Here is a 115,343-nt window from a genome sequence, read left to right as displayed (position 1 = left end):
GCTACATTAATGACATCAATGTCAAAATGGGTGTGGTGACGGCTGTTGCTTGCGGCATCATCGGCATCTCGGTTATGACGTTCTTAGGAGGATCGGGGATCTACTTCCTGTACATCGGCGGCTTTTTCTATGGTATCTTCTTTGCTGGCGCCACGGTTACCACCTCTTTGATGACCCGCGGAATCTTTGGTTCCAAAGACTACAGCCGAGTATTTAGCGTGGTGTCCACAGTGGCCACTTTAAGCTCTGCATTCACGTCCGCGATCTGGGGTGCGATCATCGACATCACAGGCAGTTACACGCTAACGCTTTCCATCGGCATTGGCATGATGTTCGTCACTTTCCTCATCGGTTACTTGGCATTCTATTTCGGGAAAAAGATCAATTCTGAAGAGGAATAGGCCAAGTTCCCGCACGATTCCAAGGGGACGTGCGAATTGAAAACGTGTTCAGAGGTAGAAGGTACAATCCATGAACGACTCTCAAGATAGCTTTTCATTGATAGAGCAAGCAGTTAAGCAATGCAACCCCCTTTGGACGAAGCAGTATGATACAGCGGTTGACAGGAGCTACGAAGTTCCTACTACCACCATTAAGCAGACGATGATCGATCTTGTTGATCGCGCGCGTCGCGATCCCTTTATTTACTTCGGAGATCAGGTGATTCTGCGCGAAGAGGCCGATATGCAGGCAAACCGTCTCGGCAATGCTCTGCTCGCCCTTGGTTTGAAGAAGGGAGATCGCGTTAGCTTGGTGGTATCGAACCGGCCGGAAATCATCTATGGCTTCATGGCTTGCTACAAAACGGGTTTAGTGGCTGCTGCCTATAATCAGCGCTGTACTAGTTATGAAATATGCGGTTCGATTAATACTGTTTCATCGAGCGTTGTGATTATCGAACAAGAGCACATTAATAAAATACTAGACGCCTTAAAGACGGGAAAATGCCCTTCGGTTCGTTCAGTTATCGTACTCGATCGACCATCTGATCAGCCAGAATCGACAGGAACAGCAATCGTATATTGTTACAAGCAGCTGCTGAGTCAGGCTTCTGCATGTGAGCCTTCGGTTGAGGTACTCCCCTCGGATAATGCAATTTTGCTGTTCACTGGCGGAACCACCGGCGTAAGCAAGGGTGTTTGCGCAACTCAAGGTGAAATGGTGCGAGAAATCAAAACCATGCATCATTGGGCGGCTCCCGCTTTGACAAAGCCCGACCCCAGCGTACTCATCTGCATGCCTCTAACGCACATCATGGGTATCAACTATGGTGTACATTGGCAGATTATATGCGGAGGAAGTTGTATCTTTGCAGAGGGCGTACACTGCGACGAAATCATCGACTCCTTTGAAAAATACCATCCCACCATGTGGGCAACGCTTCCCACGCTGCTTCACCGCGTAAGTCTTGATGAGCGTTTATCGACATGTTCGTACCATGATTTGGATTTTGTGATTTTCGGCGGCTCGTTTATCTCCTTGAAAACGCTGAGCATTCTAGAATCCAGTACAAATGCGTGCTTCACTGAAAGCTACGGCATGTCCGAAAGTTTTGGCTTTGTGAGCGCTAATCCCGTGCTTACAGGAGGGAAGCTAGGCAGCATCGGGGTTCCTATAAGCGGCATCGACATGCTCATCGTCGATCCTCAAAACGGGTTGGCGCCTTGCGCTCCTGGCGAGCGCGGCGAGATCATCTTTCGTGGCAAGCAGATTGCGAAGAGTTATTGGAACAATCCCGAAGAGACTGCAAAGGCAATCCGTGGCGGATGGATGTATACCGGCGATATCGGCTACATGGACGAAGAGGGGTTCTTTTACATCGTGGATCGTAAAAAGGACATGATTGTCGTAAGCGGCTTTAATGTTTTTCCCAAAGATATCGACGAGTGTCTTATGACCCATCCGGCCGTAGCCGATGCTTGCACCATAGGCGTCCCCGACGCCTATTCGGGAGAACGTCCCAAATCGTTTGTTGTTCTGAAAAGGGGTCTTACTGCAACCGAAGACGAGTTGCGCACCTACTGCAAAAAGCGTTTGGTTGCTTATAAGGTTCCGAAATATATCGAGTTCATTGATGTGATTCCGACTACTCATAATCGAAAGCAAGACCGCGTTTTACTGCGGAAGCGAGAGGAGAAAGAATCCGTCAGAAACTTGCTTTCACCCCTTGACTCTCAAAGCATTTGAGGGCGGAACATGCAGGTGTGAGGCCCATCCCGACCTTCAAACGCAATGGATACTTTTTCATCACAGGCTTGTACCAAAAGGAGGAAGAAATGATTGATTTTAGTATTACCGACGAGCAGGAGCTCATGCTTGAGAATCTGCGTGAGTTTGTAGCTCGCGAGTGCCCCGAAGAGAAAATCAAAAAGTGGTATAACCAGCGATACATCGATGAGGACGTGCGTAAGGCATACCTGGATGCTGGCTTCGGTTATATGTTCGTTCCCGAAGAGTACGGCGGAGTTTCCTCTGATGCGGTGACTCTAGCTCTGGTTGTGACCGAACTTATCAAGAGCGCCAAGGCTACCATGCCCTTCATGTCTTACGGCTTGGCTATGTTCGATATGTCCGAGTTCGCCTCTCCCGAGCTGATGGCCGTAGCCATGAAATACTATGAGGAAACTGGTGAGCAAGCTTATTCTTTGGCCCTGTCTGAGCCTTGTGCAGGCTCCGATAATCAGGGTATGACTACTACCGCCCATTGGAACGGCGATGGCACGGTGACCTTGAACGGCACCAAAACCATGGTTTCTTTGGCCGAGACCGCTCCCTTCATGCTAGTCATCGCCAAAGACGAAGATCCTGCCCGCGAAAACAAAAACATGTCCATGTGGATTATCGACCCCAAGCAAGAAGGTGTGACGCTTGCTCCTTTGCACAAGATCGGCCAGCAAATCACTAACTTCTCCGAGGTTTATCTGGACAACGTTGTTATTCCCGAGACGGCCCTTTTGGGTGAGCGAGGCAAGGGCTTTTTACAGCTTATGAAGAACTTCGAGCTGGAACGCATCATGCTGGCCTCTCATTCCTTAGGCTTGGCTAAAGCTGCCTTGGAAGAAGCGGCCGCGTATGCCGGCCAGCGCATGGCATTTGGTAAGACCCTCGGCAGCTTCCAGCTTATCCAGCAGAAGCTCACCGATATGGAGATTGCCGTTCAGACCATGGAGAGCCTGCTGTTGAAGACCGCTTGGGAATTCGATCAGGGCATGTCCGTTCGCCTAGATAGTGCTCTTGCCAAGCGCTATATCTCTATGCAGTCTACCTGGGTTTGCTCCGAAGCCTTACAGATTATGGGCGGTATCGGCTATACCACTGAGTCTTGCGTGGGCCGTTTGTGGATTGATGCCCGCGGTTCTCAGTTTGGGGGCGGCACCGATGAGATCATGGTCCACATTGCTGGTCGCCAGATCATCAAAAAGTACGCTCGCAACTAGTAGATGAAGGTTGATTGATTATGAATATCGTTACTGTTGCAAAGATTGTCTGCGACGACCAAGACATCCAGATCGCCTCAGACCGCACCTTGGATTATTCCAAGGCTCGCCCCACGGTGAGCACCTATGACCTGAATGCCATCGAAGCCGGTTCTTTAGTCGCAGCCGAGAAAGGCGCTACCCACATCGTTGTTTCTGCCGGAACCCCCTCCATCGACGACACCAAAAATAACAAGAACATCCTGGCTCGTGGCGTGGATTCTCTGACTCTAATCATGAATGATGATTACGCTGACTTGGATGCGAAAGCCACCGCTGAAGCATTGGCTCCTACTGTGAAAGACCTAGCTGCTGATGTTGTTATCTGCGGTGATGGTTCGGCTGATATCTACGCTCAGCAGGTTGACGTTCAGCTTGCCGAGGCTTTGGGTCTGCCCGTCGTGACCGCTGTCAGTAAGATTTCTTTCGAAGGCTCAGCTCTGGTTGCCGAGCGCATCTTGGAAGCCGAGAAGGAAGTGGTGGAGATTGCCCTTCCTGCTGTCGTATCCGTTGTCCCCGACATCGCTTTGCCTCGCATCTGCGGCATGCGCGACATCATGCAGGCTGGCAAGAAGCCAGTGACGAAGATCGACGGCGCTACCGTTGTCCGAGGCGCTGAAGTTATGGAGACGCTGGCACCCGAGCCTGCGCCCCGCAAGAAAATGCTGTTTGACGCCGGTACCGATGGCGATATCGACAAGTTCGTCGCGGCTGTCGCTGAGGCTATTCGATAGGGGGCCTGAAAAATGAGTATTTTTGTTATTGCAGAAACCGAAAAGGGCGCTCGTGGCCTGTGCGCTGGTGCTCGTACTCTGGGCAATGAGGTAGCGCTCGTTTCCCTGAGCGAAGCCACCCGCATTGCGGGAATTGCCGATGCCGTGTATGCCATTACCGTTCCTGTGGATGCCCTGGTTGAGTCTGCAGCTGCTACGGTATCCGAACTGATCGACACCAAAGCCCCCGAAGTCGTACTGGTAGAACCTACGCGACGCATGAAGGTTATTGCTGGTAAGGTGGCTTCCAAGCAGGGCGTTTCCGTTATCACCGACGCCAAGAGCATCGAAGGTGCTGCTGCTACGAGCCTATTCTTTGGTGGTATCGCCAACCGCAAAACCAAATCTGTTGGCGACATTGCAATCTTTACTGCTACACCTTCCATCTTCGGTGACGTTCAGCCTTCGGGTAGCGACGTTGTTGAAGAGATTGCTTATATCGCAGACGATACTGTGAAGCTGCGCAGTCGCGAGGCTCTTCCTCCTGCAGGCGTAGATCTAACTGTCGCTAAGAATATCATCGCTGCGGGCCGTGGCTTCACAGATGAGGCTGATCTTCAGATGGCGCACGATCTGGCTGCAAAGATGGATGCGGAAGTAGGCTGCACTCGTCCTCTGACCGAAGCCGTGAATTGGATGCCCCGTGAAACCTACATTGGTGTTTCCGGCTTAATGCTTTCTCCTGAAGTGTATGTGGGCATTGGCGTTTCTGGTCAGATGCAACATATGGTTGGCGTGAATACCGCTAAGACCATCATCGCTATCAATAAGGATAATAACGCTCCAATCTTTGAGCAAGCCGACTATGGCTTGGTGGGCGACTTGAAGACCGTTCTTCCCGAAATCATCGCGAAGCTCTAATTTCTAGGTGTTAAGCGAATAGTTTTGGGCATCCGTTTTGCGCGGATGCCCTTTCGTGCATACGAGGAAGGAAATTTCCTATGGCAAACAGGCAATGGCGTAAAAACACGAAAGCGACGTATGAGTTTGGCGTGCCTGAGCTAGTAGGAAATAATATCTATCGTATCTGCATACCAATGCCGGGCAACCCTTTAAAGGTGCTTAACTCCTATGTAGTCATGGAAGGTTCGCGTCCTTTAGTCATCGATCTTGGTTTTGACATGCGTGAATGCTACGAGGCTTTGACAGAGGGCTTGCGCGCGTTAGATCTTTCTTGGGATGATGTCGATATATTCTTCACCCATGGTCACCCCGACCATTGCGGCTTGGTTAATAGGGTGAAGCGTCCATCGACGACATTCTATGCAGGTTTCGGTGGATTTTATCAATTGCTCAAAGAGTATCACGTTCATAATCGGGGTTTTCAAGAATGGATGTCAGGCGGTTATGAACTGCTGCCTGAGGGTTGCGACAAACCTCCCGTCACTCAGGAAGAGCGTCGGCAAATCCTCAGTCGCAGTATAGACTACAGCGACATGGATGAAGTGCTGATACCCTATAGCGACGTGACGCCTGTTGTTCTGGGTGATGGAGAATTGTTTATGCGAGGAAGCAGGGTGTTTCGAGTCATTCGCACTTCGGGGCACTCTCCTGACCACCTATGTCTCTACGACGAACGGGATAAAATACTCATTTCCGGCGACCAGATTTTGGCAAGAATCACACCTGTAGTGGTATCTTTTGCTTTGGGCGATAACGTGCTCGCTAGCTACATTCAGTCGGCGGAGAAACTGTCAAAATTGGAGGTGTCTTTGTGCTTAACGGGACATCGGGATAATATCGATAATGTTTCCCAACGCGTCATAGAGTTAGTCAATCATCATGCCTTGCGAGGGGAAGAAGTGAGGCAGGTATTGCGTGAAGGTCCGGCGAATGTAGTAGAAATCGCGAAAGGGGTTTCATGGCGCAGTCCTATTTCGAACTGGGATGATTGGCCGCTCAAGCAGAAGTACTTTTCCTTGGGAGAAACCATTTCACATCTCTCTCAACTAGAACACGATGGTGTGGTTACGCATTCTGTGGAGTCGAAAGGTCTGTTATTTCGGCAGGTGTAAACAAGGCGGTATCGAATTATTCTGCGAGGGAAAGGGGATTCTATGCGTAAACGTTACAAGATCGGTAAGATTTCCGATTTAATGGGCATTTCTTCAGAAGCTATTCGATATTACGAACGGGAAGGCATTATCAATCCCCAGAAGGATCCTGGTTCCGGATACCGTTTATACACCGCTTGGGATTTGCATATACTCATCCGAACGCGTATGTTCAGGAAATACGGTTACTCCTTATCTGAGACCACTGCTGCACTCCAAGAAGAAGATTTCGATGTGCTTTTAAGAAGTCTTAAACAAAAGGAAGCCGAATTAGAAGAATCTATTCGCCATCAAAACCATATCTTGGAACAATTGCGACTAGATAAGCGTTTGGTGGCAGATTGTGCTCTCAATATCAATAAATTCCGTCTGGCCTATTCTCCTACTGTTCTGTTTGTGGACGCGCAGCGTAGTTATAACATCTTAGACGAAAAGATTGACCTGTATCGTCAATGGATTGATCGCGTCCCTTATGCGGCTTCTGCCGGTATTTTCGACTATCCGCCAAAAGGCGAGGGCAATTTACGTTACGGCTTGATGATAGAAACGCGGCATTTGCATGCGGAACGGCTCGAGGAATTCAAGCGGCAAAGTGAGGATCCCGATTGCGGCGTCGTGGTTATTCCTACGCAAAAATGCTTGAGTACCTTTTTCCTGTCGGGCTCCGATAAAGAGCTGTGTCTGGATATGTTCGAGCCGTCGTTCCGCTTTATGGAGGAACATGGATTAAAGCTTACTGGCTCACCTTTTGCCCGCATGGTCCATATGCGCAAGCGTGAAGATGGCGAGTACTCCAGCGTGTACCAAGGCTGGGTTCCGTGTGAGGGAGTAATAGAGTATTGCGATCCTATCAAGCGAGATCGTGATACGCCCTCGATTTATCTGCAATTTGCCGAGTAAGCGCTTTCGGTCACGCATGAGCGTGACCGAAAGCGAATGTCTCTCCTGTATATATAATCAATATCATTAGGTAGTACTTCGCGTCTTTCCAGAACATCAATGCATCCGACTTAACGTCGTTCTCCCCCATGATGCGGCGCCGCACAACCTGCTACTCGAACAGCTTGGCGCGGGGGTGGGCTGCTAGGTATTCGTCGCGCATGTGTGCACGGTTTACGTGAGTGTAGATTTGCGTAGTTGAGATGTCGGCATGCCCGAGGATCTCTTGGATGGCACGCAAATCGGCGCCACCTTCGAGCAAATGCGTGGCGAACGAGTGACGCAGCGTGTGGGGATGCAGATTCGCCACGCCAATTTCTCTACCTGCACGCGCGACAATTGCGTGCACCGACTGCCGCGACAAGCGCCCCCCTCGTGCGTTCAAGAATACGGCAGCCACCGGTACCGCAGCAGATCGAGCGAGCGCAGGACGGCCGTCGCTGAGGTACGCGGTCAGCGCGCGCAACGCGGCGCCGGCGATAGGCACAATGCGCTCCTTGCCGCCCTTGCCCATAACGCGCAGAAAGCCCTCTTGTAGAAATACGTCACCCAGATCGAGACCCACACACTCGCTCACGCGCAGGCCGCATCCATACAGCACCTCGAGCAGCGCACGGTTACGCAGTGCGGCTGACGAATCGGTGGGCTGTTCATCGAGCATACGGCATACTTGGTCGATGGATAGCACGTCGGGCAACTTCTCGGGTGTTTTCGGCAGAGCCATACCGCTTGCGGGATCAGTTGATGTGTTCCCTTCGCGAACCAGAAACTTGTGAAAACCTTTGAGTGCCGCCACTCGCCGCTTCACGCTTGCAGCAGCATACCCGCGCGTTATAAGTGACGCCTCGTAGTCAATGAGGTTTTCGCGCGTGGCACAAGTGGCATCCATCACGCCATTATCTGCGAGAAACGTGGCGTAGTCGAAAAGATCGCGCCGGTATGCATCAACGGTATTCGACGAATACCCGCGCTCAACAGACAGATGCGCCAGGTATTCGTCAACCTGAAAGTGCATAGCGCCGTGCGCAGCCTCGTCACGAAGCTGCGCATCGCACCGCCGACGCGCACCGACGCTTCCCTTGTTCTTCTCGCTTGCCATGCACCCATGGTACCACGCGTTGTTCAAAGCTGTTAAGGTCACATCAGGCGTAACGAAGACCGAGGCTAACAGGACGTCGCGTGCATGTGCTCATCTATGTCATGATCGCTGCGACACACGATGAAATCGGGCTGCACGCCTAAACTGCGAAGTTCCTTCACAGAGTGCTGGGTGGGCTTTGTTTTCACCTCGTGAGCTGCAGCGATATAAGGAACCAAGGTCACATGCACGAAGCACACCTCACCCGGACCGCGGCGCGCCTTGAATTGGCGAGACGCTTCGATAAACGGCTGGATCTCGATGTCGCCGATGGTGCCGCCGATCTCATGGATGACGATATCGGCCCCCGTTTGCACGCCGATGCGCTCGATTCGCTCAACAATGGCGTTCGTCGCGTGCGGGATCACCTGCACGGTGCCGCCACGGCATATCATGGGATGGAGTACACCAACGGGTCGCTCAAAAATGTTACCTATAAGTAACATATTGTCAGCTTTTGTCATTTTATTGCAAGGGCGAGCGTCTCCGCTGCTTTTTCCTTTTCGGAAGCGATGCTTTCGGCGACGATTTCGCAACACGGAGCTTAGGCCAGATTCGAGCGAGTAAACTGTTCGAGAATCCTCTATACTTTACCTGCATCATTCGTTCTTAGGTGTTAGGAGGTCTTCGTGATTTTGTACCACGGCTCGCGCCACGGCCTCGAAGGCTCCATTGCGCCTATCAGCCGCGACCGGTGCGACTTCGGCAAAGGATTCTATCTGGGCACAAATCCCCAGCAGCCGCTCACCCTTATCTGCGACTTTCCCGAGGCGCGCCTCTACACGGTGGAACTCGACCTCGACAACCTCGATGTTCGCGAGTTCGAAGCGGATTCCCTCTGGGCACTCGTTGTCGCCTACTACCGCGGCAAAATGGAGCAGGCGCGCGGCACGGAAATCTACGAGAAGGCAGCAAGCGCTCTCGCAGGAGCAGATGTCGCCATCGGCCCCATAGCCAATGATCGAATGTTTGTCGTTCTCGACCGTTTCTTCAACGGAGAAATCACCGATGTCGCCCTCGTGCAATGTCTCTCTGCCCTGCAGTTGGGAAACCAAGTCGTCGCCCTCACCCAAGCGGCTTGCGATGCCATCCACGTTATTGACGAGAGAACCATCGACGAGACCGAGCGCACGGAACTCATCGCCGCGAGCGAAGCGAACCGAGCCGAGGGAGTGGCTTTGGCCGAGCGCATATGCCGTGCGCATCGCAGAGATGGTCTGTTCTTCGACGAGATTCTGAATGGCGGTGTTCCCCTTGGCTGACCTTCGCCTCGATCAGCGGCAACTGTGTGACATACAGGGTCGGCTCTTCGAGCGTGCCCGCGAGCAGGGCTATGACTGCCCAGCTTTTATTGCCGCCTTCATGAACAGCAATGTTGCACGCCGTATGGACGAAACCTTCGACTTCCTTCAGTGGGCTGGCGAGGAGTACCTTCTCGAAGAGCTCAATGACGAGGTCGGTGGGCTGTCATTCGCAGGCTCTATATGGGGAAGCGAGCCTATGTACTGGAGCGGTTACCTCTATCGGTTTTGGCATTACCTCACCGGGGAAACGAGCCGCGACATCTACGCCACGGCCGATGCCGAGACCATGGGGGGAGCCTATCTCGGTATGCACACGCTCGATGCCGAGATGGCCATCGAAAACTTGAAGGAGCTTTCTTTACTGCGAGAACACCCTTGCTAGATTATGGTTCATCTGGGTCATGCAAATAGTCCTGTACCCCTGTTCTCTTTATCACAGAATATCATTCGCACCTCTCCAGCTTTGCTAGTTTAACTCATGTAGAAGAGAACGTGTCATCTTTCGAAGAAGCGCAGCTCACACCTATTGAAGAGGGGTGTGATCACAAGCCATTGGAGCCGATAGTCAACCGCGAGAGATTACTACACAAGGAGACGAAACGTCCCTGGAGTAATCGCTAGAAGCTACCCCACGCGAGATCCGCCGCCCTAGCTGCGCTTGCGCAGCCAGATTGCGGGACGCACCGTGCAGCCCGCGTTGTCCACGAAGATGCCTTGGCATTGCACTTCACCGTTGGTGTCGACATACGCTGCCATGTTCTGCATGAAGCCCGGAGAGCGCAGCCACCAGCGGGTATAGCCCATCTCGTTTTCCCATGCACCAGTTGCTTTCGCATGACGCGTAGGACGACACAGGCGAGCATCGTCGGTTACAAGCAGCCGTTTCGCCTCATCGACCGACAGAACGAATACCTTATCGGATGTGTGTGCGCCGCCACTTGTGCCATAACCTGCGTTGTCGGGGTTTTCCACGTCGGCGCACACCATGAGCGCCTGTTCGTCATCGGTAAATGCGCTGTCGAGAAACTTCCCATTCAGCCACACGCGCACGCCGCATGTCTCCCACGTGACGACATCGTTGTCGAGATTGTACGCCCGTGCGGCAAGGGCGTGTGTGGCGAGCAACAGCTCACAATCGGCGCCCTCGGCCACGATCGTCCATTCGATCGGTTCGGGTTCAAACGACGCGGATTCCTTTTTTGCAGCGGCGATGCTTGCTGTGCGGCTGGCTGCAACCTGGCCGGCAACAGCGTCGTCAGACGCATCTTGCACGAATCGGCCGAATTGCACCGTCTGACCAATGCGGGAAGGTGTGGCGGTCACCGCATTTTCGGACACATTACCAACTGCGACACCACTCGGAGAAGATGTCGGTGTCGAAGTTGCCGACGCGTCCCTTCCTAAAACAATCTTGCGAACTTCTTCAGCCGAATATCGCACCCCGCACCCAAGACAGGTAAATGCGCCATCGACCTTCATCACGTCGTTGCCGCCGCAAATATCGCACACAAACCCCATCGAGAACCTCCCAGAATCAAACGCTTGCTTTGATGCTTGCCAAGGAAACGCTGATTAAAGCCGTCTTGTCCCGCGCGGGCGGGGCGGATGGCTGGCGGTCGAAGACCGAGAGCGCACACTGACGTGCGCAAACGAGGTCTGAGACCGTCAGGCGCCGTCCCGTCTGCGCGGGGCTGGCGGAATTGATCAGCGTTTCCGTAAAGTACGTATCCTATACCAAAAATAACAAGGAAACATACCTTCTGTTAAGGAAACACTGACCAAAGCCGTCTTGCTCTGAGTTTCATCATAGCGCCGCGAAACGAAAAGCCGTCACCGCAAGCAACAACGGCAGCGGTGACGGCAGGCGTCACTCGACGGAACAGTCGAGAAGCAAGCTCGCAGCAAACAGCTAACGGCAACTATGCCATTGTGGCTTCGTAGCCGGCATCAACCACGGCGGCGATAAGCGCATCATCAGCTACATCGGATGAGAGCAGCGCCTTTGCCGTGCCAGCATCGAGGTCGACCACGGCCTCCTGTACACCCTCAATACCCTCGAGCGCCTTCTTCACGTGGCCCACACAGTGCATGCACATCATGCCTTCAACCTTAAGTGTCTTTTCCATAGTTGTCTCCTTCTTCTCGATTGCTTTATCGGACGCATCAAGCGAAGCGTCCGCAGAAAGCGTTCCCGCTGAAATGCGCGGTGAGCTCTCCTGTTCCCTTTGCTGGTCCTTGCATCGATCGGTTGTAAGCTGCGCCTGAGCCTCGCAGCTCGCTTCGCTCGCGGGGTGCGTCTCGGACGTCCGTGCTGCGGGCACTTGCGTTGCGGACGTCTGCGTTGCAGGCACTTGCGCGGGTGCCGACGCGGATGTCGCAGTCACACGCTGGGGCTTCCACGCTCGCAATCGCAGGGCATTGCTAACCACGCACACCGAGCTCATACTCATGGCAGCAGCCGCGATCATGGGGTTCAAGTTGATACCCGCCCATGCAAGCGCGCCCGCGGCAACCGGTATGCAAATAGCGTTGTAGATAAGCGCCCAGAACAGGTTCTGCTTGATGTTGCGCAGCGTCGCGCGCGACAGCGAAATTGCGGCCGGAACATCAGCAAGATCGCTATGCATGAGCACAATGTCGGCACTCTCGATAGCGATATCGGTGCCAGCACCAATGGCAATACCTACATCGGCACGTGCAAGGGCGGGCGCGTCGTTGATGCCATCACCAACCATGGCGACCGTGCCTGCTTGCGACAGCTCGCGAACCACTCGCTCCTTGTCGTGTGGCATCACGCCAGCGATCACCCTATCTGCTCCCACTGCACGCTGGATCGCCGCCGCCGTTCGCTCATTGTCGCCCGTAAGCATGACGGTGGATACACCCATACGGCGCAGCTCGGCTATGGCCGCAGCGCTCGTCGGCTTCACCACATCGGCTACGGCAATTACACCTACAAGCACATCATCGCTCGCGAAGTACAACACCGTCTTGCCGTCGTCAGCCAACGCCTCGGCCGCGCCTTCACACGCCGACACAGTAACACCGGCTTCCTCCATCATGCGCGCATTGCCGGCCAGGCACATACGACCGCCTACCGTGGCCCGAACACCCCGGCCCGGCACCTGCTCGAATCCGTCGGCGGGTTGCGCGACAGCTCCACAGGCTTGCGCGTAGGCTACTATCGCCTGGCCAAGCGGATGTTCCGACTTCGCCTCAAGCGACAGCGCCAGCGAAAGTAGCGTCGCCTGCGCTTGCCCAGCTTTTGCAGCCGTGGCCTCGTCTTCGCCCTGAGCGCCCTGCGTTTCCTGCACGCCCTGCGCCGCTACGAATACGCCCTGCGCGAACACGTCGGTCACCTGGGGTGTTCCCTGCGTTATGGTGCCTGTCTTATCCAACACCACCGTGCGCACGCCATGCGCCACCTCAAGCGCCTCGGCCGATTTCACCAGAATGCCACACGACGCACCGCGGCCGGTGCCTACCATAATAGCTGTTGGCGTTGCCAGACCCAGCGCACACGGACACGATATAACCAACACCGTAATAGCGTGATTAAGCGCAACAGACAGCCCCGACCCCAGCAGCATCCACACGGCAAACGAAATAAGTGCGATGCCGATAACTGCCGGCACGAACACACCAGCTATCTTGTCGGCTGTTTTCTCAATGGGAGCTTTCGAGCTGGTGGCCTCGTCAACCAGCCGGATAATACCCGCCAGCGTGGTGTCTGCCCCCACGCGCTCAGCACGCATGGTAAACCACCCCGAACGGTTCACCGTTGCACCCGTCACCGGCGCGCCTGCGGCCTTTTCCACCGGCACGCTCTCGCCCGTGATTACCGACTCGTCGACCACACCCGCTCCATCAAGTACCACGCCGTCGACCGGCACACTTTCTCCTGCTCGGACTACCAGCACGTCACCCACACGAACACTTGCCGCCGACACCTGCTCTTCCACGCCGTTCACCAAGCGTGTGGCGGTTTTCGGCGACAGATCCATGAGCTTGGTTATGGCGTCGGTGGTCTTGCCCTTCGCGCGGGCCTCAAAGAACTTGCCCAGCGTAATGAGCGTAAGTATCGTACCCGCCGAATCGAAGTACAGCATAGTCATGGCAACCTGACGGGCAGCTGCACTATCCCCTGCCCCCAATGCTGCCCCGATTCCGTACAACCCACAGACACCGTACACAGTTGAAGCGGCCGACCCCAGCGCCACGAGTGTGTCCATGTTCGGTGCACCGTGAATGAGCGCAGTCGTACCCACACGGAAGAATTTGAAGTTCACGAACAGAATAGGCAACAGCAATAAAAACTGGGTGAATGCGAAGGCAAACACGTTGCGCTCGCCCATAAAAGCACTTGGCAGCGGCCAGCCAAACATGTGGCCCATAGACAAGTAGAAGAGCGGTATGCAGAACGCAAGGGACACGACAAGGCGTGTACGCACCTTCTTCGCCTCGGCTGTAGCAGCGTTCGTGGGCTGGGGCGCAGACACAACCAATCCCGCACCTATGCCCGCGCTGACATCGGCGGTGTTCGTATTCGCACGCGGAGCTGCACCGTAGCCCGCCTTCTCTATGGCAGCGCACAAGGCGGCAACAGTGTCCGGCGAGCCGTCGTAGTCAACCTCCATCGAGTTCTTCAACAAATTCACTACCGCACTGTCAACGCCCGCAACGGCGTTTGCCGTCTTCTCAACGCGAGCCGAGCACGCCGCGCACGTCATGCCCGTCACGTCAAACGTTTGTCTCACAGATCCCATGTCGGTCTCCTTACCGGGCAAAACGCTTGACGAGCTGCATAGCTTCGGTAACCACCTCGTCATTTCCCTGTCGAATCTGCTCAACAACGCAGGTTTCCATATGATCTTGCAACAGCATCATCGACACGCTGCGCACCGCGCTTTCCGCTGCAGCCAGCTGCACGAGCACATCGCCGCAGTAGCGGTTGTCGTCCAGCATATTCTTCACGCCACCCAGCTGCCCGATAGCCCGATTCAGCCGCCGCTGCAAGTCGGCCTTAAACTCGTCGCTGCGCGGGGTCGCCTTGTGATGGCAACCGCACTGCTGCGCCTCACCGGCAGTTTGCTGCGCAGTGCCTGCTTGTTGCGCGGTGTTCTCACAAGGCGCGGCTTCAGCCGCCTTCTCTTTCGTTTCCCGAATCTCGCTCATGCTCATCCTTTCTTAAACCCCCTTGGGGTATCTATTTCGCAGTAAGCATATACCCCATGGGTGTATGATGCAATACACAACACGTTTCCCACATCAACGCTGATTCACTTATTCGCTCCTGAGCTCTTCCTGAGCGTTTCGTCTTTGCAACCTCCGCAACCTTGGAAACCAACCGGCAACAACCAGCGCGGCGGCTTGCGTTATAATTCGCTCGATGCAAACGCAGGGGTGCAGACAAGGGTGCGACAGGGACGCGGCAACAGGCAGCAACACTACGGCGCGTTGGTGGTACCGTGGTGTTACCGCACGCACCGCACGCGCCCCAGAAAAACGGAGCGCAAACGCAGGCACTCAACGCAAGCGACATAGAAGGCAGGGACGTATGAGAATCGGGTTCGACAACGACAAGTACATCACCATGCAGGCCGAGCACATTCGCGAGCGTGTAGCGCAATTCGGCGGCAAGCTGTACCTGGAATTCGGCGGCAAGATCTTCGACGATTACCATGCCAGCCGCGTGCTACCCGGTTTTGAACCTGATGTGAAAATCCGCATGTTGCAAAGCATGTCAGCCGACGTGGAGATCATTATCGCCATCAACGCCAACGACATTGAGAAAAGCAAGGTGCGGGGTGATTTAGGTATCACCTACGACGAGGACGTGCTGCGGCTCATGGACAACCTGCGCAGCATGGGATTTCTCGTCAGCAACGTGGTCATCACCCGCTACGCTGGCCAGCCCGACGCCGATGCGTTCCGTAAGCGACTCGATGCACTGGGCGTGAAAAGCCACCTGCACTACCCTATTGCCGGCTACCCTTACGACATCGATCACATCGTATCGGACGAGGGCTTCGGCAAAAACGACTTCGTGGAAACCGTGCGCCCGCTCGTGGTGGTAACCGCTCCTGGCCCTGGATCAGGCAAAATGGCTACCTGCTTAAGCCAGCTCTTCCACGAGTACAAGCGCGGCGTGCGCGCGGGCTATGCGAAGTACGAAACGTTCCCCATCTGGAATCTGCCGCTGTCGCATCCGGTGAACATCGCGTACGAGGCAGCAACGGTCGACCTTGACGACGCGAACGCCATCGACCCGTTCCATGCCGAAGCCTATGGCGAAACCACCGTGAATTACAACCGTGACATCGAGGTGTTCCCGGTGCTCAAGGCCATGATGGACAAGATCGTCGGAGAAAGCCCCTACCAATCGCCCACCGACATGGGCGTGAACATGGCGGGCTTCGGCATTGTCGACGACGAGGCGTGTCGCGAGGCATCGAAAATGGAGATCGTGCGCCGCTACTTCAAAGCAGCAGTGGATGTAAAGCGCACCGGTGTTGGCCAGGAGAACGTGCAAAAACTCGAGTTGCTCATGAATCAAGCGGGCGTGAACTCGAACTTCTCGCCCGCACGAAGCGCCGCTTTACTGAAAGAAGAAGCCACAGGGTCCCCCGCGGGTGCCATGGTACTGCCCGACGGGTCGGTGATCACCGGCAAAACGTCGAATTTGATGGGCGCAGCATCGTCGCTGTTGCTGAATGCGTTGAAGGAAGTCGCCGGCTTAAACGACGACCTGCACGTACTGTCGGATTCAGCCATCGAGCCCATTTCCCATTTGAAAACCGAGCACCTGCACGCCGGCAACCCGCGCTTGCATTCCGATGAGACGCTTATCGCGCTGTCGCTCAGTTCAGTGACGAACCCTCTAGCCGAAGAATGCATCAAGCACGCCGACAAGCTGCGCGGGTGCGACGCGTTCTTCAGCGTGATCATCTCATCGGCCGACGAGCACCTGTACCGCACGCTGGGCATCAACGTGTGCTGCGAGCCAAAATACGAGCAGCGCCGCCTGTACCACAAGTAACAATAGTCAGACAACCGAACGCGCCAGAGAAGCGCTGCCGAAACAGAAAAACCCAATCCCCGCCGCTCAGGAACCTCATATCAGTGCTTCCTGAGCGGCGGTTGTTTTTGCGCGCATGAATCATTGGCAACGGTTATTCCCGCGTACATGGGACACTATCGGCGGTCATTTCCTCGCGCATGACGACCGCGATGCGCTTTGTGTGCGAAACGCCCAGCGACCTTACCCGCGATGTTCGACACGAACGCCGCCTCGGGCACGCCTAGCTTCATAGCAGGTCCGAACGTGACCACAAGCGCTACCAGACCCCCTACGACAATGTAGAGAAACGCCTGCGAGATCGAACCCGACAGCGGCCCAAACACCAACTGCAGCGCATAGAGCACCCCAGCTGCGGCCGCCGCACCCAACCCGCCGAATAGCAGAGCCTGGCACGTGGCGCGTGCGGTCGAGCGCATGCCCAGCCCGCCAAAGCGTCGGCGCAGGTACACAAACACACACGCCTCGCCGATGAAGTAGAAGAGTCCTTCAGCAAGGGCGATCGTTTCGATGGGAAACACATCAGGCCGAGAAGCAGCAATAAGCGTCACCACGATCTGCGCCGCACCCGCCAACACGTTGAAGGCAGCAAAAAGGTGCATAATACGCAAGCTGCTACACACCTTCTGCATGTAGGTGAACACAGCGTAAAACGGCAGCGCCACAGCAAACACCGCAAGGAAGCTCGCGATGGTCGACACGCTGTCGAGCGAAAACGCCCCCACGTGGTACAGCGTAACAAGCGGCAGCGAGAATACCGCCAGATACAAGGCAAATGGAATCATGAAGAACAGAATTTGGTTCGTCCCACTCACAATACCGCGCTTCACGCCTTCGATGTTGCCTTCCGCCTGCATATCCGAAAGCTCGGTGAACATCGTGGTGGTAATAGGCACCGCCAAAAATGCGTACGGCAGCGTAAACCACAAGCGAGAATACGCAATAATGGACGGCCCGCTATCGGTGAATGCGTACGATGCCGCATTCTGCACCGACACCACCACAAACGAACAAAGCATCACAAACACAGCCGGCACACCGATACTCACCGTTTCACGCAACGCCGGATCATGCAGATTGATGCGCGGACGCAAACGAATGCCGTTGCGCTTGAGCGCGGGCCATTGCATGAGCGCCTGCACGATAACACCCGCCGGGTTGCCGATAGCAATAATGTAGAGCGCCACTTCGGGCGCGCGCGGTGCGAGGGCTGCATACGCTACGAAGGTTACAATAACGATAAGGTTATTCGCCACAGGGGCAATAGAGGACCACAAGTAATCGCGATTGGCGTTGAGCAGCCCCGACAGAATGGCACTGATACCATAGAACACAATTTGAATGGCGAAGAACTGGAAAAAGAACACCGACTGCGCCATTTCGGCCTGGTCAGACAGAAAGCTCTGCGTGTAGATGACCACACCCGGAAACACCATACACAGAAGCGACGCTGCGCCGAGCAGCACCACCACGATGGTGAGCAGGTTCGATGCGTAGTCATTGCCCGCATCGTTGCCCAAGCGCTTCTTGACCGACATGTACACCGGCAGAAACGCCGTAACCAACATGCCCCCCACAACCATCTCGTAGAGCATGTTCGGCAGCGTGTTGGCCACCTGATACGAGCTCGACAACAGCGTGGCGCCTAAGGCGAAAGCCATAGCCCACGTGCGCAGAAAACCCGTAATGCGCGACACGAGCACGCACACGCTGATAAGCGCCGCTGACGACCCTACTGCAGCAACATCGTCGGCGGGCTTGACCACCTCCGCGCTCGATGCACTACGGGCGTTGGGCGCGGACGGTTTGGCAGACAAGCGCGTCATGACTGGCTATTCCCCAGCAACGCTTTCAGCAGGCACCGCCTGGCGATCGGCAGCAGGCTTACCAGCATCAGCGACATCGGCGACATTGGCGGCAGGCTCGCGCCGATCGAGCATCTTTGCGATGCGATCGGAGTACTCGACATCAACAAGCCCCGCTTCGGCCGCCAAGTCGATAACAGGAGCGTCATTCCACAGATCCTCAAGGCGGTAGAACTCGCGTGTTTCGGGCTGGAACACATGGACAACAATGTTGCCGTAATCTAACAGCGCCCAGGTACCATCCTGCGTTCCCTCGCGATGCAGAGGCTTCACCCCACCGTCAACACGCAGCTTTTCTTCAACCTCGTCGATAATGGCGTTCACCTGGCGGTCGTTGCGTGCGGTGGCGATAACGAAGTAGTCGGTGACGCCGATCAGCTCGCGCACCTCCTGCACCATGATGTCAGTCGCTTTCTTCGCATTAGCCGCCTTCGCAGCAATGAGGGCACACTCGCGCGAAGGTGCCTCGTTTGTTTGCTTTTTGGTCACCGGTTATCCTTTCCTTGTGATGCGTACGCAATGGCACTCTGCTCAGCAGAAGCTCGCTTGCGGGCCCGCATCATATAATGGTTCCATACGCCCACCGTGGGCGTGTACAGCAGTTTCCTTCGTCTGACCAGCATTCGCATCACATGTGCGAATGAAGCGACGAACAACTCTTCGAGCGACGTGCGCCCCACGAGAGCCCGCAGCTCATCGAGTCCGTCATAGCACCGGCCCGGCTCGATCATGTCCGCTACGTACACAATCATGTCGAGGTCGGTCATACAAACGCTTCCTGTCGTATGAAGCCGCACCGCTTGGAGCACCTCGTTCGGAATGCTGGGGTACTCTGCGGCGAGCGCCGCTGCGGCAGTTGGACCGTGCAGCAGTTGAGGCATCGACTCCATCATATCGGCATGCACCTCAGCATCTACGCCAAACTCACGCGCGCGAGCTCGAATGCCGTCATCATCATACGCCTTGTCCCAATCGTGCAGCAGCGCAGCCAGACGCGCCATCGCAATATCGGCCCCATACTCACGCGCCAGGCACTCAGCGGTTTCCACCACGCCCATAACATGAGCGAAGCGCTTCTTCCCCACACGCCCAGAAAGCTCGGTTTTACGCGCGCAGAAAAACTCGTCAGACAGGGCGTCGGGATCATGCGTGCCCAATACACCGAAAGCGGTTTGAGGATCGGTGGCACACATGCTCGCTCTTTTGGAAGCACGCTCGACGCACGCGCTGCGCTTTGACGCTCGCTTCTTTCGCTTGCCTACATCAGCCACGCACCGCACCCCCCTTGCCACATTGCTTCGCTTTCCATTCGCCTGCGCAACGGTACAGGCCGTGCGCGCTCACGTAATCATACACGTTTGGCGCCAACAGATCGCGAACCGATTCGCCCTTCGCAAGCTTTTCGCGAATGGCGCTCGACGACACGGGATAATCGGCCACGCGTACGTAATCGACACAGAAGCCTTGCACCGTAAGACTCGCCCGGCACTCCGGCGCCACGATATGCCCTGGACGCGTCATAGCGATGATGCGCGCCGCGCGCGCAATAGCTTCGGGTTCATGCCAGCTACCAAGTGTTAACGCTGCATCAGCCCCAACGATGAAGAAAAGTTCCACGTTTTTAGGGTAGTGCGCCCGCAGCTGCCGCAACGTGTCTGAAGTGTAAGAGTCACCGGGACGGTTAACCTCGATGGCGCTCACGTCAAGCCCTGGGTGTGCGGCAACGGCCAAGCGGCACATGTTCAAGCGGTGTGCAGCTGGCGCAACATCGCGGCCCTTCTTGAACACCGACACACCTGCAGGAACAAGCAGTACGGCATCGAGCCTGCAGATGCGGCGCACTTCGTCAGCACACGCCACGTGCCCCACATGAACAGGATCAAACGTACCACCCATGATACCTAAACGCCGCAGTGCACCATCGGCCCCTAACCGCTCGAAGCGTTGGCTCACCACAACGTCGGCCACACCATCAAAAAGGGTATCCACTATGCGCGCACCTGTCCGTTGCCGCGCAGCACGTACTTGTATGAGGTGAGCGCATCAAGCGCAAACGGCCCGCGCGCATGCAGCTTCTGCGTGGAAATGCCGATCTCAGCTCCCAAGCCGAACTGCCCACCATCGGTAAACGCCGTCGACGCGTTCGCATACACCGCTGCCGCGTCAACCCGTGCCAGAAACGCCTCAATGGCCGCCGCACCCGCTGCAGACGCTTCATCTGCAACAATGGCTTCGGAATGCTTCGTGCCGTAGCGATTCACGTGCGCGATGGCCTCATCGACACCACAAACGCACTTCACCGCGATTTCAGGTGCGAGATACTCGGTAGCCCAGTCGTCCTCGGATGCGCTCACGCAGCGCACGTTGTTGCCCGCCGCCAACGCGCAGGCGCATGCCGTCTCATCACCATGCACGAGCACACCGCGCTCGGCGAGCGCCGCAAGCACATCTGGCAAAAACTCATGTGCAACTGACGTATCTACGAGCAGCGTTTCAGCGGCGTTGCACACACCGAAACGGCGGCACTTCGCGTTCACCACGATGTCGCGCGCCATGTTAAGATTGGCAGTTTCGTGCACATACACATGGCAGTTGCCTGTACCCGTTTCGATGACCGGCACCTTCGAGCATTCCACGCAGTGGCGGATAAGCCCCGCCCCTCCACGTGGAATAAGCACGTCGACTATGCCGTGTAGCTGCATAAGTGCGTCGGTCGCTGCGCGGTCGGTAGTAGTGATAGCGCAAACAACATCGGCTGGCAAACCAACGCTTGCCGCCGCTTCAGACAGCACCCGTGCGATAGCCTCGTTCGAGTGCGCCGCCAAACTGCCGCCGCGCAGCACGACCGCATTGCCGGACTTCACACAAATGCCCGCCGCATCGGCCGTCACGTTCGGCCGTGCCTCGTAGACCACAGCAACCACGCCAAGTGGCACGCTCACACGCGTAAGCTCAATGCCGTTGTACAGCGTACGCTGCGCCTGCACACACGCAAGCGGATCGCCAAGCTCGCACAATTCCTCAAGCGCACACGCCATGGCATCCACGCGCGCCGCATCAAGCATCAACCGGTCGAGAATCGCCTCAGACGTGCCCATCTTACGAGCAGCTTCCATGTCGCGCTCGTTTGCCGCAACAACGTCTGCCACATGCTCTCGCAACGCCGAAGCCATCGCGGAAAGGGCATCGTTGCGCGCCTGACCACTCGCAGCGGCCAGTGCCACGCTTGCGTCGCGCGCCCGCAGCGCTAACGCGCGCACCTCTTCCTCAACACCCATGTTGCCCCCTTTCGGCTGCGCCGGTTTCCAGATTTATCAAATGTCACACTCACCGGTTTCCTACCACGTCAGCGAGAGCCTTTGATAGTTACTCAAACACTACCAGCTCGTCGCGATGAACGAGCTCGCGATCGGCCAACTGTGCCAGAATGGCGTTCGCACGCAGCTGTGCGCGAGCTCTCCCAACAGCAAGATCAACCAGGTCGGCATCGGCACGCACACGACCGCGGGCAAACACGTGCCCGGTCGTGTCCTTTATGTCCACAATGTCGCCTTCCAAGAAGCGCCCTTCCATACCACACACACCAACGACAAGCAACGAGCTACCCTTGTCAATGAGCGCCGCTTTTGCGCCCGCATCCACCATAAGCGACCCTCGTGGAGAATCGGCGAGCGCGATCCAGAGCTTTTTCGCCGTAACCTCATGCGGCTTTTTCTCCGCCGTGAACCGCGTACCGATGCGCTTACCTGCGGCAGCGTCCACAATGCAGTCGGGCGTGCGCCCATGGCAGATGACCATGGGGATGCCCGCCACCGTAAGCACACGCGCGGCCTTGATTTTGGTAACCATGCCACCTGACCCTACCGACGACCCCACGCCTCCTGCAACCGACATGATGTCGGGCGTGATGGCGCCAACCTGCTCGATCAGACGCGCCGTGGGACACGTGTGGGGATTCGCATCATAGAGTCCGTCGATGTCGGACATAATAACCATCAGATCAGCATCGATAAGACACGCCACCAAAGCCGCCAACGTGTCGTTGTCGCCAAAGCGAATTTGTTCAACCGACACCGTGTCATTCTCGTTCACAATAGGAACCACACCAAGCTCCAACAGCCGGTTGAAGGTGTCGCGTGCGTGCAGGTAGGCCGTGCGATCGGCTGTATCGCGCCGCGTGAGCAGCACAAGCGACGTTCCTACACTGTATGCGGAAAACGCGCGGGAGTACGCAGACGAAAGCACGCTTGCACCAACCGACGCAGCCGCCTGAAGGCTGGGCATGTCCTTCGGCCGCACCTCAATGCCCATGGCTTCAAGCCCGCACGCAATAGCTGCCGACGTAACGATAACAGGATCCCACCCCGCCTCGCGAACGCGGGAAACCTGATCGGCAACTGACGACAGAAACGTGTAGTCAACCTTACTTTCCGACGTAGTTAGCGTCGAGGACCCTATTTTCACGACGAGACGCCGCCGACGAACATCGCCACCTTGCGAACACGAACCGATACCTTCACAATCAGTCGGCCGCGCAACCGCTTGCTCACAGCCACCCATTACAGATCAAGCTCCTCGTAGTCGTCGTTTGCCATGCGGGCCGACTCGAAGTTGAATGCGTACCCGAGAATGCGTATCTCGTCACCATCGACAGCGCCGGCGCGCTCAAGCTCCTTATCAACACCCAAACGCTTGAAACGGTGCTGGAAGAAGGCGACAGCTTCCTCGTTTTCCCAATCGGTCTGCACAACCATCCGCTCCACCTGCGGACCCGACACGCGGTAAACACCATCGCTGAGCATCTCGACAGAAAGTGTCTTGTCTTTTGCTGCGCGACGATGCTCCCATACCTGGTCATAGCTCGCCTCACTCGCCACCGCATCGCGGGCTGCCTCGCGAAGCTCGCGAACCTTGTGCGCAATGGCAGCTTTCAGGCTCTCCACCCCTTCGCCAGTAAGCGCGCTGATACGGTAGAGCTTCGGGTCGATCGGGCTTGGCGCGAACTCATCACCACCAGCAGCCGCAATAGAATCGGCCAGCACCATATCGGCCAACTTGGCCACAACTACATCGTCATGCGCAGCGTCAATTTTGTTCGCCACAACAATGCGCGGCCGAGCTGCCAATTCATCGGCATACAGCGCCAGTTCATTGTTGATAACACGATAGTCTTCGAGCGGGTCGCGCCCTTCCCAGTCGCCCGTTAAGTCTACGATGTGCACGATAAGCGCCGTGCGCTCGATATGCCGAAGAAACTCATGCCCCAGCCCACGACCTTCATGCGCGCCTTCGATTAGGCCCGGAACGTCGGCTACTACAAAGCTGTAGTCGCCACTCGTCGCCACGCCTAAGTTCGGCACGAGCGTGGTGAAGGGGTAGTCGGCGATCTTCGGACGAGCAGCACTGATGCGCGCGATAAGCGACGACTTGCCAGCTGAAGGCATACCCACCAGCGCTGCGTCGGCCATGAGTTTCATCTCAAGCTCAATCCAGCGTTCCTGGGCAGGCTCGCCCAGCTCGGCGAATGCCGGCGCGCGGCGTGTCGAGGTGACGAAGTGGATGTTACCCCGGCCGCCCATACCACCATCAGCCACGATCACGCTCTCACCGTCGCGCGTGAGATCAGCGATCGTCTCGCCGGTTTCCTTCGTTTCCTCGAAGTACTCGCGCACGATGGTACCCACCGGCACCTTCAACACCAAATCATCACCTGTGGCACCATGCATGCGGCTACCCTTGCCATGCACGCCACGCTGCGCCTTAAAATGATGCTTGAAACGGTAGTCGATCAGCGACGACAAGCTGGCATCGGCCTTTACCACCACGTTACCGCCATGTCCTCCATCGCCGCCGTCAGGCCCTCCCTTCGGCACATGAGCCTCGCGACGAAATGACATGCAGCCCGCACCGCCGTCGCCACCCTTCACGAATATCCGAACCTTGTCTACGAACATGCAAACACCCTTCTTTAGATCATTGGCTCAAACGCTTCATTTGCACATCAGGCACAGACACCCGCACTCGGCGCACTATGCAAAGTGCCCCCTGATGCGCAGGGGGCACTCGAAATCATACGATATCGTTGAAGACGAGTTATGCCTCGGCCTCAACTTCGGGACGCACGTGAACACGGCGCTTCTGCCCGCGCGTGAACTCGAGCGTACCGTCGCACAGGGCGAACAGCGTGTCGTCGCCACCACGGCCGACGTTCTCGCCCGGATGGATGTGCGTGCCGCGCTGGCGGACGATAACGTTGCCGGTGCGCACCTTCTGACCGGCGAACATCTTCACGCCAAGTCGCTTCGAATGGGAATCGCGACCGTTTCGAGTAGAGCCAAGACCTTTCTTATGTGCCATGACTATCCCTCCTTCGCTTACTCGGCATCGGCGGCTGCAGGTTCCTCAGCGGAAACCTCAGCCTTCTTCGCTGCGGCCTTCTTAGGGGCCTTATCAGCACCGACAGATTCGATCTCAACACGGGTCAGACGCTGGCGATGACCGCGCAGCTTCTTGTAGTTCTTGCGCTTCTTGAACTTGAAGATCAGCTGCTTGTCACCCTTGAACTGCTCGATGATGACCGCGGTCACCTTCGTCTGCGCAGCCTTGGCGGGGTCAACTTCAACCTTGTCGCCGTCAACAATGCAAATTGCCTCGAGCTCGATTGTGGCGCCAACCTCAGCATCGATCTTCTCGATGTTGATCCTGTCGCCTGCGGCAACCTTATACTGCTTGCCGCCCGTTTTCACGATTGCGTACATGTTTTCTCCTTGTATGAAAAGTCGCATGGCGATAACTTGTCAACGTGTCCGTAGCATGTTGCCAAAGCGGTTTGCACGGTCCGCGTGTATCATCGCGCTCTTCCTACGCTGTGCCCATTTGGGCGCAACGTTTGCATGGTACCAGAAAACCCCCGCCCACAAAAGAGAAACTTATGGTTTTTTCCTACTACAAATCACTACAAATCGCCAAATACGAAAGTAAATCTTCGCCAAACATGAAAAAAGTTCGCCTACGTCTGCTCGTACCACTCGTGCCGCTAGTGGGCTTCGGCCCAGGTGGTGCCAGCTGATACGTCTACCACCAGGGGCACGCGCAGCGAAACGACGTTTTGCATGACGTCAGTGACCATGCGAGTCAAGGCATCTACCTCGTCAGCTGGCACGCTGAAGTCCAGTTCGTCGTGTACTTGCAGAAGCAACTTTGCGCGGAAGCCTTCTTCGCGCAAGCGACGGGCCACTTCCAACATAGCTAGCTTTATGATATCGGCTGCACTTCCCTGCATAGGATGGTTCATGGCTGTACGCTCACCGAACCCGCGCTGCGTGGCATTGCTCGCGCGCAGTTCGGGAATGTGTCGCTTGCGACCGAACATCGTTTCGGCGTAACCGTTCTCCTTCGCCTGATTCACGGTTTCATCCAAATAAGCGCGCACGCCCGGATACGCCTCGAAATAGCGGTCGATCATGTTCTTTGCTTCACCAAAGGGAATATCCAAGCTTTGTGAGAGGCCATACGCCTGCTGACCATACACAATGCCGAAGTTTACGGCCTTCGCGCGGCTTCGCAGCGTTGGTGTCACCTGATCAACCGGCAGCCCAAACACACGCGCGGCGGTGCTGGCATGGAAGTCCTCACCTGAATTGAACGCGGCCACCAGGTGCTCGTCGGCCGACAGGTGCGCAAGTAACCGCAGCTCAATCTGCGAGTAGTCAGCCGATAAAAAGAGGCTTCCTTGTTCAAGCGGCACGAAACACTCGCGAATCTGACGTCCGAAGTCGGTGCGCACAGGAATATTTTGTAGGTTCGGGTTCGACGACGACAAACGGCCCGTCGCTGTAACCGTTTCATTAAACGACGTGTGCACGCGCCCATCACTTGCCCGCATAGCCGGCAGCGCATCGATGTAGGTCGACTTGATCTTTGCCAGCTCGCGATAACGCAGCACCAGCGCGGGCAACTCATGAACCGAAACGAGCTCCTTGAGCACACTGGCGTCGGTTGAATACCCCCGGTTCGTCTTCTTCTTGGCGGGAAGACCCAGTACATCGAACAGCACATGCCCAAGCTGTTTAGGTGAATCGATATTGAATTCCTCGCCCGCCGCCTGATGAATAGTCGTCCGCAGTGATTCGAGTTCTTCGCCCGTCGAGCGACCAAGCTCAGCCAAACGATCCGTGTCGATAGCGGCCCCCGTGCGCTCCATACAAGCGAGCACGGGTACCAACGGCAGGTCGATATCGGTATACGTCGAAAGGCTGCCATCACGGCGAAGCGCGCTGACAAGCGGGTCAACTAGCGTTCGCGACGCCGCGGCCGCCAAGACGGCTCGATCGGCATCAGTTTTCGCCTCGGGTATGCAACCACCCGCGTATTCTTCCAGCAGCGCATCGAGCGAATAAGCCGACTGCGACGAATTGAGCACATACGCAGCTAGCCCCAGGTCGAAGAAATCGGCATCAAACAGCTCTTTTTCTCCGATGAGTGTTTCCGACAGCGAATCGGCCGGAAAGATGCGGTGTAGATCAGACTTCACATCGAGCGAGGCGAAGCGACACCGACCCACCACGTCAGCAAACGCGCGAAGCCCGTCGTCGCCATCAAACACAGCAGTGCCAGCACTCGAGTTTACCGCAAACACTACTTCGCCACCGAAAAGCGTTGTCTGTTCCGGCTCAGCGAACGCCACACCCACCGTTTCTGCGCCCTCGCACGCAGCGCGCAGCAACTCCCATGCATCCTCGCCATGCATTACAGGTTCCCAAGAAAGCTCCGCCGACTTCTTCACGGGTTCCTGCCCCACGAGCTTCAGAATGCGCGCCAGGTGGGAATTCAACCGATACTCACCAAAGGCCTCTGCCACCGCCTTGGGATCAAAGGAGGGAAACGACGCCTGCTCAAGATCGCATTCGACGGTAAGGTCACGCACGATAGTTGCCACCTCACGGCTCAAGTATGCCGCCTGCTCGTTGTCAACCAGGTGCTCTTTCTGCTTACCCTTCAGCTCGTCAATGTGCTCGTAGATACCCTCGAGGCTTCCAAAACGCGAAAGCAATTTGGAAGCAGTTTTCGCACCAATGCCAGGAACGCCAGGAATGTTGTCGGATGAGTCGCCCATCAATCCTAAGAAGTCGGGGAACTGCTCGGGCGTGACACCGTAGCGCTCGAACACCTCTTTGGGACCATACACGGCAATGTCGGTGATACCCTTCTTGGTGGTGACCACGCGCGTGAGTTCACTCGTCAGCTGATAGACGTCCTTGTCGCCCGACACGAGCAGCGTTTGATAGCCGAGCCGCTCACCTTCAGCCGATATCGTTCCCAACACATCGTCGCCTTCCCAACCATCCACGCGCACAACCGGCACATTCATAGCGACGAGCAGCTCTTCAATGATGGGAAACTGTGTTTTCAGACTCTCATCCATCGGCGGGCGTTGCGCCTTGTACTGGGCAAGTGCCTCGGTGCGAACCTTCGGACGCCCAGCATCGAACGCACACACAATGGCGTCGGGTGCAGCCACATCCACGAACTTGAGCAGCATTGACAGAAAGCCGAACACAGCGTTCGTCGGCCGCCCATCGGGAGCGTTCATGGTAGGCGGCACCGCATGAAACGCGCGATGCATGAGAGAATTACCATCAATGACAGCCACTTTTTTAGGCATGAAAACAAACCTCCGTCGCTTTGCGTCTTGCGGCTTTCAGTATATGCATGCTTACCACCATCGCGGCGCGCATCGTGCTTCTATAGCCCTATGCGTTCCACAAATACCCGACGCCGCGCACCGTTTCTAAGCGCTGTGCCAACTCGGGGCCAAGCTTCGCTCGAACGCGACGCACGTGTACGTCAACCGTGCGCGACCCGCCGTAATAGTCAAAACCCCACACGCGGCGAAGCAGCGCATCGCGCGAATACGTGCGACCCGGATGCGTAACCAAAAACGACAGCAGAGCATATTCCAAATACGTAAGGTCGAGCGGTTCGCCACCAACCGACACCTGATAGGTTGCCAAGTTCACCGTCATGCCGTCGATAGATATATAGTCCGACGATGACGACTCGTTGCCCGGCCACAAAAGCTGCCGAATGCGCGCTGTACATTCCTCACTCGTTGCACCGCGTACCACGAAATCGCTCTTCAGCTGCAACGGAAGACGGAAATCAGCTAGCTGATCGCTCGATAGAATAACTAGCAGCGCCGCTTGCGTATCTTCCAAAATAGTCTGCTCGATATGCGACACATCGGCACTTGCGTCGGCACGCATTTCGTAGATAACCAGATCGGCACCGGCATGCTGCACCAGCAGCTTTTTAAACTGCATCGACGAGCCCGCCACTACATCTACATCTAAATACGAAAGCACCTGTTGGAACTTATGTGCGTTGTCCAGGCTGTCCGCCACAAAAATAACTGTCTTGCGTTGCATGGGTTGCACCTTCCCTCCCGCCTACAACACGGCGAGGAAGCGATCGCGCTCCCATTGCGAAACGAACCCCTGATAGTCGCTCCATTCTTTCCGCTTCGTGTCGACTAGGTAGGAATGGATGTGATCGCCGAGTGTCTCACGCATGAGATCGGATGCGGCAAACAGATCAATTGCCTCGCCCAGACTCTCAGGCAGCGTGCGAAGCCCTTGTTCGCGCAGTTCCTGACGCGAGTAGCGGAACAAGTCTTGACCTTCCACAGGACACACGAGTTCAAGTTTGTCTTCGATACCGCGCAAGCCCGCCGCCAGCATAACCGAAAATGCCAGATAAGGGTTCGCTGCCGGATCGGGGCTGCGCAACTCGATACGACACGCCGACTCATTTCCGGGGCGATACCCTGGCACACGCACGAGCGTCGAACGGTTAGAACGGCCCCATGACAGATACGTCGGCGCGTTGCCGCCTGCGGTCAAGCGCTTGTAGGAGTTCACGTACTGATTGGTGACCAGGCAAAACTCCGGCGCGTACTTCAAAAGACCTGCCAAGTAGTGCTTGGCAAGCGTCGAAAGACCGTAACCTTGCGGATCATTTGTGTCGAAGAAGGCATTGTTTCCGTCCATATCGAACAAGCTCTGATGAACGTGCATGGCGCTTCCCGGCGCATCGGAAAGCGGCTTAGGCATAAACGACGCGTACACGCCATGCTTCATGGCGACTTCCTTCACCACCAGCTTATACGTCATCACGGCATCAGCCATGGACAGCGCGTCGGTGAAGCGCAAATCGATTTCGTTTTGGCTGGGGCCGGCCTCATGGTGGCTGTATTCCACAGGAATGCCCATGCGCTCGAGCATAAGTACGGTATCACGTCGCAGGTCGCTGGCGGAATCGAGGCTGGTCAGATCGAAGTAGCCACCGCGATCAAGCGGCTCGGGGGCAGTTGCGCTCGCGTTCGCGAAGTAATAGAACTCAACCTCGGGTCCAACGTTGAACACGTAACCCATCTGAGCTGCCTTGTCTACCATGCGCTTAAGTACGAAGCGCGGGTCGCCCTCAAACGCGCGCCCATCGGGCGTGCGAATACTGCAGAACATGCGCGCTACCGCGTTATCAGACGGACGCCACGGCAGTACTTGAAACGTTGAAGCATCGGGAAATGCAAGCATGTCGGATTCCTGCATACCGGAAAAACCGTTGATACAACTGCCATCGAAACCCATTCCTACCGAAAACGCATCCTCCATCTCGCTGGGTATGACAGCGAACGACTTCATGGCACCCAGCACGTCGGTGAACCAGAAACGCACGAAATGGACATCGCGAGTTTTGATGGTTTTCAGGACGAAATCCTGATCGGGATTCGACGGCATGCGCCTACGCCTCACTTTCGATCATATAGTATCGGGCCACAACAGGCAGCTTGTTTGCAAAGCCTCGACAGGCGGCTTGTTGGCAGGGCCGCGACGAGTGGTTTGTTCGAGCCGCAACGGACAGCTTATTCGAGCCGCAGCACACGGCACGCTTCCACGTGCACGGTGGCACGCGGTGCGTGTCACATCTTACCAATTCGCCGGCACTACAGCGGAATGGCCATCAGAAGCGCATACGCGATAACACCCGCAATGCCGCACCACAGAAGCGAATGTGTACGCTTCGCAACCACTACCACCACGGCTGCGGCAAGCAAGGGAATAGCCGCTGGCCACAAGCCCGCATCGAACATGTTCGGCGACAGCAGGTCGTTGGCCACAAGCGCCGCAAACGCCGCCGGTGGGATAAAGCCCAGCGCCCGCTCAACCTGTTCAGGTAACGCACGGCCCTTCAGCAAAAAGAGCGGTGCCACGCGGCAGATGATCATAGTCACCGAACAGCAGGCGAACACGATGAAAAACTGAGTCCAACCCATTGGTTCCATCTAGCTCACCTCCGCTTCCCTGCTACCGTCGGCCTCACCGTGAAGCGACTCGCCCCGAACCGTTGCGAACACCATGGCCGCCACCACACCACAAACCGCACCAATGAGAATGGCCGGGCCAGAAAGCCCCACGCACTTACACACAAACACGCCTACGAACGCCACCACGATGGCAACCACGTTCGACGGCGTCATCTTCTGATCAAGCAGCAGGCAAATGAAAATGGAGGTCATAGCGAAGGCGGCCACAGCAAGCGGGATACCAATAGCGTCGCCCACCAGCACGCCCAGCACATTCGAAAGCGTCCATGAGCTATTGGAGAAGGCATTCACCATTGTGGCTCGCGCCACCGTCCAGCCGCCTTCCTCAAACTTGATCACATTCACGCCGTAGCTCTCGTCGGTTACCGACGCTGCAAACATGAACGACAGCAGCTTATTCGCCGTTCGACACACCGGCGCGAAGGCCGCGGAATACAGCATTTGGCGCGTGTTCACCAACGACACGCTGGCGATGATGGAAGCCATGGGAGCACCGGCAATCCACATGTTAGGAATCATGAACTGGCCGGCGCCCGAGTAGAACACGATCGACATGACAAACACCTGCAGGGCGTTCATACCAATAGAGTTGCTTAAGATGCCACAGGGTATGCCAATAGCGACGTACCCCAACATGATAGGAAACGCCGCCTGAAACGACTGTCGTATGTCATCGCGAGAAATCACAGCCCCCGATTATAGCGGTTTTGAGCATGTGAGCAAGATATTTGATCCTGTGTAGAACAACCCCACGGAAACGCCGGTTACAAGCCGGTTACAAGCCGATTGCTGGCGTGCGGGTGTTGTCACACCCGCACAAAACCCGAGGCGACCTTACAGGCAGCTATCCCTAAAACCCAATGGATGAGGGCGAGAACAAGCTATGGAACTGGGTTTTCGCGTAACGGTCGGTCATGCCAGCAATGTAGTCTGTCACCGCACGCAAGTCATCGCCTCCAGATATGGCTCGGTATTCCTCGGGCACGTCATCCATATGAGAAACGTAATAGTCAAACAAACAGTCGATGAGCCGGGTTGCCTTGCCCACCTCGGCCACCACCACCGGCGCGTAATACACGCGTTCGAACAGGAAACGCCTCAGCTCCATCATCGCGTCCCATACCGCAGGACTCATGGCAATCTCGCCCGCATCCGCCGAAGTTGACACCATGTCGAGCACCAACCGTTCAATGCGCGAGGAATGATCAGGTCCGAGCACACGATGCGTGGATGCAGGCAGGTCGTTCTCGCTCAAGATGCCAGCGCGAATAGCGTCGTCAATGTCGTGGTTCACATACGCAATGCGGTCGGCCGTAGCAACAATGCGGCCTTCCATGCTCTCGGCACGCAAGTCGCCTGTGTGGTTCACAATACCATCGCGCACCTCGGGCGTGAGGTTGAGCCCCTTGCCACCGTTCTCGATAACCTCAACAACGCGCAGGCTCTGCACGTTGTGTTGGTAGAGCAGATGCACACGAGGGTCGTCGGGTGACATTCCCCGATGTCGCGCGATTGAGCGAGCAAGCGCTTCCTCGCCGGTATGTCCGAACGGCGTGTGCCCTAAGTCGTGACCGAGCGAAATAGCCTCGGTTAGATCCTCGTTTAATCCCAGCGCGCGGGCAATGGTGCGGGCAATCTGCGCCACTTCCAGCGTGTGTGTAAGCCGCGTGCGGAAGTGGTCGCCCTCGGCCGCAAGAAACACCTGTGTCTTGTGCGACAACCGCCGAAACGACTTCGTATGCAAAACCTTGTCGCGATCGCGCTGGAAATCGTTGCGCAAGATGTCGGGTTCAGTTGATCGGTCGCGCCCCTCCGATTTGTCCGCGAACATCGCCGCCGGGTCAAGCACAACGTGTTCGCGCGCCTCTTGATCTTCGCGGTAGATGATGCGCATGATGAAGCTCCTAACCCCCTCTGCCTGCCGAGTGCCTTCACTCCCCCGTTCGACGGTTCCACCTCTGACGGATCGCGCTGCTCAATGGAAATCTGTGCACCATTGTACGCCGCTACTTCCCGCCGTCTAAAAACTTCTTCCGCGTGACGAAATTCCATACCATAACCACCGCAGTAGCCGCAAACTTAGTAATGCGATAATCGATGCCCAAAAGGTCAGTTCCCGCCCACAGGCACGCATTGTTAATAAGAAGGCCCGCAACCGACAGCACCACGAAGATAATAAACTCGCGACAGCGGCTCATACCTTGCTTGTGTGAGAACACGTAGCGCATGGACGCCAGATAATTGAACACTACTGACACCGTAAACGAAATAGTAGCCGACACTAAATACGGTATGCCGAAAAGCTCGGTGAGCAGCACCAACAAACCGTAGTCAATGACGAACGCTAACACGCCCACCACGCCGAATTTCATTATTTGTGCAATCAATCTTCCCATGGGCGTAAATTGTACAACGCAAGCGCGTCGCACAAGCCCGAACTTCCCTCGCCATCGCGATTTCACGAATTGAAGACGAATTGAGAAATGGTTCGGCGGGGATCGACGGGAGTTCGGTGACAATCTGGCAGAAATTCGGCGGTGGAAGCAGCTTGGCTACAACCCGACAGTTGCTCAAATATAGCAATCCAAAACGAACCGAATCGAACGTTCACTAAAACATCATCGCACGTCACTTTGTCTATACGGCAGGAACGTCCGAATGAAACACCCGTTCTTCTATCCACCTCAGGAGATAGTGTTATGCAAGTAATGTCGTACAGCGGCATTTTGAAGATAGCTGTCGGAGTAAGAGAAGCCGACGCCTTCTCCGGCAGACACCATGCGTCCCACCTCTTCGAAGCTGCCGCAGTACTCGCGATATACGATAAGTGACCTGTAGTGTTCGGTGGCCAGAGTCATGTCCTTCTTGATGCGGCCGCTCCGGCGGGTGCAAGCTTGCCCTCGTGGGGAAGCAGCAGGTCGTAGAGATTTACGTGCAGGCCGCGATAGTCAGGACAGACGCGCTCAAGTACAGTCACGCAGCTGGCCGTATCGAATTGTGCGATCCAGCGCGTCTCGGCAAGGAGCTGCGCCAGCCACACTTCAACGTAGTCGAGTCCCAAGAGGCTTTGGTCTACAGGCACACTCAACTGGTAGTCGATGTCACAAGGGACCTCGTGCGCGGCGAAGTACACATTGTAGCGTTTCTTTATATTGCCCAGGCTTGCCAGGGTATCGCGAAGTGCGACGTTGCGAATGGGCGGCATGGTCGCCACCGCCTCGCGCCAGAGAGCCAGCACAGCGTCAGTGCGTCCTTCCAGCGCCTGAATGGCTTCGTGCCAGAGCGCGACAGGGTCGTCCACGTCAAGGATGCAGGCAGTCTCGTCGGGCGTGGTGTCGGCGATGCCAAGCACGTAAGCCACTGACGCTGCCAGCTCGTGCGCTTCGTGAGTAGATATACTTGATGACCCGCCCGCGCAGTACAGGTCGACAACGTGCGCCATAAGGTGGGCGAAGCCCTCCGACGCCCTGCCGATGTCGGGGATGCGCTGGCTCTGTGCTAGCCCATTTCCGCTAATCGTCCCAATCATCGGCCCATCCCTCTCCGTTCCATCCGTCGGCCTGTTCGTCGTAGTCCCACTTGACGGGGTCGAACGTGTATATGTGTCCCTCGTCGTCTGTTATGCGGTACGTCTCATAGTTCTCCGCTTCGGCCACCCGCACGTATTCAGCGGAAAAGCGCATGATCTCATCTGATGGCATCGAAGTGACTGTGGCGACATCGCCCCATGCGTCCAGGCAGCCGCGCAGGGACTCGGCAATCTCCGTGTCGGGCACGTCGGCCGGCAGCTCGTCGCGTATGGCATAGAACGCGTCCTGTAGATCGGCCAGGTCGCGGGCAAGACCATCTTGTAAAAGGCAGGGCGACGTAGCCACGGCCTCCGTCACGATCGCGATCGCGGGAACCCCAAACTCCACCCGTCCGGTCTCTCTCAGCGCTTCGTCTCTGCGCTCTGCAAGCATCCGGGCGTCTTCGCATGAGATGGACAGCCCTCCTGCGGCCAGCCGCCCGTTCACCTCGGCAAGCATCGAATTCGCCCGTGTCCGCGCCGGTGCCGAAAGCCATGCGTTTGCGTCCATGCACACCATCCCTTTCAAATCGCTGACAATGCTTAATACCGCGAAGGGATGCGCAGTTCAAGACTGCAATTTCAGGCACAAAAATGGTAATGTAGGCGGTATCAGAGAGCGATTCTCCACGAAATCCTTTGCAGTGGTTGTAGAGTCAGGTGCTTGCGCCATGCCTGATACAGGGTGACAATAGGTGACAATAGGGTCAGGGCATTCTTTCGCATTTTCCCCAGGTCGGAGTGAGTAGCATCAGGCACCTCGACGCACCTGTGGGACTTGGCCTTTTCAAGGAAAGGCGTGGCGGCGGTTACAACAATTACAGCAGTCTCACCAGCAACATTGTCGTAATGCGCACACGCTATTCGCATCCTCTATTAATCACGGCAAAGGAGTTCCCGTCGCTCTTTGAAGCTTTCCCCAATGTTTTCTCCCACGCTCTGAGCCGCCAGAAAACCATCTTTACAAACAAGGTCGGTGGCTTTTTTTAAGGCATCGGGAAATGTCTCCAAAAGCTCATTAAGCTCGTTGTTGGCGAACTTTTCGCCAACTCCACAAGACCGGGCAGTCGTCAAAACGTCGTCACGTGTTACTTTGTCTATACGGCGAGAACGTCCGAACGAAACCCCCATCTCTCTATCTACCTCAGGGTAGATTGTTGTGCAGGTAATGTCGTACAGCGGCGACACCTCTCGCGACGACCAATCCTCGCTCCAAAATACAAATAGCTTCGTTGATTGTTTGGTGAGGGAAACTACCGTCGCATGCTTTGACAATATGGCTTGAAGGAGCTGATCCTTCCGGATAAAACCAGCTGTTTTGCGCGTCATCAAAGAAGAGGCCTACCTTCATCTGAGCTCCCGCCAAAGACAGCCTTGAACGGTGTGCGGCGCGCGGCGCAAATTCTCTCGGGTGTTCCGTAAAACGCCCAAGATCACCCTCATCCAAAGGAAGATATCCGCGATTTGCACTTGGTGGTTCCCCGTCGGTCTTGAATACCAACGCACCAGCAGATTCGTTGTTCAAGTGCTCCAGAAAAGAGTGTATGTCGCCGATATTGGCGTGAAAAGCGCGACTCAGGCTTTTCCGCATGCTTCCCTCCGGCAATATACCTTCGAAAAATGATGTCGCCTCGCTAGAAGGGAAAGCCCCTTCCCGCAAAGGAAACACATGGGAAATCGACTGAGCGGTTTCGTTTTGAAGATAGCTGTCGGAGTAAGAGAAGCTAACGCCTTCCTCGGTAGACACCACGCGTCCCACCTCTTCGAAGCTGCCGCAGTACTCGCGATATACGATAAGGTCTTGGTTTGCCATGAGCGCTACCTCTCGAACGCGACAATGTCGATACCCATTGCTGTTGCATAGAGCAGGATTTTGCCGATCCCTACCGTCTCTCTGCCGCGTTCTATTTCTCCTACCAGCCGTGGACTGAACCCCAGCATGTCAGCGACGTCTTCCTGCGTGTACCCTAACTTCTTTCGACGCTGACGAAGAGCTGCGCCTATGATGGCCACCTTTGTCACGTGCGTACCCTGCGCCAATATCTGGTCGCGACTTATGTTCATGTGAGCCCGATTCTTACATATAGGTATGGTAATTCGTCGAGTTCATAGTATCATACCTATGCGTAAGATATTGTTTGAAATCCGCTATATCTTACCTATAGGTAATCTATCGACTCCGACTCTCGTGCAACAGTTAAACCAACCGAACACCGTCCATTTTGTTATGGAATCCCTCCCTTTACCTCTCTGGTACCAGCCGCTGTGCCGTCCGCACCGTCCGCAATTGGAGACCGTCACTCGTGTGACAAAATGCTACGTCTATTGTCACAGGGGAAGTAGGTTCGGGCGAATCTTGCGCGCTCACCTTCTGTCTGAGCCGGTATCCGCATCAAGGGCGCGGATGGACTTCGGAAGATAGGTGGCACAGCCCACGGCAAGGCAGATCAGGCCGTCGATTACGAAGAACGGGATGACACAAACTGCTTCGGCCAGCACGGTTTCGTTTCCTGCGGCTAGACTACATACACCAGAGATGCCGCTGACGCCGAATCTCGCAAACTGCGGCATTTGAGCAAAACGCCTGGAAAACGGCGTGAGACACGGAACGTATCGTCGATGCGACGTTGCGGCTCTTTCCAACGCCGCCCGCACCTCCTACCTTCGATCTCGCATCAAGGGAAATGCCGATTAATCCCGCCAGCCTCACACAGGCGTGGCACGACGCCGCCAGTCAGCGTTTCCCTCAGCGAGACGAAGGGAAGTGGTGCACGTGCCGAATACAACAAGCAAACGCAACGCAGGAGGAAAAGAACTGATCGCGGGGATGGGGCTACTGGCCACCTTCGCGCTGTGGACTGCGCTCGCCCAATGCGTGGACGTCCGTCCCGTTGGCCAAAACGGGACGGACGTTGGCTTCGCGACGTTCAATGTGTGGTTCCACGAGCTGACAGGCGTGCACATGGGGCTTTACACGATCACGGACTGGCTCGGCCTGGTGCCCATCGCGATCTGCGCGTGTTTCGGCGCATTGGGCGCTGCGCAGCTGGTCAGGAGAAGGAGCCTACTTCAGGTGGACGCGGACCTCCTTCTGCTGGGCGCCTATTACCTTTTCGTTATCTTCGGGTACCTGATCTTCGAAATGATCCCGATCAATTACCGCCCCGTGCCCATAGACGGGATGATGGAAGCGTCGTATCCTTCTTCTACGACACTTCTGGTCTTAAGCGTCATGCCGACACTGAAGTACCAGGTCGACCGCAGAGCGAAAAGTCCCGTTCTCAGGAGTGTCACAACGGCGTTCGTGGCCGCGTTCTCGGCACTCATGGTGCTCGGACGGCTGGTGTCGGGCGTCCATTGGGCGACGGACATCGTCGGAGCGGCTCTTTTGGCGGCCGGGCTGTTCGCGATGTACCTGTCGGCCGTCACGTTCGCGGATCGAAAAAGAGCAAAGCCTAACACGGAAGGACGAGAATGGAATTTTGCGAGAAGCTGCAGGAACTAAGGCGGGCGCGGTCGCTCACGCAGGAAGAGCTCGCACGGGCCCTTTACGTCTCCCGAACGGCGGTGTCGAAGTGGGAGTCGGGCAGGGGCTATCCGAGCATCGACTCGCTCAAGGAGTTATCCCAGTTCTTCTCCGTGTCCATAGATGAGCTCGTATGTCCAGACGAGCTCGTCGCGGCAGCAGACGAGGACAAGAGGGAGCTTGCCGGCAGGTACCGCTCCCTTATCTGCGGCGTGCTCGACGTGCTGCTTGTTGTGCTTCTGTTCGTACCCGTCTTCGGCAACGGCGCGGACTCCGACGCCGCAGTGGCACTGGCGGATCTAACCAGCATCAGCCCCTGGCTGAAGGCCGTGTTCGCGGTGCTTATCTGCGCCACGGTTATGGAAGGTGCGCTCGAGTTGATTGCGGCCAACCTCGACAAGACGGCGTGGGCCAAGGGTTTGCTTGCTGCGGGCATGATCCTCTCGATCGCGGGCGTCGCGGTATTCATCGCTTCCAGGCAGCCGTATGCAGGCATCATCTGCTTCGCCTTGCTGGTGGCAAAAGGCTTCTTCATCTTCCAGGGGAAGTAGGCTTAGACGGACCTTGCGCGCTCGCCTTCTGTTCTGACAAGCATTCTCGTGGCGAGCCATATGTTTGCGTCCATGTGCAACACCCCTTTCAAATCGCAGATAATGCCTAATACCGCGAAGGAGGGCGCGGTTCAAGACTGCAATTCTTGGCGAAAACGTGGTAATGTGGGTAGCATCAGGGAGGTGATTCTCCACGAAATGCCCTGTTGTCACACGCTCCCCTTCAAACGTGCAAACGCTTCGGAGTGCGTATGCTCTGGTATGATGGGATTGCCCTGGGACGGGACACAATCGCGTTTGCGAGCGACTTGACGCGTGGAGGTAATTGCTCATGGCAGACACAACAGCAACTTACGAAAACGGCATCTACCGGGTGGGCAGTGTGCGCTTGTCAGACCTGACGGGACGCAAGGCGCTGCCCATCGGGGTGAGCAACTTCCGCATGGTGATGGAAAACTACGTGTTCATTGACAAATCACTGCTCATAGCCGACGTGCTCCGCATGCCGGGAACCTCGAATTTGTACTGCCGCCCGCGCCGATTCGGTAAGTCGCTTAACCTCGACATGCTTCAAACCTTCTTGGAAGCCCCCGTGCTGGGCAGCCCGAATGCGGCCGATCCGCGCCCCCTTTTCGAGGGACTTGCCATATGGGATGCCGAAGACGGGCGCTTTCGTGAACACTGCGGTGCCTATCCGGTAGTGCGCTTCTCGTTCAATGATGTAAAGAAGGCCGATTGGGATCTTGGGTACGGCGTCGTGAAGGCGGCGTTATCCATGGAGTACGGGCGCCATGGCTATCTGCTTAACAGCAATGCATTAAACGATACTGAGAAAGAGCGCTTCGGTCGTATTGTTGCGGGGAAAGCTAGCGATGCCGATTATGCCGCGTCGCTTCTCTTCCTCACTCAGCTACTGCAAAAGCATCACAACAGGCAGGTAGTCGTGCTCATCGACGAGTATGATGCGCCGGTCATGGCTGGCTACACCTACGGCTACTACGACGAGGTGGTAGCTTTCCTTAAAGGCTGGCTTACCGGTGCCCTTAAGGATAATAACGCTCTGGCCGTTGCGGTGCTCACCGGGGTACAGCACATTTCGAAGGAGTCCATCTTCTCGGATTTAAACAATCTTCGCGTGGACACGTCTCTGAATGTCGCTTCAGACGAGCGCTACGGATTCACTCAGGCGGAAGTGGATGCCCTAGCGACATACCGTAGTCAAACGGAAGGCCTTAATGAGGCCCGCACGTGGTACGACGGCTATCGATTCGGGAATGTGGACGTATACAACCCCTGGAGTGTACTGAGCTATTTCAACCACGAATGTGTGGCTGATGTTTACTGGGGCAACACCTCGGGCAATGGCGTGCTCGCCGACATGGTGCGCGATGCCGACGAAGCGACGCTGGGGAAGCTCTACCGACTGCTGGAGCCCAGCGGCACAGTGGAAGAACCATTGGACACAAGCGTAGTGTTTCCTGATGTGGGAGTTCGCGAGGGAGCGCTTTGGAGCATGCTATACCTCGCTGGATACTTGACTACCGACGATACGTCCTTACCGGGAATGACCCGGCGTCTGCGTCCTTTGCGCATTCCCAACGAAGAGATAGCGCAGCTGTATCGTGGCGAAATAATTGACCGCTTCACCCAATTGTCTGGCGGGCGCGACCGCCTGGCGGCGCTGCACCGGGCTTTTGCGGAGGGCGACGAAGACGGAGTAACCGCCGAGCTTGCCGACATTTTGCTGCGAGCACCAAGCTACTACGACCTTGCGTCCGAGAACAGCTATCACATGCTCGTGCTGGGGCTTCTGTTCAACATGCGTGGTTACGATACGCCTGTCTCAAACCGCGAGGCCGGCCGTGGACGCTTCGACGTGCGCGTGACGCCTGAGGAGACGGACAGAGGCCCAGCGGTGCTGGTCGAGGTGAAGTGGGCACGGCCCGGCTCCCCAGAGTCCACCGACCTGCCTGCCCTGGCCACTACTGCCCTCGCCCAGATTTCCGACCGCAACTACGCTGCCGATCTGCCCGCAGGCACCACGGTGCGCCTATGGGGTCTGGCCTTCTCGGGGAAAGACGTGGCGGCGGTTACGACATCCACGTTATCGTAGTGCGATAATAGGCCTTCGAACGGCGCATGCAAGAGAGGTTAAACGCTATGATCTACTGCTTCTCAGGAACGGGAAACTCGCTTTGGGCGGCACGCGAGCTGGGCTCGGCTCTTAACGAACCTGTTGAAGGTATCATCTCGTATCGCAGCACAGAGCGCGTCATCTGCAATGACAACGTTGTCGGCTTTGTATTCCCCACTTATATGAACGACATTCCTTGGATCGCCAAGGAATTCCTACTGAAATTGCTCGTGCGTCCCAACTGCTACGCCTTCGCGGTAATGACCTCAAGCCGTGGAGTCAGCAAGAACTCGTTCGAGAATATCGACGCAGCGCTCTGCGCAAACAACGCGAAGCTCTCAGGGGCATTCAACCTGCAAATGCCCGGCAACTGCATCCAAAGCAGCCACGAACAAAACGCCGAGCGCCTCGCCGACGCACCGTCTCACGTGACAAACATCGCGCGAGAGGTGAGTTCGCGCACAGTCAACTTCACGTCCGTCGGCAAACCACCAAAACGTAACTTCATCGAAAGCTCGTTCTATTATGGAACGAAACGTTTGGGACACTTAAACGCTATGAAGCGCTTTGAGATCACCAATGCCTGTAATGGATGCGGCGATTGCGCGCGAGCGTGCCCAACCGGCAACATTCGCATAGCAAACGGCACTGCAGAACACGGCACGAACTGCGCAGCTTGCTACACATGTCTGCACTGGTGCCCGCAGCATGCCACCCGCGTCAAGCTGCCGAGCCTGCGCAATCGCTTCCAGTACCACCACCCCGCCATCACACTGGATGACATCGAGCACGCAAATGCCCACACCGAACATCCGAGCTCGGAATAGTTTCGAGCAGAACGACTGCAAGCAAAAGCAAGAGAAGCACGACGGCAGACGCTAATCCAGTTCGCCGTACTTGTATGCTACAAAAATAGCTTGCGGTGACTCGTAGAAGAAACTGCTGTTGTAGTCGTCAATGAGTTTGCTCACAGGTGAATTGTATGCGCGCAGAACCGCTTCCTCATCACATACCTGTTCATCTTCAGCAATGTTAATCACCAAACGCTTGTACACTTTTCCGATATCCCAGTGGCTCGGAACTGCATAGCGAGCTGAGGATACATTATCGAAACAACCCGCAGAAATACCAGCATCTTCGATAAATGAATCGCTCACAGCATCAATGTTGTCACTGTGATACACATCTGCAAGCTCGATTATCTTGCCGATACGCTTCACTCCAAGCGCGTTGGCCACATCGCTTCGACGATTGGTTGTCTTCCTCGCTATGTAGTCAATGAGACTGCACGTGAAGAAAATGGCATTCGCTCGCTCACTTTCCCTTCCCTCCATGATCACGCCCTCTCACTTGAAACGAACTCGAGACAACGGAGTGCCTTCTGCGAGCAAAAGGCGATTTGATGAGTAGGATATTTAAACTTCGCAAGCACCCAGAATTGCTCTCGCGTGATAGACCCATCAAGATAGTCCGATACGAAGTTGTATATTTGGTCATCCGCCATCGCGCCGATCACGATATCATGACAATGAGGCTCACCATGCCGACACGCAATAATAAAATCGAGCCATTCCTCTGTCATCTCATGAAAGTTGAGAATGTCCAGATCGGAACCAAAATGCACCGTGTATGTGTTGACGACGGGAGTGTCAAATCGCTTCGCCCAACGTTCGGCCTGTTCGCGAATGATAGTACAATAAAACCCCGAACCGAAGTCTTTCGTGTACCGTCCAACGCGGACTTCCGGATGAGGAACCGTCACCCCGCTCCCGTGGTAAACCGTCATCTTCGACATGAAAATCCTTTCCATTGTGCAATGCCAGTATCCCTTTCGGCAGGAAGAAGCTACTTAGTCATCCGCAGAATTAGATGAAGTCTCAATGTGCTCAAATATCCCATCAACGTAATCCATTAATTCCTCAACAGCAAGTCGATAGTTTGGGTCAGGCAGTGAACCTGCATTAAACTGCCACTTATATGGCACACCTTTATCATGTAGTTGATCACGTAACTCTTTGGGCAGATCAAGCCAAACATCGCAAGACCATGTATCGAGCTCACTCTCTAATGAAAACGTTAACCCCCTGTATTGATAACGGCGTCCCCTTAATTCGATGCTTTCGAAGTTATCGCGGGTGATTTCAATCATTTTGTTTCCTGTCTTATTGTGGGAGCGCGGACTATTTCTGTTCCTTAGATGCGTCACAGTGATACTTAGCCTAATGACATTAGCTGTGACTCTGTCGTGGGTGGTTTCTACTCTCCGGGCACAAACGTATCGCGATCGGGAGCGAAGGACTGCATGGCCTCTATAGTTCGAGCGAACAACTCGTCGAGCTCCCAGCCGAGCATCTCGGCACCGCTGCGAATAACGTCGCGGCTTACGCCGGCGGCGAAGCGCTTGTCCTTGAATTTCTTCTTGAGCGATTTCACGTTGAAGTCTATCACCGAATTACTCGGGCGCATGACTATAGCCGCACCGATAAGCCCGGTAAGCTCTTCGGTTGCAAATAAGATCTTTTCCATCTGCAACTCAGGTTTCGGCAGGTCAGGATTGAAATCGGAGGTGTGCGACTGGATAGCGCGCACAAGCTCTGGCGTGCCACCCGCAGCCTCAATGAGCGGCGCGGCATACAACGTGTGCTTTTCGGGTTCGTCGTCGTGTTCTTCCCAATCCAGATCATGCAGAAGACCTACGATGCCCCAGAATTCCTCGTTTTCAGGATCGAACTTGCGGGCGAAGTAGCGCATGGTCTGCTCAACCGTCTCACCGTGTTCGATATGGAACGCATCTTTGTTGTGTGCAGCGAGAAGCGCATATGCCTCTTCTCGAGTCATACCGGCCTGCATAGTTGCCATCCCAGACTCCTTTCAATGCTGCGTAGCGTAAACTGACCGTCATCTTCAGTCTGAAAGCCCTTTCCATCGGGCAATGTAAGTATACGCTCTTCATATGTCAAAAATGCGACCTCGGTCTTTTAGATGTGACTGATACTTTACCCTCAAAAGTCACCGGTCATTTTGCAAGCCTTACAGAGCCGGAAAGGAACTGCCATGTTCGAGAAAAACCCCGATACCACACCGGTTGCCACATCGGCTTCGATGGCACACAGCTCTGAGTTCACTATCGGTTGCCACCTTTCGAGTGCGAAAGGCTATGCGCGTATGGCGAAAGACGCAGCTTCCATCGGGGCAAACACATTCCAGTTTTTCACCCGCAACCCCCGCGGCGGCCGCGCGAAGGCCATTGACCCCGCCGACATAGCATCGTTTCAGGCGCTCGCCGAAGAGCACGGGATCATACGCTTTCTGGCACACGCCCCCTACACCATGAACCCGGCAGCTGCAAAGCCGGAAACACTCGAGTTCGCGCTGCAAACGCTGGCCGATGACCTCGTGCGCATGGAACACACGCCGCATCAGCTGTACAACATGCATCCCGGATGCCACGTAGGGCAAGGTGCGAACGAGGGCATTCGTAAGATTGCCGATGCCTTGAACACCGTGCTCGCACCACAACAAACCACCACGCTGCTATTGGAAACTATGGCCGGAAAGGGAACCGAAATCGGCGGTCGGTTCGAAGAGCTGGCCGCTATCATCGAGCGCATTGAGTTGTCCGACCATGTGGGTGTATGCCTGGACACCTGCCATGTATGGGATGCCGGCTACGACATCGTAAACGATCTCGATGATGTGCTCGAACAGTTTGATCGAACGCTGGGGCTACGCAACCTGCGCGCCATCCATCTGAACGACTCCAAAAACCCGCTCGGATCACACAAGGACCGTCACGAAGTCATCGGCAGCGGATTCATTGGCGCGGCGGCATTTGCGCGCATTATCAACCACCCCGCACTGCGCGATCTACCGTTTTTCTTAGAAACCCCGCACGATGCGCTCGACGGATGGGCCCAAGAGATTGCCATGCTGAAAGAAATGCGCGCAGACGAATAACGAAACAGCACTGTCACGATGCACGTCGTATCCCATGCGTTTATTATGCGTCCGTGCACACGAAGCAGACGGTCAAAGGTACCTTACTGTTGCTTGACGCCGCCTACTGGTATGACGTCCGAAAAATGGTATTTAGCATCTGATGCAATGACCAGGTAGTTATCTTTGTTGCTGAACCTATCGTCTGTTGCCAGAATAACATCTGCAAAAGCGAACTGGCGATCAAGCTCGTTCAGTAGGCGAACAAGATGGCGAAACTCACGCCACTCGCTGCCACTTACCACATTTACCAGATACAGACCGCCGGGATTCAAGCGGTTCTTCACCGCTCGGATACCCATTGCGCTGGCAAGATCAGCTGCTGCAGCTTTTCCGGAAAACGCGTCGTTAACAATGGCGTCATAGCGTTGCTCGCAGCCGGCAAGGTAGGCCAGGCCATCGTCGTTGATAAGGCGGAATCGATCGCTTGAGCCTTCTCGTTCGCACAGCACGCGCACAAGCTCGTCCATATAGAAGTAGCGCTTTGCAACGTCGATAATGACCGGGTCCGACTCAACAACGTCAACGTGCACATCAGGCCGCCCCATGAGCACGTGCTTAGGCCACGCGCACCCTCCGCCACCGATCATCAGCACGTCACGGATGCAAAATGGCGCGACTTCTCCATCTTTATCACCATTGCCGTTGGTGTTTCCATCACCATGTTCAGCCTCAAACATATGATCGAACGCACGGTAGTACTCGAGCACGGGTTCATGCCAGCGCTCCCCAAAATACGTGGCCGACTGATATGCTCCCCCAACCGAAAGAACACGCACCGGTTCTTCCGCTTCGTCGCGCACGGTACGCACCACCGCCAAGCCAGCTTGAGCATGCGGAATCAGGTGAATATCCTGGCGACGCAACGTTTGTACGGCAGCAAACCCGGCAACCGCGCCCGCCACACCTGCGGCAACGCCGGCAACACAAGCACCCCTGCGCGCAAAGGGCGTAAGCGTCTTTCCCGAAACACTCTTCCCCGACCGTGCCTTTGTCATAAACCCCTCCTATCGAACGGCTTTCGCCAGTGTCATGTAGCGTACTCCCTCGCGGTGTATGTAAGCGCGCAATATGATCCTTACGGCAGCAAATAGTCTTTCAGCGTTCGCGGGAAAACTCTTGCATCGGAGCAAGCAGGGTCTTGATCGCATTGCGTGTGATTCATTTCATCACACCCACTTTCTCGCCCACATTCCACCAGACGCACGTTGCCTGCAGCCGCAGCTGCTTCTAAGCTTCCGTAAGCCGCAATATATCGAACAAGCGCTTCGTCAGTGATGAGTGCTCCAGTTGCATCTTGCCATATTCTCACGACAAACCCCCTGTATGACCAGTACAACCAGCACGTTCACCCCAGGTCTTCACCAACTCTACTTCAAGAAAGCTAATGAGTGGGTCCAGATCGCCATCCACATCAAATGCATCGAGCGCACCGTAATACGAAAGACGATCGGCTTCATCAATAGAAATAGGCGGGTGACACAGCGTAAGTAAAACTAAATTCCCAAGCAATCGCGCTGTCCGGCCATTTCCATCAGCGAACGGATGAATACGCGCAATCTGTGCATGGAGGTACGCAGCGATAACAAGTGCGTTCTTCGAGGCATTCGAAGCATTTAGCGCTTCCCGAATCTCAATAAGCACGTTGTCAATCGCCTCCGGAACGTCGCACGCAGCAGCTCCTGTGTCACGTGCGCCCACCACGTAATCGCCAAGCTTGAACGTTTCCGGACGCTCGCCTTTTGCCCATCGATCCTCATCGTAAGTACCCCAAGTTAGCAGACGGTGCGCCTCGAGCAGCAAAGTTTCATCAATGAAGGCACCGTTGCGCACCGACAAAAGCAACCACTCCCACGCCGTTTTCGAGTTTTTAATCTCAAAGAGCGTACGCAAGCTCCCGGTGTACGATGTCACACCATCCCTATCGAACACCTCATGCGTGTCGCGATAAGTAATCTCATCGTTTTCGATCTTCCCAGAGTTATAAGAAAACCGCACTGCAAACGTATCAAGCGCCACAGCACGCGCATTGTCATCAAGATCGCGCCACCATGAAACTACCCTATTGCAAGCATCGTGCATAGTCATCGTTTCACCTCGGTTCCACCAATACGCGCTTCTGAACCATTCTACCGCAGATACATATCTTCGCTTCCCGTTCAATAAGCTGGTGAACGAACAACGAAAGCAACCTACACTGACTTTGTAACTTCGGACGATGTTCGCAATCGATTGTATAACGATAGCGTCGCCAAATCCTCGATGCCATGCAAAAAGGTGCGCCGCTCGAAGACGACGCACCTTTTTCATTCAGACTAATGCTTGTGCGTTGTTTACTTGTCGGCCAGTGCAGCCTGTCCGGCAGCCAAGCGAGCCAGCGGCACGCGGTACGGCGAGCAGCTCACGTAGTCGAGCCCGATCTTATGGAAAGTCTTCACAGAATCGGGGTCGCCACCGTGTTCGCCACACACACCGCACATAAGATCGGCATTGCCCTCATGACCCAGCTCAACGCCCATCTTCACGAGCTTAGCAACGCCCGGATCAATAGTTGCGAACGGATTGTAGGGCAGCAGGCGCTCGGCCAGATACTGCGGAACGAACTCAGCCTCTACGTCGTCGCGGCTGAAGCCGAACGTAGTCTGGGTGAGGTCATTGGTACCGAAGCTAAAGAAATCAGCATGTGCAGCAATCTCGTCGGCAGTCACGGCGGCACGCGGCAGCTCGATCATGGTGCCGATAGGAATCTCAAGCTCAACACCCTGCTCTTCGGCAACCTCGGCAATAGCCTTCTCGGCAACGCCGCGCAGCTTCGCAAGCTCAGCTTCAACAGACACAAGCGGAATCATGATCTCGGGCTTCGGATCGAGACCTTCCTTCTTCAGCTTCGCCATTGCGGTGGCGATAGCACGAACCTGCATGACCGGCAGGATAGGATAAACAATACCCAAGCGGCAGCCGCGCATGCCCAGCATCGGGTTCTGCTCAGCGAAGCCGTCGATCTGCTCCATCAGCTGACGCTTCTGGGCGATAACAGCAGCGTCGCCACCCGTTGCTTCCAACTTGGCAATCTCAACGTCGAGCGCACGCGCGTCCTCCAGGAACTCATGCAGCGGCGGATCGAGCAGACGCACGATAACCGGCAGACCATCCATGGCCTTGAACATGCCGTAGAAATCGCCCGTCTGAGCCTCAAACAGGTCGGCGACAGCCTTTTCGCGAACAGCAGCATCCTCGTTCAAGATGAACGTCTGGATAATCTGCTTGCGGTCACCCAAGAACATGTGCTCGGTACGACAAAGGCCAATGCCCTGCGCACCAAAGTCGCGCGAGAGCTGCGCGTCAGCCGGATTGTCGGCGTTGGCACGAACACCCAGCGTACGGAATTCGTCGGCCCACTCGAGAATGGTGTCCAAATCGCCCGTAAGCTCGGGAAGCACCAGCTCAACAGCGCCCAGCACCACAATACCCGACGTACCGTCGATGGAGATCATGTCACCTTCGTTGATAACCACGTCGGTACCGGCAACAGCAGCCTGCTTCTTTTCTGCGTCGATCTTCAGCGCTTCAACGCCGCATACGCACGGAGCGCCCATGCCGCGGGCAATAACGGCAGCATGGCTCGTCTTACCACCATGGCTGGTCAGAATACCTTCGGCGGCAATCATGCCAGCAAGGTCATCGGGGTTCGTTTCCCAACGCACCAGCACGCACTTGCGGCCCGCTTCGGCGGCAGCCACAGCGTCGGCGGCAGAGAACACAGCCTCGCCCACCGCAGCACCAGGGCTGGCGTTCAGACCGCGAGCGAGCACGTCGTAGGTTGCGCTCTTGTCAAACTGCGGGTGCAGCAGCTGGTCAAGCTGCTCGGGGTCGACGCGCATGACAGCCTCTTCCTTGGTGATGAGGCCCTCTTTCTCCATCTCAATGGCAATGTGAAGCGCGGCGGCGGCGGTACGCTTACCCACACGGGTTTGCAGCATCCACAGCTTGCCCTGCTCAATGGTGAACTCGATATCACACATGTCACGGAAGTGGTTTTCCAACACGACGAAGATATCCTCGAGCTGACGACCTGCCTCTTCCAAACCCTCAACGTTTTTGAGTTCTGCGATGGGACTGGTGTTGCGGATGCCAGCAACAACGTCCTCTCCTTGGGCGTTCACCAAGTAGTCGCCGTAGAATTCCTTGGCACCGTTCGCAGGATTGCGGGTGAAGGCTACGCCGGTTGCTGAGGTGTTGCCCTTGTTGCCAAATACCATGGACTGCACGTTTACAGCAGTGCCCAGATCGTCGGCAATCTTGTTCTGCTTGCGGTACAGCACCGCACGCGGGTTACCCCAGCTGCCAAACACAGCTTCGATGGCCAGCTTCAACTGAACCATGGGATCCTGCGGGAAGGCAACCTGACCGTCCACTACAAGGCTCGGGTAATCTTCGGCGCTCACGTTCTCAGCGAAGATCTGCTTGAAATCGGCAACGAGCTGCTGCAGGTCTTCAGCGGTCAGATCGGTGTCGGATGCTGCGCCGCGCGCATTCTTCATGGCGGTGATGGCATTCTCGAACAGATCGCCGTCGAGACCCATAACTACGTTGGAGAACATCTGGATGAAGCGACGGTAGGAGTCCCATGCGAAACGCGGGTTTTCCGTCTGCTTGATGAGACCGTTGATGGACTGATCGTTCAAGCCCAGATTAAGCACGGTGTCCATCATACCCGGCATAGACATAGGCGCACCGGAACGCACAGACACGAGCAGCGGATCTTCGGCGTCGCCAATCTTCTTGCCCATACGGGCCTCGAGATCGGCACGATACTCGGCAATAGTGTCGAGCGCCCCCTCGGGCCACGTGTTGCCCGCATTCGAATACTCCATGCAGGTTTGACACGTGATGGTGAATCCCGGGGGAACCGGCAGGCCAATGTTGGCCATTTCGGCGAGGTTCGCACCCTTGCCTCCCAGAATCATCTTCATGTTCGTGTTTCCCTCGGTAACGTTGTTACCCTGTGCATCTTTGCCGAACGCGTAAACACGCTTCACTGCCTCGGTCACTTTCTTCTCCTTCAACGAGTTCCTCGTTCTCAGACACCCCACCGCATGCGAATGCAAATGGAATTACCCCATCATATCCGAAGGTGGGTGAACAGTTCCATAGTAACGCAAAATCTCCTGCGCGGTTTCCTCAACGGCCTTGTTCTCGGTGTGTACCACAATGCAACCGAGACGGCGCATAAGCGCACGAGCGTGTTCCAAGTCGTCATACACGTATGCTTCGTCAGCATAGGAGGACGCTGCAGCTTGCGCGCGCCCAAGACGTCGTCGCCGAATACCCACCAACACATCGGGTGTGGTCATAAGCCCGAACAGGCGCGTACGGTCAACATCAAACAACTGGCTCGGCGGGTCGGTTGCAGGGTCAAGCGGTACGTTGGCAACCCGGTAGCCCTGCTGCGCCAGGTAAATACTGGTAGGCGTCTTCGATGAGCGAGATACACCCACGAGCACGATATCGGCTTTTGTGAGGTCTTGCGGGTTGCGGCCGTCGTCGTGAGAGATAGTGAACTCGATCGCGTCGATGCGGTCGAAGTAGTGGCTGTCGGGAACATGCCTGCCACCTGGCGTAATGGAGGGCTCACGCCCAGTCATGTCGGAGAGCACCTGAATAGGACGCGACAGAAAATCGATGAGCACGATATCATCGCGCGATGCAGCGTATTCCATGACACGTCGCGACAGATCGACGTCAACGAGCGTGATAAACACCAGAATGCGACCATCGCCCGCCAAGTTTCGGCCCGCCGAAACTTGTTCGGCATGGTAGGCGCAATGATCATTGAGGAAGCCGACGATCTCGTCGTAGGTTCGCGCATGTGAGAACACTTCGACATTCGGGTTCGTTACGCCGAATTGGCCAGCGACCGCGTGCGCCAAGGCGCGTGCGGTCGCTCCGGTTGCATCGCTGATCACGTGAATCGTGGGCAGTGCGGTAGAGTTTTCCCGAATCTGGAAACTCCCCATGCCTACTTCGAACCTTTAGCCATCTTACCGAAGTCGGCAACGTTAGCAAACACCGCCACAAAACGATTGAGCAAGCGCAAACGATTCTCGCGCACAGCCACGTTTTCATCCATGACCATAATTTGTTCGAAGAATTCATCGATGGGCTTGCGCAGCGCCGCCAACTCAGTAAGAGCGCACGCGTAGTCGTTTTCCGCAAGCGCCCGCCGAGCGCGGTCTTCCGCCTGTGCAACAGCGCAGCTTAAGGCCTGCTCAACCTCGCAAAGCATGCTTTCGTCAACATCGACACCCAGCTTGGAATCGCGCAAGTTGTTCGCACGAGCGAACGCCGTAGCCAAATTGGCGAACGTTTCGGGCTCGTTCGCGCGCGCCGCCTCGAGCGCACTCACGCGACGAGCCAGCTCCACCGGCTCTACTACGTCGCATGCCAACACCGCGTCGATCGTGTCTTGCGACGCACCACCGTCACGCAGCATTACCGTAGTGCGCGTAGTGAAGAACGCAAGCACCTGCTCGCGCACTGCCGCAACGTCGAATTGAACTCCAGCGTCTTGGTAGGTGGCAAGCGAAGCATCCACTGCCTGCACGAGTGACACCGGAAGCCCCGCCTGCAGCATGTTCACGATGCCAATAGCGCTGCGGCGTAAAGCAAACGGATCGGATGAACCCGTGGGACCTTGCCCCACCGCGAACAAACCACAGATGGTGTCAAGTTTGTCGGCAGTCGCCACCAGACGGCCTACCGTGGTAGCGGGCAGCTCGTCGCCGGCGAAGCGCGGGCGGTAGTGGTCGGCGATAGCCTGAGCCACGCGCGCGTGCTCGTTCGAAGCGAGCGCGTAGTACGAACCCATGATGCCCTGCACGCTCGTAAACTCCACCACAGCATTGGTTACCAGGTCAGCCTTGGCAAGATGCGCCGCACGCACCGCATCTGCCGCTTCATCGGCGGGCAGCTCGGCGGCTTCCGCTAACTTTTTCACCACACGCTCTGTGCGCTCAGTCTTCGCTTTCATGGTGCCCAAGCTCTCCTGGAACACCACTTCGTCAAGCCGGTCGACGTACGCTTCAAGCGGACGTTTCAGGTCTTCCTCATAGAAGAACTTGGCGTCTGACAAGCGAGCGCGCACCACACGCTCGTTGCCTTGTGTGATAGTAGCAGCGCATTCCGGATTGCCGTTGCTCACCACGATGAAGTTATTCGTAAGCTTGCCCGCCTCGTTATACAGCGGGAAGTAACGTTGATGCATGAGCATGGCGTCAACGATAATCTCTTCTGGCACGCGCAGGAATTCCTCGTCGAAAGTGCCTACCAAAACAGTAGGCTGCTCGCAGAGGTTCACCACTTCAAGCAACGTCTTTGCCGGCAGCTCGGCACGAGCGCCGGTTGCACGCTCCGCAAGCGCCACGCCAGCACGAATGGCAGCCTCACGCGCCGCTTCGCTAGTAACCACGTGCGCCGCTTCCACCACAGACAGCAGGTCAGAAGCAGTTTTTACCTCGTGCGGGCCAGGTGCCAAGAAGCGATGACCATAGGTAAGGTTGCCCGCAGTAAGGCCGGCGAACTCCACCGGGATCACACGCTCGTCAAGCATCGCCACCAGCCAGCGCACCGGACGCGAAAAGTACTCGCGCGTAGCACCCCAGCGGCACGACTTCGGCCACGAGATATCCTCGATAACGCCGCGCAGCACGCTGGGCAGAAGCTCAGCCACATCACTCGCCGCCACCGTGCGGGTAGCGAATACGTAATCTGTACCGTTTTCCTCGCGACGCACCAAATCGGCAACGTCGACACCTTTGCCGCGCGCGAAACCAATGGCGGCCTTTGTGGGGTTACCCGCCTCGTCGAACGCAATCTTTGCCGACGGGCCGCGAAACACCTCTTCGAGGGCTTCTGTAGTATCTGCAACATCGGCCACGATCGCAATCAAGCGACGCGGAGTAGTGTAGATAGAAACATCGCCATGCGGGATACGTACGGCATCAAGTGCTGCGGGCACCAGCTTCTCGAGCTGCCCTGTGGCGCTATGCAGGTCAAATGCGGGAATTTCTTCGGTACCTATCTCGAAGGCAAGCGTATGCAGATTAGCCACGAGCGGCCTCCTTCCCTTCAGCGGTTGCAGATGCAGGCGTATCGTCTTCAACCTCGATACCCACCACGTGCTTCATGTACGACGCACACACCGCCTTAGCTAACGTGCGCACGCGCAGGATGTAGGCCATGCGCTCGGTGGCAGAAATCACACCACGCGCATCCAGCAGGTTGAACGTGTGGCAGCACTTCAACACGCTGTCGTAAGCCGGCAGCGGCAGCCCCGCCTCAAGCGTGCGCATGCACTCGGCCTCGCGGTCGTTGAACTCCTGGAACAAAAAGTCAGTGTCAGCAACCTCGAAGTTAAACGTCGAGTACTGGCGCTCGTTTTCCAAATACACATCGCCGTAAGTGAATTCCACGCCGTCGGCACCGCGGCTCCACACGATATCGAACATGCTGTCCACACCCTGCACGAACATAGTCAGGCGCTCCAAACCGTAGGCAATCTCAACCGGCACGGGCGCGCATTCGAAACCGCCTACCTGCTGGAAGTACGTGAACTGAGTTACTTCCATGCCGTCGATCCACACTTCCCAGCCAAGACCCCAGGCACCGAGCGTCGGCGACTCCCAGTCGTCTTCCACGAAACGCACGTCATGCGCGTCGACATCGACGCCGATGGCGCGCAAGCTTCCCAGATACAGATCCTGAATATTGTCGGGCGAGGGCTTCATAAGCACCTGAAACTGGAAGTAGTGCTGGGTGCGGTTGGGGTTTTCGCCGTAACGGCCGTCGGTGGGACGGCGACTGCCCTGCACGTAGCAGGTGCGCCACGTGTCGGGCCCCAGCGAGCGCAGCGTGGTGGCAGGCGCGTTCGTGCCGGCACCCACCTCGTTGTCGTACGGCTGCAGCACCACGCAGCCCTGGTCGCCCCAGTAGCGCTGCAAATTCATGATGACGTCTTGGAACGTCGGCGGCTGCTCGCACGCAGCGCATGCGAGACGATCACCTATGGTGGACATCGATGTCCCCTCCTTCTCCGTATGCGTAAACCCTACTGCTCACTATTCCAGCAGGCCAAAGCTCGTAATGGGCCAATATACCAGCGCAGCCTTGCCCGTCACCGACGAGATGGGAACTGCGCCGAAATAGCGGGAATCTTGGGAGTTCGTGCGGTTGTCACCCATGACCCAGATGCACCCAACAGGTACGGTATACGGGAACGACACGCCCCCCGAAAGCGTATAAGACGGCTCACCGTTCACGTACGGCTCATTAAGTGGCACGCCATCAACGTAGACTAACCCGTCGGCGTCATTGATGTTGATGGTTTGCCCCGCGGTCGCAATGCATCGCTTGATGAGAATGCGGCCGGGAATTTGCGGATCATTAAACGTTACGATGTCACCTGGTTCAGGGTCACGCAGGTAGTAGCTGATTTTCTCGGCAAACACCATGTCACCAGGCATGATGGTAGTCTCCATCGACCCCGAAGGAATTTCGTAGGGCTGGAACACGAACGTCCGAAGCGCCCACGAGCAAGCCACCACAAAGGCGACCATAATGATCAGGCTAAAGAACGACCTGATGATGCCGCCACGTGGGCGATCGGCGTGCCTGCCGGAATCCATACCCCAAACATCCTTTCACATAAAAAACGCGCCGAAGACAAATTCGGTGCGGAAATTGACGTGGCTGTTTATGATAGCGCGTCGGATGCGCACCGCTCCCCGATTGACAAAGATTGCAGAAATTCGAGGTCGGCGTTGGGCAAAGACATACCTTCAAGCAAATCGGGTCGCATGCGCGCCGTACGTTCAAGGCTTTGCTCGCGGCGCCACCGATCGACCTTCCCGTGATCTCCCGATAGCAGAACAGGCGGCACTTCCATACCCCGAAACACCGCTGGGCGAGTGTACTGAGGGTATTCCAGCAAGCCGTCGGCGAAGCTTTCAGTTTCTGCCCCTCCTTGAGCCCCCAGCACCCCAGGCAGCTTGCGTACCACGGCGTCGATAATCACCATGCTGGCAAGCTCACCTGAGGTAAGCACATAGTCACCAAGCGATATCACTCGATCAGCCAGCGCATACGCTCGCTCGTCAATGCCCTCGTAATGCCCGCACACGAACAACAGGCGCTCTTCACGCGCCAGCTCGCACGCCAACGCATCATCGAAACGCTGGCCTTGCGGCGCAAGGAAAATGATGGTGGGCTTGGGAGCGTTGACATCACCCCGTTCCTCAGGTGAAGGTGTGCTCACTAAGCGAGTTCCGCACGAGTCAAAAGCGCCAGCGGCACTTTTGTACGAACAGGACTGTCTGAGCGACAGAGCGTTCCTTTGCCCGAGAAGCGGGGTGACGAGAGTAGAGTTGCCAGCAATATCATCGACAGCTTCGAAGATTGGCTCGCACTTCATCACCAGCCCAGCACCACCGCCATACGGCTCATCATCGGTGGTGCGATGCTTATCATGCGTCCAATCGCGCAAGTCGTGCGCGAAAAAATCGATAATACCCTTCTCTTGGGCAATGCGCATCATCGAAGAACCCATCACCGATTCGTACATGCCGGGAAAGGTCGACAGCGTTTCTATGATCATGGAAGTCCCTTACACGTCAAGCAAGCCTGCCGGCAAATCCATCAGCACCGTACAAGCGTCCTCGTCCCATTCAACCAGAAGATCATCAACCAACGGAACTAACACCACGTCCGCGCGCCCACAATCAACCTCGAGCAGTAACTGACCGGGGCTGCTTATAACGTCCGTGATGGTTCCCACCGGCCCCAACGTGCAATCGATCAGGTGAAAACCCACGAGGTCCTCTCCTTCAAGCATCAGCGCATCACCAGGCAGATCAGCGCGGCGCACCAGGCAATGGCACCCCACCAACCGCTCGGCAACGTCGATACTCGAAATGCCCTCGAACGTGACCACATAGGCCCCTCGACCCTCATCGCGTACGTGCGAAACGCGCGCGCGACGAGGAGCATCTAGCTGCGGTGGAACAAACGCAACAAGCAGGCCCTCATGCAGCAAAAAAGGAAGACCCGATGCGCTTCGCGCAACGAGCCCTCCCGTCAGCGTTTTCGTTTTCGTCAACTCGGCGACGTTGGCCCATGCATGCATTTAATCGATAAGCTCCACTTCGACATGGACTCCCTCGCGGGAAGCCGCCGCGCGCGCAAGGGTACGTATAGCCTTGATTACGCGCCCCTGGCGCCCGATAACCTTGCCTGCATCCTCTTCGTTTACGCGAATTTCCACCAAAATGGAACCATCAGCGCTCTCGCTGCCCTCAAGTTTCAGATCATCAGGAAACTCGACGAGCGGACGCACGACCACATCTACCAGGCCGACGATATCATCCGTCAGCTCAGCCATATGACTACGCGTTCTCGCGAGCTTGCTTAATCAGCGAAGCGACCGTATCAGTGGGCTGCGCACCGTTACCAAGCCACTTGTCCAGCTTTTCAGCGTCGAACTCAACGAGCGCAGGATTGACACAGGGGTTGTAGCGGCCAATCTGCTCGATGAAACGACCATCGCGCGGAGCGCGAGAGTCGGCAACAACAATGCGGTAGTACGGACGCTTCTTAGCACCGTGACGGGCGAGACGAATCTTAACGGCCATGAAGAAAAACTCCTTTTACTTCTGTATGATCAAACCAATTGCGTACGCAGGAGTACATGCGCAAGCATGTAGCAGCGCAGCGAAAACAGCAGTTGCTTATGATACGGCTCCGACGGCGGTTTGGCAAGCGCTGCCGCATCTACCTCGAAAAAACACACTCCGCCTGCGACATCCGATGACCCATCCGATGACAGACCCCTACGACGATGTCCTACGGTGTAGTGCATCCATAAGCTACTTGCTGTGTTTTTCCTTCTTTTCCTTCTTCGCTTTCTTTTCCTTCTTTTGCTTCTTACCCTTGGAATCCTTTTTCTTCCCAGAATTCTTCCCGGACTCTTTCTTAGGCTTTTTACCCTCGGCCACACTCTCGTCGACATCCGCTTTCTCAAAGCTGTCATTATCCGAGGCTTCTTCCTGCTGCTGTGCTTCGCCCTTTGCGCATGACGCCTCGCTCGGCACATCCGGCTCATCCGGCGCGGCCGATGCGTCCGGTACATCCGGTGTAGCTATTTGCTCCACGTCCGACGTGTCCATAAGGTTGGGATGCATGGCGTCAGGTGCTTCCACACAGTGCCGATAGAAGATATACACGGGCTCATAAGCACCCACGCCGTTCACGTAACCACCGGGAATAGTGCCAACGCGAACGAATCCGAGATCTTCATACAAGTGAATGGCTACAACATTGCTCGACACCACGGCGTTGAATTGCAATCCGCGAAAGCCCGCTTTTCTCGCCTGTTCGAGCGAGTCCTTCACAAGTTCGCGGCCTAAGCCGAGTCCGCGCGAGGGAGATGCCACCGCGTAGCTCGCATTAGCAATGTGTGCGCAGCGCCCGACATTGTTCGGGTGCAGAATGTACATGCCGAAGATGACGCCGTTTACATCGGCCACCTGTGTTAGCGTTTGCCCGCCAAAGAACTCACGTGCCGTATCGACGTCAAGCGGACTTGTTTGCGGGAAAGCGTCGCCCGCCTCAACCACTTCATTCCATATCTTACAAATTGCCGGAAGGTCTTCCTCCCGAAATGCCCTATATACGATCGCCATGTTGTTTTGCTCCTATTCGCTCATCATGTCTTGAAGTTTGCGCAGGTCAGACATACTCATGCCTCCCATGCCAGGAATACCCATGCGCCTGTGGCCGCGACCACGCTTTCCCTTCTTGCCCTTCTTGCCGCCTTGATAGTCCTCCATGGCAGGCATCATCTTCTTCATCATCTTCTTGGTTTCGTTGAACTTCTTGATAACCTGATTCACGTCAGTTACGGTAACGCCCGCGCCTGCAGCAATGCGCGCGCGGCGGCTGCCATTGAGCACTTCGGGGCGGGTGCGCTCTTCCTTTGTCATGGAATTGATAATAACCTCCATGCGATCGAGAGCGCCTTCGTCAACCTGACCCGACGCGTATGCCTTGTCACCACCGGGAAGCGCACTGATCAGTTTCGAAATGCCGCCCATTTTGCGGATCTGACGATTCATGTCAATGAAATCGTTGAGCGTGATTTGCGATTTTGCCAGACGCTCGGCAACTTCCAGTTCTTCTTGGTCTTGCTGGACTTTCACGGCGCTCTCGATAAGGCTTATCATATCACCCATGCCGAGAATGCGCTTGGCCATGCGATCGGGATGGAATTCCTCCAGCGAATCGGGCTTCTCACCCGAGGATATGAACTTGATCGGCTTGCCGGTTACCTGGCGCACCGACAGCGCACCACCGCCTCGAGCGTCGCCGTCCATCTTCGACATGATCACGCCATCGAAGTCAACTCGTTCAGCGAAGGCGGCCGCTACGTTCACCACGTCTTGGCCGGTCATGGCGTCAACCACCATGAGTACCTGGTCGGGCTTCACAGCATGTTTGATAGCCTGTGCTTCTTCCATCATCTGCTCGTCCACATGCAGGCGACCCGCCGTGTCCACGATGACCACGTCGCGCAGGCTGTCGATAGCATCACGCACACCCTCTTGTGCGATACGCACCGGATCGGCCCCATCGCCACGGTACACACGCACGCCGATTTCCTGACCGAGCGTTTGCAGCTGATCGGCCGCAGCAGGGCGATATACGTCGCACGCCACCAGCAAAGGCGAGTGATTCTGCTGTTTGAGCAGGTAAGCCAGTTTCGCCGCCGCAGTGGTTTTACCGGAACCCTGCAAACCTACCAGCATGATGACATTCGGAATGCGACTTGACAGTACGAGCCGCGAATCGGTGCGACCGAGCAACTCGGTAAGCTCGTCGAGCACGATCTTTACCACATTCTGCGTGGGCGTGAGCGATTCGAGCACTTCGGCCGTAAGGCAGCGCTCTTTCGTGCGCGCAACGAAGTTCTTGACCACCTTGAAGTTGACGTCGGCTTCAAGCAGAGCCATACGGATCTCGCGCATGGCGGCGTTAATGTCGTCCTCGGTCAAACGACCTTTGCCTCGCAGGCCGGAGAAGATGCCTTGTAGTCGTTCGGATAGGTTTTCTAGCATGGAATACGACTCCTTGTCTCGCTGCCTAGTTTTGGCGAGCGTCGAAATTGCCGATGAGCGCACGGGCGAAATCGTGCGCGTCGAAATCGCGCAGGTCGGACAAGCCCTCACCCACGCCGATCTTCACGATAGGAAGCTGCAACTCGTGGCTGATGGCAAGTGCGATGCCACCTTTTGCTGTCCCATCGAGCTTCGTGACGATAAGCGCATCCAAGTCGAGCTCGCGATTGAACTCGCGCGCCTGCGCAAGGCCATTCTGGCCCGTGGTGGCGTCGATGACCAGCACCGTGTAAACCGGCAGCTTCGAACGCTTGCGAACAACGTTTACCACCTTGCCCAACTCACGCATGAGGTCAGCTGAGGTATGCAAGCGCCCAGCCGTGTCGATGAGCACCAGGTCGGCACCTGTTTCTTCCGCGCGTTCAATGGTGGCGTAACATACACTCGCTGGATCGCTTCCCCGCTCGCGCGTGACCATTTCCACCTGAGCTCGGCGGGCCCACACCTCAAGTTGCTCGATAGCTGCAGCGCGGAATGTATCGGCACTACCGAGAATTACGTTGCGCCCCGCATCAGTGGCTTCCTTTGCCAACTTGCCCACCGTAGTGGTTTTACCCGTGCCGTTGATTCCCACAAACAGCACAAGTGCCGGCTCTCCACCGAATATTTGCTCACCGCCCTCGCAGAACCGCGAGGCAATCTGGTCGTTCAGTAGATCGAGTACCGCATAGGCATCAGGCAGCGCCTTACGCGTTGCCTGATCGCGCAGGTTTTCTACCGCCTCACTTGCCGCCGCGCAACCGATGTCGGCCAAAATGAGCGTTTCCTCGAGCCCATCCCAGAATTCGTCGTCAACGTTGGGTCCACGGTCGAGCAGCACGTTCATTTGCTCGGTGAAGCGTTCGCGCGAGCGGGCCAAACCTTCGCTGATACGATCAAAAAAACCCATGGAAAGCTCCTATCATGCACGTTTACCGCGCGCTAACCCATTCGTACAAACAGCGAAGCGCACAGGCAAACCTTTGTCTTTCAACGCCGATAGTGTAGCGCAAACAGAGCGAGTCTTATGCCTGCGGCAAGCACGGCAATTATTCTACGGAATGAGCGATCTCGATTATGGGCGGTTTATTGCGCGCTACGCAGTGCTTGATCGAGCTTCTGACTAATCACCTTCGTCACACCGTCGGCCTGCATGGACACGCCGAACAGTACATCTGCCATCTCCATGGTGCGGCGCTGATGCGTGATCATAATAAGCTGCGTCGAATCGCGCAGGTTTTCCAGATACGCTGTCAATCGCCGCAGGTTGGAATCGTCAAGCGCCGCCTCAACCTCATCGAGAATATAAAACGGCGTGGCGCGGATGCGATACACCGCAAACAGCAGCGCCAGCGCCGTAAGCGACTTCTCGCCGCCCGACATGAGCATCATCTTAGTGATGCGCTTGCCGCGGGGCTGGGCGCTTACTTCAACGCCTGCAGGCTCGCCGTCGGAAGTGTCGCCAACAAGCGACAAATGCGCCGATCCACCGGGGAACAACACCGCGAATATTTCTTGGAAGTTCTGGTTTACCGCTTCATAGGTGCGCATGAAGTCGTCTTTCATGCGTTCATCGATAACCCGAACGATCTTCGCGAGTGTTCGGCGCGCGCCCTCCAGGTCGGCAAGCTGCGCAGCAAGATAGTCGTAGCGCTGACGCACCTGCTCGTATTCTTTGGCCGCATCGGGGTTGATGGTTCCCATGTTGGCAATGCGCCGACGTAGCTTGAACGCCGCTTCTTCCGCGCTACCACGGTCGGTAAGTTCAGGGGTTACCAGCGCGTGATCGAGCGGCGTGCCACACTCTACTACTACGACGTTGACCGCCGTATCAACCTGCACCTCAAGACGACCCTTGCTCACCTTCGCCTCGGATAGCCGCGCGTTACAAGCGTCAAACGCATCGTGCGCGGCTTTCGCCTGAGCACGAGCCGTATCAACTTGCCCGTGCAACCCCGACGAGACGTTTTGAGCAGCTTCGGCCGCTTCGGCGGCGCGACTCGCCCGAGCTCTCATAGCAGCGGCAAGCTCTTCAAGTGTGGCCAAAAGCGGCTCGATGCGCACCTGGGCCGTCGCCTTGCGCGCACACGTTGCGCGCGCAGCAACTTCGGCTTCGTCAATCCGCGCAATATCGTTGCTCCGCGCATCAACCAAACGCGAGGTATAGGTTTCTCGCTCGGCAAGCGTCGCCGCGCGCAACTTCGCCTCGCCCAATGCGTCCCGCACTCGCGCGGCCGCTTTACGCAACGGCACGACCTCGGCTTGCGCTCGTTCGCTTGCGCGTGCACCATCTTCGGCGCGTTTCGTTGCATGGGCAAGCCGAGCTTCGAGCGACTCCACCGACGGCCGAGCCTGAGATACGGTCTTTTCCGCATCTTTGCGCTGGTGTTGCACGCTTTCGAATTCGCGCCTGACGGCACCGAGCTGCTCTTCAGCACGGCGTGCTTCATTGCGTGCCGACTCGGCGGCACCACGCCGCTCGGCAAGCTCTTGTGCGGCCTGTAAGCTTTCAACTTGTACGCGGCGAAGCGCCTCTTCTGCCTCCGACAGCGCAGCAGCGGCCTTGTCGCGCGTCTTTTCGGCCTCGGCACACGCAGCCCGTGCCTGGTCGAGCGCCCGCGCCCGAGAAAGCGCACCCTCTGCATCTGATAATGCTGCCGAACAGATGCTCACCTTCCCGTTTGGCCATACAACACAGCCGTCAAGGGTCGCAATGCGCAACCCGGCGCACTCTCTGCGTTCATGTGCCGCAAGCGCTGCGTCTACGCTGTCACACACCACTACATCACCCAGAAGCGCATCGAGCGCCTGCCGCAACTCTTGCGAACACGATACCTTGTCAGTGAGAGCCCATCCGCCGCATGCTGCAGCAGCCGCACGTGCATCACGCACGGTTCGCGCGCTATCGGCACGCGGCACCACAGAGACCTCGCCTTGCTGTTCGCTTGCCAAAACGCTGTGCGCAACGTCAAGCGCCGATACTGAATCATCCACAAACAGCGCCGCCACATCGGGGCCCAGCAGCGTTTCTACCAGCGCTTCTGTCCCTTCCGAAGCGCGAACAGCATGCGAGAGCGGCTGCATTGACCCCGGCAGGTCGCGCAAGCGTTCACGCACCCATGCATGCGCAGGGTTGCCAGCAACACTTGCTCGCTCAACTTCCTCGATTCCCCGCACTTCGGCTGCCACCGCCGCAGCGGCGTTGCGGGCGTCGTCGGCTGCGACCTGCGCCTTGTTGCGGGCGGCAAGAGCGCTCGCAACCGCGCTCCGCAGCTGAGCATCGCGTGAGTCGGCCTGCTCTCGGTCACGATCGGCTGCAGCACGCCTTTGCGCTGCACGGTCGGCGTCTTCCTGAGCACGTTTAAGCTGCAGCTCGAGTTCTTTCCCTCGCGTTTCAACGAGCTTCATGTGAGCGATGCCACTGGAAAGCGTCTCTTGGGTTTCGGCAAGCTGCTTGCGAATGCTCTCGCGATCGCGTTCGGCTTCCTTTCGCTCGCGTTCGGCCTCGTCGGAGCGCTTCTCGAGCGCACGACGCTGCTCGGCGTTTGCCGCTTGGTCCTGCAAAAGCTTGGCTACCGAAGCATCGGCTTCAACGCGCTCAGCGGAAACTCGGGCGAGTTGTTCGAGCGCGCGGCTAAGCTCGGCATCGGCCTCGATCCGTTTCGCCTTGTCCGACTCCAATTGCACCCGCACATCGGCTTCGGCCCGTTGCGCCGCACGGCGCTTCTCGTGCAAAAGCAGCATCGCGCCGTCAAGCCGCTCAACCGCCGTATTCGCGCGACCGCCTGCACGTTCCAGCTCACCGGCACTGGCAGCATCAAGGCGCACCTGCTCCTGCAGCGCGCGCATGCGCTCATCGGCATCAGCAATGGCCACGCGATGACGCTCAAGCTCCTGCTCAATGCCGCGCTCGGTCGCACACGCTGCCTCCCAGGCTCGCTTGAGCGCCCGCAAATCGTCGACAGCAAGCGCAAGCGTTAACTCCGCCAGCTCGGCTGAAGCCGACTCGTAGGCCTTCGCACGCTTCGCCTTGCGCTCGAGCGGGCCCAACTGCCGCTCGACTTCGCGCACCACATCTTTCGCACGAGTCAAATGGATATCCATCTGCTGAAGTTTTCGTTCGCTTTTCGCCTTGCGCTGCTTGTGCTTCAACACGCCAGCGGCCTCTTCAATAAGAGCCCGGCGGTCTTCGGGTTTCGACTGCAGAATAGAGTCGAGGCTTCCTTGACTGATGATGGAATGGGTGCCAGTACCCAAACCCGAATCGTGCAGGATGTCGAGCACATCCATGCGCCGGGCTTGGCAACCGTTGATCAAGTACTCGCTTTCGCCGCTGCGGTACATGCGGCGCGTTATTGCAACCTCGTCGAACTCGACAGGAAGTGTCCCGTCGGAGTTGTCGAGCACCAGGTCGACCTCTGCCAAGCCTGTTACCTTGCGCGCCGACGAGCCCGCAAAGATGACATCTTCCATGGCTTGGCCGCGCAGATGCTTCGCGTTGCGTTCGCCAAGCACCCACAGCACAGCATCGGATATGTTCGATTTGCCCGACCCATTCGGTCCTACTACAGCAGTGATGCCCGGCTCGAGCGTGAGCACGCTGCGGTCGGCAAACGACTTGAAGCCTTTGAGAACCAGTGATTTCAGGTACACGGCTACTCCTGAGAGCGCTGCTTCGCCTGAGATTGCTCCTGTTTGCGGCGCGCCTTTTCCTCGGCCTTTGCGGCAGCAGCCGCCGCCTTTGCGGCAGCCTTTTCGGCCTTAACTGCATTCTTTTTCGCCTTAGCGGCCGCCTTTTCCTCTTCGCTCACGTAGAAACCGAAGAACTCGGATAGCTGAGCCAGCGTACTTTTGGCGGCTTGGCTTTCAGCCTCTTTCTTCGTGCGGCCCGTACCACGCGCGAGCCCCTGTGAGCCGGCGAACACTTGCGCCACAAATGTGCGATCGTGCGGCGGCCCCTGCGTCTCAACCAGTTTGTACGTGGGAGTAATGCCGTCTTCCTGCAGCTTTTCCTGCAGCGCACTCTTGGGATTTTCGGGCTCTTTGGCCATATCAACCGACATGCGAGGAATCAGCGTACGCTCCACGAACGCAAGGGCGGCATCCATCCCACCGTCTAGGTACAAGGCGGCAACCACAGCTTCGTACACGTTCTCGAGCGCTGAATGCAGGCCGCGCTTGCCTGTGCCAGTTTCCGACGAGCCGAACACAATGATGTCAGCGAATCCCAGCCCCGCAGCGACGTCAGCCAAGCTCGCACCCGAAACGAGCGCCACTTTGATACGCGTCAGCCCTCCCTCGTCGAGATCGTGGAAGCGGTCGAACGCAACCATGGCAACAATAGCGCCCAAAATGCTATCGCCAAGAAACTCCAAGCGTTCATAGGAGTACTTCACTGGCTTACCTTCAACAGCCGACGGGTGCGTGATCGCCGAAAGCAGCAAGCTCTCGTCGTGAAAGTGGTATTCCAAAACGTCTTGAGCGCTGTTCAGTTTTCCGATTTGCTCGTCAGTCAGATTCATCTCGCACACGGGCTTTCGTCGTCATTGGGGGGCTTCATTGTCATAGGGGGCTTTCTCCTTCAAGAAAAAGCCCCCTCGTATCGTCTTTGCACGTACATACCATTGTACATGGTGGGCTAGTCGCCTCGTACCATTTGCTCGATTATTCCAGAAACGTCCGCACGCACGACGGCAGCCGACGTGAGCACGCCATTTTTGATGGCGGTAGCGTTTGACGAACCGTGCCCCACAATGCACGCACCTTTCACGCCAAGCAGCGGTGCGCCACCATACGTGTCGGGGCTCACACGGGCCTTCAGATCGGAAAGTCCGCCCTTAATAGCCAACGCCGCAAGCTTGGTTGCTAAGCTTGCGTATAGAACGCCTTTGATTTCCTTGAACAGCACTTTTGCCGTTCCTTCGATGGATTTCAAGCAGGCGTTGCCAGTAAACCCGTCAGCCACAATTACGTCGTAGGTACCAGCGAGCAAGTCGCCCCCTTCGGCGTTACCTGCAAAGTTCGGTACGCATTCGGCAAGTAGGCGGTGTGCCTCTTGAGCAAACTGCGACCCTTTCGTTTCTTCCGCTCCAATGTTGAGCAGCGCAGCCTTCGGATCGCGCACGCCTAAAACCTTTTCAGCATACACCGTTGCCATGTTCGCAAACTGCACCAAATACTCGGGCTTGCAGTCGGAGTTGGCACCAACGTCACACATGACCACCGGTTTTGCTGGTGACGGCAAAACCGTAGCAAGCGCCGGACGCGCCACACCCCTGATTCGCCCGATGACGAGCGTGCCGGCCGCAAGGCAGGCACCCGTTGACCCAGCGGAGAAAAAGCCGTGCGCAGTACCTTCCTTTACCAAGCGGCATCCAACCACGATCGAAGAATCCTTCTTGCGTCGAACGGCGTTTGCCGGATGCTCTACCATGTCGATAACTTCGGTCGTCGCGCGCGCTTCGCAACGCTCATGCGAGCGCGCAAAGGGTTCAACTACCTCGGCCGGACCACAGAGCACAACGCTTAACGCCTCATCGGCGGCAAGCGCCTGAGCCACGCCGTCCAGTACGACGCCAGGTGCATTATCGCCACCCATAGCATCGACAGATATCACAACCATGTTAGCCATCTCAATCCACTTCCTCACCGCGCAAGCCGCGCGCAAACGAACGCTGGTAAGATTCTTAGCAGCCGGAGCAAACAGAAAACCTCCCGGAAGGTGGAGCACATCCATCTGTCCGGGAGGTTGCTACGCAGACAATCTGCTCGTGAAGCGTTTACTCAGTCTCGATCACTTCACGATTCTTGTAGAAGCCGCAATTCGGGCACACGCGATGCGGAAGCTTCATCTCACCACACTGCGGGCACACGGAACGCGAGGGAGCCGAGATGCGGTCGTGGATGCTACGGCGCGCATGGGTACGGGCGCGGCCCTGTCGTTGCTTAGGTACTGCCATGGTCTATCTCCTTCTCCACACCGGAGCAGCCCAAACTGCGCTCCGCTGATACTCCTGTAAACACGCGAAACGGTATATTAACAAAGGCCGCGAAACGGTGCAAGTACTACACGCAACTTTCCCAAACATCACAGCAACTGCAAATTGTTGCTCCCTGTTGCTCCCTGTTGTTCCCCCCAAGTCAAGCATGCAACTTGTTCGCGAGGAAGCTCTATTATCCGGAGAACTATCGCGCTTGCCGCTGGAAAACGAGCGTGTACACATACGCCGTGTCGGTCTGTTCGAACTACTCGTAGAAAACATCCGACATCCGACCCATCCGACAATCAAGCCATCCGACATACCGTTCGGATTTTGGTAATTCCCAATTCGGATTTTGGTAAACGCTAAAGGAGTTCCAAGTGACCCAACCGTCAGTCAAGCCCCAAGGCTATCTTCCACGTCTTGTCGATGAACAGGTGTGACATTAGGGTCAGGGCATTTTGTCACGGGGGTGCGGACAAAATGACAATCAACCGGTGTTTAGTAATTAACGGAATAGCGCTCATTTTTTGGCGCTAGGAACATCTTCCTTGATAAAACATGATAAACCATGATAAAACATGATAAATGAAGACAGGAGAGCCCATGGATAACCTCTTTCACCCCAGCTTCGGAAGCCGCCCCGATCGTATTGTGGGCAGAGACGATGCCATTGAGCAATTCATCGAAGGCATCAAGCGTGAGCCCGGTCATCGCGATAGGGCAACTCTTATCCTTGGACAACGCGGAACAGGCAAAACAGCCTTGCTTCTCCAGCTCGCCGATGAAGCGAAAGCTCGAGGCTTCGTAGCAGCGCGCGTAACTTCAGGCGAAGACATGCTTGAAGAGATCATTGAGTCGATTCAACTTGCTGGGTCAGAATATATCTCAAAGAAGCAAACAAAGATAAAGGGGTTTTCAGCTGGAGCTCTTGGTTTTTCCCTTGGGCTTACCTTCTCTGAGGAAGTTCGCGAAAACTACGGATTCCGAACAAAGCTCACCCTCTTATGCGACCGGCTCGCAGAAAACGGGAAGGGGGTTATTCTGCTTGTAGACGAGGTTCAGCCCAACTCCGATGTCATGCGAACCCTTTCCTCCACCTATCAACACCTAGCCGGAGAAGGAAAGAATATCGCCATCGTCATGGCAGGCCTACCTCATGCTGTATCAGATGTATTGAACGATCGGGTGCTTACGTTCCTCAATCGGGCAAGGAAACTCCATCTTTCCCCATTGTCTTTAAGTGACATCATCGCGTACTACTCGGATGCCTTCCGAAGAGGGAACCGACTGATTACAGAAGACCAGATCAAGCGGCTTACCGAGGCCACTCGTGGCTTTCCTTATCTTCTGCAGCTTATTGGCTACTACGTTATGGAACTGAGTGCCAAAGGGGAAGCACTAACCGATGAAGGCATCGAAAGCGCCATCTATGCGGCGCAAGCAGAGCTGGAGGCCGATGTTTTCCAGCCAACACTCCATGAGCTCTCTCGTAAGGACATCGACGTGCTAACAACTATCGCCCGTCAAGGCGATGGGGCCGTATTGGTAAAAGACGTGCTTGAGGATTCCCAGCTTACCAATAGCTACTTTCAACAGTATCGCGCAAGGCTTTTAGCGTCCGGCGTTATCGCGTCTCCGCGCAACGGAGAGCTTGTTATCACTGTTCCGTACCTGGCAGAGTATTTGAGAGGCACCAATAAATAGAGCAGAAACAGCTTTTTGGAGCACGTATCGCGTAAACTAAGCGCATCATTTCGATAGCACCAAAGCGGCATCATGAACGATTGCTTCGTGCCACCCTACGACTCACAACACCGACGCACCATGAGAAACATCCTGTTGCCACAAAGCGTCTCACATGGCGAAACGGGCATCTCGGCGTGAGAAAGCTTATATGTCTAGCCGATGAACGCCCCCAAAAGGTTAGCAGCCTGACGGTAGAAGAGCACGCGTGATTGTTCGACTACGGCTTCGGCAAAGCGCGGCATCCAGACCTTTGCGTGATCGGCCATGAACTGATTCCACGCCGCTTCGGGGCTTCCGCCAGGCAAATCGGCCGAAGTCACTACATCGCCGGGCTCTTCATCGGTATCTTCGCCTTCACCTTCGTCTTTATAAAGCGTGTCACCCTCTGTCTCGGCGGCATCTACAGCAGCTCGCAGAGCCAAATATTCCAAAAGCTCAAGTTCGGTCGCCACCGCATCGAGTGGCTCGTTAGTACCTTCAGGGCGGCCCAAACCGCACGCCTTGCAGAAGCGCTCGACTTCCATGGAGTGCGGGTTTACGAACAAAAGCGCCTGCACGCCGTCGTCAGCCGCACGCCACACGCCCTCATAGGGACTCACCTCGGGCTTCGGTGCACCCACAAACAAACGCGTTGCCTCGGCACGCAGCTTCTTCTGTAGTTCAGCCGGGTCGGGCAGCGCTAAGACGCTTTCGGCCGGTGCATCTGCGGCCACCTCATCGGTCGACCACGCAAGCCCCAACGCACCGGCAATCTCGTCAGCTGCCTCGTACCACTCACCCGATGCCACCGCTTCGGAGAGCACCGAATCCTGCGGATAGCGCAGCGAGAGCGCCAAAAGCTCACACATGGCAGCACGGGCCTGCCAAGTATCTGCAGAAATGGTCATTGAAGTCTCCTTTGGAAAACTGGTCTGCGACAGCAGAGCACGACGTGCACTGGCCAGGCCCCCTCTATCGTCACTTCTACTACAGACCAACGTACCTTTGCACACAAAACGAGTCGCAAAGATACTGACAACGAAGCGAGTAAACGACACAGCGGTGCAGGAAGAATCGATCGAATCAAAATGTCTCCCATGTCGCTTTCTGAGTCAGGAGAGTCAAGCAAGACCGTTTCGCTCGCTCAGCTCTTCAAGGAACCACCTGTCACCAGCATCGTTGAAAACGACACCGAGCAGCTTATCAAAACCGCTTGCCGAGGGGGTTGGCCTGAAGCGATTGACCTTGCTCCCATGGATGCACAAGTGGTTGCCCGCGACTATCTTGCCGCAGTGTACCACGAAAGCGCTCCGTATTATGGACTTGACCCCTTCACAACCGAACGTATTTTTGTTTCCTTAGCACGCAACCTGGGGCAAGCCGCCACCTATGTCGCGATCAGGAAGGATACCCTAGGATCGACGGGAGCTGACCTCACTGATCGGCAGATTGGCGATTACCTCAGTTTTCTCCGTCGAATCTACCTCACGATGGAAATACCTGGATGGGAACCGCCCTCTCGCTCGAAGAAGCGTCTTCAGATTAAACCCAAGCGATACCTTGTTGACCCCTCTCTAGCGATAGCCGCACTCGGCATGTCTCCACAAGCTCTTATGGAGGACTGGCAGACGTTTGGCCTGGTCTTTGAGAACCTGTGCCTGCGCGATCTTGTTGTATACGCTCGAGCCCACGAACTCGCTCGACCCATCCCCGTCCGATACTATCGCGACGACTCCGGACTTGAAGTGGATGCAATTGTCGAATTGGTAGATGGACGCTGGGCGGCCTTCGAGGTAAAAACGAGCGAAAGTAAAGTCGACGCCGCCGTTGAAAACCTCAAACGACTTCGTAAGAAGCTCTGCGAGAGCCCTCGTGCACGAACAAAGCCACCCGAATTTATGGCCGTAATCGTCGGCATAGGGAAATACGTACGCGTTGCCGAAGAAGGCATCTACGTTATCCCCATTCGAGCGCTCACGGCTTAAACAATCACCAACTCGTGATCTTCGATCCCATAGGGGTGCACCTTGCGCAAGCAGTCCCACGTTGCCTGGAGTTCAGCAAACGCAGCAGCCTCGGGACTATCGGCGGAGACACCAAGAGGAATAGCCACCTCAAAGCCATGGGTGGCCGCAGTGTTTTCGGCCCACAGCGCCGCTTCCGATAGCAATGTGGCGTCGTTGGTGGCAAATGCTGCCAACGCCTCGATCATCTGCGGATAGAGCACCGACGTCTTTGAGCGGCGAGCACACACAGCAAAGTCATTCACCCAGGTAAGCATATGTCCGCGCACAAACGTCTCCTGGTCGCGCAACGATTCCGCAAGTTTTTCCAAACTGCCTTCGCGCAAACTATCCAGCGAGCTTTCGGACAAGCGCGCCATGAAGTCACACATGGTAGCAATGTGATCATCGGGAATGCGCATGAGACGCGCCAACTCAAAACCATGATCACGATAGATACGGCGCACGACGATGGTGTTTTCCTGGAAGTCGGCCAACTCATGGGTAAGATAGGGCGACTCGATGGGCTGGCAAGGCAACGCTTCCGGACCGATAAACAGGCGAGTGTACTCGTCACGTGCCGCATCAAGCAGCACTTGCGCGTCCACACATTCGCGCAGGTCGCACAAGAAACGACCGAGGCCCTGCATGGAAATATTATCACCAGTGAATTCCTCCACCGCATCGGCCGTATCAGCCGAGAGCAGCACCGTCAGCATGGCCGCATCCGGCGTACCGCCCAACAGCTTATGGAACAGCGTATACAAATAAGCACGCGAGAGTAGCAACGCTTCCAGGTCGATAGACTCGCGGCACAGGATTGCAAGGCCGGATGCGGAATCGGTTACATTCTCAATTGCAAAGCTGGTCATAGTTCCCCTCCTTTGAAAAACGGGCGACCCGAAGGCCGCCCGATATTGCTTACAGCGTGACGGCCGCGAAGTCGTCCATCTGGGCGCCGCGGGTGGGCTCCCACAGAATGTTCGGAGTCGTAGTGGCAGCAGGCTCCGTGCACGGCAGTTCGCTCACGGCATCTGGATGAGCAGCGCGCAAGTCGTCCATTTCGCCAAACTCGATGGCGCGCATGGGGCAGCTTGCCACACATACCGGATCAAAGCCGGCTTCACGCAAGGCGCGGCAGGTATCGCACTTCTGCACGATTTCATCTTCCTCGATGAACTGCGGTGCACCATACGGGCAGCTGTTCACGCAGGTCTGACACCCGATACAGGCCTCATCGTCATGCTGAACAGTACCGTCTTCGTCCTTATACATAGCACCGGTCGGACAATTTGCCACGCACGCCGGGCTTTCGCAGTGATTGCACGAGATGTTTAAATGGAACATCGTTACATCCGGATACGTTCCGCACTCGAAGCTGTCCACGCGGCGCAGGCGCGGACCCGCCACCTGAATGTCGCGACGATCCTTGCAAGCAACCTGGCAGGTACGGCAACCGATGCAGCTGGCCAGGTCAACATAAAATCCCAGGCTCATGATTTACGCCTCCTTCGTCTCGGTCGGCACCACATACGCGGCCAAACCGGCATCATCTACACCCGTAGCCAAGAACGGCCCACGCTCGAAGTCTTCTACAAGCGGCTCGCCGTCGTATTTCTCGATCTCAATAAGCAGGCTGTTGTAGCCGTTCAAGTGCGGGAAGTAATTGGACAGCTGATGGTCAGAAAGCATCTGCTCGCTGCCGCCGCAGTCGATGATGTTGTCGGGGTCGCTTTCATCGAACACCGAATGCGGTCCGTGTGGGATACCAACCGTGCCCGGCATCATCGACTGCATGGGCTGAGCAATGCGCAGCATACGGCCGAAGTCGTTGTAGCACATAACGGTGTCGCCAGCCTTAATACCGCGCTCGGCAGCATCGTCGGCGTTCATGAACACCGGGTTGCGGAAGGCCTCCTGCGTCCAGACCATGTTGTCGTAGCATGTATGTGCACGACGCAGGTAATGCGGGGTGAACGCCTGCAAGGGGAACTTACCCTTCTCCTTGGTTTCCCAATTCGCGAACGTTTCTTGATAGCCACGCCGCGGCACGAAGTAGTTCGCATAAGGCTTGATGGGTTCGGGGTTCAAACCCGTGCGGTTCACATTGTCGGCCTTGAACTGGCAATAGATTTCCAGCTTGCCGGAAACCGACGGACGCGGCCAGGCCGTATCGGCTACGACCACCGACTCACCGTCTTTCCCAATACCCAGCTTGTCGTCGCGATACCCCACATAGTTGCGCTTGTCGTCTTCGGAGCGCGTGCACACATAGCAACCTTGCGCCATGAAGTCGTCGAAGGCCACTTTGCCTTCCTGGGTCGGGAAATCCGCATGGTACTTCTCGTTGTCCGCATCGGTCCAGGTAATGACCGGCTCCCACTTCGACAAGTCGGGTGCCAGCTCGCGCATACCCAAGAAATAGCCAAGCCACTGGTCGTAGTTACTCTTCGGATAAGCATCGTCGGGGTTTGCACCCATGCGCTCGATGATCTCGCGGAACACCTGCTTCTCGTCTCGAGCCTCGTACAGCGGCTTGATGAGCGGCTTCCACGCCAAAAGCGCGTCCTTGCGCTGCTTCTGGCCGTTGCCGTCGCCAAAGGGGCTCGGCCACGCAAGCTCACCCCACGACTCATCGTCGTTGCCTTCCCAATGGGTGATAACCGGCAGAAGGATGTCGGCGAACTGAGCCGTAAGCGACATTTTGATCTCGAAGGACACGCACGTGTCGGCCTGACGCATTACCTTAATGGCTGTGGGCAGGTCACCGCGTGTTTGCATGAAGTTCGAGTTGGTGGCAATCAGCAGACGCGGATTGACTTCCATCTCCTGCGCTTCGTGATAGGTGGGCGTGTTAGCGCGCAGCTTCGTCGGATCGTTCACCGCATCGGAAGAACCCAGGTCAAAGGGGCCATCTGACGTGGTGATATACTTGCCGTCCAGCATGCAGCGCCACCAAGCGGGGCCTTCGATATTCTTGCCGGGGCCAGTCACCGCAGGCGAACCTACCAGGTTATCAATGTAGCCGTAGTCGCCGCCAGCGTGCTGAATGAGACGGTAACCCGAATCGCCCGCATCCCACGTGTAAATGGCCGCTGAGCCGTGGCCCGATTTGCCGTAGTGGCCACCCAGCGCCGACACGGTCATGAACGCCTGAGGCAGGTTCTCGGCGCCCAGATAACGCGAAGATGCATAGCTGTGTAGGAACGTGACGGCGTTGTTCTTACCGGCCATTTCTGCGTACCAGGTGATGTCTTCTACTGGCGTGCCGCAAATCTCGGTGGCCCATTCGGGGGTCTTCGGCGTATCGTCGTAGGCACCCAGCACATAGTCGCGGAAGTTTTCGTCGAGTTTCGCGTCGGCCGGCATCGTCTCAGGCGTGAATCCTACCGTGCGCTCGTTCACGAATTCCCAATCGATAATATCGCCGCGCTCTTCGTCGAGGCGAATCATCTCATAGATAACCGCCAGCAAAAATGCCGTGTCGGTACCAGGACGCACCCGAATCCAGCGAGCGTCCAACGACGAAGCCGACTCGTTGTAGTTCGGCCCCACGTACACAAATTGCGTGCCGGACTTCTTGGCGTTGTGCAGCCAATACATAGAGGAATGGTGGCACCATGCAGGATTGCATCCGTACAGCACGATGGTATCGGCATTCGGCAGGTCATACTTGTCGGGTGCCATCATAATGTCGGGGTGGTCGCCCCACGAATACATACCTAAAGCCTCGGTTTGAAAAGCCCACGTGCCGAACGATTCAACCTCGGAGTCGTAGATTGCGCCGCCGAGAACAGGGAACATCGCCGCACCCGGCACCCAACGCCATGCGTTGCAGATAACGCCCTTCTCGCCGTATTCAGCATACACGCGCTTCATCTCGTCAACCACGTAGGTAAGTGCCTCGTCCCAGCTGATGCGCTCCCACTCGTCCTTGCCGCGCAGTTCGCCGTGAGCGTTCTCGCCGCCGCCGGGCTGCCAGTTCTTGCGCTTCATAGGGTACTTGATGCGGTCGGCGTTGTACACCTGCTGACGCAGCGAATGGCCGCGCAGGCAGCTGCGCTGCTGAGGGCAGTCGAAGCTGTCGGCATGCGAGTCGTCGGTCTTCTGACGGATAACTACACCATCAACCACATATCCCATGTTCAAGCACATCTGGTTACAGTTCTGGTGGCAGTGAATGGGCATCCACTCGCCTGTTCCCTCGATGATGGCGGTATCGGAGGCCACCTCATGCGTGGCCGCGCCTGACCCCGCCCCCGAGGCACCCTTACTATCGGGCGCGCACCCGGCGACTCCCAAAGCGGCGGTGGCGGCCGCAGCAGCGGCGCTCGCCTTCAAGAAATCGCGACGCTTCAAGCTCTTATCCAACAGAGACATGAACATCACCCTCCTTTTTTCTCTTCCTCGTCCTATTCTTCCTGTCCTCCCTCAACATCCCGCATCATACGAAGGATGACGCGCACATAGGTAATACCTATAATGTAATCTTGCATATGCTTGAAAGGCATGTACGCAACAAGAGGACAGCCGGAAATAACGAGTTCGTGGGTTTATTTCTCACAGGCCGAGGAAGCAATCCGGCCAAACACAACTTGGCCGAACCGCCAAAAACAGGGGAGAAACGAGGGGAAACTATGGAGTTAAGAACGCTGCGTTACTTTATCGCCGTCGTGCAGGAGGGCTCCATCACAGCAGCTGCCAAGTCGCTCCATGTCACCCAGCCCACGTTGTCACGTCAGTTGGCCGCTTTGGAAGACGAATTGGGACACGCGCTCTACCAGCGCAGTCACGGGGGTATCGAGCTTACCGAACAAGGTGTCATCCTACGCCGTTACGCTGAATCAATTCTGGCCCTTGCCGACAAAGCCGAAGAGGAAATCGCACTTCCCGCCCGCTCCATCGCAGGCAAAGTACACATCGCCGTTGGCGAGACGCGTGCCGTAGAAGTACTCGCCGAGGCAATGCGGCGTGTACAGGCCACTTATCCGGGCATTCAATTCGAGATTTACAGCGGTAATTCGTCTGACCTCATGGACAACTTCGTGCGCGGCTTCTACGACTTCTTCCAAGAATGCGAGATCAGAAGCCACGTTGACATGAACGTCATGGTGCTTCCTCATAAGGACGTGTGGGGAATTCTCACACGACGCGACAACCCGCTTGCACGCCTTCCCTACGTCACTCCGAATAATCTGGTGGGTCAACCGCTTATTAGCTCGCGCCAGGGCGCGAAAACAGCGCTGGGACAATGGCTGGGAGAGCTGGCCGATCGTATGGACATCCGCGCCGTCTACAACCTGCCACACAACGTCAAGTTTCTCGTGCGCGAAGGCGTGGGAAGCGCATTTACCTACCAAGATCTATTCGAAACCAATGAGCTGACTGACTTCGCCTTCGTACCGCTATCGCCTGCATTGACGTCAACCCAGGGCCTCATCTGGCGCAAAACCTTACCCACTCGCCAGGCCCAGGTGTTTCTTGATGTATTGCGCGAGGTATGCGCCGAGGCGGAAGAGAGTAGCGAAATAACGCACCGTACCGAAGAAAATGCTGGCCACAAGCACCCCTAACAGCACCGAACGGGGACGATCGTGACATTGGGGTCAGTATGTGACAGTATGTGGCATACTGACCCCAATGTCACGTGTCACCAATACGCACGTTAAGACAAGTCGCCTTGCGTACGGGCTGCGGTGCTTACTCGAACGTTAACCCCTTCAGTGCGGCGAAAGGATGCAAGGGATCCATGTCGTCGGCATCACATTCGCAGGGGCCCTCGTTGAGGTTCGCCCCGCACGTGCTGCACAGGCCCGCGCAGTCTTCAGAACACAGGGGCAAAAGCGGCATATCCATCAGCAGCGCCGCTTCGATAAGCGGTACGGCATCAATCTTGCCATCTTCCGGCAAGTGATCAAACTCATCGTCATCCATATCGTCGGGCGCCTCAGCGTCACCGATGACGAAGTATCCCTCAATTTCGCCATCAAGCTCGATTACCACCGGATCGAGACAACGCGCGCAGCTGGTGGTGGCTACACCTCGCGCCGAACCGGTTGCCAGCAGGGCATCACCGGTGTTCGTCAGGTCGATGCTCCACGCCACTGGTTTGTCAAAGCGGTAAGAATCCGGACCGGCTTCGATGACGTCAACAGGCCACTCTCCCTCAAAATGAGAGCTCTCCGCAAGGGCGAAGAGCTCAGAGGAAACCTGTATAACAACGTTTCCCTGCGCGGCCATTAGCGCCCCACAAGGGAATTCGCGTTCAAGCGGTCGCGACAACGGCGAACGTTGTTGAGCAGCGTATCGAGACTCTGCTCCACGTGCCCAAATACCTCATCGGCGTAATCTTCAGCGCCAGCACGCGTCTGACGCTCGAGTTCGCGGGCATCGGCCAGCACCTGGTCGGCCTGTTGCTGCGAGATGCGCACGATCTCCTGCTCGCTGGCGATGGTCATCGCCTGACTCTGAGCATCTTCAATCAGGCGGTTCGCTTCGGCCTCGGCGTCATCAAGCAAGCTCTGACGCTCGCGAACAATTTGGCGTGACTGCGCGAATTCGCTAGGGAACGTGTCGCGGATTTCATCCATGATCTCGAATGCGGCAGCAATATCGACTTGGCGCAAGTTGTTCTTGCCGAACACCGGCTTCGAGTCCTCGAGCAGAATGGAGAGCTCTTCAAGCAGCCCCAACACTCCTGTTTCGTCCATCGTCTTCCTTCCGTCCGGTATGCAGTGCGCATCTTCCAAGTCATGGCAAAGCCGCAAAGCGCGCATATTCAATCCGACATGATAACACGATCTCCAAAAAGCAGGCAAAAATTATGTTCAGCTCGTGAATTCCTCGCAAACTGGCCGCAATCTCAACGTAGTCTTGCAGACTTGCCCAGCTGATCAACAGATGACAACAGCGCTTTTCTCCAGAAAGTTGCGTCTAATGCAACTTAGAGGTGAGAATATGTTAAAAACAGCGAAGATGCTTCAAGAAGAAATCTTCTCTTACAGAGCACCGAAGCACCCCTTAGTGCATATCGGCGAAGCGGGCGATGAGCGCTTCGTGCACGCAGGTGGGTACGAACTGAGCAAACTCTCCGTGTAGGCTGGCTATCTCACGCACGATGGATGACGAAAGGTACATGTACTCCGGCGGCGACATGATGAACATCGTTTCTAGTGAACTATCCATCTGGTAGTTAAGTGCCGCCATCTGAAACTCATATTCGAAGTCGGTAACAGCGCGCAAACCCTTCACCACCACATCAACCTCAAGCTCGCGGGCCACATCGGCGAGCATGCCCTCAAAGGGTACAACTCGCACGTTGGGAAGGTGTGCGGTTGAGCAGCGCACAAGCTCGGCGCGCTCGGCAAGCGTAAACAGCGGCCCTTTCCGCTTGGAAGCTGCCACACCTACCACCACTTCGTCCATCAGCTGCGCTGCGCGCGTTATGACATCCAGATGCCCGTTGGTTATCGGGTCAAACGTTCCGGGAACTAAAGCTCGTTTCATTCTTGTGTCTCTCCATCAAACCGTATCATGTCAACCATGGTAGCACCATACTTCTTGCGCTGCGCGCGTTGCATCCCCAACACAGCAAGCGCTTCGTCGACAGCAGCAGCACTCGCCGCTGCATGCTCGTATACCACAAGCGCCCCAGCAGTTGCAACGCCTCGCTCACGCAAGCCCGACACCATCTGCAAAACCTCACGCGGCTCAAACGCATAGGGCGGATCGAGCAAGATCAGGGAAAACGGCAGGTGTGCGTACTTGGGAGGGTTCTTCATCACATCACCCCGCACGATGCGCACCCGGCGGGCGTCAAGCCCCAGCTTCTCGGCGTTAGCCGTTACAACTCGCACCGCCTCGGGCGAGGTGTCGTAGAAGTACGCCGTCTGCGCGCCGCGAGACACCGCCTCGAGCCCCAGCGCACCCGAGCCAGCAAACGCGTCGAGCACGACCTCACCCTCAAAACCGCCCAGTGCACTGTTGACTGAGCTCATCATCGATTCCCGCACACGATCAATGGTTGGGCGCGTGCCCTCACCTTTGGGTGCGCACAGCGGAAACCCCCTGAATTCACCTGCTATGATGCGCATCGATCAACCTCCTTGCACCGTTACACCGCCCGAAAACGCCATACGTGCCTCGCGGGCGAGTACCCGGTTCTCGGGCAACTCCAGCGTCGGATCCGCCTCCAGAATGGCCGCAGCATCAGCATGGGCCGCTTCGATAACCTTGCCGTCACGAACGACATTCACCAGCTTCAATCCCGACGCGCCATGCTGACGATTGCCTAAAATGTCACCTTCTCGACGCAGCGACAAGTCGAAAGCCGCCAGCTCGAACCCGTCATCGGTGCGCTCCATGGCCGAAAGCCTCTGCAACGCCGCGTCGCTTTTCGATGCCGAAATCAAGTGCACCTGAGCAGGCAAGCTCCCGCGACCCACGCGTCCCCGCAGCTGATGCAGCTGTGCTAGACCGAAACGATCGGCGTCTTCAACAATCATCACCGTGGCGTTGGGCACATCCACGCCAACTTCGATAACCGTGGTTGCCACAAGCACCTGAATGCGACCTTGGGAAAAGCCTTCCATAACCTGCTGTTTCTCGGCTGCTGGCATGCGCCCGTGCAACAGCGCCACCTCGTAGTCGACAAACACCGTCGAACTCAAGTACGACGCCTCTTGTACGGCAGCCGACACGTTGTCGCCGTCGAAGTCGGCGTCATCTTCGATGCTGATAGAGGCGTACTCGTAGGCTTCCTCGTCGATGGTACGGGCGGGCGCGCGAGACGCCTTCTCATCACGTACAGACGCATCTTGCCCGATGAGTGGACACACCACAAACACCTGCTCACCGCGGGACAGTGCCTCGCGCGCGGCGTCGTAAGCGCGCCCTCGGTCTGCTTTTTTATGCACGCTCGTAGTGCGCACCGCTGAAGTGTGCGGACGATTTCTGATGTAGGAAAGCGTTAAGTTGCCGTACAACGCCAGCGCCAGTGAACGCGGAATGGGTGTTGCCGTTAAGTACAGCGCGTCGGGAAGCTCACCTTTTTCCAGCAGCGTCCGTCGTTGGTCGACGCCGAAACGCTGCTGCTCATCGATGACCACCAGGCTAAGCGACTTCGGCACAACGTCGTCTTCGAGCAGCGCGTGCGTGCCCACCAGCACGTCGACGGTACCAGCCGCGAAACGCTGCAGTACGGCAGCACGCTCGGCTGCTGACGTCGAACCACACAAGAGCTCCCACGTGACACCCGCCGCATCAAACAGCGGCGCCAAACTTGCGGCATGCTGACGGGCAAGCACTTCGGTGGGGGCCATGAGCATGGCTTGTGTCCCCGTGTCGGCAACGGCGGCTAAAGCGAAGGCAGCCACTACGGTTTTACCAGTACCCACGTCGCCTAACAACAGGTGACTCGCCGCGCGAGGGGCAGCCATGCGCGCAAGAATATCGTCTTTCGCTTGGCGCTGCTCATCGGTAAGGTGAAACGGCAGCGCGTCGGCAAGGCGCGCCACGTGCACCCCGTCAACAACATGCGATGTGGCCGTACGCCCCTGTTCACGCTCGCGCTCCTGCGACATGAGCATAATCTCCAGCAACAGCAGCTCTTCGTAGACGAGCCGCCGACGCGCTTGAGCGACCTCGTCCATCGTATGAGGGAAGTGGATCGACCGCAGCGCTGCTTGTCTGCCCATGAGCCGATAGCGAACCCGAAGATCGAGCGGCAGCGGATCGTACGCACCTGCCGTCGCGGCGAGCGCGTTGCCAACAAGGCGCCGCATCCACGCTGCAGACACCTTCTCACATGCAGGATGCACGGGAATGATCTTGCCTTGAGCCTGATCGGAACCAGCAAGCACTTCAAGGTATGGGTTCGTCATTCGCTTGAAGCCATAGCCAAATTCGAGCTCTCCTGCTATGGCGATGCGGTCACCCGCTGACACCTGATCCATGAGCCATGGTTGGCGAAATGCCGTAACTATAAGCGTACCCGTACCGTCAACAACAGTGACCTCAACAAGTTGCAGACGCGGCTTCGGACGCTTCAGCTTGATAGCATACACCTGGCCCTCGATAGTGCACTGCTGTCCAACAACCGCTGAAGCGATGGTTTCTTTCGAAGACAGATCAACATAGCGCCGAGGGAAATGCGTAACCAAGTGGCGAATCGTGTATATACCCAGTTTTTCTAGCGCGTGAGCGCGGGTGGGACTCACCAGCCGAACACGCGTTACTGGTTCATCGAGTGTGATTGTGGCCGCCAAGCGATCGGGCGGGGTTGCAGCCCCGCCCGCATCAAACGATCTGTTCACCGAGCCCGGCAACCCCGCTGCACGCGTTTACTCGACCGAGAAGATGATCGGATACAACGGCTGCTCGCCGCGGTGGGAATCGATCTCGATATCGTCGTAAACGCCCTCAATGCGCTCAATCAGCGCGTCAAGTGCGTCATCGGAATAATCGGCACCAGCCAGCAGCGTGAGCGTGTCGGCGTCATCGGCCTCCATCGAACTCAGCAAATCCATCACAACGTCCTCGATAGACGCACCCACAGCTTCAATAGAACCGTCAGCGATACCGATAACGTCGCCGTTTTTGATGGGGTTGTCGTGAGCGTCCTTCGAGTCCTTGATGGCGGTAGTCACCTCGCCAGTTCTCACCTCGGCGTAAGACTGCGTCATAGCAGCAACGTTTTCCTCAAGCGTCGCAGTTTCATCGAAGCCGAACAGCGCGGCGAACGACTGCGGGACACTCTTCGTAGGAACCACCGCGCAGGGAACCTCGGACAGGCCGCACGCGCTCTGAGCAGCCATAACAATATTGGAATTGTTCGGCATGATAATGACAGCGTCGGCGTTTACCTTCGACACCGCATCAAGCAGATCCTTCGTTGACGGATTCATAGTCTGCCCGCCCGACACCACAACGTCCACACCTAAGCTCTTCAGAATGCGCGCGTTGCCCTCGCCGGCGGCAACCGCCACAAACCCAAAAGGTTTCGAAGGCTCGTCGGCCTGCTCGGCGGCAAGCTTGTCCGCACGCTCGGCACTTTGCAGCTGCATGTTATGAATGAACACCTCGGAAATCTGACCGCGCTCTAAGAAGTACGCGAGCACCTTGTCCGGCGTGTTGGAATGAACGTGCACCTTGAACTTGGGGTTGTCGCCCACACACAGCTCACAATCGCCCATGGTTGCCAAAAACTCAAGCGCTTCGTCTTTATCGAGCGTGTCGGAATCAACCAAAAACTCGTTGCAATAGCGATACGCACTACCCTCCCAGTCGTTGATCTGCTCGATCTCGACCTTGGGAGCCACGCCAGCACGCGCAAGCGCCAGCTCGTCAGAAAGTGGGCCTTCCTTGCCGGTAATCGCCGCAACAAAGCCATCGATAAGGATAGCCAAACCAAAACCGCCGGCATCAACCACGCCGTTCTCCTTCAACACGGGAAGAAGATCGGGCGTGCGCTGCACCGACGCGTACGCTTCAGCGACCAGATAGTCGAGCGCTTCAGGTGTGGACATCTTCTTCTTGCGAGCGCGCTTAGCTGCTGCAGCTGCATCGCGCAGCACCGTAAGGATAGTGCCCTCAACGGGCTTGCGAACCGCCTGGAACGCCACCTCAACCGCCTGAGAAAACGCCTCGTCAACGGTTTCGGTACTCAGCTCAGTTGCGTTGGCGGCTCCTTCGCACAACCCGCGCAAAATCTGCGAGGTGATAACGCCGGAATTACCACGCGCACCCATGAGCGCGCCGGTGGTAATAGCGCGGCGAACTTCAGCATTACTCGCGCCAATGGGCAGCTTCGACAGGTTGGCTACAACACTTTCCAACGTGAGCGACATGTTAGTACCCGTATCGCCGTCGGGCACGGGAAACACGTTCAGCCGGTTTATTTCGTCCTTGCGTTCGGAAAGCACCTTGCTTGCGGCCGCGATGGAGTTAAGAACCTCGTTCGCAGTATAGATGTCTGGCATGTCGGTCGATTCTCCTTGGTATTGGGTCGCATCCAAGCGCGCCGCCCATGCAGGGCAGCGCGCTTGGATGCACTCGAAAAACGTTTACTTACGCACCTTGACGCCCTGTACGTGAACGTCGATGCCGTCGATAGGAACGCGAGCGTACTCGTTCAACGCGAACGAAACCTGCTCGACAAGATTCTGAGAAACTGTCGCGATGTTCGTGCCATATTCGATGATTACGTACAGATCAACGTGCACACCTGCGTCGGTGGAAGCCACCGTCACGCCACGGCGCAAACGGGAAGCAGGCAAAAGCTTCGCGATACCGTCAGCTGCGGACGGAGCGGACATACCCACCACGCCGTAGCATTCCAGTGCGGCGTTGCCCACCATGTCAGCAAGAACGTCATTGGCGATATGGAGATCGCCGGCAATTGTTTGAATCATTGCAATCCTTTCGCGATGCAGGCGCACGAAGGCGCGCAACGGAAAACTTGCGGAAAGTATACCGCACCGCCGTAGTATCCGCTTCGTTTCGCATATTTCTACGCGAAGAGAAGGTATCCTCCACGAAAAAATCTTGCACTTCGTTTGCCAGACGTGCTATAGTGCAAAGGCTTTGTGTCACTAACGGCTTGCGTAGCCGTGCGTATGAACGTAGATGGAGTGAGAACGATGTCGAAGGTTTGTGAAGTTTGCGGCAAGGCCCCCGCTGCTGGGCGCAGCATCAGCCACTCGCACCGCGTGTCCAACCGCGTGTTCCGTCCGAACGTGCAGAAGGTCACGATCAGGGACGAAAAGGGTCACGTTCGCAAGGCCAACGTGTGCACCAGCTGCATGAAGGCCGGCAAGGTGGAGCGCGCGTAAATCGCAACACGCCTGGCCCGCTGCCATGAGGCAGCGCCTTATCTTTAAGGTTGCAAAGCGCCCAAGCATTTGACGTCACCACATTGGATGATTTCAAATACTTGGGCGCTTCTTGCTGCCCTGATCCTTCCCCAGAAGTACCGAAAACCTGTCATCAACAAAGCCCGGTCGCTTGCTACTGACACCAATAGCGAAAGCTATAAGACAAGCAATCGTTTGCAATGCGGGCATGCCGCCACATTACCCTCAGCCTTCATGGCAACCAAGCGGCCTGCATCGATGGAGTTGCGGCACACACCACACGAGCTGCCATTCAGGCGACCAACCGCAACGCCTCCCGACCGCGCAGCAACCTTCTCGTATTCGCGCACTAGTTCAGCAGGAAGCTGAGTGACGATAGCAGCACGCTCGGCCCGAGCTTTCGCGCATTTCTCCTTCAGTGCGCTCCCTTTTTCCACGAACTCAGCTGTTGCAGCCTCTTCCTTCGCGACAACATCCTGCATCATCTCGCGCGCTTGTGTTATCACGGCGTCTATCTTCTCAAGTTCGGCATACGCCTGCGTGAGCTTCTCATCAAGCGTAGCTCGGCGCTTCGCCGCGCCGTTGAGCTCCTTCGTACGCGCGCCGACACTGCGGAAATCCCCTTTCACGGCATCGATTTCCTGTTGCAGGCGCTGTTGCTTCTGCGCAAGCTTGGCGTCTTCTTCGCCGATACGCGATATCTCATCCTCGGATGCGCTCGCAAGTTCCGCGAGCTTGTCTAGTTTCGCGTTAAGCACCTGTTTTTTCTTCCGGCAGTCGGCAATGATTGCCCGCTGGGGAAGCTCGTCAAGCTGCTTTTGGGCGGCAAGCCCGCCAAGATCAACCTGCTGAAGAATCAGCAGCTTCGCCAAATCGTCAGTGGCTACGCGCATGGAGACATTCCTTTCGACGCGGTGGTTTGGTCAACTATACGACAAACGAAGGCGAATACAGGCGAGCTTACACGCGAACAGCTTCAGGGGTCGTCCAGTTGTGCGACTGGTCGATCATAATGATGTCGCGTTCGGGAACGCCCGCGTTCGCCACCGCATCAGCGAGCACCGCCGTAAGCGGAAGTTCGCTCACATCGTGGCCGAGCTCAATGATACTCAAGCCAGCACCCGATAAGTCGAGCGCCTCGTGATATTTTATCTCACCGCAGATAAGGCAGTCAGCCCCTGCCGCCCGCGCCGCGCGACCCACAGTGCCCGCCGAACCTGTTGTTGTTACCGCAGTGCGCACTGGGGAGGAAAGATCGCCCCACACGCGAGGTGGCCGGCCGAACACCGCAACGCAGCGCGAAGCCAAGCGGCCAAGCGTTTCGGGAGCGTCGTCTACCAAGGGAACGTCACACAGCTGGCCATAACCTCGCACTCGCGACGAACGCGACGGCTCGACAACACGGCCCGAAAACGCCAAGCCGAGCATGCCGGGCAGCACGCGCGCAGCACGCGGGCTCACGTCGAGCGAGGTATGGAAACACATGAGCGCAACCTGGTTTTGAATAGCCGCCCACACACCAGCACCAGAGCTTGCCGCCACCGAGCGCTCGGGGGCAAACGAGTCAGGTGCGGAAAGAAACGGCGGATGATGCGTGACGAGCACGTTCGCACCACTGACCGACGCTTCGCGAATGGCATCGACTGTTGGGTCGAGCGCCACCGCCACACGCGAGACAGGCAGCGCAGACTCACCCACCACAAGCCCTGTGCGGTCCCATTCCTCTGCGTCGGCAGCAGGAAACACCCTCAGCAGCTCGGCCGCAAGCGTACCCACTGTATGTGCACGGACAGTTCGCGCCATAGCGTGTGCCGGCCGCTTTGTGAGAGCCGTGGGTTCTGTGGTGACATCCGTCCCCCGCGTGGCATCGTCGAGGTGCGATGCGTCATCGCGCGCATTCTCACTACTCTTCGGATTCTCTTCGTCTCGCTTGCCGTGCAACGTCATACTCACCAGCCCCTTTCCCAAAACCGCAAACTACGCATGATGCGCCCACTTCGTATTTACTCGATGGTAATGGTTCGGCGGTCGCCTGTAGCCGTCGGAACGGTAACAACACGGTAACCTGCCTCGTACATATAGGCATACGCATGCTCGATATCGCGCGCAACATTCTCGGGTTTGTGCGCATCGGTTCCCACCGTACACGGAACGCCCGCGCGGCAAAACTCGCGCAGCAGTTCGGGCGCGGGGAACATCTGCGCGCAGGCGTAATACGACCCCGACGTGTTCACCTCAACCATCTTGCCCGCCGCCGCGCACGCTTCGGCCATTTGCTGATAGAGTGGCGTCAGATCAAAGGATGGGTAATAGGCGAATTTCTTGGCCAGATCGGGATGAGACATAGCGGTAAAAGGCACATCCGACGACACTGCTTCACACCACAGCTCAACATAGCGCCGCCAGATGCGCTCGGGCGCGCCTGGTTGCTCCCACGCATCGCGCTGAGCAGGATCATCAAACGCCCACCGGTCCACGAAGTGAACCGACAGCAACACATGCACAAACGGATCGAAGTCGGCTGACACGAGGTTGCGATCGTCATCCGTTCCCAGCCAGTCAAGCTCGCAGCCGGTGATGATCTCAAGAGAAGGATGTGCCGCCCGTGCTTCTTCAACCGCTCGCAGGTAGTCAGGCATGCGCTCGGCCGGCACTGACAAGTAGCGGTCGGGATCGAAGGCCGACGTCAGCGGGAAATGCTCGGTGAATGCCAGCGCACTCATACCTGCTGCCTCGGCCGCAACGGCGTATTCTTCCACCTCACCTTCGCCGTGACCACAGTACTTGCTATGGCAATGCATGTTGATCAGTTCCATGCTCGCTTTCTCCTTCCCTTTGTTTCGATGATGTCATGTGTGAGTATGCCAAAGTTTGCCAAAGGGTCACCTGATTACACGTGGCAATGCCGCTATCAGGGCCTCTACGTCGCGCTCGGTGGTATAGCGCCCTAGCGAGATACGAAGCGCCCCCTGCGCGGCATCGGCGGAAACGCCGCAGCTGGTGAGCACGTGGCTGGGCGCAAGCGAATGCGACGAGCACGCCGAGCCGCCCGACACCCCAAACCCCAGCGCGTCGAGCCGCAAGATAAGTGTCTCGCTTTCCATGCCGCGAACCAACACGTGCACGATATTTGGCAAGAAGCGCTCGCTTTGCAAGGGAACCTCAACAGTAGGCATAACGCCGTCCATAGCCGCAAGCTCCGCATACAGGCGGTCGCGCAGCGCACACAGACGAGCAGATTCACTCACTTGCATGTTCACCGACGCTCGCAACGCCGCAGCGAACCCAACAATGCCAGCGACGTTTTGCGTACCACTACGACGAGCCGATTCCTGCCCGCCGCCAAGCAGCTGCGCTTCAAAGGGCGTACGTGTCTTCAGGTACAGCGCACCTACACCCTTCGGACCGCCCACCTTGTGTGCCGAAAACGACGCAGCATCGGCACCGATGTCCTGCATGCTTAAGGGCAACTTTCCTACCGCCTGCACCGCATCGGTGTGGAAGAGAGCGCCGCCATCGTGCGCCGCACGCGCAATGTCACACAGCGGCTGCACACTACCAAGCTCACTGTTCGCAGCCTGCACTGACACGAGCACTGTCTGCGGGCCAACCGCATCGCGCACAGCCTGCGCACTCACGAACCCTTGCCGATCGGGGCGAACGTAGGTTACACGGAAGCCCTGCGTCTCAAGCCGCTTGGCAGGCTGCAGCACCGCGTCGTGTTCGATAGCGGTGGTCACGATGTGCGGGGCCTCGCCGCGCGCGGGGTCGATATGACGCGCGTGTGCGGCACCGTGCGCTATTCCCACAAGCGCGGCAACATCGGCCTCGGTTGCCCCCGACGTAAACACCACTTCGTCGGGACGGCGCGCGCCGATGTCGGCAGCTACGCTCTTGCGTGCACGTTCCATCGCCTCAAACGCCGCGCGCCCCGGCGAATGGAGTGAATTGGCATTGGCACCCACGATCAAGTTGGCTCGGCCAGGCACCTGGTAGGCTGCCATAGCACAGGCAGCCTCGTCACACAACGGCGCAGTGGCCGCGTAGTCGAAATACGCGTAATCGTCGGTGGTCAAATCGCTCGTTGAACCGGTCATGCGAAATGCAAACCTCTTTCTTCCCAATCGTCGGGGGGGTGGCAGGCGCCACCTGCGCTCGCCACCCCCCGTTTTCCGCCCTCGTTTTCTGCTGCGCAGCAATGACCCGTAAACGAAGGCGATGCTCCCGTGAGCGCTACCCTTCCAGCGCTGCCATGCGGGCCCTGTCGGCCACGCGACACACCTCCTGCAACGCCATTGCTGGGTCGTCGGCTGCAAACACCGCATTGCCACATACCAGCACGTCAGCACCAGAAGAGGCGACGAGCGGTGCCGTACGCACACCAATGCCACCATCAACCTGAATCAGCGGACGCACCCCCGCCTCGCACGCAAGCGCAACGACTTCAGCCACCTTAGCATCGGAGCCCTCAATGTAGCTTTGCCCCGAAAAACCAGGTTCGACACTCATGACGAGCACCATGTCGAGATCGGAAATAATCGGCGCGAGCACAGCCGGCGGGGTGCACGGCTTCAGCGCTACGGCCGCCTTGCACCCCGCAGCGTGAATGGTGTCTGTTGCCTCTTTTAGCTGCGAGCCGTAGAGTGCCTCGGCGTGCACGGTGACAATACACGAACCTGGATCAGCGGCACCCTGCAACGCATCCAGAAACCAAGGCAATTCGCGTAGGGGGTTATCGATCATCAGATGAACATCGAGCGGAATGTGCGCCAGTTTTGCAAGTTGCTTGAGCACCGGCACGCCAATCGTGAGATTCGGCACGAAATGGCCGTCCATCACATCAACGTGCACAAAGCCCGCTCCAGCGTCTTCAATGAGCGCAATATCGCGGCCTAAGTTCATGAAGTCGGCAGATAAGATAGACGGTGCAATTCTCACCGGTTCGAACATAGCGTAAACCTTTCCTTGGGTTTCTTCAGGCAGTTTCTTGAGACGGTTTCCTAAGACATTTTTCTAAGACGGTTTCTTTAAGGCCCCAGCCAACCTACAGCCCGCAGAACTCGGTTGTCAAAGGACGCGCCATGAGCGCACGGGATATCTCGCGAGCGTCGGCTTTCTCCCAAATAACCTTGCGTACAACGTCGGTAATGGGAAGCTCGACATCGTATCGCTTCGACAGCACCTCAAGCGTCTTACATGCCAGCGCCCCTTCGGCAACCATGTGTGTTTGCGCCGTGAAGTCGTCAAGTGTGCCTCCTTCGGCAAGCAGTTTGCCGAATCGACGGTTGCGCGAATGCTCCGACGTACACGTGGCAATAAGGTCGCCCGTGCCCGCCAGCCCCATGCAGGTAAGCGCCTGCCCGCCAGCTTTCACTACCAGTCGGCTCATTTCGGCCTGACCGCGCGTCATGAGCATTGCGGCCGTGTTGTCGCCAAAGCCCAGGCCGTACGACACACCCACGGCAATAGCGATGACGTTCTTGAACGCAGCGCACAACTCAACGCCACACACATCGTCGCTTACGTAGGTGCGGAATGCATCGCGTGCGAACAGCTGCTGGAATAGCTGCGCAGTCTGCTCCGATTCGCTGGCAATAACCGTGCCCGACGGAATACCACGCACTACCTCTTCGGCGTGGTTCGGACCAGACAGCACCGCCAAGCGAGCGGCGTTACCCATTTCCGACTCAAACACCTCAACAGGTAGCATGCCGCTGCCGTCCTCAACACCTTTCGAGCAGATGACAACCGGAAACTCGTCATCAATCACGTCGGAAAGTACCCGGGCGACGCCGCGCATCAAGTTCGACGGCGTGACCACTACCACCGCCCGCGCACGCAGCAGTGCGTCGCGATACGACAGCGTGGCAACAATGTTGTCGCTCAAGCACGCATCGGTTAAATAGCGCGGGTTGCGATGCTCGGTGTTGATCGTATGCACAACTTCGGGCTTGCGCGCCCACAGTCCCACGTTGTTCCCATTCTGTGCCAGAAGCTGCGAGAGTGCCGTCCCCCACGATCCGGCTCCGATGACTGCGACTTTCATCTCTCACCTTCCCAACGGCCCGCCACCTACGGCTTGCCTATCTGCCAACGTTGCTGTTGAACCCAGTTTACGCGGCGCTCCCGTTCGAGCTGCCTGTCGAAGTTCCCCCGTTCGGGCCTTGCGGCTTTTTCGCCCCCACCTTACGCTCGGTGCCGGCTCGCAGGCGGGCAATGTTTCCGCGATGCGCCCACACCACGGTAACAGCCGCAAGTGTTACCAACGCGATAGCAACCCACTGCCCCGACAAAAACCAGCACGCCAAAAACGGACAAATAACGGCGGCTGCCAGCGATCCCGCCGACACGTAGCGTGTGGCTAGCACCAATACCGCGAACACCAAAAGCTCAATGATCGCACCCACAGGACCGAACACGAAGAACAAGCAGCCGATGGCCACCGCGATACCCTTTCCGCCCTTAAACTTGAGCCACGGACTGAAGATATGTCCCCACACACAACCAAGCACGGCCGTACCCAAACACAGCGCACAGGCAACGTCGGCACCGGCGGCGCTGGCCGCCTGCACATGCGGTGCTACAAACGTCGCAAGCGCACCCGAAAGCAGACCCTTGCCGAAGTCGAGCACGAACACCGCACTGCCGCCAACTTTGCCCATCGAGCGCATGGCGTTAGTGGTTCCGATGTTTCCCGAACCTTCGTTGCGAAGGTCTTTATGGAAGAACAACCTCGACACCACAACGCCCCAGGGAATCGATCCCAACAAGAACGTCACCGCGAACAGCGCCACCAACAGCACCACAGCATCAAAGGAGAGCATGGACTAATCCTTCTTCTTGAACTTCATGATTATGGGTGTGCCGGTTAAGTCGAAGTGTTCACGCATGCGGTTTTCCAGATAGCGCCGGTAGTTGTCGTCCACGACGTCGGGGCGGTTCACGAAGAACGTGAACTGGGGTGGGCAGGTGGCTGTTTGCGTGATGTATTTCATACGCAGGATCGTCTTGCCCTTGCTGACAGTATGCCCCGTCTCGCGGATTTCCTGCAGCCATGCGTTTAGCTTGCTCGTGGGAATGGTCTGGCTGTAGCTTGCGTAGGCCACATCAATTGCCTCCCAAACGCGATCGACGCGCTTGCCGGTAAGCGCCACCGTAGAAACTACCGGCGCGTAACCCACGAACATGAGACGATCGTCAATGCGTTCGCGAACCTTCTCCTTCGCCTCGGGTCCCTTAACAAGATCCCACTTGTTCAACGCGATAACCATGGCGCAACCGCGCTCGGCGGCATAACCTGCAACGCGCTGGTCTTCGTTGGTAAGGCCCAGTGTGCCGTCGATGACCAGGATAGTCACGTCAGCGCGATCGATGGCACGCATGGCGCGCACGAAGCCGTAGTACTCCACGTCTTCGTCGATCTGACTCTTGCGGCGTAGTCCCGCCGTGTCAACAATGGTGTAGCGACGCCCGTCATGTTCAACAAGCGTGTCTATGGCGTCGCGCGTGGTGCCCGCAACGTCGCTTACGATGGAGCGATTGCCGCACGTCATACAGTTCGTCAGCGACGACTTCCCTGCGTTCGGGCGTCCGATGATGGCCACGTTTATGCCGGAATCCTCTTCCTCGTGGGCGTCGTCAAGATCGAGCTTGCGCAGCTCGTCAACCACGGCGTCGAGCAAGTCACCGGTACCGTGCCCGTGAGTGGCAGAAACCGGCCACAGATCACCAAGCCCTAACTGGCAAAACTCCCACATGTCATCTTCGCGACCAGGCGTGTCCAGCTTGTTCACCACCACGAACACCGGCTTGTCGCTGCGGCGCAGAATGCGCGCGACCTCTTCGTCGTCGGCGTTGATGCCGGTGCGGCCGTCAACGACAAACAAAATGACGTCGGATTCATGCGTCGCATTGAACGCTTGGTTGCGAATGGACCCCTGAAATGCGTCGTCATCTCCCATTTCGATGCCACCGGTGTCCACCAGCTTGAAATGCACACCGTTCCAGTCGGCTTCGTGGTACGACCTATCACGCGTGACGCCGCGCATCTCGTGAACGATGGCCTCGTCGGCCTGGGCTATGCGGTTCACGAGCGTCGACTTACCAACATTCGGGCGGCCAACCACTGCTACAAGGGGCAATGCCATGGTTCGATCCTTTTCGATATCGGATGACAGCGCCTTGCATGCATACAGCCAGCGACGCCGGGAAACGACACGGCAACAAAGCGGCGATCAGCTGCGACGCTACATACGTCCTGCAAGGTCTGCGATCTCTCTCATAAAATCAGACGCGTTACAGGATACCACGGCCATCGGTTTGCCCGCAGCGTTTTCCATATCCTGCAAAGTCATATCATCTAAGGTCATGCTATCGTCGTTGAACATGACTTGCGGCAGCGCGAACAGGTTTCCTGTCGCATGCGCAACTGCGCGCGACACGTCGCATCCACACAGAAGCCCCGTGACATCCACGTTGCCGCCGAAATACTCGTTTCGCACTGTCAGCGGCTCGAATACGCCGGCAACGGGGCTTTTAGCAACCAGCTGGTTTAAAAACGGCTGCATTGCCTCGCCCACCACGTAGCGAGCCACAATACCCTGACTGTGCAGTACCTCGGCGCACCGCAGCATTGCGCCCGATGCTTCGGCGCGTTGCCAGTCGTCTACATATGACCGAATGATACCAATGCCGTCTTCAAACATGCTGAAATCACCGTAATGGCTGGTGGGAGGCAAATTGTCCAGTAGCTCATCGCCAAAGGCGTTGCTGTAGAACTCATCAGCCGCAAACACCCACGGAGTCTGCCGCTCGGCAAGAGCGCGCTCTTGAAACGGATGAATAACCTCCACCACCCCTCGCGCAGACGCTTCATCGTTGAAGCTTTCTGCGAAACACGTTTGGTGCTTGGTGAACCCCAGCGGCACAATGCCTACACCCACAATACCCGGCCGCTTATAGGCCCACAAAAGCGTTTCGCGCAGCACGTCGCCGTCGTTGTCGCCGGGAACCAGCACAATCTGCGCATGCACCTCAATACCCGCCGCCAACAGCCGATCGAGCACGGCGATGCCATGAGCTGCATGCTTTCCGATCATGCGGCGGCGCACCTGTTCATTCGATGCATGCAGCGACACGCGCAACGGCGATATGCGCTGTTCGATGATACGCGCCTCGTCAGCGGGCGAAAGGTTCGTTAGCGTAACGAAGGTGCCCGACAGAAAGCTGAGGCGGAAGTCGTCGTCACGCAGCGAAAGCGAGCTGCGCATGTCATCGGGTAGCTGTCGCATGAAACAGAACGTGCAGGCGTTGCGGCACAGCTTAATGCGGTCGAAGATAACGCCATCAAATTCAAAGCCCCAGTCTTCGCCTTCGTCACGCTCAAGTTCGACGGTGCCCACGTCGCCATCAAGATCGACATACCCCAGCACAACAACGTAACCCGACGAATGCCAGCGCCAGTCGATGATGTCGCGCAGCGGATGTCCGTCAACATGCGTGAGATAGCAGCCAGCCTCAAATCCTGCATCGTCAGCTGGGCTTTCCGGCACCACATACTCGATACGCGCCGCGCAGGGAAGCTGCGCGGCAACGTCGCCTGCGCATGCTGTTTGGGTGTCGTCTGTTGTTTGAGTTGTGACCTCAGCTCGGGCGTTGCCCGCCGTTTGGGCATTGCCTGCCACGCAAGCGTCGCCCGATACGCGAGCGTCATCCGCCACGCAAGCGTCGCCCGCCTGCCGCACTATATCCTTGGAAGGGTAAACGCCCACACGCGCCCACTTTCCTTACCTCGTCAACCAGCATCGCACTCCTGAAGCGCGCAACAGATAAGCGCCTTTGCCAGAGAGCGCTCTCATGATACATGATGACGCAACACATGATGAATACCGGCACATGTGCTACAATTGCCCCCGTTTTTCTCCGTAGATATTTGGCCGATAAGGCTTGATTCTCCGGCTCGCAGGTTCATCCGCCCAAGCCGGAATTGTACTGCTTGCTTTTGGAGGGGAAATGAACGCAACGTGGGGGAAACACCGACTACTTAAAGAGAAATGGCGCTATCTTGGGTTCGGGTTCAGTAGGTTCTTCGTTATTGGCTCGCTGTACTTTCTTCGTCACATCCAAGGAGCCGGTCATGGTACGCCGACAGTCTTCCTTGTGGGTGTTTTGCTTGCCACCGTTGTACTCACGTTGGCTATGCCAGCCATAGAGCAAAGGAGATACCGAGCACCACTGGCTATCTCGTCGGCAATTCTGTTTTGTATCGGAACATGCGTAATTGCTCTGACCGACAATAGATTTCTCGGAGCTGCCTTGTTGGGCTTATCCGGTGGAATCCTCATAATCGCCTGGTACGACGAGCTTTCACATTTAAATGAGCGAGATATGGTATTCATGGCGCTGGTGGGATGGGGAGCCGCTTCGGCCCTTGTCGCCATGACTATTGCAATCGGAACCAACCCTCTACTGGTTGCAATCATCGCTGGGGTCTTTTCAGCCTTCACGCTGTTTGTAGGCGATTTTGAAGAGGAAACACCCCAAAACGACGAAGGTCTCGAGGTGCTAGGAGCAAACACCTTGCAGTATTCAAAACGGCTTGTCGTAGGAATATTCGCGCTCCTTTTCACTGTTTCGTTTATCCATTTCTTCTCTCGCAACATGTTCTTCGCTGCCTATTACATCACCCCATGGATGGAGATTGCTGAAGAAGCGGTCGGAGCTGTATGCCTTATCGTGCTGTTTGTGTTCTGTCAACGTGTAGGCATATTGTCAGTGTGCCGAATCACGCTCCCCGTTTCGGCGGGAGCCCTGCTCCTTAGCGAAATCGTACCCTTGGATATGGGAGAGATCTTCGTCCTTTTGATGGGGTCATCACTCATCCTAACGCGAATGTTTCTTCTGCTTGCCACGATAAAACTCGCTCACGACAAACCAACTGTACGCTGGTTACTCTTTGGCACGGGAACCGTGATCGTGTACGGCGCCCATCTGGTTTCCATGATAGCCGCCCCTATAGCACTCTCTGTTGTGCCAGTGACGTCGTTTCCTCTTGTTCAGAACGCGTGCCTATTGGCACTTGTGCTGGTTGTTTCTCTGTTCGTTATGTCAAACGAATGGTTCTCCAACAGCGAAGCAGCCCCCAGCCTTGAGAAGAACCTTTCCACGGTACGATCCGCTGCCGAAGCCCATAGACTAACAAACCGTGAACAAGAGGTGCTCGGACTTATGATTGAGGGATTAACCGAACAGGAAATCGCAGATCGGCTGGTTGTTGAAAAAGGCACAGCACACACCCATATCGCCCATATTTACAAGAAGTTCAACGTACATAGCAAAGACGATCTCATGCGTCTGCTCCAGGAACAAGTTAGGTAAAACACCTGGTAAACAAGCCTTATCGAAAAAATATACCCGGGGGTAGAGAAGGAATATACCACCCTAACGAATAGATAAGAGAAGCCTTGCCCCGTACAGTGTCTAAGGATTTCTGGGAAAGCCAGAAAAGAAGCACAGTACGGAAGGAGAGGAAGATGACGAAGGAAAAGCTGTCGTCTTTCGATCAGCGCGACAAGGGGGGCGTAAGTCGACGCGAGTTCCTAAGCGGTCTTGCTTTGGCAGGCGCCGGGGCCGCAACATTGGGCCTTGCCGGGTGTACCCCAGGCGCGCAGTCGATTGACAAGCAGGCGAACGTGTCGGTTATGGAAAAGGCCGCCGGAACAACCGGAGCCTCGGGCCAGACCTATTCCACCATTCCCATCGTGAACACGAAAAACCCCACTATCGGGCCTATCGTGGAAGCGGTACCTGCGAACAGCCCGTGGGCGATGCCTGAGTTCATAGACGAACCCGACGAAGAAATGACCTGCGATCTGCTCTGCGTTGGCGCAGGTCTTGGTGGCATGACCGCTGCATTGACAGCCATGCAAAACGGCGTGAAAAACGTGATTATCGTTGAGCGCGCCGACGATGTGGGAGGCCAGTCGGCACAAGCTGAAGGCATCACCGGTATTGATACCAAGTGGCAACACGAACTGGGTTATTCCAGCGAAGACATCAATGTCGACTTCATCTTACAGCAGGAATACGACCATCATCACTACATCTGCAATTCAACGCTGTGGCGCGCAGTCTTCAAGCGCAATTCCACCGATTTGCAGTGGCTTATTGACACATGCGGACCAGACACAATTGTTGGCTGTGGCGGTGGGCGCTACGGATTACCCACGCACCACTTCTACAAGCATAACCGCGGGCACGAGATGTGCAACGCTCTGGCTGACGCCTGTCGTAAGGCTGGCGCTCAAATTCTGCTGAACACACGTGCCATCCACGTGCTTATGGACAACGGCACCTTGGTCGGCATGCAATGCCTCACATCCGATGGTAAGTGTATCAACATACACATCAAAGCTGCCGTGCTCGCCACAGCTGGTGCCGGCGCCAACAAAGACCTAATCGAGCGATGGAGCGAACGCAACACCGACAACCAGTTCTGGCATGGCATTCCCACCGTTACCGGCGACGGCATCATGCTGGCAGTCGAGGCAGGCATGGGCAAGCCATTCCGCTTCGGTGGCCCTGGTTTTGCTGCTGGCATCGAGCCACTCATGTTGGAATCGCATCTCAACATCGCCGCAGCCATGGAGTCGCGTGGCGTTTGGCTGAACCAAGACGGCCTGCGCTTCTACAACGAGGCCGCGAACAAGCAAGTGTATCCGCCGGTCAACGCGGTAGAGTCGCAAGACCGCACCTTCGTGGTGTTCGACCAGAACGCTATGGACTACTACAAGACCAAAGGCGTGGTAAACGGATGGGCACAATATGCATACCCCGGTGAGCAGCTGCTAAACGCCGAAGCGGAATGCGATGAGGAAATTGCCAAGGGCAACCCCTATGTCTTCAAGACAGATTCCCTCGAAGAGATGTTCGAGCAGATGCAACTTCCTGTTGAAACAGCCATGGAAACAATTGAGCACTACAACGCCATGGTGGATGCAGGAGAAGACACCGAATTCTTCAAGCCCAAAGACTATCTGGAAGCGGTGCGTAGACCCCCCTTCTACGGCGCTCGCCTGAAGGCCATGATCATCTCCCAGAAAGGCGGCATCCACTGCAACAACAAGGGCGAGGTAACAACCCGACAGGGAAAGTCGATTCCAGGTCTCTACGTTGCTGGCATGGATTGCGGCGGATTCCAGAGTCAGACTACGGGCATCAAGATTCCCGGCTCAGTTCAGGGCTACGCGCTTGGCATGGGCCGCATCAGCGGCGAGAACTCGGCCGCCTACATCTTAGGTCTCGAAGCCTAACCCTGCATTGTCTCCATCGAGTTCTAAAGGAGTAACCCATCATGTTAGAATCCCAAAACATTTCCCGGCGATCCCTGGTCGCTGGGGGCGCCGCCCTTGGATGCGCGTTTCTTGTGGGAGGCAAGCTGGTGTTCCCCACAGGGCAAGCAGTTGCCGATTCCGGAGAAACAGGAGAAACCGTTCAGTACGGTTTCTGGTGCGACACTTCGTTCAACAACGATTTTAAGGAATGCGTTGAAGCCTGTCGCACCGCCAATAATATTCCCGCCGACGAAGAGGCACTTTGCGAGGTGCGCGACTACCTGAGTAAGTACGGCCGTTATCGCCACGTGTTCACCTCGTGCATGCATTGCGCTGACCCGTCTTGCATGAAAGCCTGCCCAGCAAGCGCCATTTCCAAACAACAGGAAGACGGCATTGTAGTAGTAGACCACGACCGGTGCATAGGGTGCAAATACTGCAACACCGCCTGCCCCTTCGATGTACCCCGTTACAACGCTTCCGGAATGGTCAAATGCGATGCGTGTCTATCTGCCGGCCGCACCGAAGGAAAGGCACCTGCTTGCGTGGAGGCTGTTGCTAACGGAGCGCTGCATTTCGGACCCATTGACGACCTTATCAAAGAGTCCGGCGGAAGGGCCATGCAGATCACCGCTCCAACGAGCCCCTCGTATCTGCTGTCCTAGAAACCCTAAGGAGTAAAGATGATTGAGTTTCAAACGGTATGGGGATGGCAGCCCGCCTTATACCTTTTCCTCGGCGGCGTGGGTGCTGGCGCGTTTATTACAGCCGCTGTGCTCTACTTAATTGATCCAGCAAAGAATAAGAAGCTTGCGTTTATTTCCTCACTTGCATCTATCGCGTGCTTGGCAGTTGGCCTGCTGCTCCTGCTGACCGAGCTCACCAGCCCCTTGCGCGGTTTGATGGTGTGGCAAAGCTTCAGCAACTTTGGTTCCCTTATGGCCATCGGCGCATGGCTGCTCATGGCAACCATGATAGTTATTTTCGCAAACGCTGTTATCTTATCTGGGAAGATCGCGAAGGTTGCCGAAGAGAAGGCTACACTTGTATGTCGAGTTCTTTCGATAGTTGGCATCGTATGTGCTGCTGGCGTTGCAGTTTACACCGGTGTTCTTTTGATGCTGGCCGACGGCATTCCGTTCTGGGGAACCGCACTACTGCCCTGCTTATTCACGGTTTCAGCACTCGACACCGGCCTAGCTTTGACAATGATCCTCTTCCAGTGGCTTCGCAAAGATGAAGAGGCACATCGCACCTCGAGAATTATGGAAATCGCGGTTTTGATCTTAGTTGCTGTTGAGGCAATCATAGTGTTCGCATTTATGTCCACCATGCTTGCCGGCGGCGAAGTTTCCACCGTAGGCAACGACACTGCCACACTTGCTGCGGCAAGTTCGGCACAACTGCTGGTAAGCGGCGATTTGTCTGGCTGGTTCTGGATTCTCTTTGTTGGTATCGGTCTTGCAGTCCCCTTTGCCGCCGCTCTTGCCAGCATCGCCATGGGCGAAAAGGCCAGTGCGAAGTGGGCCAGTATCGGTGGCGCGGTATGCGCACTTGCAGGTGGCTGCGCACTTCGCTTCCTGGTGCTTCTGGCCGGCACTCACGCCGACTACATCACCGACGCAGTAAGTCGGCTTCTGTACTAGAACCACAAAGAAGCACCATCAGCTGGAAACAACGCACCTTAGGAGGTGTCATCAATTGAAAGACCTGACAAAACAACGGCGTGGCCTGCGCGGGAAGGCGATTATTGCCTGTGCGGTTGCCGCCCTCACTGCAGGATTGTGTCTAGTAGCCTGCTCTTCTGGAAGCAAAACCACCGCTGTTATCCCCGACGATCATATCGACCAGGCATCAATGGCGGTGACAGCCGACCATCAGAATTGCCAGAGCTGCCATGCCTCACTGCCTGAACAGTTCAATATGACCGGTGATCTCATGCAAACCCATATGGATATCCTCTCGAAGTACGATGCAGGCGAAACCACCGAAGAAACTGACCGCATTATGGGTGAGCACGCTGACGAAATGAAGCAGTACTTCTCCGAAGACACCATGGGCAATTGCACCAACTGCCACACCCTTGGAGTCAACGAAGCGGGTGATTTCGAGGTGGACATCACGTTTAAAGAGTACTGCGCGAGCTGCCACGATGACTACGACTATGTGATCGAGCAGACCGCCGATTGGGGCAAGGGAACCGAGATGTGGGATTGGCGTCTTTCTGACGAACAAGCAGAAGGCCAGATGACTTGGGAAGAGTACACCTCTTACCCCATCAACCCGCACTTGGCTCACGGTACCAACGTTGCCTGCGGCGACTGCCACAAGATTCACCAGAAAACCGACTCGTTCTACTGCTCTCAGTGCCACATTTGGGCAATGCCTGGCGATAACGGCGAAGAAACATACACCGATTGGGCATACGATCAGGAGATGTATCGCAACTGGCGCTCCGACAACCAATTTAGCCCTAACGAGGGCAAGCAAGGCTAATTCGTAATGCCACTTCTTTCCTAAAGATTGTCTTCCGCCTTCCTTCCCCTCTCTCTTCGGCGGAAGACAATCACAACAATAGACCGAGTCCAGCTTGCTGCAAGCTCATTGGATTCGGTCTATTGTTTTATGTGCTGCTTCAGCCTATTCAGATTGTCGGAGCTCCATCGCGTAAATAATATCCGTCTACCCTTTCTATGACCTGTATCGTATTTTCGGATTCGGGTTGCGAGACCTCAGCTACAACGTCTATCCTATCAACTTCAGGTTGCGCAGCTTCCACAGGACCTCCGGACTTATAAGGGCCACCTTTTCTGAATCTTCCCCCTTTTGACGAACAATGCTTAACTTGCTCTTAGCATATGTTAAGAGCAAGTTTGAGGTGACAATAGGGTCAGGGTGTGACAATAGGGTCACTCGCGCGCCTTTCGACGCTATTCGCACACGCGCTCTTCGCAAAACGCACGCAACGGGGGGATGTGGCTCTGAATGGCATCCCAGGCGATTTCCGCATCGAACATCTCGTAGCCATGAACTAAATGGCAGCGCATTCCGTAAATCTTTGACCAGGGTATTTCGGGATGAGATTCACAGAAGGCCTCAGAAAGACGATTGACCGCCTCCCCGATTTGGATAAGGCACAAGCTGCAGCTGTCTTGGAAGGGCTCCGTATCTTGAAAACGATCGAACGAATCTTCGAAGTGTGCCTTGGCCACCTCTAGCCTTTCGCAGTAGCGCAGGATTGTGTGCAACTGCTCAATGTCTCTTTCGTGTTGATCCATGTTACACCTCACGCGGCTTCGTAGAGGACTATGGCATCTGGCTTAATTCTCTCGAGGAAGCGCTTACTTGCGCCAGCCGTGGTAACCACGTCCACAGGACGGCCCAAAACGCGCGACAGATCCTCCTGGAAGTCAAGAACCTGCATGCCTTTGATTGCGCCTTTTTCCAGCAGAATGTCTACGTCCGAGTCCGGCCGCGCCTCTCCGCGCGCATATGAACCGAACAGGCTCACCTTAGCCGCCCCATATTGCCGGGCAAGATCAACCACGGCATACCGAATAGTCTCCGTTGCAAGCCGAGGTCTCTCACCAAACCGCTCGTCAATGAGCCGCCCTATCAGCTTTGACCGATTGGTTACCTGGCGACCCTCAAGACCCTGGCAGCGGTCCTGCTCGGCCCGCTCGCGCACCAGCTCATCAAGCTTTACCAGAGTATCATCGGAAAGATAGATTGAAATGGGTTGCGCCATGTCTTCGCCTCCGTGCTTTGAGACTATATATTAGTAATATAATAGAGCGCTACCAACATGTCTACCCTGTTATCTTGAAACCTGCATCAAATGAATGACAGAGTATCCGAATGCCCTGCCCCTATTGTCACCCGCTACCTTGCGGCGATTGCGTAGTAACCTCGCAGAAGGTTGCGCAGGGCGGCTTCCGTATGCGCTGGCGCTTCGCGAACATTCGCGTCTTCCGTGCTAATCACGTTCACCGACTCAGTGAAGAGGCAGTCGATTGGCACGGTTTCACCCACGGCGATTTCGTCTACATCGTCTTTCTCCACGTCACCTTCGCCTGCGTCACCTTCGCTACCTTCTGCATCGGCAAATAGCGACGTACCCAAAAAGTAGTTCTCGCCTGAAACATCCAGGTAGTCGCATAGTGTGGGAGCCAAATCGAGCGAGTTTCGCCCACATGCGTCAACAGTTTCCGGCTCCATACCGCGCGCGTAGATGATCAGCGGAATGCGATCACACATAGCACTTTCGCGGTGCGCATCGGGAAATGCCTCACGGTACGCGGCGTCGGCGTACGTGCAGTGATCTGAGGTGAACACGATAATGGTGTCGCGCGCGAGGTCACTTTGTTGGAAACGATTCATGAACTCACCAAGCCACCAATCGGCGTTGTAGAACTTGTTCAGCTCGGCCGACGACCCGTCGCCAAAACGCTTGTCGGGCGAATCGAGCGAGGCGTGCGTCCCAAACGTGTACAGCGAAACAAAGAACGGGTCGCTATCGGCGTGCGCACGCTCCATGGTGTCGTAGAGTCGCTCAAACGCTTCCCGATCGGACAAAGTTCCCGTCGGGCCGCAGCCGCCCTGCGACGCATCGCTTGCAAACTCGGCGAAGCCTAAGCGACTGAGATAATCACTGAACTCGGAGTTGCGGGGCTCGGTGTTGATGAACGTCGTGGAATAACCTTCGGCAGCAAGCAAATCCTGCAGCGATACGAGCCCGTTTTCGCCAAGGTTATCGAGCTGGTAGCCACTGTACAGTTGCCCGGCAAGACCGCGCCCTGTAGCAAACGTGTGGTTGTAGTAGTTCATAAAGCTGAGCGAAGAGGCTTGCAATCGATCGACATTCGGCATGATGTCGCGCTCGTCTTCTATCACGTGCTGCGAGAGCCCTTCCATGAATATGAGTACGACGTTTGGCCGATCGGCGAGACGTGCGTCTTTTTCCCGGAAATCGACAACCGAATCGTTCTTAAACCGCTGCGACATCTGGAATCTACGTTCGCCATCAGCAGCGATGTCGCTTACCGCTCTCTCGTCTTCAGCAAGCGCAATCGCATCGGCACCCAAGTTCACCCAAGCAAGCATGGGAGAAACCGGAGAGAACGCAACCACCAGCACCACAGAACAGACAAGCGTTATGCCTGATATTACGCGACGGGTTGCATGCGAAAGCGTTTCGGGAAAGTGTACTGGCAAGAAGCTTGCACCCACTGCAACCACTGCGGCTATCAGATACGGCACGGCATTTCCCGACAGAGAGCTTGCAAAGCACAGATTCGATAGCATCACAACGGAAATGAAGCTTCCACCAAAGTGCAGCACCGCCATCTGGGCGCTATACAGCAACGCCAGCAGCGAGTTAACCAGCCATCCGGCCTTCTGGCTGTGCTGCCACACGAGCTCCGACAACAGAAAGATCACAACAGCCTCGACCACAGAAGCAGCGCAAACGTAGGTATCGAGACGATACGTTGCCGTTACAGCGATCGCACACATAAACAGAAGCTTCACCACCGTGCATGCCCGCGCGAGCGCCAGGTTTCCGCCGCTTTGATTCCGCATGTCTTCTTCGCTCCTTGCCGTCGTAGGGAAATCCCTTCGTTACAGCAAGGATCATAGTTCGCCCCAAACACTACCTGCCAAGCGTTTGGAACCTGTTTTGGGCGTGAAAGGGTTTCGTTACCCACACGCAAGAAGACAATAAGAAATACGACAGAAAGTGACCCCCCTCCACACCAAAGACGGACTGACTACAGCGACTCGAGCCGTGCGATTACCGATGCGATCTGGTCTTCGGGTGTTGACGCGCCCGCCGTGACGCCCACCGTCACGCAACCATCGAACCATGCGGGCTCAATCTCGTCAGCGCGCTCGATATGAAACGCACGAACACATGCAGCAGCACACAGCTCAGCTAAGCGCGTCGTGTTTGACGAATTACGCCCACCGATAACCACCATCGCATCAACCTGGCGAGCCAGCTGTTCGGCGGCATCTTGCCGCTTGGTAGTTGCCGAGCAGATAGTGTTCTTCACCACCGGCTCAATGCCCCGCTCTCGCAGCGCATCCACCACGCGATCGAGCACGGCGCGCTTCTGCGTGGTCTGCACTACGATACCAACTGGCTGCGTAATGCGCGTTGGGATACTGCTAGCGTCACCCACGACCGACACTTCCGCACCAGTTTCGCGAGCACACGCCACGAGCGCAGCAACCTCGGGATGACCGTCCTCGCCCACCACTATCACGTGCATGCCACACGATCCAAGCTCTTCGGCTGCCTTCTGGGCGCGCGACACATGCGGACACGTCGCATCGACCACGGGCAACCCGAGCGCCAGAGCATCGCGTTTCACCTGGGGCGTTACGCCATGGCTGCGAATGATCACCGTAGGCACATGGCGAGCTACAGGCGCAACTTGCTCTCCCGGCAAGTCCGGCGCTGCTACCGTTGCCGCCACGTCCGCCACTGCCGCCATGTCCGCCACTACCACTGCTTCCGCCGCCTGCGGAAGCGGAATGTCGCCCAGATCGTCAACCGCGTGCACACCGCGCTCGCTAAGCTGAGCAACCACCTGCGGGTTGTGGATAAGCGGACCAAGCGTATATGCAATCGCGTCCCCTTCGCCTGCCTGAAGCGCCAGGTCAAGCGCACGTTGCACGCCGTAGCAAGCGCCCGCGCAATCAGCTCGAAGTACCTTCATGGTCGTTTACGCCTCCGCCCATACGTCGTGCCCACTCGCAAGCTCACAAGCGGTGTGTCGTGGCACACTATGTTGTAGGAACACCTCAGAGAAATCGCGAGCATCGGGAAACAGCTCGCGCATATCAACTTCTTCGGGTGCCACGCGCCGATTCAGGGCAAACACCTCGCGCATGGCGTACCACGTACACGCATCCAGGCGGTCTTCCTTCGGTAGGAAGTCGAAATCGGACACCAGAATGGGGTTACCAAACTCGATGGTCACCTTCGGAAAGCGCAGGTGCTGCCCGTGGCGCTTGATATTCTCCACGTCACGAACCGTCATGGGCACAATTGGCGCACGACCCATCTTGGCAATCAGTGCTACGCCAGCGTGTAGTTCGGGGGTCTTACCACTCTTTCCGCGGCGGGTTCCTTCAGGCATGATACCTACCAACTCGCCGGATTTCACCATGCGCGCGGCACGCTTCACCGCACTGCGATCGGCCGTATCACGCTTAACGGGAAATGCCCCCACGTGCGACATGGCCCACCCGAGCGCTCCGCCGCCTTTGACGAACAGGTCATCGCGGGCAACCATGCGCAACCACTGCTTGGGACGTACCGCTAGGAACATAAACACCACGTCGAGATAACTCACATGGTTACCAATGACCACAGCTCCGCGCTTACCCTCGAACCCGCGAATGTGCTCTAGTCCGGTCACCTGCATGCGGAAAGCAATGCGGAACACGGTTCCTACCACCGCGCACACCAGATAGGCAAACCACAACGGAATACCCCGCTCACCCGCAATGCGGGCGGCGCGCTTGTCCAGAGGCATATCCCAAAGCTTCTCGTAAGCTGCCGCCATTACAAATCCCCTTCTATCGAATTCATCTCTGAAAACTCTCGCGAACGCGCGCCCCACCCAACGCAAACAGAAGCGGTGAAGCCGAGAGTAAACACGCTACGAGTGCTACCTTGTCGCACGTTTCGTCTCAACACGGCGCACGATGTCATTGATAACGTCGTCAATACCGCGTCCCGTTGAGTCGATAAGCACCGCATCGGCCGCTTGGGCAAGCGGACTTGTTGCACGCGAAGAATCCGCTTTGTCGCGACGGCGCAAATCGGCTAACACCTCATCGTAGTCGACGCTGCCCACGCCGCGTTCCCTATTTTGCCGCACGCGACGATGCGCACGTTCTTCATCGGAGGCAGTAAGAAATACTTTCACTTCAGCATCGGGAAACACCACCGTTCCAATGTCGCGCCCTTCGATTACGTAGTCGCCCGCGCTCCCAATACGGCGCTGCTGATCAACCAGCGCCTCACGCACAGCAGGCACCGCCGACACAGGGCTCACCGCACGATCAATATTGGCCGTACGGATGGCCTGCGTCACCTCCACGCCACCGATAAACACGCGTTTAGGAACCGGATCGCCTGCCTCGTGACCGAATTCGATGTCGTAGTCGCGCGCAATGCGTCCAAGCGCACACTCGTCATCAAGCGGCACATCATCGTGCACTGCCTGCCAAGCGACGGCGCGATACATTGCGCCAGTGTCTAAACACGAGAAGCCAAGCCGCTTCGCCACTGCCTTAGCAACAGTGGATTTCCCCGCTCCGCTGGGGCCATCGATAGCAACGATCATCGCGCCAACCTTTCCATATCGCTCAAGAATTGCGGATAGCTTACGCAAACCGCCTCGAAATCGCGGATGCGCACCGACTCATTTCCGGTCAAGCCAACAAGTGCCCACGTCATAGCTAGGCGATGATCTCCCAGCGAATCAAACTCAAGACCCGTCGGCACCTTCATGCCAGAGCGGCCTTCGATGCATAGGTCGCACGACCCTTCGCACCACGCGCGCACGCCGAGCTTCGCCAGTCCCTCGACAATGGCGGCGAAACGATCAGTTTCCTTCACGCGCAGCTCGCTGGCACCTTTGAATCTGGTTACGCCGTTTGCATGCGCTGCAACCAAGGCGAGCACGGGAATCTCATCGACCATCGAGGCAATCTCGTCTGGCTGCACGTCGCAACCATGAAGACCGCGCGTGTAGCGAATAGTAATGGAACCGATAGGCTCGCGGCCAGCAGGAGCCAGGTTTTCTGCGGTTATATTCGCACCCATGCGCTCAAGCACGTGAACAAACCCAATACGCGCGGGAGCAACGCTCACCTGCTCGATCGTCAGATCGCTTCCCGGCACAAGCGCCGCCGCGCACACCGGAAACGCCGCCGAAGATGGATCGCCCGGAACGGCCACGTCGGCCGCATGCATGCGCTGGCCGCCGCGTACCGCCGCATAGCAGTCACCCGCGCGCACTTGCACGCCGAATTCGGGAAGCATGAGCTCGGTATGGTTGCGCGACGGTGCCGGCTCGCGCACTTCGGTTTCACCCTCGGCGAACACGCCCGCCAGCAGCAATGCCGTTTTGAGCTGGGCAGATGCCACCGGCGAATCGTACGATATGCCAACAAGCGGCCTTTGCCGCCCACTGCCCGCAACCACCAGCGGCAGCGTTTCGCGGTCTTCGGGCTGAAAGCGCGCACCCATAACCGAAAGCGGCCCGGTAATGCGCTTCATCGGACGGCGCGAAAGCGACGCGTCGCCTGTCAGCTCGACATCGACGCTCCACGGGGCGAGCATACCCATGAGCAGGCGCACCGTCGTGCCCGAATTGCCGCAATCGATAGCGCCAGCAGGCTGCGAGGGACCGTACGCTCCCCACCCTTCGATAGTTCCAGCCAAACTGCCGTCGGGCTGTTCACGCACATAAACTCGCGCACCGAGCGCGGCAACGGCCGACAACGACGAGCGCACGTCAGCCGAATCGAGCACACCCGACACGTTCGAGGTGCCTTCAGCCATAGCGGAAAACAGCACAGCACGGTGCGAGATCGACTTGTCGCCCGGCACGCGCGCAATACCGCATACGGGCGCAGGCAACGGGTTAACGGTGGTTACGGAACACTCAGACACCGGAGTCGCGCAAGATGCGGCCGACGGTACAGCGGCGTTCGCAATTCGTTCGCAATCAGTCGACATGCACATGCTCCTTCGGAGACAACGGCGAAAACGACGCCGCAAAGCCCGCCATAATGAGCTGCCCCATGAGCTGGCCCATGTCGCCCTCGTCGGTGAGCACGAGCGACAACACGGCGCTGTCCTCGGTCACGTGGTCGATCTCGATCGACTGGATGTTGCAGCCCACCGAGCTGGCGATGGTGGTCACCTCGGCCACCACACCAGTGCGGTCGGTCATAGGAATGCGCACTTCAAGCAGCTTTTCGGTGGAGGGCACCCAGGCAGCCGGAAGCGCGCGACGCGCGTCGGCAGAATCGGTAAGCAAGCCGGTGAGGGCCGCTTTGTCGCCTGCATCGATTGCGTCGGCGAATGACCCGATGATGTCCTGCATCTCGCGCAGGCCAGCCGTAAGCGCACCTGCATTGTCGAGCGCGATGCCACACCACAGCTTCGGCGAGCCGGCAGCAATACGCGTGGAGTCTTTAAACCCGCCAGCGGCCAGTCGCATGAGTGCTTGCGAATCGTCGGCATGGCGGCACGCCAGCCGCATGAGTGCCGAAGCCACCATGTGTGGCACGTGACTGACTATGGCAACAGCCCGATCGTGGTCTTCACGCGGCAACGAGATCACGCGGGCACCAATGCCGGTGATAAGCTCGTGCATGGCCTGAAAATGCTCCGGCACCGTGTTTGCGTCGGGACAAAGAATCCAGTTCATACCTTCGAACAGGTCGGCCCGAGCGGCGTCGATGCCGCACTTTTCCGAACCTGCCATGGGATGCCCGGGAATGTAGTTGTTGGGTTCAGGCAGCAGACGCGCCGCAGCGTCGAGAATGTGAGCCTTCGTGGACACCACATCGGTCACCACGCCGCCGTAACCCCATTCACCTAAGCGGGAAAAGTAATCGTCGACAGCAGCAACCGGTGTTGCTACCACCATAAGCTCGCAGTCGCTGCACACAAACTCACGCAACGCATCGTCATCGGGAGCATAGGCCGCGTCAGCCCAGCGTTTGTCAATAGCGGCAATGCGTGTGGCTGCGTCGGTGTCAACACCCACGATGCGCACATGAGGCATGGCGAGCTTAATCGCAGCCGCAAAGCTCGCGCCGATAAGCCCCAACCCCGCCACCGCAATGGCGGAGAAAGGTGCGGATGTTGGCGCGGGCACAGGCGCAGGCCCAGGTGCGGACGTGGGTACAGGCGCAGGTGCGGATATAGGCACAGGTGCGGGTGCGCTTTTCTCAGATACAGGCACGACGGAATCCGCTGCTGCACAGGCAACCGCATCCACAACAGGTTCCGAGCCACCCGTCGCATGCGCTGTGGGTGCGCCCGCGCATTCTTGCATGTTCTCTTGCATAAGGGTAGTGCTTTCTTGCTTGTAATTTGAACTCGCTTCGAGCGTTCCTGTATTGTAAACGCACCCCGCAAGCAAGCGAACATCATTCAACAAGCCAGCAGATTTTCCCTTCGGCAGAACAACGAAGATCGAATGTGTTATCGCTTTCATCGTTACTATGGTTGCTATTGCTGCAAGCGATTCCGTTTCCTCTGTAATGTGTCAGAAAACTCACGAAATGCGCGATTGTGCAAAGTTAGCCGTAGCTTCTGCCACTTTTTTTACGAAATGTACGATTTGAAGCGGTAAAAATGAGTAGAAATAGGCAGGGAACGAAAACCGCCCTTTATTTCTCAAGAGCACCTTTACATTTTCCCTGGTCAGAGACGACCGCTTATTTCCTGAAAAATTGGTGAGCTTTGCCGACTCCATCAAATCGTACATTTCGTGAAAAAAGTGGCAGAAGCTACGGCTAACTTTGCACAATCGCGCATTTCGTGGATTTTCTGACACGTTTGTCCGAACAGGCGTGTCAAAGGGCGACACACTCAGACGCCCCAAGCCTCCAACTGCTCGAGATTCGCCTCTGCCTCGGTAGGTTTTAGCACGTAATCGCGCAAATAGGGGACATTGAATCGCATAGAAGTATTCCCTCGCGAATGAACTATATCAAGTATAGTAAATATATCAAATATAGTAAGTATAAATCCCAAGGAGATGTATACCAAGTATTTGAATGCACCTTGGCCGCACTACACGCCGTGCTGGGAATAGGCCCTAGAGAGTCCAGAAAAACGACCGCACCCCCGAACCTGCACTAAGCTTGACAACCAACCCTACGACGCCCTCGACCGGGAGTCAATCCCGTTCGAGGGCCTTGGTGATCGGTTAGAAGATCAGATGTGCGAGTGGGGCCACAATGAGCAGGCTGATAATGGTGCGCTCGAGGAAGATAATGAACAACTCGAGCAAGTTCACGGGAATCTTCGAACCCAAGATCAGGCCGCCAACCTCGGACAGGTAGATGAGCTGCGTGACCGATATTACCGCCACGATGAACTTCGTCATAGGAGTGGTGATAGAGGCCGCAGCAATGACCGAGGGAGTGAACATGTCGGTAAACCCGATGATCATAGTCTTGGACGCCGCCGCCGCCTCGGGAACCTGCAACAGTTCGAGCAGCGGCATGAACGGCAGACCCAGAATCTCGAAGATTTGGGTGTTGTTCGAGAGCAGCAGAGCCAATGTGCCAATACACATAACCACGGGCATGACGCCAAACCACATGCCAGCGGCATTCTTTAGGCCGTTCTCGAGGAATTGGGTAATGCCGCGATGTTCTTCCACACGTTTAATGGCGAGATCAATACCGTACTGAACCGATGACGTGTAGCCTTCGGGCAATGTTTCGGCCATTGCCTTACCTTCAACCAGATACTCATCCTTTTTCCAGCGCAGAGGTGGAATGCGCGGCACGATAAGAGCACATACAACGCCGACCAAGCAAATGAGCAGGTAATACAATCCGAAGTAGTCCATCAGGTCGACCTGGGCGAGCACGACAATACTAAAAGTAATTGACACCGCCGAGAACGTGGTAGCCACGATGGAGGCCTCGCGCGCTGAGTAGTAGCCGCTCTCGTACTGGTTGTTGGTAAGCATAACACCCAAGGTGCCGTCGCCGATCCACGAGGTGATGCAGTCGACCGCAGCACGGCCGGGAATCTTGAACAGCGGGCGCATGAACTTCGTTAGCAGCGCGCCAATGAATTCGAGAAGGCCGAAGTCAAGCAACAGCGGCAGCAACAGACCGGCCAGAAGAAAGATGATGACAAGCACGGTGAGCAGGTCGTTCATCACAAAGCCACCCGCATCAGCTTCGGTGATCATGTGAAGAGGACCCGACCCGTCAGCCTGCACGCCCAGATAGGTAAGCCAAGCGAATACGGCGCCTAGGATACGGATGACCGCCCAGATGGGTGTAGTCGAAAACGTTTCGTTCATGATGGGATATGTGGTCAGAAACGACGGCTTTTTTAGTGACGCCACTCCAAGCACTGCTGATACGGTTACGATAAGCACACAAAGCAGCGGTAGGAAATCGGCCAGTACGCCGCCGAGCATGTCAGCAATGATCTTGACGATGATCGTCCAGCTGCCGTCGAATTTAACCGGAATCATAAACAGGATGACGCCAATGACCGAAGGTATGATGAATCCAAGGAGCTTCTTCGTATCGTAGTTGCGCATAGGGCCCTCTCTCGCTCGTATAGGGCGATCCCAACTGTTGTAAGGAGTGGGGATTCGCGTGCGTTGCGCGGGAGCGCGCTTCATGCACCGCCGCGCATTATACCAACATAAACCTCGCAACATCTTCAGAACCGCAGGATATCGCGTGACAGGGAGTGGCGGGTAGGCTGGCAACACCCTGGTAACACGCTGTAACTTTTCTGACTCAATATCCCAGACGAGCGGCAAAAGTATGCCTTACAACATAGCGACAAGCTTCGCTTCGACTCGTGAGTCGGCTTGCAGCGTGGCTTGTGGTGGGTCTTTTGCGTTGGTGTAGTTCGCGAGCTGGCTTGTGGCGTAGCTTGTGTCGTGGCTTGTGGTGGATCGACTTATGGTGTGACGCGGTTCGCAGCTGAATCTGTGTAAATCGGGTTGCGGGCACGTGGTGGCGCATCGGGTTGCGCTACACTTCGTCCCATGTCAAACAATTATCTTTACATCGTTGTTCTTCAAGTGCTCTGCTTTATTCCCGCCATCGTATTTCACGAGGTGGCGCACGGTTTTGCAGCGTACAAGCTGGGGGATCCTACCGCTAAGACGGCTGGAAGGTTGTCGCTGAACCCTGCGAAGCACGTCGACCCCTTCGGAACGATCATCATGCCGCTTATGCTTATGGCTATAGGTGGCCCGGTGTTCGGCTACGCGAAACCCGTGCCGTATAACCCACGTTATTTCAAAGACATTCGCAAGGGTGACATGCTGGTAGGCATGGCGGGCCCTGTGGCGAACCTGTGTATGGCGCTTGTGTCGGCGCTGCTGCTATTCATTGTGGCGCAGTTTGCGCCGCTGGGTATTCCGACAGGCTTTTCGGTGATATCAGTTCTGATCGATTTCTTCTATTTGTCAATCATGCTGAACCTCTACCTCATGTTCTTCAACCTTATTCCGTTGCCGCCACTCGATGGTTCGTCGCTGCTGCTGTTCTTCCTACCGAGAAAGTACCTGCCCCAGTACTACAAAGTGCAGCAGTACGCCATGCCCATTTTCCTGGTTGTAGTTATACTTGTGCCGTACGTGTTTCATGTGAACCCCATCGGCATCTATCTGGATTGGACGGCGGGGACGCTGGGCAGCCTGCTTTCAGGCCTCGCGTTTCTGTAAGGCGGCACTGGCCGCATGGCGTACCGCGTTCGCATAGACAGCTTTGAGGGACCCTTTGACCTGCTGCTGTATTTGGTGAGTCGGCAGAAGGTAGACATTGGGTCTATTTCCATAACTCAGATAGCTGATCAGTATTTAGCTGAGGTGTCGCGTATGCGCACCCTCGACCTGGATGTTGCGAGCGATTTTTTGCTGGTGGCCAGCACGCTGCTTGAAATTAAGGCCGAAAGCTTGCTGCCACACGAGCGCGATGCCGTACAAGATGAGCTAGAAGAGCTTGCTCCCAGCGAAGCACGCGAGGTACTGGTGGAGCGCTTGATCGCATACAAGCAGTACAAAAACGCTGCGCAGGCGCTGGGTGCGCGGCTTGCCGCCGAGGGACGCATGCATGTGCGGCCGTTTGGCCCTGATGCATGTTTTTTGGGTCTTATGCCCGACTATCTGGAGAACGTCACACTTGACGGACTTGCCCTGCTTGCAGCGGAAGCGTTGGCGCGCCGCGAGGTGTTTTTGCTGGAATCGGAGCATATTGCCGCCAAGCCCATTCCGGTTGAAGCGCACGTGCGAGCCATCCACCAGCGCATTGTGAACAAGCGACGTATGCGGTTCTCGGAGCTGATTGACGGCCGCACTAACACTCCGCTGGTGGTGGTCACGTTTTTGGCAGTGCTCGAGCTGTACAAGCGCGGCATGGTTCATATCGAGCAGTCGTGTGAGTTCGGCGATATTGACATCGATTACATCGAAGGGTCGGGTGAGCTTGTTCTTACCGGCGACGATGCACTGACTTCGTTGGAGAACGGATAGGTGTCCGTGGGTAGCAGGTAAGTGCTCTCGAGTAGATGTGCAAAAAGCAGCAGGTAAGAGCACAAGGGCGCCAAGGTGTGCGAGGGAGAGCAAAAGCACACAAGGGCGCCAAGGCGTGCAGAACGCAATGGATGCGAAGGAAGGAAAGCGACGTGGCTCAGGAAATCGGGCAAGAGCAATTGCCCGGCGCCATTGAGGCGCTGCTGTTTGTGACTGACGAACCGGTTGGCGTGCTCACATTGGCCGAGATGCTTAAAGCCGATGTGCGCACCGTCGAAAACGCGCTCATCTGTTTGCGCGAGCGGTTCGAGCAAGAAAATCGCGGCATCCAACTGCGTGAAGTTGCTGGTGGATGGCGGCTGTTTACGCATCCCGCTTATCACGAGCTTATTGAGAAGTATGTGTTGTCGTGGGATACACGCCGCCTGTCGCAGGCAGCCATGGAAACGCTCGCTATTATCGCGTATACGCAGCCGACCACGCGAGCTGGTGTTGCCAGCGTGCGCGGTGTGAATTCCGACAGCTCCATTAACTCGCTGGTAGAAAAGGGGTTGGTTCGCGAGGCGGGCGTGGCCGACACTCCGGGAAATCCGGTGCTCTATGCCACCACGCGGGCATTTTTGGAAAAGTTCGGGCTGCGAAGCCCGGCCGACTTGCCCGACCTTGCCGAGTTTGCGCCCGATGACACCACACGCGCGCTCATCCGCGAGCGACTTAGCGTTATGCGAGAAGATGCGCCTGCCGTGCGCTCGGTTGCTGCTGATTCGACAAGTATGGGTGTTGATGCGGGCCCGATGGGGGCAAGCGTTGATGCGAGTGGCGACGTGGCGGCTGCGGGTGCCGACGGAGCGGACGATAATACGTTGGGTTCAATCGGCGCAAGTACTGTGAGTGGGAATACTGCGAGTGAAGAAGGTGTCGGGAAGGTAGAAGGAGCCACAAACTCGCTCGATGCACAGGAAGCCGCAAGCGATGCGGCGCAGGATATGCTCGCCGATGCGATGGCGCAGGCGTTCGGCTTGGTTGATAAGATCGATTTCGATTCACTCACGTTCGAGACAGACGATGAGTAAGCCGACAGGTACAGCGGGCATGGGCTCTGATAACCCGCAGGAATCCGAACGCCTTGTTCCTATGAGGTTGCAGAAGTTTTTAGCACGCGCGGGTGTGGCCAGCCGCCGCGGATCGGAAAACCTGATGACCGCCGGACGCGTGACGGTAAACGGGCAGGTTGTTACCGAGCTAGGCAGCAAGGTTGACCCACGTGTTGATACGGTTGCGGTCGACGACAAGCCGGTACGGCTGGCACAAGGGGCCACTACCCTTATGCTACACAAGCCGCTCGGCGTGCTCACTACCATGTCTGATCCGCAAGGGCGGCCCACGGTAGCCAGCCTCGTTCCCACGAATGACTACCCGGGGCTTTTCCCTGTCGGTAGGCTCGATCAGGACACAACCGGTCTGCTGCTGTTCTCAACCGATGGAGAATTGGGACATGGGCTTTTGCGCCCGCGAGGACATGTGGATAAGACCTACCTCGCGCTTGTCGATGGCGTGCCATCGCCCGGCCAGCTACAAGCGCTGCGCGATGGCGTACCGCTCGATGACGGCATGACGTTACCAGCGCGCGTTGAGCTGCTACATGGCGAGCGTGAACGATCGGCGCTTACACTGCTCGATGCGCCAAGTCCGGTACCTCCCGGGGCATCGAAGCAGTATGCCCGCATCTGTCGGCAGCGCGCAACACGGCGATCAGTGGTGCGCATAACCATTCATGAGGGAAGAAACCGCCAGGTGAGGCGCATGTTGCAGTTCGTGAGGCATCCGGTGTTGGCGTTGCATCGCGAATCGTTCGGCCCAGTGTCGCTTGATCCCGTGCGTACACCACGTAGCACCTGGTGCGAGCTTTTCCCTGAAGAAGTAGCCGCCCTGCACACCGCCATAAAAGCGGGAGAACAAAGGTAGCCGAGCTCGACATTCAGACACACCTGTTCGGACAAACATGGCAGAAAAGCCACGAAATGCGCGATTGTGCAAAGTTAGCCGCATTGCAAAGGCCACGGAGACGCTTGTAACTGTAGCAGCAATGGTAACGATGATAGAGAAGTGAAATCCTGTATCAAAGGATCTCTCTTTGTCATCCTTTATCAAAGCGGCCCGGCAGAAATGCCGGGCCGTATTCACTCTTGAGCTTTTGCCAACTATGACGCCTGATGTTTATGCACCCTGATGTTTAGAGAAGTAGTCAGCGAGCCTCATTGTCGAACTATGACGCCAGATATTCACACACCCTGTTGCTTACGCGTTTTCGACCTCGAACTTCTTCATGAAGTCAACGAGCGCCTGCACGCCTTCGATGGGCATAGCGTTGTAGATGCTTGCACGCATACCACCTACACTGCGATGTCCCTTGATGTTCTCGATACCGGCCTCTTTCGCCTGAGCCACGAACTTCGCATCAAGATCGGCGTCGCCCGTGACGAAGGGCACGTTCATGATCGAGCGGTCCTCCTTGGCGGCAGTAGCGGTGTAGAAATCGGTGGAATCAAGATAATCATACAGCAGCGCGGCTTTCTGCTGGTTACGGCGCTGAATACCCTTGAGACCACCCTGAGCCTTCAGCCACTTGAACACTTTGCCGCAAATATAGATGGTGTAACACGGCGGGGTGTTGTACATGCTGCCATTGTCGGCGGCGGTCTTGAACTTCAACATGGTGGGCGTGTTGGTCAGCCACTCGTCGCGGATGAGGTCTTCACGAATGATAACAATAGCAACACCGGCCGGCCCAACGTTCTTCTGCACGCCGCCATAGATGACGCCATAGCGGGCAACATCAATGGGTTCAGACAAGAAGCACGACGACACGTCGGCCACAAGCGGCACGTCACCGGTTTCGGGCAGCTTGTGGTACTTCGTGCCGTAGATTGTCTCGTTCTCGCAGATGTACACGTAATCGGCCTGCGGGTCGAACTCAAGTTCGTCGACGTTGGGAATGTAGGAGAAGTTGCCGTCCTCGCTCGAAGCGACCAGGCGGGCGTCCCCCAGCATGGCAGCTTCTTTGTAAGCCTTTTTCGACCACGAACCGCTGACAATATAGTCGGCTTTACCCGAACCTGTCATGAGGTTCATCGGGATAGAAGCGAACTGCGTAGAAGCACCGCCCTGCATGAACAGCACCTTGTAGTTGTCGGGAATACCCATGAGATCGCGCAGGTCGGCCTCGGCTTCGTCGATGATAGCCTTAAACGCCTTAGAGCGATGGCTCATCTCCATGACCGACATGCCCGTTCCGCGGTAGTCGAGCATTTCTTCGGCTGCCTCGCGCAGCACCTCTTCAGGCAACACCGCCGGTCCGGCGGAGAAGTTGTACACACGAGCCATAAAAGACCTCCTTGTTCGGTTTGCTTGCCGCAGCGAGTATACGACTGCATTGTTACGCATTCGCGAAAAAGAAGAAAAAGATCGCTTTACTTCGGCAAAGTACCGACGGAAGCCTTTGGAATGAAACTTCAGAATGACACTTCGGAAGGCCCCCGCATCACCTATATCAAGCCCGGCCACCCTTGCTGGCGAAGCGCTTCGTAAGCGGCCACAGCTACGGCGTTGCTGAGGTTTAAGCTGCGCAATCCCTCACGCATGGGAATGCGCACGCAGCTTCCCTCATGCGTGTCGATGATGTATTGCGCAAGCCCGCTGCTCTCGCGCCCGAATACCAGGAAATCATCGGGGCCATATGTCACTTGGGAAAACGATCTCCGTGCCTGACCGGTGAACAGATGCAGCGCACCCGGCCCCGCCTCACCTGACCGCTGTGCTTCGAAAAACGCTTCAGCGCAGGGCCAACGCACGATGTCAACCTGACTCCAGTAGTCGCATCCCGCGCGCTTCAGGTTGCGTTCAGTAGGACGAAAACCCATGGGCTCCACAAGGTGCAGGCGTGCGCCAATGCAAGCACACGTGCGCGCAATGTTGCCCGCATTCTGCGGGATTTCTGGCTCCACAAGCACAATGTTTACCATGAATCCTCCTTTATGTGCTGAGTGCGACACAACGTGCCGTGGGACATCGGGGAAGGACGGGGACATCGGGGACGGGGTGGGACATCGGGGACGTAGGTTATTTTTACCCCCGCGGGGGGCCAAAAACGACCGACCCCGAGGGCCACCCCCGCCCCC

Annotated in this window: 109 protein-coding genes and 1 pseudogene (1 of these 110 running past the window's edge); 28 read left to right on the top strand and 82 right to left on the bottom strand. The window is 56.6% G+C overall.

The window, feature by feature from the left end; all coding sequences use genetic code 11:
- From G7Y44_RS01960 to G7Y44_RS01930, 7 genes are all read left to right on the top strand, one after another.
- Positions 1 to 401, top strand: the end of a protein-coding gene (locus G7Y44_RS01960; RefSeq protein ID WP_165247124.1) for an MFS transporter. It extends 862 nt beyond the left edge of the window; 401 of the gene's 1,263 nt are visible here — the last part of the coding sequence; its start codon lies off the left edge, out of view; the stop codon is at positions 399 to 401.
- Between the two features lie 70 nt (positions 402 to 471).
- The gene (locus G7Y44_RS01955; RefSeq protein ID WP_165247122.1) at positions 472 to 2,187 is read left to right on the top strand and encodes a class I adenylate-forming enzyme family protein; all 1,716 of its coding nucleotides are present in this window, start codon (positions 472 to 474) and stop codon (positions 2,185 to 2,187) included.
- An 89-nt stretch (positions 2,188 to 2,276) separates the two neighbouring features.
- A complete protein-coding gene (locus G7Y44_RS01950) occupies positions 2,277 to 3,437 on the top strand; it encodes an acyl-CoA dehydrogenase family protein (RefSeq protein ID WP_241159137.1) in 1,161 nt (386 codons plus the stop codon).
- A 20-nt stretch (positions 3,438 to 3,457) separates the two neighbouring features.
- The gene (locus G7Y44_RS01945; protein ID WP_165247120.1) at positions 3,458 to 4,210 is read left to right on the top strand and encodes an electron transfer flavoprotein; all 753 of its coding nucleotides are present in this window, start codon (positions 3,458 to 3,460) and stop codon (positions 4,208 to 4,210) included.
- Between the two features lie 12 nt (positions 4,211 to 4,222).
- Positions 4,223 to 5,110: an electron transfer flavoprotein subunit alpha/FixB family protein gene (locus tag G7Y44_RS01940; protein WP_165247118.1), complete on the top strand. Its 888-nt coding sequence runs from the start codon at positions 4,223 to 4,225 to the stop codon at positions 5,108 to 5,110.
- Between the two features lie 80 nt (positions 5,111 to 5,190).
- Complete coding sequence (locus G7Y44_RS01935; protein WP_165247116.1) at positions 5,191 to 6,264, top strand: MBL fold metallo-hydrolase; 1,074 nt, start codon at positions 5,191 to 5,193, stop codon at positions 6,262 to 6,264.
- A gap of 42 nt (positions 6,265 to 6,306) precedes the next feature.
- Positions 6,307 to 7,203, top strand: coding sequence for a MerR family transcriptional regulator (locus G7Y44_RS01930; RefSeq protein WP_165247114.1), 897 nt, complete (start codon positions 6,307 to 6,309; stop codon positions 7,201 to 7,203).
- Between the two features lie 151 nt (positions 7,204 to 7,354).
- On the opposite strand, the gene xerD is transcribed toward G7Y44_RS01930, so the two are convergent.
- Together xerD and G7Y44_RS01920 are read right to left on the bottom strand one after the other, a co-directional pair.
- A complete protein-coding gene (gene xerD, locus G7Y44_RS01925) occupies positions 7,355 to 8,257 on the bottom strand; it encodes a site-specific tyrosine recombinase XerD (protein WP_165247189.1) in 903 nt (300 codons plus the stop codon).
- Positions 8,258 to 8,430: 173 nt separating this feature from the next.
- A pseudogene (locus G7Y44_RS01920) lies at positions 8,431 to 8,763 on the bottom strand (CTP synthase); the annotation flags it as partial.
- 246 nt (positions 8,764 to 9,009) lie between these two features.
- On the opposite strand from G7Y44_RS01920, the gene G7Y44_RS01915 reads away from it, so the two are divergent.
- On the top strand, positions 9,010 to 9,642 hold the full coding sequence (locus tag G7Y44_RS01915; RefSeq protein ID WP_165247112.1) for a DUF3990 domain-containing protein: 633 nt from the start codon (positions 9,010 to 9,012) through the stop codon (positions 9,640 to 9,642).
- Positions 9,635 to 10,066 carry a hypothetical protein gene (locus tag G7Y44_RS01910; protein WP_165044385.1) on the top strand — a complete coding sequence of 144 codons (432 nt, stop codon included), beginning with the start codon at positions 9,635 to 9,637 and terminating at the stop codon, positions 10,064 to 10,066. Before G7Y44_RS01915 ends, G7Y44_RS01910 begins: the two co-directional genes overlap by 8 nt.
- Before the next feature lie 266 nt (positions 10,067 to 10,332).
- Here the strand turns inward: G7Y44_RS01910 and G7Y44_RS01905 are convergent, their stop codons facing one another.
- The 3 genes from G7Y44_RS01905 to G7Y44_RS01895 all read right to left on the bottom strand — a co-directional run bounded on the left by G7Y44_RS01905 (position 10,333) and on the right by G7Y44_RS01895 (position 14,859).
- Complete coding sequence (locus G7Y44_RS01905; protein WP_165247110.1) at positions 10,333 to 11,202, bottom strand: DUF6273 domain-containing protein; 870 nt, start codon at positions 11,200 to 11,202, stop codon at positions 10,333 to 10,335.
- Between the two features lie 401 nt (positions 11,203 to 11,603).
- Positions 11,604 to 14,441: a heavy metal translocating P-type ATPase gene (locus G7Y44_RS01900; protein WP_241159142.1), complete on the bottom strand. Its 2,838-nt coding sequence runs from the start codon at positions 14,439 to 14,441 to the stop codon at positions 11,604 to 11,606.
- Between the two features lie 19 nt (positions 14,442 to 14,460).
- Positions 14,461 to 14,859: a metal-sensing transcriptional repressor gene (locus G7Y44_RS01895; RefSeq protein WP_165247106.1), complete on the bottom strand. Its 399-nt coding sequence runs from the start codon at positions 14,857 to 14,859 to the stop codon at positions 14,461 to 14,463.
- Between the two features lie 382 nt (positions 14,860 to 15,241).
- Here G7Y44_RS01895 and G7Y44_RS01890 point away from each other — a divergent pair, with 382 nt between their 5' ends.
- A complete protein-coding gene (locus tag G7Y44_RS01890) occupies positions 15,242 to 16,723 on the top strand; it encodes a DUF1846 domain-containing protein (RefSeq protein ID WP_165044379.1) in 1,482 nt (493 codons plus the stop codon).
- 155 nt (positions 16,724 to 16,878) lie between these two features.
- Here G7Y44_RS01890 and murJ read toward each other — a convergent pair whose 3' ends face one another.
- The 23 genes from murJ to G7Y44_RS01775 form a co-directional block, all read right to left on the bottom strand.
- Positions 16,879 to 18,588, bottom strand: coding sequence for a murein biosynthesis integral membrane protein MurJ (gene murJ, locus G7Y44_RS01885; protein ID WP_165247104.1), 1,710 nt, complete (start codon positions 18,586 to 18,588; stop codon positions 16,879 to 16,881).
- A gap of 6 nt (positions 18,589 to 18,594) precedes the next feature.
- Positions 18,595 to 19,116 (bottom strand): ribosome silencing factor, encoded by a 522-nt coding sequence (rsfS, locus tag G7Y44_RS01880; RefSeq protein WP_165044375.1) that lies wholly within the window; start codon positions 19,114 to 19,116, stop codon positions 18,595 to 18,597.
- A complete protein-coding gene (yqeK, locus tag G7Y44_RS01875; protein ID WP_241159136.1) occupies positions 19,113 to 19,898 on the bottom strand; it encodes a bis(5'-nucleosyl)-tetraphosphatase (symmetrical) YqeK in 786 nt (261 codons plus the stop codon). Before yqeK ends, rsfS begins: the two co-directional genes overlap by 4 nt.
- A complete protein-coding gene (gene nadD, locus G7Y44_RS01870) occupies positions 19,891 to 20,616 on the bottom strand; it encodes a nicotinate-nucleotide adenylyltransferase (protein WP_241159135.1) in 726 nt (241 codons plus the stop codon). Before nadD ends, yqeK begins: the two co-directional genes overlap by 8 nt.
- A complete protein-coding gene (locus G7Y44_RS01865) occupies positions 20,616 to 21,905 on the bottom strand; it encodes a glutamate-5-semialdehyde dehydrogenase (protein ID WP_165247102.1) in 1,290 nt (429 codons plus the stop codon). Before G7Y44_RS01865 ends, nadD begins: the two co-directional genes overlap by 1 nt.
- 88 nt (positions 21,906 to 21,993) lie before the next feature.
- The gene (gene proB, locus G7Y44_RS01860; RefSeq protein WP_165247100.1) at positions 21,994 to 23,187 is read right to left on the bottom strand and encodes a glutamate 5-kinase; all 1,194 of its coding nucleotides are present in this window, start codon (positions 23,185 to 23,187) and stop codon (positions 21,994 to 21,996) included.
- Positions 23,187 to 24,581 carry a GTPase ObgE gene (obgE, locus tag G7Y44_RS01855; RefSeq protein ID WP_165247098.1) on the bottom strand — a complete coding sequence of 465 codons (1,395 nt, stop codon included), beginning with the start codon at positions 24,579 to 24,581 and terminating at the stop codon, positions 23,187 to 23,189. The genes proB and obgE overlap by 1 nt, the downstream gene beginning before the upstream one ends.
- Positions 24,582 to 24,720: 139 nt before the next feature.
- Positions 24,721 to 24,984 (bottom strand): 50S ribosomal protein L27, encoded by a 264-nt coding sequence (gene rpmA, locus G7Y44_RS01850; RefSeq protein WP_165044367.1) that lies wholly within the window; start codon positions 24,982 to 24,984, stop codon positions 24,721 to 24,723.
- A 17-nt stretch (positions 24,985 to 25,001) separates the two neighbouring features.
- Positions 25,002 to 25,385 (bottom strand): 50S ribosomal protein L21, encoded by a 384-nt coding sequence (gene rplU / locus G7Y44_RS01845; protein ID WP_165044366.1) that lies wholly within the window; start codon positions 25,383 to 25,385, stop codon positions 25,002 to 25,004.
- 278 nt (positions 25,386 to 25,663) lie between these two features.
- Positions 25,664 to 28,291: a DNA polymerase I gene (gene polA, locus G7Y44_RS01840; protein WP_165247097.1), complete on the bottom strand. Its 2,628-nt coding sequence runs from the start codon at positions 28,289 to 28,291 to the stop codon at positions 25,664 to 25,666.
- 88 nt (positions 28,292 to 28,379) lie between these two features.
- Positions 28,380 to 29,054 carry a winged helix-turn-helix transcriptional regulator gene (locus G7Y44_RS01835; RefSeq protein WP_165247095.1) on the bottom strand — a complete coding sequence of 225 codons (675 nt, stop codon included), beginning with the start codon at positions 29,052 to 29,054 and terminating at the stop codon, positions 28,380 to 28,382.
- A 21-nt stretch (positions 29,055 to 29,075) separates the two neighbouring features.
- The gene (gene glnA, locus G7Y44_RS01830; RefSeq protein WP_165247093.1) at positions 29,076 to 30,425 is read right to left on the bottom strand and encodes a type I glutamate--ammonia ligase; all 1,350 of its coding nucleotides are present in this window, start codon (positions 30,423 to 30,425) and stop codon (positions 29,076 to 29,078) included.
- Positions 30,426 to 30,631: 206 nt separating this feature from the next.
- A complete protein-coding gene (locus G7Y44_RS01825) occupies positions 30,632 to 30,970 on the bottom strand; it encodes an AzlD domain-containing protein (RefSeq protein WP_165247091.1) in 339 nt (112 codons plus the stop codon).
- Positions 30,971 to 31,699 (bottom strand): AzlC family ABC transporter permease, encoded by a 729-nt coding sequence (locus G7Y44_RS01820; RefSeq protein WP_165247089.1) that lies wholly within the window; start codon positions 31,697 to 31,699, stop codon positions 30,971 to 30,973. It abuts the gene before it with no gap.
- 163 nt (positions 31,700 to 31,862) lie between these two features.
- Complete coding sequence (locus tag G7Y44_RS01815) at positions 31,863 to 32,906, bottom strand: deoxyguanosinetriphosphate triphosphohydrolase (protein WP_165247087.1); 1,044 nt, start codon at positions 32,904 to 32,906, stop codon at positions 31,863 to 31,865.
- Positions 32,907 to 33,018: 112 nt separating this feature from the next.
- Positions 33,019 to 33,408 carry a GtrA family protein gene (locus G7Y44_RS01810; RefSeq protein WP_165247085.1) on the bottom strand — a complete coding sequence of 130 codons (390 nt, stop codon included), beginning with the start codon at positions 33,406 to 33,408 and terminating at the stop codon, positions 33,019 to 33,021.
- A gap of 288 nt (positions 33,409 to 33,696) precedes the next feature.
- Positions 33,697 to 33,870 carry a hypothetical protein gene (locus G7Y44_RS01805; protein WP_165247083.1) on the bottom strand — a complete coding sequence of 58 codons (174 nt, stop codon included), beginning with the start codon at positions 33,868 to 33,870 and terminating at the stop codon, positions 33,697 to 33,699.
- The gene (locus tag G7Y44_RS01800; RefSeq protein ID WP_165247081.1) at positions 33,867 to 34,541 is read right to left on the bottom strand and encodes a DUF6179 domain-containing protein; all 675 of its coding nucleotides are present in this window, start codon (positions 34,539 to 34,541) and stop codon (positions 33,867 to 33,869) included. Before G7Y44_RS01800 ends, G7Y44_RS01805 begins: the two co-directional genes overlap by 4 nt.
- Positions 34,525 to 35,091 (bottom strand): DUF6323 family protein, encoded by a 567-nt coding sequence (locus tag G7Y44_RS01795; protein ID WP_165247079.1) that lies wholly within the window; start codon positions 35,089 to 35,091, stop codon positions 34,525 to 34,527. The genes G7Y44_RS01800 and G7Y44_RS01795 overlap by 17 nt, the downstream gene beginning before the upstream one ends.
- A 365-nt stretch (positions 35,092 to 35,456) precedes the next feature.
- On the bottom strand, positions 35,457 to 35,711 hold the full coding sequence (locus tag G7Y44_RS01790; protein ID WP_165247077.1) for a type II toxin-antitoxin system HipA family toxin: 255 nt from the start codon (positions 35,709 to 35,711) through the stop codon (positions 35,457 to 35,459).
- 13 nt (positions 35,712 to 35,724) lie between these two features.
- The gene (locus G7Y44_RS01785) at positions 35,725 to 36,393 is read right to left on the bottom strand and encodes a HipA N-terminal domain-containing protein (RefSeq protein WP_256367712.1); all 669 of its coding nucleotides are present in this window, start codon (positions 36,391 to 36,393) and stop codon (positions 35,725 to 35,727) included.
- A 5-nt stretch (positions 36,394 to 36,398) separates the two neighbouring features.
- Positions 36,399 to 36,644, bottom strand: coding sequence for a helix-turn-helix domain-containing protein (locus G7Y44_RS01780; protein WP_165044340.1), 246 nt, complete (start codon positions 36,642 to 36,644; stop codon positions 36,399 to 36,401).
- 300 nt (positions 36,645 to 36,944) lie between these two features.
- Entirely contained in the window at positions 36,945 to 37,223 is a 279-nt protein-coding gene (locus G7Y44_RS01775; RefSeq protein ID WP_165247073.1) for a hypothetical protein, read from the bottom strand.
- Positions 37,224 to 37,353: 130 nt separating this feature from the next.
- On the opposite strand from G7Y44_RS01775, the gene G7Y44_RS01770 reads away from it, so the two are divergent.
- From G7Y44_RS01770 to G7Y44_RS01755, 4 genes are all read left to right on the top strand, one after another.
- A complete protein-coding gene (locus tag G7Y44_RS01770; RefSeq protein ID WP_241159134.1) occupies positions 37,354 to 38,085 on the top strand; it encodes a phosphatase PAP2 family protein in 732 nt (243 codons plus the stop codon).
- Entirely contained in the window at positions 38,055 to 38,657 is a 603-nt protein-coding gene (locus G7Y44_RS01765) for a helix-turn-helix domain-containing protein (protein ID WP_165247071.1), read from the top strand. The genes G7Y44_RS01770 and G7Y44_RS01765 overlap by 31 nt, the downstream gene beginning before the upstream one ends.
- Before the next feature lie 331 nt (positions 38,658 to 38,988).
- Positions 38,989 to 40,770, top strand: coding sequence for an AAA family ATPase (locus G7Y44_RS01760; RefSeq protein WP_165247069.1), 1,782 nt, complete (start codon positions 38,989 to 38,991; stop codon positions 40,768 to 40,770).
- A gap of 47 nt (positions 40,771 to 40,817) precedes the next feature.
- Positions 40,818 to 41,618: an EFR1 family ferrodoxin gene (locus tag G7Y44_RS01755; RefSeq protein WP_165247067.1), complete on the top strand. Its 801-nt coding sequence runs from the start codon at positions 40,818 to 40,820 to the stop codon at positions 41,616 to 41,618.
- A gap of 51 nt (positions 41,619 to 41,669) precedes the next feature.
- Here G7Y44_RS01755 and G7Y44_RS01750 read toward each other — a convergent pair whose 3' ends face one another.
- The 4 genes from G7Y44_RS01750 to G7Y44_RS01735 form a co-directional block, all read right to left on the bottom strand.
- Positions 41,670 to 42,125, bottom strand: coding sequence for a hypothetical protein (locus G7Y44_RS01750; RefSeq protein ID WP_165044329.1), 456 nt, complete (start codon positions 42,123 to 42,125; stop codon positions 41,670 to 41,672).
- Between the two features lie 2 nt (positions 42,126 to 42,127).
- Entirely contained in the window at positions 42,128 to 42,586 is a 459-nt protein-coding gene (locus G7Y44_RS01745; RefSeq protein WP_165044327.1) for a DUF3990 domain-containing protein, read from the bottom strand.
- A gap of 54 nt (positions 42,587 to 42,640) precedes the next feature.
- A complete protein-coding gene (locus G7Y44_RS01740; protein WP_165044325.1) occupies positions 42,641 to 42,940 on the bottom strand; it encodes a hypothetical protein in 300 nt (99 codons plus the stop codon).
- A gap of 107 nt (positions 42,941 to 43,047) precedes the next feature.
- A complete protein-coding gene (locus G7Y44_RS01735) occupies positions 43,048 to 43,650 on the bottom strand; it encodes an HD family phosphohydrolase (RefSeq protein WP_165044323.1) in 603 nt (200 codons plus the stop codon).
- 243 nt (positions 43,651 to 43,893) lie between these two features.
- Between G7Y44_RS01735 and G7Y44_RS01730 the strand changes: the two genes are divergently transcribed.
- The gene (locus G7Y44_RS01730; RefSeq protein ID WP_165044449.1) at positions 43,894 to 44,748 is read left to right on the top strand and encodes a deoxyribonuclease IV; all 855 of its coding nucleotides are present in this window, start codon (positions 43,894 to 43,896) and stop codon (positions 44,746 to 44,748) included.
- Positions 44,749 to 44,831: 83 nt separating this feature from the next.
- Here G7Y44_RS01730 and G7Y44_RS01725 read toward each other — a convergent pair whose 3' ends face one another.
- From G7Y44_RS01725 to rpmF, 19 genes are all read right to left on the bottom strand, one after another.
- Positions 44,832 to 45,785, bottom strand: coding sequence for a spermidine synthase (locus tag G7Y44_RS01725; RefSeq protein ID WP_165247065.1), 954 nt, complete (start codon positions 45,783 to 45,785; stop codon positions 44,832 to 44,834).
- 80 nt (positions 45,786 to 45,865) lie between these two features.
- Positions 45,866 to 46,099: a hypothetical protein gene (locus tag G7Y44_RS01720; RefSeq protein ID WP_165247063.1), complete on the bottom strand. Its 234-nt coding sequence runs from the start codon at positions 46,097 to 46,099 to the stop codon at positions 45,866 to 45,868.
- Complete coding sequence (locus G7Y44_RS01715) at positions 46,096 to 46,869, bottom strand: Fic family protein (protein WP_165247061.1); 774 nt, start codon at positions 46,867 to 46,869, stop codon at positions 46,096 to 46,098. Before G7Y44_RS01715 ends, G7Y44_RS01720 begins: the two co-directional genes overlap by 4 nt.
- Before the next feature lie 251 nt (positions 46,870 to 47,120).
- Positions 47,121 to 49,838 (bottom strand): pyruvate, phosphate dikinase, encoded by a 2,718-nt coding sequence (ppdK, locus tag G7Y44_RS01710; protein WP_165044447.1) that lies wholly within the window; start codon positions 49,836 to 49,838, stop codon positions 47,121 to 47,123.
- A 63-nt stretch (positions 49,839 to 49,901) separates the two neighbouring features.
- The gene (locus G7Y44_RS01705; RefSeq protein WP_165247059.1) at positions 49,902 to 50,804 is read right to left on the bottom strand and encodes a pyruvate, water dikinase regulatory protein; all 903 of its coding nucleotides are present in this window, start codon (positions 50,802 to 50,804) and stop codon (positions 49,902 to 49,904) included.
- A 2-nt stretch (positions 50,805 to 50,806) separates the two neighbouring features.
- Positions 50,807 to 52,897: a glycine--tRNA ligase subunit beta gene (gene glyS / locus G7Y44_RS01700; protein ID WP_165247057.1), complete on the bottom strand. Its 2,091-nt coding sequence runs from the start codon at positions 52,895 to 52,897 to the stop codon at positions 50,807 to 50,809.
- Positions 52,890 to 53,861: a glycine--tRNA ligase subunit alpha gene (locus G7Y44_RS01695; protein ID WP_165247055.1), complete on the bottom strand. Its 972-nt coding sequence runs from the start codon at positions 53,859 to 53,861 to the stop codon at positions 52,890 to 52,892. Before G7Y44_RS01695 ends, glyS begins: the two co-directional genes overlap by 8 nt.
- A gap of 42 nt (positions 53,862 to 53,903) precedes the next feature.
- Positions 53,904 to 54,470 (bottom strand): signal peptidase I, encoded by a 567-nt coding sequence (lepB, locus tag G7Y44_RS01690; protein WP_165044309.1) that lies wholly within the window; start codon positions 54,468 to 54,470, stop codon positions 53,904 to 53,906.
- 68 nt (positions 54,471 to 54,538) lie between these two features.
- Positions 54,539 to 55,438 (bottom strand): tRNA (guanosine(37)-N1)-methyltransferase TrmD, encoded by a 900-nt coding sequence (gene trmD / locus G7Y44_RS01685; protein ID WP_165247053.1) that lies wholly within the window; start codon positions 55,436 to 55,438, stop codon positions 54,539 to 54,541.
- Positions 55,439 to 55,447: 9 nt separating this feature from the next.
- On the bottom strand, positions 55,448 to 55,939 hold the full coding sequence (locus G7Y44_RS01680) for a ribosome maturation factor RimM (RefSeq protein ID WP_241159133.1): 492 nt from the start codon (positions 55,937 to 55,939) through the stop codon (positions 55,448 to 55,450).
- A 27-nt stretch (positions 55,940 to 55,966) separates the two neighbouring features.
- Positions 55,967 to 56,221, bottom strand: a complete 255-nt coding sequence (locus tag G7Y44_RS01675; RefSeq protein WP_165044303.1) for a KH domain-containing protein — start codon at positions 56,219 to 56,221, stop codon at positions 55,967 to 55,969.
- A gap of 4 nt (positions 56,222 to 56,225) precedes the next feature.
- Entirely contained in the window at positions 56,226 to 56,471 is a 246-nt protein-coding gene (gene rpsP / locus G7Y44_RS01670; protein WP_165044301.1) for a 30S ribosomal protein S16, read from the bottom strand.
- A gap of 234 nt (positions 56,472 to 56,705) precedes the next feature.
- Complete coding sequence (locus G7Y44_RS01665) at positions 56,706 to 57,521, bottom strand: GNAT family N-acetyltransferase (RefSeq protein ID WP_165247050.1); 816 nt, start codon at positions 57,519 to 57,521, stop codon at positions 56,706 to 56,708.
- Between the two features lie 12 nt (positions 57,522 to 57,533).
- Positions 57,534 to 58,952, bottom strand: coding sequence for a signal recognition particle protein (gene ffh / locus G7Y44_RS01660; protein WP_165247048.1), 1,419 nt, complete (start codon positions 58,950 to 58,952; stop codon positions 57,534 to 57,536).
- A gap of 25 nt (positions 58,953 to 58,977) precedes the next feature.
- Complete coding sequence (gene ftsY, locus G7Y44_RS01655) at positions 58,978 to 59,901, bottom strand: signal recognition particle-docking protein FtsY (protein ID WP_165247046.1); 924 nt, start codon at positions 59,899 to 59,901, stop codon at positions 58,978 to 58,980.
- 176 nt (positions 59,902 to 60,077) lie between these two features.
- Positions 60,078 to 63,644 carry a chromosome segregation protein SMC gene (gene smc, locus G7Y44_RS01650; RefSeq protein ID WP_165247044.1) on the bottom strand — a complete coding sequence of 1,189 codons (3,567 nt, stop codon included), beginning with the start codon at positions 63,642 to 63,644 and terminating at the stop codon, positions 60,078 to 60,080.
- 2 nt (positions 63,645 to 63,646) lie between these two features.
- Positions 63,647 to 64,513, bottom strand: coding sequence for a ribonuclease III (rnc, locus tag G7Y44_RS01645; protein ID WP_165247042.1), 867 nt, complete (start codon positions 64,511 to 64,513; stop codon positions 63,647 to 63,649).
- Between the two features lie 116 nt (positions 64,514 to 64,629).
- Positions 64,630 to 65,622, bottom strand: a complete 993-nt coding sequence (gene plsX / locus G7Y44_RS01640) for a phosphate acyltransferase PlsX (RefSeq protein ID WP_165247040.1) — start codon at positions 65,620 to 65,622, stop codon at positions 64,630 to 64,632.
- 148 nt (positions 65,623 to 65,770) lie between these two features.
- Positions 65,771 to 65,950, bottom strand: a complete 180-nt coding sequence (gene rpmF, locus G7Y44_RS01635; RefSeq protein WP_165044286.1) for a 50S ribosomal protein L32 — start codon at positions 65,948 to 65,950, stop codon at positions 65,771 to 65,773.
- A gap of 627 nt (positions 65,951 to 66,577) precedes the next feature.
- Here rpmF and G7Y44_RS01630 point away from each other — a divergent pair.
- Positions 66,578 to 67,678, top strand: a complete 1,101-nt coding sequence (locus G7Y44_RS01630) for an AAA family ATPase (protein WP_165247038.1) — start codon at positions 66,578 to 66,580, stop codon at positions 67,676 to 67,678.
- Between the two features lie 194 nt (positions 67,679 to 67,872).
- On the opposite strand, the gene G7Y44_RS01625 is transcribed toward G7Y44_RS01630, so the two are convergent.
- Positions 67,873 to 68,607 carry a TorD/DmsD family molecular chaperone gene (locus G7Y44_RS01625; protein WP_165247036.1) on the bottom strand — a complete coding sequence of 245 codons (735 nt, stop codon included), beginning with the start codon at positions 68,605 to 68,607 and terminating at the stop codon, positions 67,873 to 67,875.
- A gap of 189 nt (positions 68,608 to 68,796) precedes the next feature.
- Between G7Y44_RS01625 and G7Y44_RS01620 the strand changes: the two genes are divergently transcribed.
- Complete coding sequence (locus G7Y44_RS01620) at positions 68,797 to 69,684, top strand: ATP-binding protein (protein ID WP_165247034.1); 888 nt, start codon at positions 68,797 to 68,799, stop codon at positions 69,682 to 69,684.
- Here the strand turns inward: G7Y44_RS01620 and G7Y44_RS01615 are convergent.
- From G7Y44_RS01615 to G7Y44_RS01605, 3 genes are read right to left on the bottom strand one after another with little or no spacing between them, the layout of a single operon-like run.
- Positions 69,681 to 70,574, bottom strand: a complete 894-nt coding sequence (locus G7Y44_RS01615) for a TorD/DmsD family molecular chaperone (protein WP_165247033.1) — start codon at positions 70,572 to 70,574, stop codon at positions 69,681 to 69,683. The two genes, G7Y44_RS01620 and G7Y44_RS01615, sit on opposite strands and share 4 nt — an antisense overlap.
- Before the next feature lie 49 nt (positions 70,575 to 70,623).
- On the bottom strand, positions 70,624 to 71,199 hold the full coding sequence (locus tag G7Y44_RS01610) for a 4Fe-4S dicluster domain-containing protein (protein WP_165247032.1): 576 nt from the start codon (positions 71,197 to 71,199) through the stop codon (positions 70,624 to 70,626).
- 3 nt (positions 71,200 to 71,202) lie between these two features.
- The gene (locus tag G7Y44_RS01605; protein WP_165247031.1) at positions 71,203 to 74,082 is read right to left on the bottom strand and encodes a molybdopterin-containing oxidoreductase family protein; all 2,880 of its coding nucleotides are present in this window, start codon (positions 74,080 to 74,082) and stop codon (positions 71,203 to 71,205) included.
- 257 nt (positions 74,083 to 74,339) lie between these two features.
- Here G7Y44_RS01605 and G7Y44_RS01600 point away from each other — a divergent pair, with 257 nt between their 5' ends.
- Complete coding sequence (locus G7Y44_RS01600) at positions 74,340 to 75,275, top strand: LysR family transcriptional regulator (RefSeq protein WP_165247029.1); 936 nt, start codon at positions 74,340 to 74,342, stop codon at positions 75,273 to 75,275.
- A gap of 127 nt (positions 75,276 to 75,402) precedes the next feature.
- Here G7Y44_RS01600 and G7Y44_RS01595 read toward each other — a convergent pair whose 3' ends face one another.
- The 7 genes from G7Y44_RS01595 to G7Y44_RS01565 form a co-directional block, all read right to left on the bottom strand.
- Positions 75,403 to 75,942, bottom strand: coding sequence for a YceD family protein (locus tag G7Y44_RS01595; RefSeq protein WP_165247027.1), 540 nt, complete (start codon positions 75,940 to 75,942; stop codon positions 75,403 to 75,405).
- Entirely contained in the window at positions 75,942 to 76,412 is a 471-nt protein-coding gene (locus tag G7Y44_RS01590; RefSeq protein ID WP_165045838.1) for an ATP synthase F0 subunit B, read from the bottom strand. The genes G7Y44_RS01595 and G7Y44_RS01590 overlap by 1 nt, the downstream gene beginning before the upstream one ends.
- Positions 76,413 to 76,722: 310 nt before the next feature.
- Positions 76,723 to 77,208 carry a pantetheine-phosphate adenylyltransferase gene (coaD, locus tag G7Y44_RS01585; RefSeq protein WP_165045844.1) on the bottom strand — a complete coding sequence of 162 codons (486 nt, stop codon included), beginning with the start codon at positions 77,206 to 77,208 and terminating at the stop codon, positions 76,723 to 76,725.
- Positions 77,205 to 77,795 (bottom strand): RsmD family RNA methyltransferase, encoded by a 591-nt coding sequence (locus tag G7Y44_RS01580; protein WP_165247025.1) that lies wholly within the window; start codon positions 77,793 to 77,795, stop codon positions 77,205 to 77,207. The genes coaD and G7Y44_RS01580 overlap by 4 nt, the downstream gene beginning before the upstream one ends.
- A 3-nt stretch (positions 77,796 to 77,798) precedes the next feature.
- Positions 77,799 to 80,015 carry an ATP-dependent DNA helicase RecG gene (locus G7Y44_RS01575; protein WP_165247023.1) on the bottom strand — a complete coding sequence of 739 codons (2,217 nt, stop codon included), beginning with the start codon at positions 80,013 to 80,015 and terminating at the stop codon, positions 77,799 to 77,801.
- Between the two features lie 27 nt (positions 80,016 to 80,042).
- Positions 80,043 to 81,680 (bottom strand): DAK2 domain-containing protein, encoded by a 1,638-nt coding sequence (locus G7Y44_RS01570; RefSeq protein ID WP_165247021.1) that lies wholly within the window; start codon positions 81,678 to 81,680, stop codon positions 80,043 to 80,045.
- An 84-nt stretch (positions 81,681 to 81,764) separates the two neighbouring features.
- Positions 81,765 to 82,112 (bottom strand): Asp23/Gls24 family envelope stress response protein, encoded by a 348-nt coding sequence (locus tag G7Y44_RS01565; RefSeq protein WP_165247019.1) that lies wholly within the window; start codon positions 82,110 to 82,112, stop codon positions 81,765 to 81,767.
- 228 nt (positions 82,113 to 82,340) lie between these two features.
- On the opposite strand from G7Y44_RS01565, the gene rpmB reads away from it, so the two are divergent.
- Positions 82,341 to 82,532 carry a 50S ribosomal protein L28 gene (gene rpmB / locus G7Y44_RS01560; RefSeq protein WP_165045852.1) on the top strand — a complete coding sequence of 64 codons (192 nt, stop codon included), beginning with the start codon at positions 82,341 to 82,343 and terminating at the stop codon, positions 82,530 to 82,532.
- A 197-nt stretch (positions 82,533 to 82,729) separates the two neighbouring features.
- Here the strand turns inward: rpmB and G7Y44_RS01555 are convergent, their stop codons facing one another.
- From G7Y44_RS01555 to G7Y44_RS01515, 9 genes are all read right to left on the bottom strand, one after another.
- A complete protein-coding gene (locus tag G7Y44_RS01555) occupies positions 82,730 to 83,446 on the bottom strand; it encodes a zinc ribbon domain-containing protein (RefSeq protein ID WP_165247017.1) in 717 nt (238 codons plus the stop codon).
- 67 nt (positions 83,447 to 83,513) lie between these two features.
- The gene (locus G7Y44_RS01550) at positions 83,514 to 84,500 is read right to left on the bottom strand and encodes a Nif3-like dinuclear metal center hexameric protein (RefSeq protein WP_241159132.1); all 987 of its coding nucleotides are present in this window, start codon (positions 84,498 to 84,500) and stop codon (positions 83,514 to 83,516) included.
- 56 nt (positions 84,501 to 84,556) lie between these two features.
- Positions 84,557 to 85,369, bottom strand: coding sequence for a histidinol-phosphatase HisJ family protein (locus G7Y44_RS01545; RefSeq protein ID WP_165247016.1), 813 nt, complete (start codon positions 85,367 to 85,369; stop codon positions 84,557 to 84,559).
- Between the two features lie 66 nt (positions 85,370 to 85,435).
- On the bottom strand, positions 85,436 to 86,650 hold the full coding sequence (locus G7Y44_RS01540; RefSeq protein ID WP_165247014.1) for a cysteine desulfurase family protein: 1,215 nt from the start codon (positions 86,648 to 86,650) through the stop codon (positions 85,436 to 85,438).
- A gap of 136 nt (positions 86,651 to 86,786) precedes the next feature.
- On the bottom strand, positions 86,787 to 87,503 hold the full coding sequence (gene rpe / locus G7Y44_RS01535; protein ID WP_165247012.1) for a ribulose-phosphate 3-epimerase: 717 nt from the start codon (positions 87,501 to 87,503) through the stop codon (positions 86,787 to 86,789).
- A 94-nt stretch (positions 87,504 to 87,597) separates the two neighbouring features.
- On the bottom strand, positions 87,598 to 88,599 hold the full coding sequence (locus tag G7Y44_RS01530) for an NAD(P)H-dependent glycerol-3-phosphate dehydrogenase (RefSeq protein ID WP_165247010.1): 1,002 nt from the start codon (positions 88,597 to 88,599) through the stop codon (positions 87,598 to 87,600).
- A gap of 67 nt (positions 88,600 to 88,666) precedes the next feature.
- On the bottom strand, positions 88,667 to 89,377 hold the full coding sequence (plsY, locus tag G7Y44_RS01525) for a glycerol-3-phosphate 1-O-acyltransferase PlsY (protein ID WP_165247008.1): 711 nt from the start codon (positions 89,375 to 89,377) through the stop codon (positions 88,667 to 88,669).
- Between the two features lie 3 nt (positions 89,378 to 89,380).
- Complete coding sequence (der, locus tag G7Y44_RS01520; RefSeq protein ID WP_165247006.1) at positions 89,381 to 90,700, bottom strand: ribosome biogenesis GTPase Der; 1,320 nt, start codon at positions 90,698 to 90,700, stop codon at positions 89,381 to 89,383.
- 99 nt (positions 90,701 to 90,799) lie between these two features.
- Positions 90,800 to 92,107, bottom strand: a complete 1,308-nt coding sequence (locus G7Y44_RS01515; protein WP_371807448.1) for a DUF512 domain-containing protein — start codon at positions 92,105 to 92,107, stop codon at positions 90,800 to 90,802.
- A gap of 841 nt (positions 92,108 to 92,948) precedes the next feature.
- Here G7Y44_RS01515 and G7Y44_RS01510 point away from each other — a divergent pair.
- The 5 genes from G7Y44_RS01510 (at position 92,949) to G7Y44_RS01490 (ending at position 98,380) form a co-directional block, all read left to right on the top strand.
- The gene (locus G7Y44_RS01510) at positions 92,949 to 93,929 is read left to right on the top strand and encodes a response regulator transcription factor (RefSeq protein ID WP_165247004.1); all 981 of its coding nucleotides are present in this window, start codon (positions 92,949 to 92,951) and stop codon (positions 93,927 to 93,929) included.
- Positions 93,930 to 94,084: 155 nt separating this feature from the next.
- Positions 94,085 to 95,863 (top strand): FAD-dependent oxidoreductase, encoded by a 1,779-nt coding sequence (locus tag G7Y44_RS01505; protein ID WP_165247002.1) that lies wholly within the window; start codon positions 94,085 to 94,087, stop codon positions 95,861 to 95,863.
- Positions 95,864 to 95,904: 41 nt separating this feature from the next.
- A complete protein-coding gene (locus tag G7Y44_RS01500) occupies positions 95,905 to 96,549 on the top strand; it encodes a 4Fe-4S dicluster domain-containing protein (RefSeq protein ID WP_165247000.1) in 645 nt (214 codons plus the stop codon).
- Between the two features lie 18 nt (positions 96,550 to 96,567).
- Positions 96,568 to 97,530: an NrfD/PsrC family molybdoenzyme membrane anchor subunit gene (gene nrfD, locus G7Y44_RS01495; protein ID WP_241158210.1), complete on the top strand. Its 963-nt coding sequence runs from the start codon at positions 96,568 to 96,570 to the stop codon at positions 97,528 to 97,530.
- Positions 97,531 to 97,585: 55 nt separating this feature from the next.
- Positions 97,586 to 98,380 carry a cytochrome c3 family protein gene (locus G7Y44_RS01490; protein ID WP_165045872.1) on the top strand — a complete coding sequence of 265 codons (795 nt, stop codon included), beginning with the start codon at positions 97,586 to 97,588 and terminating at the stop codon, positions 98,378 to 98,380.
- A 434-nt stretch (positions 98,381 to 98,814) separates the two neighbouring features.
- Here G7Y44_RS01490 and G7Y44_RS01485 read toward each other — a convergent pair whose 3' ends face one another.
- From G7Y44_RS01485 to G7Y44_RS01445, 9 genes are all read right to left on the bottom strand, one after another.
- Positions 98,815 to 99,162, bottom strand: coding sequence for a HepT-like ribonuclease domain-containing protein (locus G7Y44_RS01485; RefSeq protein WP_165246998.1), 348 nt, complete (start codon positions 99,160 to 99,162; stop codon positions 98,815 to 98,817).
- Between the two features lie 8 nt (positions 99,163 to 99,170).
- A complete protein-coding gene (locus G7Y44_RS01480) occupies positions 99,171 to 99,632 on the bottom strand; it encodes a nucleotidyltransferase family protein (protein ID WP_165045876.1) in 462 nt (153 codons plus the stop codon).
- 134 nt (positions 99,633 to 99,766) lie between these two features.
- Positions 99,767 to 101,464, bottom strand: coding sequence for an LTA synthase family protein (locus G7Y44_RS01475; protein WP_165246996.1), 1,698 nt, complete (start codon positions 101,462 to 101,464; stop codon positions 99,767 to 99,769).
- A 188-nt stretch (positions 101,465 to 101,652) separates the two neighbouring features.
- Positions 101,653 to 102,606 carry a 4-hydroxy-3-methylbut-2-enyl diphosphate reductase gene (gene ispH / locus G7Y44_RS01470; protein ID WP_165246994.1) on the bottom strand — a complete coding sequence of 318 codons (954 nt, stop codon included), beginning with the start codon at positions 102,604 to 102,606 and terminating at the stop codon, positions 101,653 to 101,655.
- A 6-nt stretch (positions 102,607 to 102,612) separates the two neighbouring features.
- On the bottom strand, positions 102,613 to 103,458 hold the full coding sequence (locus G7Y44_RS01465; protein ID WP_165045882.1) for a lysophospholipid acyltransferase family protein: 846 nt from the start codon (positions 103,456 to 103,458) through the stop codon (positions 102,613 to 102,615).
- A gap of 105 nt (positions 103,459 to 103,563) precedes the next feature.
- A complete protein-coding gene (gene cmk, locus G7Y44_RS01460) occupies positions 103,564 to 104,244 on the bottom strand; it encodes a (d)CMP kinase (protein ID WP_165045884.1) in 681 nt (226 codons plus the stop codon).
- Positions 104,241 to 105,644 carry a 3-phosphoshikimate 1-carboxyvinyltransferase gene (gene aroA / locus G7Y44_RS01455; RefSeq protein WP_165246992.1) on the bottom strand — a complete coding sequence of 468 codons (1,404 nt, stop codon included), beginning with the start codon at positions 105,642 to 105,644 and terminating at the stop codon, positions 104,241 to 104,243. Before aroA ends, cmk begins: the two co-directional genes overlap by 4 nt.
- Positions 105,634 to 106,986 (bottom strand): prephenate dehydrogenase, encoded by a 1,353-nt coding sequence (locus G7Y44_RS01450; RefSeq protein ID WP_241159129.1) that lies wholly within the window; start codon positions 106,984 to 106,986, stop codon positions 105,634 to 105,636. The genes aroA and G7Y44_RS01450 overlap by 11 nt, the downstream gene beginning before the upstream one ends.
- Before the next feature lie 867 nt (positions 106,987 to 107,853).
- A complete protein-coding gene (locus G7Y44_RS01445; RefSeq protein WP_165045888.1) occupies positions 107,854 to 109,215 on the bottom strand; it encodes a YjiH family protein in 1,362 nt (453 codons plus the stop codon).
- Between the two features lie 459 nt (positions 109,216 to 109,674).
- Between G7Y44_RS01445 and G7Y44_RS01440 the strand changes: the two genes are divergently transcribed.
- The 4 genes from G7Y44_RS01440 to G7Y44_RS01425 all read left to right on the top strand — a co-directional run bounded on the left by G7Y44_RS01440 (position 109,675) and on the right by G7Y44_RS01425 (position 113,130).
- The gene (locus G7Y44_RS01440) at positions 109,675 to 110,358 is read left to right on the top strand and encodes a site-2 protease family protein (protein ID WP_165246990.1); all 684 of its coding nucleotides are present in this window, start codon (positions 109,675 to 109,677) and stop codon (positions 110,356 to 110,358) included.
- A 15-nt stretch (positions 110,359 to 110,373) separates the two neighbouring features.
- Positions 110,374 to 111,165, top strand: coding sequence for a segregation and condensation protein A (locus G7Y44_RS01435; RefSeq protein WP_165246988.1), 792 nt, complete (start codon positions 110,374 to 110,376; stop codon positions 111,163 to 111,165).
- Positions 111,166 to 111,317: 152 nt separating this feature from the next.
- A complete protein-coding gene (gene scpB, locus G7Y44_RS01430) occupies positions 111,318 to 112,238 on the top strand; it encodes an SMC-Scp complex subunit ScpB (RefSeq protein ID WP_241159127.1) in 921 nt (306 codons plus the stop codon).
- A gap of 19 nt (positions 112,239 to 112,257) precedes the next feature.
- Positions 112,258 to 113,130 carry a pseudouridine synthase gene (locus G7Y44_RS01425; RefSeq protein WP_165246984.1) on the top strand — a complete coding sequence of 291 codons (873 nt, stop codon included), beginning with the start codon at positions 112,258 to 112,260 and terminating at the stop codon, positions 113,128 to 113,130.
- Between the two features lie 333 nt (positions 113,131 to 113,463).
- On the opposite strand, the gene serC is transcribed toward G7Y44_RS01425, so the two are convergent.
- Together serC and G7Y44_RS01415 are read right to left on the bottom strand one after the other, a co-directional pair.
- The gene (gene serC, locus G7Y44_RS01420; protein WP_165246982.1) at positions 113,464 to 114,549 is read right to left on the bottom strand and encodes a 3-phosphoserine/phosphohydroxythreonine transaminase; all 1,086 of its coding nucleotides are present in this window, start codon (positions 114,547 to 114,549) and stop codon (positions 113,464 to 113,466) included.
- A 161-nt stretch (positions 114,550 to 114,710) separates the two neighbouring features.
- Complete coding sequence (locus G7Y44_RS01415; RefSeq protein WP_165246980.1) at positions 114,711 to 115,187, bottom strand: tRNA (cytidine(34)-2'-O)-methyltransferase; 477 nt, start codon at positions 115,185 to 115,187, stop codon at positions 114,711 to 114,713.
- Positions 115,188 to 115,343 lie beyond the last annotated feature (156 nt).

Source organism: Adlercreutzia sp. ZJ141 (genome assembly GCF_011038965.1).
GTDB lineage: Bacteria > Actinomycetota > Coriobacteriia > Coriobacteriales > Eggerthellaceae > ZJ141.
The sequence above is the reverse complement of the archived record's forward strand: the minus strand, read 5'-3'. Positions and strand labels throughout refer to the sequence as shown.

Coding starts and splice junctions, on each gene's coding strand:
- G7Y44_RS01760 (WP_165247069.1), top strand. CDS start 38,989: ATGGCAGACACAACAGCAACTTACGAAAACGGCATCTACCGGGTGGGC.
- G7Y44_RS01445 (WP_165045888.1), bottom strand. CDS start 109,215: ATGCGCAACTACGATACGAAGAAGCTCCTTGGATTCATCATACCTTCG.
- G7Y44_RS01815 (WP_165247087.1), bottom strand. CDS start 32,906: ATGCGCATCATCTACCGCGAAGATCAAGAGGCGCGCGAACACGTTGTG.
- G7Y44_RS01500 (WP_165247000.1), top strand. CDS start 95,905: ATGTTAGAATCCCAAAACATTTCCCGGCGATCCCTGGTCGCTGGGGGC.
- G7Y44_RS01780 (WP_165044340.1), bottom strand. CDS start 36,644: ATGAACATAAGTCGCGACCAGATATTGGCGCAGGGTACGCACGTGACA.
- G7Y44_RS01755 (WP_165247067.1), top strand. CDS start 40,818: ATGATCTACTGCTTCTCAGGAACGGGAAACTCGCTTTGGGCGGCACGC.
- ftsY (WP_165247046.1), bottom strand. CDS start 59,901: ATGGGTTTTTTTGATCGTATCAGCGAAGGTTTGGCCCGCTCGCGCGAA.
- rpmA (WP_165044367.1), bottom strand. CDS start 24,984: ATGGCACATAAGAAAGGTCTTGGCTCTACTCGAAACGGTCGCGATTCC.
- G7Y44_RS01600 (WP_165247029.1), top strand. CDS start 74,340: ATGGAGTTAAGAACGCTGCGTTACTTTATCGCCGTCGTGCAGGAGGGC.
- G7Y44_RS01435 (WP_165246988.1), top strand. CDS start 110,374: ATGGCGTACCGCGTTCGCATAGACAGCTTTGAGGGACCCTTTGACCTG.
- serC (WP_165246982.1), bottom strand. CDS start 114,549: ATGGCTCGTGTGTACAACTTCTCCGCCGGACCGGCGGTGTTGCCTGAA.
- rnc (WP_165247042.1), bottom strand. CDS start 64,513: ATGAATCTGACTGACGAGCAAATCGGAAAACTGAACAGCGCTCAAGAC.
- polA (WP_165247097.1), bottom strand. CDS start 28,291: ATGCCTAAAAAAGTGGCTGTCATTGATGGTAATTCTCTCATGCATCGC.
- G7Y44_RS01730 (WP_165044449.1), top strand. CDS start 43,894: ATGGCACACAGCTCTGAGTTCACTATCGGTTGCCACCTTTCGAGTGCG.
- G7Y44_RS01595 (WP_165247027.1), bottom strand. CDS start 75,942: ATGGCCGCGCAGGGAAACGTTGTTATACAGGTTTCCTCTGAGCTCTTC.
- G7Y44_RS01475 (WP_165246996.1), bottom strand. CDS start 101,464: ATGCGGAATCAAAGCGGCGGAAACCTGGCGCTCGCGCGGGCATGCACG.
- G7Y44_RS01555 (WP_165247017.1), bottom strand. CDS start 83,446: ATGCGCGTAGCCACTGACGATTTGGCGAAGCTGCTGATTCTTCAGCAG.
- rpsP (WP_165044301.1), bottom strand. CDS start 56,471: ATGGCCGTTAAGATTCGTCTCGCCCGTCACGGTGCTAAGAAGCGTCCG.
- G7Y44_RS01620 (WP_165247034.1), top strand. CDS start 68,797: ATGTCGCTTTCTGAGTCAGGAGAGTCAAGCAAGACCGTTTCGCTCGCT.
- G7Y44_RS01675 (WP_165044303.1), bottom strand. CDS start 56,221: ATGGCTGAGCTGACGGATGATATCGTCGGCCTGGTAGATGTGGTCGTG.
- G7Y44_RS01695 (WP_165247055.1), bottom strand. CDS start 53,861: ATGTCCACCATAGGTGATCGTCTCGCATGCGCTGCGTGCGAGCAGCCG.
- G7Y44_RS01605 (WP_165247031.1), bottom strand. CDS start 74,082: ATGTCTCTGTTGGATAAGAGCTTGAAGCGTCGCGATTTCTTGAAGGCG.
- G7Y44_RS01580 (WP_165247025.1), bottom strand. CDS start 77,795: ATGCGCATCATAGCAGGTGAATTCAGGGGGTTTCCGCTGTGCGCACCC.
- obgE (WP_165247098.1), bottom strand. CDS start 24,581: ATGTTCGTAGACAAGGTTCGGATATTCGTGAAGGGTGGCGACGGCGGT.
- G7Y44_RS01570 (WP_165247021.1), bottom strand. CDS start 81,680: ATGCCAGACATCTATACTGCGAACGAGGTTCTTAACTCCATCGCGGCC.
- trmD (WP_165247053.1), bottom strand. CDS start 55,438: ATGATCATAGAAACGCTGTCGACCTTTCCCGGCATGTACGAATCGGTG.
- xerD (WP_165247189.1), bottom strand. CDS start 8,257: ATGCACTTTCAGGTTGACGAATACCTGGCGCATCTGTCTGTTGAGCGC.
- G7Y44_RS01800 (WP_165247081.1), bottom strand. CDS start 34,541: ATGATTGGGACGATTAGCGGAAATGGGCTAGCACAGAGCCAGCGCATC.
- G7Y44_RS01590 (WP_165045838.1), bottom strand. CDS start 76,412: ATGGACGAAACAGGAGTGTTGGGGCTGCTTGAAGAGCTCTCCATTCTG.
- rpmF (WP_165044286.1), bottom strand. CDS start 65,950: ATGGCAGTACCTAAGCAACGACAGGGCCGCGCCCGTACCCATGCGCGC.
- lepB (WP_165044309.1), bottom strand. CDS start 54,470: ATGGATTCCGGCAGGCACGCCGATCGCCCACGTGGCGGCATCATCAGG.
- aroA (WP_165246992.1), bottom strand. CDS start 105,644: ATGTCGACTGATTGCGAACGAATTGCGAACGCCGCTGTACCGTCGGCC.
- G7Y44_RS01950 (WP_241159137.1), top strand. CDS start 2,277: ATGATTGATTTTAGTATTACCGACGAGCAGGAGCTCATGCTTGAGAAT.
- rpe (WP_165247012.1), bottom strand. CDS start 87,503: ATGTTCGAACCGGTGAGAATTGCACCGTCTATCTTATCTGCCGACTTC.
- der (WP_165247006.1), bottom strand. CDS start 90,700: ATGGCATTGCCCCTTGTAGCAGTGGTTGGCCGCCCGAATGTTGGTAAG.
- ffh (WP_165247048.1), bottom strand. CDS start 58,952: ATGCTAGAAAACCTATCCGAACGACTACAAGGCATCTTCTCCGGCCTG.
- G7Y44_RS01505 (WP_165247002.1), top strand. CDS start 94,085: ATGACGAAGGAAAAGCTGTCGTCTTTCGATCAGCGCGACAAGGGGGGC.
- G7Y44_RS01725 (WP_165247065.1), bottom strand. CDS start 45,785: ATGACAAAGGCACGGTCGGGGAAGAGTGTTTCGGGAAAGACGCTTACG.
- plsX (WP_165247040.1), bottom strand. CDS start 65,622: ATGGCTAACATGGTTGTGATATCTGTCGATGCTATGGGTGGCGATAAT.
- G7Y44_RS01665 (WP_165247050.1), bottom strand. CDS start 57,521: ATGGCGATCGTATATAGGGCATTTCGGGAGGAAGACCTTCCGGCAATT.
- G7Y44_RS01735 (WP_165044323.1), bottom strand. CDS start 43,650: ATGGCAACTATGCAGGCCGGTATGACTCGAGAAGAGGCATATGCGCTT.
- G7Y44_RS01740 (WP_165044325.1), bottom strand. CDS start 42,940: ATGATTGAAATCACCCGCGATAACTTCGAAAGCATCGAATTAAGGGGA.
- G7Y44_RS01825 (WP_165247091.1), bottom strand. CDS start 30,970: ATGGAACCAATGGGTTGGACTCAGTTTTTCATCGTGTTCGCCTGCTGT.
- G7Y44_RS01485 (WP_165246998.1), bottom strand. CDS start 99,162: ATGGATCAACACGAAAGAGACATTGAGCAGTTGCACACAATCCTGCGC.
- G7Y44_RS01890 (WP_165044379.1), top strand. CDS start 15,242: ATGAGAATCGGGTTCGACAACGACAAGTACATCACCATGCAGGCCGAG.
- G7Y44_RS01425 (WP_165246984.1), top strand. CDS start 112,258: ATGGGCTCTGATAACCCGCAGGAATCCGAACGCCTTGTTCCTATGAGG.
- G7Y44_RS01835 (WP_165247095.1), bottom strand. CDS start 29,054: ATGCAACGCAAGACAGTTATTTTTGTGGCGGACAGCCTGGACAACGCA.
- G7Y44_RS01530 (WP_165247010.1), bottom strand. CDS start 88,599: ATGAAAGTCGCAGTCATCGGAGCCGGATCGTGGGGGACGGCACTCTCG.
- plsY (WP_165247008.1), bottom strand. CDS start 89,377: ATGCTCTCCTTTGATGCTGTGGTGCTGTTGGTGGCGCTGTTCGCGGTG.
- G7Y44_RS01565 (WP_165247019.1), bottom strand. CDS start 82,112: ATGATTCAAACAATTGCCGGCGATCTCCATATCGCCAATGACGTTCTT.
- G7Y44_RS01935 (WP_165247116.1), top strand. CDS start 5,191: ATGGCAAACAGGCAATGGCGTAAAAACACGAAAGCGACGTATGAGTTT.
- G7Y44_RS01465 (WP_165045882.1), bottom strand. CDS start 103,458: ATGGCGGCAGCTTACGAGAAGCTTTGGGATATGCCTCTGGACAAGCGC.
- G7Y44_RS01705 (WP_165247059.1), bottom strand. CDS start 50,804: ATGGGGAGTTTCCAGATTCGGGAAAACTCTACCGCACTGCCCACGATT.
- rpmB (WP_165045852.1), top strand. CDS start 82,341: ATGTCGAAGGTTTGTGAAGTTTGCGGCAAGGCCCCCGCTGCTGGGCGC.
- G7Y44_RS01895 (WP_165247106.1), bottom strand. CDS start 14,859: ATGAGCGAGATTCGGGAAACGAAAGAGAAGGCGGCTGAAGCCGCGCCT.
- glnA (WP_165247093.1), bottom strand. CDS start 30,425: ATGCCGTCGAATCCCGATCAGGATTTCGTCCTGAAAACCATCAAAACT.
- G7Y44_RS01765 (WP_165247071.1), top strand. CDS start 38,055: ATGGAATTTTGCGAGAAGCTGCAGGAACTAAGGCGGGCGCGGTCGCTC.
- G7Y44_RS01610 (WP_165247032.1), bottom strand. CDS start 71,199: ATGAGCCTGGGATTTTATGTTGACCTGGCCAGCTGCATCGGTTGCCGT.
- G7Y44_RS01415 (WP_165246980.1), bottom strand. CDS start 115,187: ATGGTAAACATTGTGCTTGTGGAGCCAGAAATCCCGCAGAATGCGGGC.
- nrfD (WP_241158210.1), top strand. CDS start 96,568: ATGATTGAGTTTCAAACGGTATGGGGATGGCAGCCCGCCTTATACCTT.
- G7Y44_RS01795 (WP_165247079.1), bottom strand. CDS start 35,091: ATGGACGCAAACGCATGGCTTTCGGCACCGGCGCGGACACGGGCGAAT.
- G7Y44_RS01630 (WP_165247038.1), top strand. CDS start 66,578: ATGGATAACCTCTTTCACCCCAGCTTCGGAAGCCGCCCCGATCGTATT.
- ispH (WP_165246994.1), bottom strand. CDS start 102,606: ATGAAGGTACTTCGAGCTGATTGCGCGGGCGCTTGCTACGGCGTGCAA.
- G7Y44_RS01545 (WP_165247016.1), bottom strand. CDS start 85,369: ATGGAACTGATCAACATGCATTGCCATAGCAAGTACTGTGGTCACGGC.
- G7Y44_RS01750 (WP_165044329.1), bottom strand. CDS start 42,125: ATGGAGGGAAGGGAAAGTGAGCGAGCGAATGCCATTTTCTTCACGTGC.
- G7Y44_RS01940 (WP_165247118.1), top strand. CDS start 4,223: ATGAGTATTTTTGTTATTGCAGAAACCGAAAAGGGCGCTCGTGGCCTG.
- G7Y44_RS01550 (WP_241159132.1), bottom strand. CDS start 84,500: ATGACGTTGCACGGCAAGCGAGACGAAGAGAATCCGAAGAGTAGTGAG.
- G7Y44_RS01810 (WP_165247085.1), bottom strand. CDS start 33,408: ATGGGAAGATTGATTGCACAAATAATGAAATTCGGCGTGGTGGGCGTG.
- G7Y44_RS01865 (WP_165247102.1), bottom strand. CDS start 21,905: ATGGGTGTTGAGGAAGAGGTGCGCGCGTTAGCGCTGCGGGCGCGCGAC.
- G7Y44_RS01955 (WP_165247122.1), top strand. CDS start 472: ATGAACGACTCTCAAGATAGCTTTTCATTGATAGAGCAAGCAGTTAAG.
- cmk (WP_165045884.1), bottom strand. CDS start 104,244: ATGATCGTTGCTATCGATGGCCCCAGCGGAGCGGGGAAATCCACTGTT.
- G7Y44_RS01930 (WP_165247114.1), top strand. CDS start 6,307: ATGCGTAAACGTTACAAGATCGGTAAGATTTCCGATTTAATGGGCATT.
- G7Y44_RS01790 (WP_165247077.1), bottom strand. CDS start 35,711: ATGGGGGTTTCGTTCGGACGTTCTCGCCGTATAGACAAAGTAACACGT.
- G7Y44_RS01480 (WP_165045876.1), bottom strand. CDS start 99,632: ATGGCGCAACCCATTTCAATCTATCTTTCCGATGATACTCTGGTAAAG.
- G7Y44_RS01615 (WP_165247033.1), bottom strand. CDS start 70,574: ATGACCAGCTTTGCAATTGAGAATGTAACCGATTCCGCATCCGGCCTT.
- G7Y44_RS01905 (WP_165247110.1), bottom strand. CDS start 11,202: ATGGGGTTTGTGTGCGATATTTGCGGCGGCAACGACGTGATGAAGGTC.
- coaD (WP_165045844.1), bottom strand. CDS start 77,208: ATGAAACGAGCTTTAGTTCCCGGAACGTTTGACCCGATAACCAACGGG.
- G7Y44_RS01745 (WP_165044327.1), bottom strand. CDS start 42,586: ATGTCGAAGATGACGGTTTACCACGGGAGCGGGGTGACGGTTCCTCAT.
- G7Y44_RS01805 (WP_165247083.1), bottom strand. CDS start 33,870: ATGACTCTGGCCACCGAACACTACAGGTCACTTATCGTATATCGCGAG.
- murJ (WP_165247104.1), bottom strand. CDS start 18,588: ATGACGCGCTTGTCTGCCAAACCGTCCGCGCCCAACGCCCGTAGTGCA.
- G7Y44_RS01785 (WP_256367712.1), bottom strand. CDS start 36,393: ATGGCAAACCAAGACCTTATCGTATATCGCGAGTACTGCGGCAGCTTC.
- G7Y44_RS01715 (WP_165247061.1), bottom strand. CDS start 46,869: ATGCACGATGCTTGCAATAGGGTAGTTTCATGGTGGCGCGATCTTGAT.
- G7Y44_RS01440 (WP_165246990.1), top strand. CDS start 109,675: ATGTCAAACAATTATCTTTACATCGTTGTTCTTCAAGTGCTCTGCTTT.
- G7Y44_RS01450 (WP_241159129.1), bottom strand. CDS start 106,986: ATGCAAGAGAACATGCAAGAATGCGCGGGCGCACCCACAGCGCATGCG.
- G7Y44_RS01945 (WP_165247120.1), top strand. CDS start 3,458: ATGAATATCGTTACTGTTGCAAAGATTGTCTGCGACGACCAAGACATC.
- G7Y44_RS01625 (WP_165247036.1), bottom strand. CDS start 68,607: ATGACCATTTCTGCAGATACTTGGCAGGCCCGTGCTGCCATGTGTGAG.
- proB (WP_165247100.1), bottom strand. CDS start 23,187: ATGGGTGGCTGTGAGCAAGCGGTTGCGCGGCCGACTGATTGTGAAGGT.
- G7Y44_RS01540 (WP_165247014.1), bottom strand. CDS start 86,650: ATGACCGGTTCAACGAGCGATTTGACCACCGACGATTACGCGTATTTC.
- rplU (WP_165044366.1), bottom strand. CDS start 25,385: ATGTACGCAATCGTGAAAACGGGCGGCAAGCAGTATAAGGTTGCCGCA.
- G7Y44_RS01510 (WP_165247004.1), top strand. CDS start 92,949: ATGGCGCTGGTGGGATGGGGAGCCGCTTCGGCCCTTGTCGCCATGACT.